Origin of the sequence: Pseudomonas sp. ACN5 (assembly GCF_002303975.1) — a bacterium.
Lineage (GTDB): Bacteria > Pseudomonadota > Gammaproteobacteria > Pseudomonadales > Pseudomonadaceae > Aquipseudomonas > Aquipseudomonas laurylsulfatiphila.
In genome coordinates this window covers 225,580-315,230 of sequence record NZ_MRCP01000008.1, presented here as the reverse complement: position 1 = coordinate 315,230, position 89,651 = coordinate 225,580, and the positions used below count along the sequence as shown (strand labels likewise).

The window sequence follows — 89,651 nt, the reverse complement described above, 5'->3', positions numbered from 1 at the left end:
GACCATAGAGCATTGGAACCACCTGATCCCATCCCGAACTCAGCAGTGAAACGATGCATCGCCGATGGTAGTGTGGGGTTTCCCCATGTGAGAGTAGGTCATCGTCAAGATTAAATTCCGAAACCCCTATCTGCGTATGCAGGTAGGGGTTTTGTTTTTGCGCCTCCATACACCTCAAACGCTGTTCCCTGTAGGAGCGAGCCTGCTCCGGGCGGCGTTCCGACGAAGAACTTCAGCGCACCGCGTTACCCCAGGCAACCCGCGTCATCGTTGACGACCTTCGCGAGCGAGCTCGCTCCTACAAATGCTAAAGTCGTCCCTCGAATTTGTGTTTTCCAAGGAAGCCTTATGCCGGACGCCACGTCCCTCAGTGCTGGTTTTATGGTGGTTCACGGTAATCGCCTCGACGAGTTGCGCAGCCTGGTGGTCAGCTGGATGCGGCGCTACCCGCTGGCTCCCCTGGAGAATGAAATCGCGCTGGTGCAAAGCAACGGCATTGCCCAATGGCTGAAGCTGGCACTGGCAGAAGATGCCGAAGAAGACGACATGGGTGGCTGCGGAATCGCCGCCGCTATCGACGTGCAGTTGCCCGGCAGTTTCATGTGGCAGCTCTATCGCATGGTCCTTGGGCGCGATGAAATTCCGGCCAAGTCCCTGCTCGATAAAGCTCCGCTGACCTGGCGATTGATGCGCCTGCTGCCGCAGTTGATCAACCAGCCACACTTCGAGCCGCTGCAGCGCTTCCTGACCCATGACACCGATCTGCGCAAACGCTATCAATTGGCTGAGCGTCTGGCGGACCTGTTCGACCAGTACCAGGTCTATCGGGCTGACTGGCTTGAAGACTGGGCAGAAGGTCGACATCAGACAAGAAGCGCCAGGGGCGAGGCCAAAGCCCTGACGCCGGCCAATTGCTGGCAGGCAGAGTTATGGCGTGCACTCTTGCTGGATGTCGGAGAGCAAGGCATGGCGCAAAGCCGTGCCGGGGTCCATCAGCGATTCGTCGAGCGCATCAACAACCTCGAAAAAGCTCCCCAGGGATTGCCCTCGCGAGTGATCGTTTTCGGGATTTCTTCGCTGCCTGCCCAAGCCCTGGAAGCACTGGCGGGGCTGGCACGATTCAGTCAGGTCCTGCTGTGCGTACACAACCCGTGTCGTCACCATTGGGCGGACATCGTCGCCGATAAAGACCTGTTGCGCCATCAATACAAGCGTCAGGCCCGCAAGAGCGGCATGCCGGTAGTGATCGATCCGCAAACCCTGCACCAGCATGCTCACCCGCTGCTGGCTGCCTGGGGTAAACAGGGGCGGGACTATATCAACCTGCTCGACAGTTACGACGATCCCAACAGCTATCGCTCCGCATTTCGTGACGGGCGCATCGACCTGTTCAGTGACGGTCAGCCGCTGAATGTGCTCAACCAGTTGCAGGATGACATCCTCGAGTTGCGTCCCCTCAACGAGACTCGGGAGCGCTGGCCGGCCATCGATCTGCAGACGGACGAATCGATCCGTTTTCACATTGCCCACAGCGCCCAGCGAGAAGTCGAGATTCTCCACGATCAACTGCTCGCGCGCTTCAGTGCCGATCCGGCATTGCGCCCCCGGGACATCATCGTGATGGTCCCGGACATCGACAGCTACGCCCCGCATATTCGTGCCGTGTTTGGCCAACTCGACCGTCAGGACCCGCGCTTCATTCCGTTTACGCTGGCTGACCAGGGCCAGCGTGGTCGCGATCCACTGCTGATTGCGGTCGAGCACCTGCTCAAGCTGCCTGACAGCCGATTCCCCGTCAGTGAGATTCTCGACCTGCTGGACGTCCCGGCACTGCGCGCCCGCTTTGGTGTCGAGGAGCGTGACCTGCCGACCCTGCACCGCTGGATCGAAGGTGCCGGCATTCGCTGGGGCATGAATGCCGAGCAACGTGCCGGACTCGGCCTGCCCAATGAACTGGAGCAAAACAGCTGGCGTTTCGGCTTGCGACGGATGTTGCTCGGTTATGCCGTTGGCAGCGCCGATGCCTATGAGGGTATCGAGCCCTACGACGAGATCGGTGGTCTGGACGCTGCGCTCATTGGTCCGCTGGTTGCGCTGCTTGACGCGCTGGAAGTGGCGCACCACGAACTCTCTCAGCCGGCACCGCCGCGCCAATGGGGTTTGCGCTTGCAGGCGTTGGTGCAGTTGTTCTTCCTCGCCAGCAACGAACACGATGACTACATGCTGGCCCAGCTAGAAGAGCTGCGCGAGACCTGGCTCGAGACCTGCGAATCCGTCGGCTTGCAGGACGAATTGCCGCTGACGGTCGTTCGTGAAGCCTGGCTTGCAGGCCTGGACCAGGGCCGTTTGTCCCAACGCTTTCTGGCCGGTGCGGTGAACTTCTGCACCTTGATGCCCATGCGCGCTATCCCGTTCAAGCTGGTCTGCCTGCTGGGCATGAATGACGGCGATTATCCGCGCGCGCAACCGCCGCTGGATTTCGATCTGATGGGCAGTGATTACCGGCCAGGCGATCGCTCCCGACGCGAAGATGACCGTTACCTGCTACTGGAAGCCTTGCTGTCGGCACGGGATCAGCTCTACATCAGTTGGGTGGGCCGCAGCATCCGCGACAACAGTGAGAGACCGGCGTCAGTATTGATCGGCCAGTTGCGTGACCACTTGGCCAGCGGTTGGCGAATGGCACAAAGTGGCGAGGATCTGCTTGAAGCCATGACCCGGGAACACCCGTTGCAACCTTTCAGCGCACGCTACTTTCACGAAGGAGATGAGTCGTTCAGCTACGCCACGGAATGGCAGGTCCTTCATCAAGCGACAGAGCAACAGGCGAGTGCCGAAGTGCTCGAGCCTCACGTTCAGGACGAACCCCTCAGCCTCGGTCAACTGCAGGACTTCCTGCGCAATCCGGTACGGCACTTTTTCAGCCAGCGACTGAAAGTCTTCTTCGAGGCGGCTGAAGTGCCGTTGGCCGATGAAGAGCCTTTTGTCCTGGATGCACTGCAGCGTTACAGCCTCAGCGATCGTTTGCTCGAAGCGGCGCTGGCAGATCCGGGAAATACCGGACAAGCACTGGAGGATCAGGCCAAACGCCTGCAAAACAGCGGGCTGCTGCCCATGGCCGGTTTCGGTGAGTGCCTGCAACGTGAATTGATCGAACCATTGCCCGACTTGCTGCAACGCCACCAACAGCTCCTGGCTTTGTGGCCGACACCGCTCAGCAGTGCGTTGCCTGTCAATCTTGAACTGCAAGGCCTGCACATCGAGGGCTGGCTCAGCGGTCTGCATCAACGCGCTGATGGCGGTTTGCTGTCTGTCACGACGATCCCCAACAGTATCGGCTCGATCAAATCGCGCAAATGGCATCGACTCACGCGCCCGTGGCTCACGCATCTGGTGGCCTGTGCCAGTGGCATGGCGTTGACCACTGCGCTGGTGGCCAGCGACGACAGCCTGTTGCTCGCACCGATGGACGAGTCCACGGCACGGAAAATTCTCGGTGACCTGTTGATTGCCTGGCAGTCGGGCATGCGCCAGCCTCTGCCGATCGCGGTCAAGACCGCCTTCGCGTGGCTGGGGCAAACCGCCCCGGACAAAGCCACGGCCGCTGCGCGCAAGGCCTATGAAGGCGACGGGCTGACGACGGACGGAGAGCGGCGCGAAAGTCTGGCACTTGCACGCCAATTCGCCGATTACGATGCCCTGACCGCCGATGAAACCTTCCCCGACTGGTGTGATGCGCTCTATCGCCCGCTGCTTGAAGCACCCTGGCGTTCACTGTCCAGCGAGGAGTCGCGTTGATGAGTACAAAGACACCGCTGGCCCTGGCTTTCCCGCTGCGTGGCAGTCAACTGATCGAAGCCAGCGCCGGGACCGGCAAGACCTTCACCATTTCCGCGTTGTACCTGCGCCTGGTACTTGGCAATGGTGGAGAGCACAGTGGCTTCGGACGTGAGCTCTTGCCGCCGCAAATCCTCGTCGTGACCTTTACCGACGCCGCCACTAAAGAGTTGCGCGAACGCATTCGCACGCGACTCGCCGAGGCCGCACGCTTTTTCCGCGATGAAACGCCTGCCCCCGACAGCCTGATTGCCGAGCTGCGTGATCAGTACTTGCCCGAGCAATGGCCCGGGTGCGCAAACCGCCTGGATATCGCCGCCCAATGGATGGACGAGGCAGCAGTGTCGACTATCCACAGTTGGTGCCAGCGCATGTTGCGCGAGCACGCCTTCGACAGCGGCAGCCTGTTTACCCAGACCCTGGAAACCGACCACAGCGATTTGCTGGGGGAGGTCCTGCGCGATTACTGGCGGCTGTTCTGCTACCCGATGCAAGGTGATGCGCTGAATTGGGTGCGCAGCAATTGGGGCGGTCCGGCGGCGCTGCTGCCGCGGATTCGTGCGCTGTTTGCCAGTGAGCGCGATACGCTTCAAGGCAAAGAGCCCGCCGAGATAATTTCGCAATGCTTGCAAGAGCGACGGGCTGCCCTGATCGAGCTCAAGAAGCCATGGCCGCAGTGGGCGGGCGAGTTACTTGCGATCTGTCACCAGGGTGTTGCCAGCAAGGCTGTCGACGGTCGCAAGATGCAGGCGCGCTATTTCGAGCCCTGGTTCGAAAAAATCAAAGCCTGGGCCGAAGACGAATCTCTCGAGCAACTGGATATCGGCACCGGTTTCACGCGCCTGACCCCGGATGGCATGGCCGAAGCCTGGAAGGGCGAAGCGCCTCGACATCCGGCGCTCGATGCGATGGCCGGTCTCAAGGCCTGTCTCGACGGGTTGCCAACGCCCGATGCTGCCGTGCTGCAACATGCCGCCCGCTGGGTCGGGGCACGATTCGAAGAAGAGAAACGCCGTCGTGCGGAAATGGGCTTCGATGACATGTTGCTGCGCCTTGATGCCGCCTTGCAGTCCGATGGCGGCGAGCGGCTGGCCACCCTGATACGTGAACAGTTTCCGGTCGCCCTGATCGATGAGTTCCAGGACACCGACCCGGTGCAATACCGGATCTTCGAGAGCATCTACCGCATTGAAGAGAACAGCCCCGAGTGCGGCCTGTTCCTGATTGGCGACCCGAAACAGGCGATCTACGCTTTTCGCGGGGCCGACATCCATACCTACCTGCGCGCCCGCCAGGCCACCACCGGCCGCCTGCACACCCTGGGCACCAACTTCCGCTCAAGCCATGGCATGGTCAACGCGGTGAACCATGTGTTCGAGCGTGCCGAAGCCCGGGAGTCGGGACGGGGCGCATTCCTCTTTCGGGAACCGAATGGCGCCAACCCGGTTCCGTTCATGCCGGTGGCCTCCCAGGGCCGCAAAGAAGTCCTGCATATCAATAATCAGGCAGTCGCGGCCTTGAACATCTGGCACTTGGCGGCCGAACAACCGTTGTCCGGTGCGGTGTACCGGCAACATCTGGCGGCGGCCTGCGCCAGTGAAATCACGGCATTGCTCAATGGCGGGCAGCAGGGGCAAGCGGGATTCACCCAGGACGGCAAAGCCTTCAGGGGCCTGCTGCCGGCGGACATCGCCATCCTGGTGCGCGATGGCAAGGAAGCGCAGGCGGTGCGTGGCGAATTGGCTGCACGGGGCGTGCGCAGTGTCTACCTGTCGGACAAGGACTCGGTGTTCGCCGCCCAGGAGGCGCATGACGTGCTGACCTGGCTCAAGGCCTGCGCCGAGCCGGATGTCGAGCGCCCGCTGCGGGCTGCGTTGGCCAGCATCACCTTGAACCTTTCGTTGACCGAGCTGGAGCGCTTGAATCAGGACGAATTGGCCTGGGAGTCCCGGGTCATGCAGTTCCGTGGCTATCGCGAAGTCTGGCGCAAGCAGGGTGTTTTGCCGATGCTGCGCCGTTTGCTGCACGACTTCAGCCTGCCCCAGGCGTTGATCGCCCGCAGTGACGGCGAGCGGGTCCTGACGAACCTCCTGCACCTGTCCGAACTGCTGCAACAGGCAGCCGCCGAACTCGACGGCGAACAAGCGCTGATCCGGCATCTGTCCGAGCATCTGGCGTTGTCCGGGCAGGCAGGCGAGGAGCAGATTCTGCGTCTGGAAAGTGATGAACAACTGGTCAAGGTCGTGACCATCCACAAGTCCAAAGGCCTTGAATACCCCTTGGTGTTCCTGCCGTTCATCTGTTCGGCGAAACCGGTGGATGGCAGCCGCCTGCCGTTGCACTACCACGATGAATCAGGCAATGCCCAGGTCACGTTGAAGCCGACGCCAGAATTGATTGCCCTGGCCGACGATGAGCGTCTGGCCGAGGATCTACGCTTGTTCTATGTCGCCCTGACCCGGGCGCAGCACGCCTGCTGGCTGGGGGTGGCTGACCTCAAGCGCGGCAACAACAATGGTTCGGTGCTGCATCTGTCGGCCTTGGGTTATCTGTTGGGTGGCGGTGCACCATTGGCCGACTCCCCGGCGTTGCAGCAGTGGTTGCGCGACCTGCAACAGGACTGCCCGGCGCTGGCCTATGCCCAGATGCCTGACGCGACAACAGAGCATTACCTGCCACCGCAAAACGACGCGGCGCTGCTGGCTCCGCTGATCCCGAAACGCAAGGCCAGTGAAAACTGGTGGATCGCCTCTTACAGCGCATTGCGCATTGGCGACACCCTGAGTGTCGGCACGGACGAGGCGCCCGAGAGTCCACAGGCGCAAAAACTGTTCGATGACGAACGTCTCGACCCGCAGGCTCCCAGGGAAGTGGTGGCCAGTGGCGGCGATATCCATCGCTTCCCGCGCGGGCCGAACCCCGGCACTTTCCTCCATGGTCTGCTCGAATGGGCGGGGGGCGAGGGGTTTGCCGCGGCACCCCAGGAGGTGACCGACGCGATTGCCCGTCGCTGCAATCGCCGAGGCTGGGAGGGCTGGATCACCACGCTGAGTGACTGGCTGCAGCATCTGCTCAAGTCGCCGTTGCAACTGGGTGCCGATCAGGCGCCGGTGATATTCGCGCAGTTGACGCAATACCAGGTCGAGATGGAATTCTGGTTCGCCAGCCACAAGGTCGATGTACTCAAGCTCGATGCGCTGGTGTGTCAGTACACCCATGACGGCGTGGCCCGGGTGGCCGCCGAACCGGTGCTGCTCAACGGCATGTTCAAGGGCTTCATCGACCTGACGTTCGAGCACAACGGCCGCTATTACGTTGCCGACTACAAATCCAACTGGCTTGGCGCCGATGATGCGGCCTACACCGTGCCGGCCATGGAGCAGTCGATTCTCGACAACCGCTATGACCTGCAATACGTGTTGTACCTGTTGGCCCTGCATCGCCAGCTCAAGGCGCGGCTCGCCGATTACGACTACGACCGGCATGTCGGCGGTGCGTTGTACCTGTTCCTGCGGGGTACGCGTGCGGCCAGCCAGGGGGTGTTTTTCACCCGTCCGCCAAGAGAACTGATCGAGCGCCTGGACAGGCTGTTCCAAGGCAAGCCAGAGCCCAAGGCCGAGCCCGCCTGGGAGCAGGGAGTACTGTTATGAGTCGCACCTTCACCGATTTGCTGCCGACATCGCTGGCAGCCGAAAGCCTGACCGATCTGGCGCCGCTGAGTCGTGCCGACGATTTGCTGTTGCTGCTCACGCGTTGGGTCGAACGTGGCTGGCTGCGCGCGCTGGACAAAGCCTTTGTGGCGTTTCTGCATGAGCTGGCCCCGGAGGATGATCCGTTGGTCTTGCTGGCAGCGGCGTTGACCAGCCACCAATTGGGCCACGGGCATGTCTGCCTCGACCTGTTCGAAACGCTGAAAGAACCGGACTTCGCCCTGTCATTACCACCCGAAGGTGACGTTCAAGGCGGCGCCATGCTGTTGCCGTCGCAATTGCTCGGATCGCTGGACGGTGCTCATTGGTGCAAGGTGCTGGCCGCCAGCAACCTGGTCGCCCTGGCCGCTGACAGCCGTGACAACGTGCGTGACCGACCTTTGGTGTTATCGGGCAAACGCTTGTACCTGCGCCGCTATTGGGCCTACGAGCGGCGGATCGACCTTTCGCTACGCGAGCGCCTGGCGGAGCACGAGTCCACGCCGAACGACCTGCTGCAGCGCCTCACCGGTTTGTTTGGGCCTGCCCGGCCGGGTGAAGTGATCGACTGGCAGAAGCTGGCCTGCGCCCTGGCGACCCGCAGCGCCTTCAGCATCGTGACGGGGGGGCCGGGAACCGGCAAGACCACCACCGTCGTGCGCTTGCTGGCGTTGCTCCAGGCGCCGGCGGTCGAGGCCGGCATGCCTTTGCGCATTCGCCTCGCCGCACCGACCGGCAAGGCCGCGGCGCGTCTGACAGAGTCCATCAGCCAGCAAGTCCGGACCCTGAAGGTCAGCGAAGCCATACGCGAGAAGATCCCGTCCGACGTCACCACCGTTCACCGTCTGCTGGGCAGCCGCCCCGGGACACGTCATTTCCGGCACCACGCGGGCAATCGCCTGCCGCTGGATGTGCTGGTGGTGGACGAGGCCTCGATGATCGACCTGGAAATGATGGCCAATCTGCTCGACGCTTTGCCGGCCCATGCGCGCCTCGTGCTGTTGGGGGACAAGGACCAGCTGGCTTCGGTAGAAGCCGGTGCGGTACTGGGGGATCTGTGTCGCGACGCGGAGGCTGGCTGGTACAGCCCGCAGACACGCCAGTGGCTGGAAGCCGTCAGTGGCGAAAGCCTGCAGGCCGGCGGATTGCAGGAGGATACACAGGGCGCTCATCCACTGGCCCAACAGGTGGTGATGTTGCGTCATTCCCGGCGATTCGGTGAGGGCAGTGGCATTGGTCAGCTCGCTCGTTGGGTCAACCAGCAGCAACCGGAAGAAGCCCGCAAGTTGTTGTCCGCACGAAGCCATGACGATGTGTATGGCTTGTCCCTCAAGGGCGAGCAAGACCGGACCCTGGAGCGTTTGCTGCTCGAAGGCCATGGTGAGGGTCCGCAGGGTTATCGGCATTACCTGACCTTACTGCGCAAACAGCGGCCGCCACTCGACAGCCCGCTGGACGATTCGAGCTGGACCGACTGGGCCCGGGAGGTGTTGCAAGCCTTCGACGCGTTCCAGCTGTTATGTGCCGTGCGCAAGGGGCCGTGGGGTGTGGAGGGCCTGAACCAGCGAGTGACGGAGGCGTTGCTCAGGGCACGCCTGATCGACAGCGACCAGCAGTGGTACGAAGGTCGCCCCGTGCTGATGACCCGCAACGATTACGGGCTGGGTTTGATGAACGGCGATATTGGTATCGCTCTCAAGCTCCCGGAGCAGGAGGGCCACGGAAAACAGGTTTTGCGTGTGGCGTTCCCACGCAATGACGGCCAGGGCGGCGTGCGATTTGTCCTGCCAAGCCGTCTGAATGATGTCGAAACCGTGTACGCCATGACTGTGCATAAATCCCAGGGCTCGGAGTTCGCGCACACCGCGTTGATTCTTCCTGACGCCTTGAATCCGGTCCTCACCAAGGAATTGATCTACACCGGGATTACCCGGGCCAAGGATTGGTTCACCCTGATCGAATCGCGCGCGGGCGTGTTTGAAGAGGCGGTTAAACGCCGGGTCAAGCGCTTGAGCGGGCTGATGCTGGAGCTGAAGGAAGACAGCGGGCCCGCAGGCTGAAAGGTCAGTGACAGGTTGTAGGAAATTGTCTGAGGCCGCGTAGTTCGTGGCCGCACCGGGAACCGCTGGGGCGCAATCGTGGTCAGCTCCGACTAATCGGCAAACAACATCTCCCGGCTTTCCCCCATCAACAGGCCCTGATTCTGCTCGGTCACCTGGCGGATGTAATCCCACAACAGGGTGATCCGCTTGAGCTTGCGCAGGTCTTCGCGGCAGTACATCCAGAACTGTCGGGTGATGTTGATTTCCTGCGGCAACACCGGCAGCAGGCGCGGGTCTTGAGTGGCGAGGAAGCACGGCAGGATCGCCAGTGAGCGCCCTTGCTGCGCCGCCACGAACTGCGCGATCACACTGGTGCTGCGCAGGTTGGCGCTGGCGCCTGGCAGTACATTGGCCAGGTACAACAGCTCCGAGCTGAACGCCAGGTCGTCGACGTAACTGATAAACGAATGTTTCGCCAGGTCTGTCGGGCGGTGGATGGCCGGGTGGTTATCGAGATAATCCTGGGTCGCGTACAGCTGCAACCGGTAGTCGCACAGTTTGCAGCAGACGTACGGGCCATGCTCCGGACGTTCCAGGGCGATGACGATGTCGGCCTCGCGCTTGGACAGGCTGATGAAGTGCGGCAGCGGCAGGATGTCCACCGAGATCGCCGGGTAGGTGTCGACGAAGTGGCTCAACTGCGGCGTGATGAAAAAGCTGCCGAAGCCTTCGGTGCAGCCCATGCGCACATGACCGGACAGCGCCACGCCGGACCCGGAAACCTGCTCGCACGCCATGTGCAAGGTGCTTTCGATCGATTCGGCATACCCCATCAACCGCTGGCCTTCGGCAGTCAGGACAAAGCCGTTGGTCCGGGACTTCTCGAACAGCAAGGTGCCCAGCGCCGTTTCCAGCGAACTGATGCGCCGCGATACCGTGGTGTAGTCCACCGCCAGGCGCTTGGCCGCGGTGCTGGCCTTGCGGGTGCGGGCGACTTCAAGGAAAAACTTGAGGTCATCCCAGTTCAGCGAACCGAGGGAGGTGATGTTTTTTTGCATGTTGGACCGGTTTTTATGTGCGTTCTTATCAGAAGTTTGCACATCTATACTCCAAAAACAGTCCGAGAACCAATTCGCGACAAACAGCTCATCTCAGGGCGACCCTTTCGCCCGGGCTCCCAAGATAACAACAAAGATCCGGAGACTCACATGAACGCATCGCTCACGCCCAATGACACCACCGTGCAAAAGGTCAAACTGTTGATCGACGGCGAGTGGGTCGAGTCCAAGTCCACCGAATGGCACGACATCGTCAACCCGGCGACCCAGCAAGTGCTGGCCAAAGTGCCGTTTGCCACCGCCGAAGAAGTCGACGCCGCCATCAGCGCCGCTCATCGTGCTTTCCAGACCTGGAAGCTGACGCCCATCGGCGCGCGGATGCGCATCATGCTCAAGCTCCAGGCGCTGATTCGCGAGCACTCCAAGCGCATCGCCGCGGTCCTGAGCGCCGAGCAGGGCAAGACCATTGCCGACGCCGAAGGCGATATTTTCCGTGGCCTGGAAGTGGTCGAGCACGCCTGCTCCATCGGCAGCCTGCAAATGGGCGAATTCGCTGAAAACGTCGCCGGTGGCGTCGACACCTACACCCTGCGCCAGCCGATCGGCGTGTGCGCGGGCATTACCCCGTTCAACTTCCCGGCGATGATCCCGTTGTGGATGTTCCCGATGGCCATCGCCTGCGGTAACACCTTCGTGCTCAAGCCGTCTGAACAGGACCCGATGTCGACCATGCTCCTGGTGGAGCTGGCGATCGAGGCGGGTATTCCGGCCGGCGTGCTCAACGTCGTGCATGGCGGCAAGGATGTGGTGGATGGGCTCTGCACCCACAAGGACATCAAGGCGGTTTCCTTCGTCGGTTCGACCGCCGTCGGTACTCATGTCTATGACCTGGCCGGTAAACACGGCAAGCGCGTGCAATCGATGATGGGCGCCAAGAACCACGCCGTGGTGCTGCCGGACGCCAATCGCGAACAAGCGCTGAATGCGCTGGTGGGTGCCGGCTTCGGTGCTGCCGGTCAACGCTGCATGGCCACCTCGGTGGTGGTGCTGGTGGGGGCGGCCAAGCAATGGCTGCCGGACCTCAAGGCGCTGGCGCAAAAACTCAAGGTCAATGCCGGCAGCGAGCCGGGCACCGATGTCGGTCCGGTGATTTCGAAAAAGGCCAAGGCGCGGATTCTCGACCTGATCGAAAGCGGCATCAAGGAAGGCGCCAAACTTGAACTGGACGGTCGCGAGATCTCGGTTCCAGGTTACGAGAAGGGCAACTTTGTCGGCCCGACCCTGTTTTCCGGCGTGACCCCCGACATGCAGATCTACACCCAGGAAATCTTCGGCCCGGTGCTGGTGGTGCTGGAAGTCGCCACCCTCGACGAGGCCATCGCCCTGGTCAACGCCAACCCGTTCGGCAACGGCACGGGCCTGTTCACCCAGAGCGGTGCGGCGGCACGTAAATTCCAGAGCGAGATCGATGTCGGCCAGGTCGGTATCAACATCCCGATTCCGGTGCCGGTCCCGTTCTTCAGCTTCACCGGCTCGCGCGGCTCCAAGCTCGGCGACCTCGGTCCGTACGGCAAGCAAGTGGTGCAGTTCTACACTCAGACCAAGACCGTCACCAGTCGCTGGTTCGATGACAACAGCGTTAACGACGGTGTGAACACCACGATCAACCTGCGATAAGGAGCCGGACATGAAAATCGCTTTTATCGGTCTGGGTAACATGGGCGCGCCGATGGCGCGCAACCTGATCAAGGCCGGCCATGCGCTGCGCCTGGTAGACCTGAACAAGGCTGTGCTGGCGGAGCTGGAACAGCTGGGCGGCAGTATCAGTGCATCGGCCCGTGAAGCGGCGGAGGGCGCCGAACTGGTCATCACCATGCTGCCTGCCGCGGTGCATGTGCGCAGTGTGTGGCTGGGTGAAGACGGCGTGCTCGCCGGTATCGGCAAAGGCGTACCGGCCGTCGATTGCAGCACCATCGATCCGCAGACCGCACGGGACGTGGCCGCCGCCGCTGCCAAACAGGGCGTGACCATGGCCGATGCGCCGGTCTCTGGCGGTACCGGTGGTGCCGCCGCCGGGACCCTGACCTTTATGGTCGGCGCCACGCCTGAACTGTTCGCCACCCTGCAGCCGGTACTGGCGCAGATGGGCCGCAACATCGTCCATTGTGGTGAGGTCGGCACCGGGCAAATCGCTAAAATCTGCAACAACCTGCTGCTGGGGATTTCCATGGTCGGCGTCAGCGAAGCCATGGCCCTGGGTGATGCCCTGGGCATCGACACCAAGGTGCTGGCGGGCATCATCAACAGTTCCACCGGTCGTTGCTGGAGTTCGGAGATGTACAACCCGTGGCCGGGCATCGTCGAAACAGCACCGGCGTCGCGCGGCTACACCGGCGGCTTCGGGGCCGAACTGATGCTCAAGGATCTGGGGCTGGCCACTGAAGCGGCGCGTCAGGCGCACCAGCCGGTGGTGCTTGGCGCGGTGGCACAGCAGCTGTATCAGGCGATGAGTTTGCGTGGGGAAGGCGGCAACGACTTCTCGGCGATCATCAACAGCTATCGCAAACCCTTGTAGGAGCGAGCTTGCTCGCGATGGTCGTTAACGATAATGCGGGGAGGCTGACACCCCGCGTTGTTCTCGGGTTTTTCGCGAGCAAGCTCGCTCCTACAAAAATTGCATGTACCCAAAGATATTTACCGGGAGATCACGTCGGGTGATCCCCCGGTTTTTTTGTATCAGGCAAACACGAAATATTTGCGCACGGTCTCCACCACTTCCCAGGTGCCTTTCATCCCGGGCTCGATGACAAAGATGTCCCCAGCACGCAGGTGGATCGGCGCCATGCCTTCTGGGGTGATGATGCAGTAGCCTTCCTGGAAATGGCAGTACTCCCACTTCACATATTCCACGTACCACTTGCCGGGCGTGCAGATCCAGGTGCCCATGATCTTGCTGCCGTCTTCACTGGTGTAGGCGTTGAGGTTGACGGTGTGCGGGTCGCCTTCGAGCTTTTCCCATTTGCAGGCGTCGAGCACGGGCAGCGGGTGGGTGTCGCGAAGAACGGTAATCGGTGCGGTCATGATGACTCCGGGCAGTGGGCTCAAGAACTGAAGTCGCACCCTATAGCGCCTGTCCGTGTATCAGTTGTCTGTGCTCGACACTGAGCTGTCCAGAAACGCACAGCCCTCAAAGACGGGTCAACGGGCAGTCGAGCCTGGATTGTTCGAGGCTGCTTTCGAACTCGACCAATTGCGCGTGCTGTTGCGACAGCGCCGCTATCCGTTCGGCGATTTCCCGTTTTTTGCTGGCGATGACCTGATGGGCCCGTTCCCATGGCAACGGCGGACCCTGATGTCCGGCGAAGGCTGACTGCAATTCCTTGAGTCTGAAACCCAGCTGCTGCGCACATTTGATGAACATCAGCAGATCGACACTGTGCTGGTCATAGATGCGGTATTTGCCCTGACGTCGGGCGGCAGGCAGCAGGCCAATCGACTCGTAGTGACGGATGCTTTTGACAGTGGTTCCGGAACGTTGCGCGGCTTGGCCGATGTACATGGGAAGGTCCTTTTCTCCGAAGATAAAGCTCGGCGCATTATCGACCGACTCACGCGCTGGCGATAGCTTCGGCCTGGCGTAACCAGGCCGCATGCCGGTCTGCGCTGGCGCCGAGAATGGGCCCGAAGGTGAGGGTTCGGGTTGGCTTGATGCCACAGAATTCCAGTGTGGTTTTACGGACCTGATGCAAGCCGGGCATGCGGTAGATCCAGCGGTAGTACCAGGGCGGCGTGTCCATGGTCACCAGCAGGTGGGCGGTTCGGCCGCGCAGGAGTTTGTCGGGGAAGGCTTTGCCCTGGCGATACTTGAAGGCAAAACCCGGCAAGAACACCCGGTCGAAAAAGCCCTTGAGCAAGGCCGGTACGCCGCCCCACCAGATTGGATAAACCAGCGTCAGCTGTTCGGCCCACAGGATGTCGGCCTGGGCGTTACGCAAGTCGGCCTCCAGTGGCTGAACCTGCTGATAACCTTCGCGCAGCACCGGGTCAAAATCCAGGGTGCCGAGAAACAACTGACGCACCTCATGCCCGGCGCGCACGGCCGACAGTGTGTAACGCTCGGCAAGGGCGGCGCAGAAGCTGTTGCCGGATGGATGCCCGAGGATCACCAGTATTCGTTTACCCATCATCGCTGTCCTTGAAGATCAAACCTCAAGGATAAAGTCTGCCCCTCAGGGGAGAGTCAAGGCGTGCAGCAACGCCTCGGCATAACCGGGCAATGCGGCGAAGTCCCGTGCACAGAGCAGCAATTTGCGTTGGCCCCAGGGTTCCTGCAGGGCGAGGCTCTTGAAGGGCAGGCCGCCTGACCCGCGCTCGACCGCGGCCAGCGGCACAATCGCCAGGCCCGCCCCACGGGCGACCATGCGCATCACGCCATCGAAGCCATCGGCGCGGATGCGAATCTGCATGCGCAGGCCGGCGTGCAGTGCCTGTTCTTCGAGATACACCGCCAGCGCGCTGTTGGCATTCAGGCCGACGTAGTCGTGATGCAGCGTGTCGGTGAAGCTCACCGAGGTTGCCTGTGCCAGGGAGTGATCGCGGGGCATGATCAGCACCAGCGGATCATCGCGGAATGCTCGGGTCTGCAAGTCATCGGTGTCCACCGCGTCGGAAACGATGCCCAAGTCCGCCGCGCCCTGGCGCAAGGCGTGAGTGATGCGGGCGCTGGGCAGTTCCTGCAGGTCGATGTCGAGGTTGGGGTGGTTGTGCAGGAAGTCCGCGAGCAACTCCGGCAGGTACTCGGTGATCGCCGTGGTATTGCACAGCAGCCGCACCTGGCCTTTGACGCCCTTGGCGTATTCGGCCAGTTCCTGTTGCAGGCGTTCGGCCTGTTGCAGCAGAACCCGGGCGTGCCGGGCCAGAGCATCGCCGGCCGGCGTCGGGCTGACCCCGCGACGGTTGCGCTGAAGAAACTCGACGCCCAGTGATGCCTCCATGGCGCGAATTCGTGCGCTGGCCGCCGCGAGTGACAGATGACTGCGTGCGGCGCCGGCGGTGATGTTGCCGGAGTCGAGGATGTTCAGGTACAGGCGCAGGTCGGTCAGGTCGAAGTGCATTGTCATCCCCGGTTTATTTGCTGTCTGGACTGGCCCCTTCGCGAGCAAGCCCGCTCCCACAGTGGATCGCGTCACCTGTGGGAGCGGGCTTGCTCGCGAAGGGGCCAGTCGCTTCAGCGAAATTCTCAGCCTCTGTCAAAGCAAGAGGCAGCCTCAGTATATGGCAGATTTTCAATCAACGCCCGCGGGCCCACCATAGCCCCATGAACACTCTCTCGGCGTTTTACCAGAATCTCGGATTGGCCCTGTCACTGTTGGTGATCGGTACTTTTGTGCTGGCCGGCATGATCAAGGGCGTGATCGGCCTCGGCCTGCCAACGGTTGCCATGGGACTGCTGGGTCTGGCTATGGCGCCGTCGCAGGCAGCCGCGCTATTGATCATTCCGGCAACGCTCACCAACGTCTGGCAACTGGCATTCGGCGGGCATTTGTCCGTGCTGGTCAAACGACTGTGGCCGATGTTGCTGGCGATTTTCATCGGCACCGGGGCAGGCACGCTGTGGATCGGCATGAGCGGTGGCCATTGGGTGGTGCGAGGGTTGGGCGCTGCGTTGTTGCTGTATGCGCTGAGCGGATTGTGCCTGCCGGCCTTGCGTGTGGGGCGGCGCAGCGAAAACTGGCTCGGTCCACTGTGTGGCCTGCTGACCGGCGTCATCACTTCGGCCACCGGCGTGTTCGTGATTCCGGCGGTGCCCTATCTGCAAGCGCTGGGTTTGAGCCGGGACGAACTGGTGCAGGCGCTGGGCCTGTCGTTCACCGTCTCGACCCTGGCCCTGGCCGGTGGCTTGTTATGGCGCGGCGCGCTCGGTGGGGGCGAGTTGAGCGCGTCGCTGCTGGCGCTGATCCCGGCCATGCTCGGCATGTGGCTGGGACAATCGCTGCGCCAGCGGATCAGCGCCTTGTGGTTCAAGCGCGTGTTTTTCGTTGGCCTGGGGGGGCTTGGCGGCCATTTGCTGATCAGCGGCTAGCGGACGACGGGCTGATCATGTCGATGGCGCGGATGTCGAAGTCCCGTTCCAGGTATTCATCGCGCTGCTTGAGGAATTGCTTCATGTGCGGCAGGTTCGAGTGCACATCCAGATGGGCCTGGGACTGCCAGATCTCGTAGAAGATGAACAGGGTCGGGTCCTGTTTGTCGCGCAGCATGTGGTATTCGATGCAACCGGGTTCGGCGCGGCTTGCTTGCACGTAGCCGCTGAAAAACGCTTCGAAGGCGTCGGATTTTTCCGGACGGGTCTTGGCGTGCAGGATGAAGCCCTGGATTTCACTCATCTACATCTCTCCTCAGGTCAGAATGGGCGCCAGTCTAAGGCAACAATCGACTGTGGATTCGTGCTTGTGGGTCAAATGAATTTTGCCAAATCGACGCTTATTCCGCGCGAGGCCGATCGGTACTCTGCCGCTATTGAATTCCCGACCCTTTCCGAGACCTTCCATGAAAAAAGTCCTGTTGCTCAACGGCGGCAAACAATTTGCGCACTCCGACGGCCGCTACAACACCACCCTGCATGAAGCCGCGTTGAGCGTGCTGGATCGCGGTGGTGTGGATATCAAAACCACCTTCATCGACGAGGGCTACGACGTCGCCGAAGAAGTGGCCAAGTTTCTCTGGGCCGACGTGATCATTTACCAGATGCCCGGCTGGTGGATGGGCGCGCCGTGGACCGTGAAGAAGTACATTGATGAAGTCTTCACCGAAGGTCATGGCAGCCTCTATGCCAGCGACGGTCGCACCCGTTCGGACGCGTCGCAGAAGTACGGCAGCGGCGGCCTGATTCACGGCAAGCAATACATGTTGTCGCTGACCTGGAACGCGCCGCAGCAAGCCTTCGATGACCCGACCGATTTCTTCGAAGCCAAAGGTGTGGACGCGGTTTACTTCCCGTTCCACAAGGCCAACGAGTTCCTGGGCATGACCGGTTTGCCGACGTTCCTCTGTGTGGACGTGATGAAGCGCCCGAACATCGAGGGCGACGTGGCGCGTTATGAGCAGCATTTGATTGAGGTGTTTGGCCTGTCGGCGTAACTGTTTCGGGCTACTATCGATTATTTGAGTCCGGCACCGTTCCTGTGGCGAGGGGGCTTTTGTGGCGAGGGAGCTTGCTCCCGTTGGTGCGCGAAGCGGACCCAAAACCGGCGCATGTGGTTATGCAGGTACTGCGGGTTTGCCGACTTTACGACGGCTCCGCCGCCGAACGGGGGCAAGCCCCCTCGCCATAATGGTTTATATGTGCCCAGTAGAACGGCGCAGGACTATCGATAAGGGACACACGTGAAAGCCAGATCCGATGAATTGCAGATATTCGTCTGCGTGATTGAATGCGGGTCGATTTCTGCGGCGGCCGAGCAGGTCGGGCAAACGCCTTCGGCGGTCAGCCGCACGCTGTCGCGCCTGGAGGCCAAGCTCGACACCACCTTGATCAATCGCACCACGCGACGCATGGACCTGACCGAGGAGGGCAAGTATTTCTTCGAGCATGCCAAGCGCATTCTCGATCAGATGGACGAGCTCGAAGAGCGCCTGTCTTCACGCCAGCAAACACCGTCCGGGCGCCTGCGGATCAACGCGGCATCACCCTTCATGCTGCACGCCATCGTGCCCTACATCGATGAATTCCGCAGGCTTTACCCCGACATCCAGCTCGAACTCAACAGCAACGACTTGATCATCGACCTGCTGGAACAGAGCACCGACATCGCCATTCGCATTGGCACCCTGACCGACTCGACACTGCATGCCCGCTCCCTGGGTTGCAGCCCGCTGCACATCGTCGCCAGCCCGGCCTACCTGGAAAAGCACGGCACACCGCAAGCCGTGGCTGACCTGACCAACCATACGCTGCTGGGGTTCACCCAGAACGAAGGCCTCAACCAATGGCCGCTGCGTTACGTGCATGGCGATCGCTGGCCGATCCAGGCGTCGATCAGCGCCTCCAGCGGCGAGACCATCCGCCATCTGGCACTGGACGGCCAGGGCATCGCCAGCCTGTCGCACTTCATGACCATCGAGGACATTCGTGCCGGACGCTTGAAAGTGTTACTGGCCGAATTCAACAGCGGCTATCGCCAGCCGATCAATGCGGTGTACTACCGCAACTCGCAACTGGCCTTGCGGATTCAATGCTTCCTGGACTTTATCCAGGGCAAGTTGGCGGATTATGCGAGCGCGGATTTCAAAGGCTGATTCGTGATCCCTGCGCAAAATTGAATTGGGTCAGAGGGCATTTTTCAGCAGTCATCGCTCCTTGATACTCCCTGCATCACTTACCCACGCAGGGAGTTTCTCCATGAACGTATTCGTCACCGGCGCTGCCGGATTTATTGGCGGCTCCATCGCCACGGGCCTGGTCCAGGCCGGCCACGCTGTCACCGGTCTGGTGCGCAGCGCCGAACAGGCCGATGAGCTGCGTGCTTTGGGCATTTCTCCGGTGGTGGGCAGTCTGGACGACCGCGACCTGTTGACCGATCAGGCGCTTGCAGCCGATGCAGTGATCAACGCGGCCAGCAGCGATCATCGTGGCGCGGTGGAAGCCTTGCTCGATGCCTTGCGCGGCTCTGGCAAAGTGTTCCTGCACACCAGCGGTTCGAGCATTGTCGGGGATGCCTCGGGCGGTCAATCCAGTGATGTCATCTACTTCGAAGACCATTTGCCGGAACCGACTGTCGACAAGGCGGCGCGCGTGGCCATCGATCGCCTGATCCTGGCGGCGGCCATGGAGGGGGTGAACTCGGCAGTGATCTGCAACACCTTGATCTACGGCCACAGCCTGGGTGTCCATCGCGACAGCGTTCAGCTGCCACGCCTGCTCAAACAGGCGCGCAAAAGCGGTGTGGTGCGCCACGTCGGCACGGGCCGCAACATCTGGTCCAACGTGCACATCGAGGACGTGGTTGCGCTATACCTGCTGGCGCTGACTAACAATGTACCCGGCACGTTCTACTTCGTTGAAAGCGGTGAAGCGTCGTTCATCGACATGACCAAAGCGATGGCTCGGGTACTGAACCTGGGCGAGCCGCAGGACTGGCCGCTTAAGGATGCCGAAGCCGAGTGGGGCTACGAAATGGCCAACTATGGTCTGGGTTCCAACAGTCGGGTGCGCGGCAAACATGCGCGGGAACTGTTGGGGTGGGTGCCCAAGCGCACTTCGGTGGTTGAGTGGATTCGCGACGAGATGGTTTGAGTTTGCTTTAGACCGCGTCATCGTTCTTCGCGAGCAAGCCCGCTCCCACAATTGATCGCGCTCCGTCGGAAGGAGTGCGATCGAATGTGGGAGCGGGCTTGCTCGCGAAGCTTTTTCAGCAGCCCATTAACTGGTCGGGCCGTCCTCGATTCCGTAACATCCGCACACTCTTTTTCGTCTCTCCCTGTGTGCGGTCCCCCCCATGAAAGCAAAACGTCTACGCGCCGATGTCCTGGCCGGGCTTACCACCTCCTTCGCCCTGTTGCCCGAGTGCATCGCTTTCGCCCTGGTGGCCCACCTCAATCCGCTGATGGGGCTCTATGGCGCGTTCATCATCTGCACCCTGACCGCGCTCTTCGGCGGGCGACCGGGCATGGTGTCCGGCGCGGCCGGCTCGATGGCCGTGGTGATCGTCGCGCTGGTGGTGCAACACGGCGTGCAGTATTTGCTGGCCACGGTGTTGCTGGGCGGGCTGATCATGATGGCGTTCGGGCTGCTCAAGCTCGGCAAACTGGTGCGCATGGTGCCGCACCCGGTGATGCTCGGTTTCGTCAACGGCCTGGCGATCATCATTGCCCTGGCGCAACTGGAGCACTTCAAGGACGGTGAGGCCTGGCTGAGCGGCACGCCGCTGTACATGATGCTTGGCCTGGTCGCGGTGACCATGGCCGTTGTCTACGTACTGCCGCGCCTGACCCGCACCGTACCGCCGGCGCTGGTGGCGATTCTCGGCGTGGGCCTGGCGGTGTATCTGCTTGGCTTGCCAACCCGCACCCTGGGCGACATGGCGCACATTGCCGGTGGCCTGCCGACGCTGGCGCTGCCGGACATTGCGTGGAATCTGGACACCCTGCGCATCATCGCGCCCTACGCGATCCTGATGGCGCTGGTCGGGTTGCTGGAAACCCTGCTGACCCTCAACCTCACCGACGAAATCACCGAGAGCCGTGGCTACCCGGACCGCGAGTGCGTGGCGCTGGGAGCGGCGAATGTGGTGTCCGGTGCATTCGGCGGCATGGGCGGTTGCGCCATGATCGGCCAGACCGTGATCAACCTCAGTTCCGGTGGCCGCGGTCGCTTGTCCGGGGTGGTGGCCGGGGTGTCGATCCTGCTGTTCATCCTGTTTCTGTCGCCGCTGATCGAGCGTATTCCATTGGCCGCGCTGGTCGGGGTGATGTTCGTGGTGTCGCAACAGACTTTTGCCTGGGCCTCGTTGCGGGTGCTGAACAAGGTGCCGCTCAACGACGTGCTGGTGATCATCGCGGTGACAGTGATTACTGTGTTCACCGACCTGGCCACCGCGGTGCTCTGCGGCATCATCATTGCGGCGCTGAACTTTGCCTGGCAGCAGGCCCGTCAGCTGTATGCCGACAGTCATCTGGAGAACGACGGCAGCAAGCTGTATCGGGTGCATGGCACGCTGTTCTTCGCCTCGACCACACCCTTTCTCAATCAGTTCGATCCGGCCAATGACCCGGCGCAAGTGACCCTGGATTGCCAGCACCTGAGCTTTGTCGACTACTCGGCCATCGCCGCGCTGGGCACCTTGCGCGAGCGCTACGCCAAGGCTGGAAAACACTTGCGAGTGCTGCACTTGTCCGAGCGCTGCAAAAAGCTGCTCAAGCGCGCCCGGATGCAGCATGACTGAAATCAGCCATTCGATCTTTCCCACGCTGAGCGGGGAAAGATCGGTCGGTGATGATCACCTGCCGCAGGGAGACTGACATGCAGTACGACACGCTGATTCGCAACGCCCTGATCATCGACGGCCGCAACAGCCCCGGTTACCCCGCCGACGTGGCCATTCTCAACGGACGCATCAAGCGTATCGGCGACTTGCGCGATGCCCGTGCCACCGAAGAAATCGACGCACAGGGCCATGTGCTGGCGCCGGGTTTCATCGACGTGCACACCCATGACGACACCGTGGTCATTCGCCAACCGCAGATGCTGCCCAAGCTCAGCCAGGGCGTGACCACTGTGATCGTCGGCAACTGTGGGATCAGTGCTTCACCGGTGAGTTTGCGCGGTGATCCGCCGGATCCGATGAACCTGCTCGGCACGGCCGCTGCGTTCGTTTATCCGACCTTCCGCGACTATCGGGCGGCGGTCGAAGCGGCGAATACCACGCTGAACGTCGCCGCTTTGGTGGGTCATACCGCATTGCGCAGCAACCACCTCGACGATCTGTTCCGTACCGCCACAACCGAAGAAATCACCGCGATGCGCGAGCAGCTGCGCGAAAGCCTTGAGGCCGGTGCGCTGGGCCTGTCCACCGGCCTTGCCTATGCCAGTGCCTTCTGCTCATCGACCGATGAAGTGATGCAACTGACCGAAGAGTTGACCGCGTTCGGCGCGGTCTACACGACCCATTTGCGCAGTGAATTCGAACCGGTGCTGGAGGCCATGGACGAGGCGTTCCGGATCGGCCGCCATGCGCAAAGCCCGGTGATCATTTCCCACCTCAAATGTGCCGGTGCCGGTAACTGGGGGCGCAGTCCACAGTTGCTGGCGTCCCTCGAACAGGCGGCGAAGAGCCACCCGGTGGGCTGCGACTGTTATCCCTACGCCGCGAGTTCATCGACCCTGGACCTCAAGCAGGTGACCGATGCCCACCGCATCACCATCACCTGGTCGACGCCGCATCCGGAGATGGGCGGCCGCGACCTGATGGAGATCGCCGCCGAATGGAACCTGTCGTTGCTCGATGCCGCCCGCCAACTGCAGCCGGCCGGTGCGGTGTACTACGGCATGGATGAGGCGGATGTGCGCCGGATCCTCGCGCATCCGCTGTCGATGGTCGGCTCCGACGGCTTGCCGGAAGACCCGTTCCCACACCCACGCCTGTGGGGCGCATTCCCCAGGGTGCTCGGACATTTCAGCCGTGACGTAGGGCTGTTCCCGCTGCACACCGCCGTGCACAAAATGACCGGGCTGTCGGCGGCACGCTTTGGTTTGAAGGAGCGCGGTGAAATACGCGAAGGCCATTGGGCGGACCTGGTGTTGTTCGATCCGGCGACCATCCGTGATGTCGCCGATTTCAACGATCCGCAGCGGGCGGCGGTGGGCATTGAAGGGGTGTGGGTCAACGGTGTGTTGAGTTACCTCGATGGCCAGGCCAACGGACGCAGGGAAGGGCGGTTTTTGGCGCGGCAAGGGGATTTGCGTGACGGGTTTCATTGATTGAGGTGGGGCGAAAAGATCGGATGGTGGCAATGTGCAATTAAGTAATCCCGAATTGCTGACATCAAGCCCGACAACCTGATGCTGTTCAGTCATGTAGGAGCGAGCTTGCTCGCGATGGAGTCAGAAGCGCCGCGTTTAGCCAGGCAAAACGCGTTATCGTTGACGACCATCGCGAGCAAGCTCGCTCCTACAGGGAGCAATCCGATGAACTTCGGTCCCGCGTATTTTCGACGAAGCCAAGGCAGTGGATCGAGACGGATGAGCTGGGGCAGTCAGGACATGACCATCGCTGACCCGTTCGGCAATCGGTTTGTGATCACCAACGCGATCAGTCTCTGAACCTTCAACCCTTCAACCCTTCAGCCTTCGTTCGGCACCCGGTGGGTTTGGCGAAACTCGCCGGGCGGCATCCCGCGCCGGCTTTTGAACGTGCGGTGAAACGAGCGGGGTTCGGTGAAACCCAGGTACTGGGCGATGTCCTGGATCGGCAAGGTGCTGTTGAGCAGGTAATGCTCGGCCAGTTCCTGGCGCAGGTCATCGAGGATCTGCTGGTACGACGTACCGGCCTGATGCAGCTGGCGTTGCAGTGTACGCACCGACACGGCGAGATGTTCGGCCACCTGCTCCTTGCGTGGCAGGCCCTCCTTGAGCAGCTGGCGCAGGATGCTTTTGACCCGCTGTTCCAGCGACGCGTCCTCCAGTGTGGCCATCAGCCCCTGGGCATGTTCTTCCAGGGTGCGCAGCAATTGCGCATCGGCCTGACGCAAGGGCAGCTGCAAATACGGCAACGGCACAATCAGCGCCGAATAAGGCTGGTCGAACAGTACCGGGCAGTCGAAGAACTGCTCGTACTCTGCCAGCGTCGTGTCAGCCGGGCAGGCATGTTCCAGCCAGATGGCGGCCGGCGACAGTTGCGTGTCGGCGATCCAGCGCGCGTATTGCAGCCAGGAGCCGAGCACGTTTTCCACCAGGTGCCGGCGAATTCGCGGGCGTTGATGGCGGCAGGTCCAGATCAGGTGCACGTCGCCGTCCTGCACCTCGGCGCGGCTGACACCCATGTCTCCCACCAGCTTCTCGAACGGCATGATGCGGCTCATCGCATCGCCCAGTGTCGCGCAATTCATGGTGATGTAACCCAGCACGCTCCAAGAGTTGGGCAACACAAAACGCGCGGCGTTGAGACCGAACAACGGATCGCCCGAGTGCTCGCAGAAATAATCGAGCAGCCGTTCATGGGCTTCGCCGGGCAACCGCAGGCTGTTGTCGCTCAACTGCTGCGCCTGCAACCCGGCAGCCGCCAACGCCGGCTCGATGGCCATGCCCAGTTGTTCGGCATGACGCAGGTATTTGAGCAGCGGCGGAACGGAAGTGAAGCCCAGGGATTGCATGATCGTATTCCTTTGATCAAGGCCCGCGTGCGCGGATGAATGCCCTGAAAGGTAATTTGAAAGCACGACTAAAGTAAATGGCTGACGCCTGCGCGACGTTTGACTCAATTGGCTACTCGAACTGGCCCGATGCGACCGTGACACTTTTCGGCGGCTGACTAGTATGGGGGCCTGAAATATCACTGATAAGAACCGCAAAAGGACACACGCATGCGACGCTGGAACGGCTGGGGAGATGCAACCACGGTGGTCGAACTGCCGGCCCAGGGCGCGAGTTTTCTCGCCCGGCGGGTAGGTGACGGTCGAGCGCTGCCCGACGCGACGCTTGAGACGGCATTGGCCCGCGTGCCCCCGTCGCGGTTGCAGCAACACTTCCTGTACAGCGTGGATGCCCATGATCGATTGCTGCATGCTCGCGGCCAAAGCCTGCCGGACTGGCTGGCGTTGCGTGAGGGCGCGCTGGGCAATTATCCCGACGCCGTGGCCTATCCCACGAGCGCTGAACAGATTCGCCGCTTACTGCAGCTCGCCCATGAACAGGACCTGTGCCTGATTCCCTATGGCGGCGGCACTTCGGTGGCCGGTCACATCAACCCGCCGAGTTCCGCGCGGCCAGTGGTGACGGTTTCCCTGGCGCGGATGAATCGCCTGCTGGACTTCGACGAAGAGAGCCTGCTGGCCACCTTCGGCCCCGGCACCAGTGGACCGCAGGTGGAAAGTCAGTTGCGCGCCCGTGGTTACACCCTGGGGCACTTCCCGCAGTCATGGGAGTTGTCGACCCTGGGCGGTTGGGTCGCCAGCCGCTCCAGTGGCCAGCAGTCATTGCGCTATGGGCGGATCGAGCAACTGTTCGCCGGCGGAACCCTGGAAACCTTTGCCGGACCTTTGGACATTCCCTCCTTTCCGGCCTCGGCGGCCGGACCCGATCTGCGCGAAGTGGTGTTGGGTTGTGAGGGCCGCTTCGGGATCATTTCCGAGGTGAAGGTACGGGTCAGCGCACTGCCCGCCGATGAACGTTTCTACGGTGTGTTCCTGCCCGATTGGCCCAAGGCGCTGCAAGCCATCCGCCAGTTGGCCCAGGCGCGCGTGCCGCTGTCGATGCTGCGCCTGTCCAACGCGGTGGAAACCGAAACCCAGCTGGCGCTGGCCGGTCACCCGCAGCAGATCGCCTGGCTGGAAAAGTACCTGGCCTTGCGCGGTGCCGGCGAGGGCAAATGCCTGCTGACGTTCGGCGTGACCGGCAACCGTCGGCAAAATGCGCTGTCCCTGCGCCAGGCCCGGCAGCATCTCAAGGCGTTCGGCGGGGTGTTTACCGGCACCTTGCTCGGCAAGAAGTGGGTGCAGAACCGCTTCCGCTTTCCCTACCTGCGCGAGAACCTGTGGAACGCCGGTTACGTGGTCGACACCCTGGAAACGGCCACCGACTGGAGCAACGTCGATAACCTGCTCTCGCTGATCGAAAACAGCTTGCGTGACGCCTTGGCGGCGGAAGGTGAACGGGTCCACGTGTTCACCCACCTGTCCCACGTCTACGGCGAAGGGTCGAGTATCTACACCACCTATGTGTTTCGCCCGGCGGCGGATTACCCCGCCACCCTGGCGCGCTGGCAGGCACTCAAGCAGGCGGCCAGCCAGACCATCGTCGACAACCGCGGCACCATCAGTCACCAGCATGGCGTGGGCAAGGACCACGCGCCGTACCTGCTGCGCGAGAAGGGCGCGCTGGCGATGGACACCCTGCAGGCACTGAGTCGGCACTTCGATCCGGCCGGGCGACTGAACCCTGGCACGCTGTTGCAGGAGTGACGGCCATGAGCCTGGACTGGAACGCGACGTGGCGTCAGCAGGTGCTACCGACGCTGGCGGCTGAAACCTGGGACCTGATCGTCATCGGCGGCGGCATCAGCGGCGCCGGCATCCTGCGCGAAGCCGCGCGCCGAGGGTGGCGTTGCCTGCTGCTGGAGCAGCGCGATTTCGCCTGGGGCACCTCCAGCCGCTCTTCGAAAATGGTCCATGGCGGCTTGCGTTACATCGCCAAGGGCCAGTGGCGCCTGACCCGCGATTCGGTGCGTGAACGCCAGAGGCTGCTGGACGAAGCGCCGGGGCTGGTCGAGCCGATGAGCTTCATGATGCCGCATTACCGTGGCGGTTTTCCCGGACCGCGGGTGCTGGGTGGATTGCTGTCGATCTATGACGCGTTGGCCGGGCGGCGCAGCCATCACTTCCATCACGCGCAACAACTGCGTTATCTGGCGCCAGGGGTGAAGGAAGACGGCCTGCTGGGTGGCACCTGTTTTGTCGATGCGCTGACCGATGATGCCCGCCTGGTGATGCGCGTGTTGGGCGAAGCCCGGGCCGACGGCGCCGTGGTGCTCAACGGCGTGCGCGTGCAGCAATTGCTACGTGAGGAGGGGCGCGTTTGCGGGGTTCAGGTCGAAGACTGTGAGGGGGGCGGATCACTGACAGTGCGTTGTGGGGTGTTGGCCGTGGCCACCGGCGCGTGGGCCGAGCGCTTGCGCCTGCCCGATGCGCCTCGTCAGTTGCGGCCGTTGCGTGGCAGTCATCTGTTGTTGCCGGGCTGGCGCCTGCCCGTGGCGCAAGCCTTCACCTTCCTGCACGAGCGTGACCGTCGACCGGTGTTCGTTTTCCCTTGGGAGGGTGCCACGGTGGTCGGCACCACGGACCTCGATCATCGCGAGGATCTGGATCAAAGCGCGAGTATCAGCGCTGAGGAACTCGACTATCTGCTGGCGGCTTGCACTCAACAATTTCCCGGCGCTGAAGTGGTTGCAGCCGATGTGCTGTCGACCTGGTCGGGCGTGCGCCCGGTGGTGGGCAGCGTGGCGGGTGAACTCAAACCGTCGAATGAAACCCGTGAGCATGTGCTTTGGCAGGAGCCGGGTTGCGTGACCCTGGCCGGCGGCAAGCTGACCACCTTTCGCCCGCAGGCGATCGAAGTGCTCAGGGCCTGCGCGAGCATGCTCGAGCGGCCCTTCAATGATGACGCCGCACCGGTGTTCGCCGTCGTGCCGCCGCTGGCGATACCGGGGCTCAGCGCCAGCCAGTGGCGGCGCCTGGCCGGTCGGCATGGCCGTGACCTGCCGAAGCTGGCGCAACTGATCGCCCGATTGGGCCATGAAACGGTAGGCAGCACGGACACCTTGTGGGCGGAACTGGCCGTTGCCTGCGAGGCGGAAATGGTCCTGCATCTCGATGACCTGCTGTTGCGCCGCACCCGTCTGGGCTTGCTGCTACCGCGCGGCGGCGAGGATTATTTCACTGCCATTCGCCAACTCTGCCAGCCGCGACTGGGCTGGGACGATGAGCGTTGGCAGCAGGAGATACAGCGTTATCGGGCGTTGTGGCAACGCCATCACGGATTGCCGGATGCCACGCATTGATGCCCATTGAAGAGAGCTCCATGGATAACCACCCGAACAAGCGTTACCTGTTGGCCATCGACAATGGCACCCAGAGCGTGCGCGCACTGCTCTTCGACCTGCAAGGCAATCTGCTGGGCAAAGGCAAGGTCGAGTTGCAGGCCTATTACTCGGCACAACCGGGGTGGGCCGAGCAGGACCCGGAATATTACTGGGACAAGTTAGGTGAAGCCTGCCAGCAGGTGTGGCAGCAAACCGGGATCGATCGCTCGCAGATTGCCGGCGTGTCCCTGACCACCCAACGCGGTACGGTGATCAACGTCGATGCCCAGGGCAAACCTTTGCGCCCGGCCATTTTGTGGCTCGATCAGCGTCAGAGCGAAGTCGAAGGCGGTATCAAGGGACCGTGGGGCTGGTTGTTCAAATTGGTCGGCGCGCAAGCCACGGTGGACTACTTCCGCGCCCAGGCCGAGGCCAACTGGATCGCCCGTCATCAGCCTGAGGTCTGGGCGGCGACTGACAAGTTCCTGCTGCTCTCGGGGTTTCTCACCCATCGTCTTTGTGGGCGCTTTGTCGATTCCGTGGGCTGTTGCGTCGGTTACTTGCCCTTCGACTTCAAACGCCTGAAATGGGCCGTACCCACCGACTGGAAATGGCAGGCGCTGGCGGTGCGTCCCGAGCAACTGCCGAGCCTGCACAAGCCCGGTGAAACCCTGGGCTACATCAGCGCCGAGGCCAGTCGCCACACCGGCATTCCCGAGGGGCTGCCGCTGATTGCCGCGGGTGCCGACAAGGCCTGCGAAGTCGTGGGTTCCGGCGTCGTCGACGCCGGCACCGTGTGCCTGTCCTACGGCACCACGGCGACGATCACCAGCACCCGCTCGCGCTACCTGGAAATCGTCCCGTTGATTCCGCCTTACCCGTCGGCGGTGCCGGATCAATTCAACTGCGAGGTGATGATCTATCGTGGTTACTGGATGGTCAGCTGGTTCAAGAACGAGTTCGGCCTGCGGGAAATGCAGCAGGCCAAAGCCCAGGGGGTGGAGCCCGAGCAACTCTTCGATGCGCTGGTCGAGGCTGTGCCGCCGGGCTCCATGGGGTTGATGCTGCAACCCTACTGGTCGCCCGGCATCCGCGAGCCGGGTGTGGAAGCCAAGGGCGCGATGATCGGCTTCGGCGACGTGCATACCCGCGCGCACATTTACCGGGCCATCCTCGAAGGCCTGGCGTATGCCTTGCGCCAGGGCATGGAGAAGATCGAGAAACGTTCGGGGGGCTCCATCACGCGCTTGCGCGTCGCCGGTGGTGGTTCCCAGAGTGATGCCGCGATGCAACTCACGGCGAACATTTTCGGCCTGCCGGCCGAGCGTCCGCATGTCTACGAAGCGTCCGGCCTGGGCGCGGCCATTTGCTGCGCGGTGGGGCTGGGACTGCACGCGGACTTCCCCACGGCGATGGCCGCCATGACGCGGGTCGGTGCGGTCTTCCTGCCGCAACCCGAAGCGCAACAGGTCTATGAGCGACTGTACAAAGAGGTCTACCTGCGCATGTATCGACAGCTCAAGCCGTTGTACCAGAGCATCCGCAAAATCACCGGTTACCCCGCCTGAAAAAACACCGTAGATCTCCCTGTGGGAGCGGGCTTGCTCGCGAAGGCGATGTGTCAGTGACATCAATGGCGACTGACATTCCGCCTTCGCGAGCAAGCCCGCTCCCACAATGAACTGTGGTGTTTCTTCTATCTTGCATGTGGCGCTATCGGAGAACTTTTCTGGTGAGATTGGACAGTGTCAGGGGCAGGGTCGGTTGTTAGGCTCAACCCTCACTGCACATCCAATAAGAACCAGGCAATGAAGCTGACATTCCTCCTGTTGCTGCTTTGTGGAACGGCGCCGATGGCGTGGGGCTGGTCCAACCATACGGTGGGCAGCTACCTGGCGTTGCAGGACCTGCCGGCCTTGCGCGACGCACCGCAGGTCGACGTCGAGCCTTTGGAGCAGTTTCTCTGGCAACAATACGAGGCTGTGAGCGCGTTGCTCGACGAGCAGGAGCGCTTCGCCCGGGAGCACTTCGCCCAGTACCCGCCGCGCCCCGACAACCTGCGATTGCCAGCCGTGCCTGGGGACAATCTGCGCCACGACTTCCTCACCGCACTGCGCATCAATCCCGGGATTCATCTGGCGATGGTCATCCAGCCGATGCCGGGCAAGGATCAACCCGAGCGTGAGCACCTCAAGGCCGAGCAGGTCATGGTCGAGCAGACCCTCTCGCCATGGAATCGCCAGCGCTTCATCGTCGTCGCTGACCACGAACAAGTCGCACCCCTGGCCGTGTTGGCCAGCGCTGCCGATGAGCCGGACTACGGCCACGACATCAACCTGTTCAGCGACAACCCCGGCGACGTCGGCGCGCTGTACGGCTTCGGCCCGCAGCCGTTCGGTGATGCGCGGTTTCAGTACAGCTCCCAGGCGCCGTTCCACATGGGGTTCTTCCATGAGAGCCCGGTGGTGTACGCCGCTGCCGGATTTCTCCAACGCAGTTGGCCCGACTGGCGCGCCTATCAATACATGGGATTGGCGCGGCTGGCCTTTGCCACCGGCCATCCTTATTGGGGTTATCGCTTTCTCGGCTGGGGCCTGCACCACATTCAGGACCTGACCCAGCCTTATCACGCCAAGCCACTGCCCGGTGTCGACCTCGCCAGTCTGCTTCTGCTGGAAGGCAAGGCACTGGCCGGTTTCGCGGCGGACAAGCAGGCGTCCATCGAGCGCGTTGCGACCCGGCACATGGAAGTGGAGAAGTATCAGTCGAGCTGGTTGCGTCGTTTGCTGCGCACGGGCCAGCCCCATCCGATGCTCGACGCCTATGCCGATTCTGCCCAGGACGCCCGATACCCGCCGTACTCGGTGGATTACCTGCGCGAAGTGGTGAGTGCCGAGTCCGTCGACGCGTCCGCAGCGTTCGATGACGCCATCGGCCAATGGCTGGACACAGCACCGGTCACCGGCGATTTCAGCCGCGGTAATCAGCTGCAGCGCGAAGACTTCGACCATCCGGCACTTAACCGACAGCTGTTCAAACTGCTGGGACATTTCGGCGCACACAGCCGGATTTATGCCGGCGCGGGATTGGCGCCCCAAGCCTCGCCGTAACGCACACAACAACAATAAATCCAGGGAAAGAGGAACAGATCATGAGCACTCGATTTCGCCTGTCTGGCGCGGCGCTTCCCGGTGTGGGCCTGGCAGGGCTGCTGCAACTGTGCGCGGTCGACGGCGTGCAGGCCGAGGAGTTCAGCGTGCTGGACAACCAGGTCACCGGTTCATTCGACAGTACCTTGTCTTATGGCCGCTTGTGGCGGGTCCAGGGCCGGGACAAGAACAACGACGACGTCAACACCAACGACGGCAATCGCAACTTCGACACCGGGCTGGTTTCCGAGGTGTACAAGATCACCTCGGAGCTCGAGGCCAACTATCAGAACTACGGGATGTTTGTGCGCGGTACCGCGTTCTATGACACCCAACTGATGGACAAACGCAACGATTACTACGGCAACAACAACCCGTCGCAACCCAGTCAGAGTTACCCGCAGGACGACCATTTCACCAGCCAGACCCGTGATATCGCCGGTAGCCGGGCGGAGTTGCTCGACGCCTACCTCTATGGCAATTGGGACGTGGCGCAGATGCCGGTCACTGCACGTATCGGGCGCCAGGTGTTCAACTGGGGCGAGGGGATTTTCTACCGTGGCGGGATCAACACCACCAACCCGGTGGATGCGGCCAAGTACCGTCTGCCCGGGGCCGAAGTCAAGGAAGTGCTGGTCCCGGTAGAGGCACTGAGCTTCAACATCGGCCTGACCGACAGCCTGACCATGGAAAGCTTTTACCAGACCAACTGGAAGGAAACCCGCATCGACCCGGTCGGCACGTTCTACTCGCAGACGGACCTGTTCGCCGACGGCGGCAACACCGCCTACAACAACTTCAGCGGTACCGCGCTGGACACCCCGGTGCCTGGCTTCGGCAACGTGATCGATCTGTACAGCGCGCTGGGCAACAACCCGTTGCTCAACCAGGCCCTGAGCACCACCGGCCTGTATGCCAACGGGGTTACCCCGACCTTTGGCAACACCATCAAGGTGGCCACGGTCGGCAAGGATTTCAACGCGCGCAACGACGGCCAGTTCGGTTTCGCTTTTCGCTACATCGCAGAAGCGCTCAACAGCACCGAGTTCGGGTTGTACATGGTCAACTACCACGCCAAGGAGCCGACCATTTCCGCCGATCTGGGCGGGTACCAGGGCATCGACATGAATGCCCTGACCAACCTGTTGGCCGGTGTCGCCGGCAGCCAGGCGGGGCAGTTGGCCAATGGCCTGGCGACCGTGGATGTGCTGGGCAATATTCAGGCGCACCGGCGTTACGCCGAAGACATCCGCATGTATGGCTTCAGTTTCAACACCACCCTGGGCCAGGCGTCGGTGTTCGGTGAAGTGGCGTATCGGCCGAACCTGCCCATCGGGATCGCCGCTACCAACGACCTGATCGGCGACCTGGCCAACGGCGCTGCCGCAGCGGCGGGCGGGCAGACCATCAACATCGGCGGGCAGCAGGTCACGCTCGACAGCCAGATCAATAACGCCGAGCGGGTGGAGGCGTTCAACACGTCCCTGGGCACCATTTACAACTTTGGCCCCAGCCTGTCGTTCGACTCGATGTTCGGCGTATTCGAGCTGGCATCCGAGCACCTGCGCGGCAGCAGCCTGCAATACACCGCTTATGACGGCAGTAACCGTTACTACGCGGGCACCGGCAACTTTTCCTATGTGTCCGGTGGCGAGCGCGGCGACCAGGTCAACCGCAACGCCTACAGCTACACCGCGATGCTCAACGGCACCTGGAACGACGTGTATGCCGGGGTCAACGTCTCGCCCTATGTCGTCTACAAGGATGACTTCGAGGGCAACAGCTATCAGGCGGGCAACGTCATTGAGGGCCGCAAAGCCTACACCCTGGGGATCAAGGCCAACTACCAGAACAGGCTGGAGGCCGAGCTGCAATACACCGAGTTCTATGGCGGCGGGCAGGACAACGGCCTGCGTGACCGCGACAACATCGGCTTCAACCTCAAGTACTTCCTTTGATTGTTGCGCACACCCCCCTTGTGGGAGCGGGCTTGCTCGCGAATGCGGTGTATCAGGCGACACCTGTGCGGGATGTGCCGCCCTCTTCGCGAGCAAGCCCGCTCCCACATTGGATCTTTTGTGTATTTCGGAGAACGTCCATGTTTAACCTTCCACAACTGACCAAGACCACGCTGGCGCTGTTCCTGAGCCTGGCCGCCGGCAGCGCGCTGGCCGCGGTCACGCCCCAGCTGGCCGAACAACTGAAAACCACCCTGACCCCAATGGGCGCCGAGCGTGTCGGCAACGCCGCCGGGACCATTCCGGCCTGGACCGGCGGCATCACCCAGGCGCCGGCGAGCTACAAGCCAGGCCAGCATCACCTGGACCCGTATGCGGCGGACAAACCGCTGTTTACCATCACCAAGGCCAACCTTGAACAGTACAAGGCCCACCTCAGCCCGGGTCAGGTCGCCCTGTTCAACAGCTACCCCGACACCTTCCAGATGCCGGTCTATCCCTCACGCCGCTCTGGCTCGGCGCCGCAGTGGCTGTATGACAACACCTTGAAGAATGCCACTGCGACCAAGCTGCTCGATGGCGGCACCGGTTTTGCCGATGCCTATGGCGGTGTGCCGTTCCCGGTGCCCAAGGACGGGGTCGAGGTACTGTGGAACCACATCACCCGTTATCGCGGTATCTATGTGGTCCGTCGCGCCTCCGAAGCGCCGGTGCAACGCAACGGCAGCTTCGCGCTTGTGACCTCGCAGCAGGAGGGACTCTTCAACTATTACCGCCCGGGTGGGCAATTCGTCGACCTGAAAAACATCCTGTTCTACTACCTGGCGTTCGTGAAGAGCCCGGCCCGCCTGGCGGGTGGTGCGGCCCTGGTTCACGAGACCCTGGACCAGCTCAAGGACCCGCGTCAGGCCTGGGTCTACGATGCGGGCCAGCGCCGTGTGCGCCGGGCGCCGAACCTCGCCTATGACACCCCGATCGCCTCATCCGACGGCCTGCGCACGGCGGACGATACCGACCTGTTCAACGGCTCGCCGGACCGCTACGACTGGAAGCTCAAGGGCAAGCAAGAGGTCTACATTCCCTACAACAACTACAAAGTCGGCAGCCCCGAGGTGAAGTACGCGCAGTTGCTCACGCCGGGCCACCTCAACCCGCAATACACCCGTTATGAGCTGCACCGGGTCTGGGTGGTCGAAGGCACGCTCAAGCCGGGCGCGCGGCATATCTATTCCAAGCGCGTGCTGTTTCTGGACGAGGACAGTTGGGGGGCCGCATTGGTGGATCAGTATGACGGGCGAGGGGAGTTGTGGCGGGTGTCGATGGCCTACCTGAAAAACTTCTACGACCTGCCCACCACCTGGAGCGCGCTGGACGTGTTCCATGACCTGCAGGCGCGTCGTTACTACGTGCAGAACCTGGATAACGAAGAGCAGGGCACCGTGGACTTCGCCCAACCGGTGCCGGAAGACGCGTACTTCATGCCGTCGGCGTTGCGCCAGCGTGGGACGCGGTGAGCCGCGTAGCACACACTTTCAGATACGGTCTGTGAGATAGCCATCGCGGGCAAGCCACGCTCCCACAGGGTTTTGAGTCGTTCACAGATTCTGTGTTCGACTCTTTACCTGTGGGAGCGGGCTTGCCCGCGAATGGGTCTTCCAATCACCGCAGGTATACGGTCAAACGCGGAAGTGGCTCACCATCTGCTGCAATTGACCACCCAACCGCGCCAGTTCAACGCTGGATTTGGCCGTCTCATCGCTCGCCGCAGCCGTCTGCTCCGACACATCGCGCACGTTGATGATGCTGCGGCTGATCTCCTCGGCCACGGCGCTTTGCTGTTCGGCCGCCGCGGCGATCTGCTGGTTCATCGACTGGATGTTGGACACCGTGCGGGTGATGCTCTCCAGTGACTCGCCGGCCTTGCGGGTCAGGGCCACGCTGCTGTCGGTGAGGACGCGGCTGTTGTTCATCACGGCAGACACTTGTTGTGTGCCGTTCTGCAGGCCGGCCACCAGACCTTCGATTTCCTCGGTGGATTTCTGCGTGCGCTGGGCCAGGCCGCGGACCTCGTCGGCCACCACGGCGAAACCACGACCGGCTTCACCGGCGCGGGCTGCTTCGATGGCGGCGTTGAGCGCCAGCAGGTTGGTCTGTTCGGCCACGGCCTTGATCACGTCCATGACGCTGCCGATCTTGTCGCTTTCCTGTTGCAGCACGCTCATGGCCTCGGTGGAACGTACCACTTCGCTGGCCAGACGCTCGATCTGGGCGATGGCTTCGTTGACCACCTTGTCGCCTTCACGAGCTTCGCCGTCCGCCGCCGCAGCGGCTTGCGAAGCTTCTTCGGCGTTGCGCGCGACTTCCTGCACGGTGGCGGTCATCTCGTGCATGGCGGTCGCGACCTGATCGGTCTCGACTTTCTGGCTGTTGACCCCGGCACTGGTCTGTTCGGTCACGGCCGAGAGCTCTTCGGCGGCGCTGGCGATTTGGGTCACGCCGTCGCGGATGCCGCTGATCAAGTCGCGCAAGGTCACGCCCATGCGCGCGATGCCTTGCTGCAACACGCCGAGTTCGTCACGACGGGTGACCAGCACGTTCTGGGACAGGTCACCGCTGGCGATGCGGTCGACCACCGCCAGGGTTTCGCGCAATGGACGGGTGATCTGGCGCGTGATGACCACGGCAGCAATGATGCCCACCAACAATGCCAGCAGCGTGCTGATCAGTTGCAGCGTGCGCGCCCGGGCGCTTTCGGCGTCACGGCGGTCGAGCTGGATCTGATACAGCTGATCGCTCTGGGACACGATGGCGGCGCCCTGGTCGGTCATTTCCTTGCGCGCCTGCACCGCGTCATTGCTGGCGGCCTTGTAGGCCTGCAAGGCACTGCGATAGTTGCCCAGCGCGGTTTCCAGCTGACGCAGGGCGTCTTGCTGGGTGTCGGCGAAATGCGCGTTCAGCGGTTTCAGGCTGGCGATGGCGGCGTCCAGCTGGCCGACCGCTTTTTGCTCGGTTTCGGTATTGGTGGTGGCGGTGTAACCACGTACTTCGTAACGCGCCAGCAGGAACGCTTCCTTGGCCGATGTAATGGCCTGGAACTGTTCGAAGCGCTGGTCGCTCAGGGGCATTTGCTGCACGCGGGTGTTGATCTCATTGATCAGCTTTTGGGCGGTTTCGGCGTTGGCGCTCATGGCGTCGCGGGCGCTGTTGCCGGCGCGATAAGCGTTGCGCATTTTGCCCAGGGACGTCCTGTAGGCGTCGATCACGGTGCCCTGCTCCCGGAGCAGCTTGAGGTTCTCCGGGCTCTTGAACTTCGCCAGCAGGGCCTGTTGCTGGGCCGAGAAGGCGTCGAGGGTGGTCTGCACGCCCTGCGCGGCGGTTTCGTCGCCGTTGGTCAGCATGTATTGCAGGCGAACCACACGCAGCTTGGTCAGGCCGGCGTTGAGCTGGGTGATGTCGCTCATCCAGTTGCTGCGGTCGATCAACCCGCCCAGGCTGCTCCAGCCGGTCAGGGCGAGGACGCAGGTCAGTGCCAGCACGAGACCAAATCCAAGGCCCAGTTTCAGGTTCACGCTGATGTTGCCGAACCAGCTATTCATCAAATTCCTCCAGGAACGTAGTGCTTCTTTTTCGTCGGTTGGCTGGAAGATTGTTTTTTTTGGGGGCCGCCAAGCTGTGTAAGCAGGATGTATCGGCAGCAATGGCGGGAGCTGAAAGGATTTTTCCAAACGGATTCTGTAACAAGATCTTTACAGCGCTTTTAAGCTTTTTTTCACACGGGTTTCACCCGCCGCCGACGCACGCATCTTTAACCTCCGGGGATCTAATGAGGTGGTGCGTGCCGGCGAGGCGGCTTGATGTGGAATTAAGACTGAGTCTTTTCGGGGTAAAACGCTCGATAGATCTGAAGCGCTTCGCCCGTTATCGCAACGCTGCGGTGGTGTTGGCCTCGGCGCTGCTGGTGATCCCGTTGACGGTGTTTTTACTGCGACCGGCCACCGTTCCGGACCTGGCGCATGGCAATGTGCGCGGTGCACAGGCGTTGATGAAGGGGTGGGCCAAGGGCGATCTGATCGTGCTGGTGCGCCACGTCGAACGCTGCGATCACTCTTCGGCTGCCTGCCTGATCGGCAACGATGGCATTACCGAGCGTTCGCGCAGTGTTGCCACAAAAGTCGGGGCGCATTTCCGCAACCTGGGCCTGGACAAGACCGATATCTACCACAGCCCGATCCTGCGTACGGCGCAGACCGCCGGCTTCATGTTCAACAAGGCTGGCACGGGCGAAGACTGGTTGATCAGTTGCAAGGGCACCATGCTGCGCGACGCGTTGGCGCACAAGGTGGCCGGGCGTAACCTGATTCTGGTGACCCACAGCGAATGCATGGCGCAACTGGAAAAAGACCTCGATTTGACCACGTCGACCCTGGGTTACGGAGCGTCTCTGTTTATCTCCGCCGAAACGCCGAACAGTCCGCGCATGCTTGGTTTTATCGAAGCATCGGATTGGCCCACGGTGACACCTCGTTGAACCTCCCTTTGAATCAGGATTGAGCATGCAGACTGCCTCCCGCTACCGCTTTTATTGGGTGAACTTTGGTATTCCGCTGGCCTGCGCAGCCGTGGTGTTCCTGATGTTCGACATGACCCGCATCGACATCGCCTTCAACAACTATTTTTTTGACCCGGTGACGCAGACGTACCCGCTGGACCAGGTCCACCTGTTCGAAAAAATCACCCACAAATGGGCGCGGATCATCCCGAACTGGACCGGCGAAATTGCGATTATCGGCGCCTTGCTGTCGTTTCTCTGGCCGCGCCTGAAGGCTGAAAAACACTCGAAAATCATCGCCTTCCTGGAAAAAATCAAAGTCGCACCGGTGCTGCGCTTTGCCACCCGGCACCGTCGCGATTTTCTCTACGTGGTGTTCGCGTTTTCCATCAGCACCGGGCTCATTCACTACCTCAAGGGCCACACCAGCGTGTATTGCCCGATCGAGACGACACTGTACGGCGGCAAAATGCAGCACGTTGAGTGGTATGAAAATTTCGACCTGCTGAAAGTTGCCGGTGACGGCCGCTGCTGGCCGGGCGGACATGCCTCGGGCGGTTTCACCATGCTGGCGTTGTACTTCGTGGCTCGCCGTTATCGCTGGCGCTATGCCAAGGCGATCATGTACGGCTCGCTGACCCTCGGTTTCATCTACGGCACAACGCGGGTGCTGCAAGGCTGGCACTACATGTCCCACACCTTCTGGGCCGGGATCTTCGTGTGGCTGGCGTGTTTGCTGACGGCGCTGGCATTTTACGGGCGAGCGCGGCTGGAACTACCGGTGCTCTGCGAAGCGAATTCGCAGGCAAAAAAAAGCCCGCGGGAGGGCGGGCAAACCGTAGTTTCTTGAATGAGCGAGTGAAATGTACAGGCTGGCGCGAGAGGGTGGGGTGAAGAAAAATTCATCTCGAACAAAGCCCCGCACCAGAGCCTGCGACACCGCTACAGCAAATGATCGGCGGCAAAGTCGGCTTCCGACCGCGCACGTAAACGGCCCTTGCGGCAGGCTTGCTGGAATCGCTCGAAATCGCGTTCGTTCTGCTCGGTATAGCCCTGGGCGTATTTGTAAAGCGCATCGGCCAATGCCTCGCTCTTGCCGATGTAGCCGCTGATCACCGCCGCGTGCCCGGAAGACTTGGCATGGGCGCGAGCCAGGGCTCGGCCGCAAAGCCGGCCATAGGCCGCGAAGGCATCGCCATCGAAAGTATCGAGTTCGGCGGAGATTTTCATATCGCGCAATTGCCGCGATAGAAGGTGAACGGCGACACCAGCATGCGCCCGTAACGCAGCTCCACCAGCGATTTGACGCGCCCCTCACTCGACGCCTTGATCAGCGGTATCGGGTCGCGATCGACATTGCCCAAGGCTGCTTGCGAACTGCGCGAGCACTTCTTGCGTGCATCCTTGCCTTGCTTAAAACGGTCGGTGAGGGTGGTCATGGGGCCTATTCGACGGGTGATGTAGGGCGTTTGCGAATGGAGTGTAGAAGGGCTTTGCGGGTTCGTGTTTGCCCGGCGACTGACCTGTCTGGCATCGGCATGTATCGATCCATCTCAAGCCTCTGCTTCGTCGAGTGGCGCGATGTTGTCCAGCGCCCGGTTCACCAGCAATTGCGCCAGCACGGCCAACTGCTGGATCGCCAGGGCGATGTTGCGACGCGAACTCTCAAGCTCGCAGGCAAGGTCGGTGCTCATGACGTTGAGCGAGGCGAGGGTTTCGCTGGCGTGGGTGAGCAGGGACGGTGTGTCTATGTCGGGGCGGATCGTGAAGACGTGGCTGACGGGGTCTTGGTGATTGGGGTTGCGCAGGCGGGCGCTGATGGCGGGTTCGGTGGTGTTGGAGAGGTTGGATAAGTCGGGTGTTTCGGTTGTTGTATCAGGTGAAGAGTCTTGCAGGGTGGGGCTGTGTCTTTTCATGATGGAGATCCTGGTTTGTTTATAGGAGCTGCCCCGTTTTTCAGCCTGTCAAAGCCGGTCGCTGATGTGCAGCGACCCAAGAAGGCTATCGTCGAGAAGCTGCGTTCGCCAGTTCATGAAAGGCGATGCGTTTTGCGGGAAATGTCCTAGGACGCGGTGAAGTCACAGGTCGCTCGATTTCACCGTGTGCTTGAAATGATGCTCCCAAAGCCTCACCCCCAGCCCTCCCGTCCGGTCCAGCGACGACCCCACCGTCAAATCCGTAATCAAGGTCGGCTGCAACCCCGCATCAAACAGTGCAAACCCCGCCGCCAGGCAGCAGGTTTCGGTCTGCAGGCCGCACACCAGCACGCGCTCGACGTTCAGGCTTTTCAGGTAGTCGATGGTTTGCGGCGTGGGCGCATAGCCGTGCTTGATGAAAATGCGGTCGGCGGGAATCAGGCTGTCATCGTCCGGCGCGGGGTGCCAGCCGAGCTGTTTTTCGAAGGGGGTTATGGACTCGTCGTGACGCTCGACCGTGGCGACACTGGGCAGGGTGCCGATGAGTGCCTGGATACCTTCGACCAGCCACTGTGGTGGGGCGAAGCTGGGTTGTACGTCGATGATCAGGAGGGCTTGGCGCATGGGCTTCTCCGGGAGAGAGGGTGGTGACGCGAGGACCTGCGGTTGGAAAACATCCGGGCGGTTTCGCTGGCCTCTTCGCGGGCAAGCCCGCTCCCGCAAGGGGCGGTATGAATGATCAACCCCCAGATGCAACAAAGCCCGCACTGGGCGGGCCTTGTCAGCTTTGATTGGTGGAGCCGGGGGGATTTGAACCCCCGTCCGCCAGTACTCCGCTGTCGGTACTACATGCGTAGCCGTGTCTATTAAGTTAACCCTCAGCGACCCGACGGGCAGGGTGCTTTGGGCGAGTTGTGTAAGTTTTAGCCGCTTCGTCCACAACGTACTGCACGGCGATTCTGTTCTATATGACAATCACTTTGGGTTTACAGACATCCCCTGGTGATTGCTGGACCCGAAGGTACCAGAAGCTCAGGGCTAAGGCTGCTTACGCAGCGAGAGCGAATTCCTGGCCGTATTTATCGTCATTGGCAACTATAAGTAGTTGCAACAGTGGATTTACGAGTTCTGTTACCAACTCGGCATGCACCTAAAGTTTCGCAACCGGCGTCGAATCCTAAACGGCCCCGAGCCTGGTGCTCTGTGAATCAAGTGAGCAACAAGCCTGTACAGTGTACGTCAACGCGACTCAGAAGGCCAACCCGAAGGTAGACCACTACACATTATGGGGTGGGTTCGTTGCGCTGTTTGTCAGTGAGTGCCAATGCCTGGGTGGCTTCGGTGACGCATTTTGTGTCGTCTCCGGAGGCTTGGGAGGCTTCGGCGCTGGACATCAGTCTTTTGATCTCCATGGCGGTGTTTCCGGAGGTCGCTGGCAGCGCATTCACTTTGCCTTTGAGCTCTTGCAGCTTGCTCGTGCAAAGGTTGTTGTCCGCCGCCAATGCAGGAGAGGCCAGCATTGCAGCGGAAATGAACAGACCAGCGAGTGTGGTGCGCTTCATGGGTATCACCTTGAACGGATAGGGCCTACCTCAAAGACTACGATTCAACACAAGAATTCGGTTTTTTCAGACAACGTGTCGGGCTTTTCCTGCGATGCGGGCGGTTACACATTCCCGGACCCCGAATGCAACAAAACCCGCCGTCGGCGGGTTTTGGTTTGCTTCGTATCGGATTACTTCCCGCCTTTTTTCGCGTCGGTGACGGCCTTGATGATGTCGTTGGTCTCGGCGACGCAATCATCAATGCCTGCCTTGGTGCCTTTTGCATGGTCAGCTTTGGCCTGCTTGACGGAGTTTTCTACCTGCTCAGTCATTTCCGGAGGAATCTGTGCCTTGGCGTTTTCGATGGTTTTCAGGTTGACAGCGCAAAGGTCTTCTTCTGCAGCAAACGAAGTGGAAGCCATCATGGAAGCAGTAATAAACAAACCTAACAGCACAGAACGATTCATGTGTATCTCCTTGAGCTGAAGGGCCAGGCATTGCTGGCCATCAAATCGGGCTACCGAGTGTTGGGAGAGTCCCGCATTTACGGGACTTGATCAGTGGACTGCGGCGGCACCTCAGGGTTCTGTTTTTTACTGTGGAGCTATCGATTCCGGCAAGTAGGTACATCTTTGCACCTTCCTTGGGTCCTGCTATCAGGGCACCCTAGCCTGGGTAACGCGGTCCACCAGATAGACTAGACCGTGGTAATCAATGCCGCCATGTTGCGTCAGCCCGATCTCACAAGTGCGACTGGTGGAAATCCCCTCGCTGCACTGCTGTACCGCGTCCTTGAGTGTGCGCAGCGAATGGGCATTCAATTGCGGCGTGGTGAAGCCCTTGTCGCCGGCGAAGCCGCAGCAGTGAATGCCTTCGGGAATGACCACGTTTTTGCTGCATTTGCGCGCCAGATCGATCAACGCCTGACTTTCGCCAAGGTGCTGAGTGCTGCAGGTGACGTGCACCGCAATCGGCGCTTCCTGTGGTGTGAAGTCGAGGCGATCCACCAAGTGCGTGCGGATGAAACGCACCGGGTCGTAGAGGTCCAGTCGAACATCGCCAAGGTCTTGAGTGAGCCGTAACGTACAGGGGCTGGTGTCGCAATAAATCGGGTCGAGCCCGCCGCGACTGGCGTGCAGCAAGGCGCCGATCAGCTCCTGGCGTTTGTGTTCGGCTTGTTCGGCGTAGCCTTTGGAGGCGAATGGCTGGCCGCAACAGAGGTTGTCCAGATTGTCCGGGAAGACCACCTGGTAACCGGCCTTTTCCAGCAGTCCGCGGGTTTTGTCGTACAACGACACCTGCTCTTTATCCCCCGCTGCTGGCCCCATGACCCGCGACACACACGCTGCCAGGTACACCACCCGCGGGCGTTCGTCCGACACGGCGGGACTGAAGCGGATGGCTTTTTCCGGCTGCGGCATGGCGTTGGTCCATTGCGGGACCTGACCTTTGGACAGCTTCGTCAGCGTCGCCGAGAGTTTTGCCAGGCGTGGCGCGCCCAACAACATCCGTGCGCCATTGGCGACGTGCAGGGTGAACCGCGCCCCTTGCAGCGCCGTGGCGAAATTTCCTTCAAGCCAGTTGGCGGTTTTCTTATGGGTTGCCGTGCGGCTACGGAGTTTTTTCACCAGCTCGCCGGTGTTGATGCCGACCGGGCAACGTTGCGCGCACAGGCCGGTGGCGGCGCAGGTATCGATGCCCTGGTATTCGTAAGCGGCTTCGAGTTCGGTGGTATCGATGCCGGCGCGTTTTCGCGCCTGAATGTCGCGCCAGATCACGATGCGTTGGCGTGGGCTCAGCGTCAGGCCCTTCGACGGGCAGACCGGTTCGCAGAAGCCGCACTCGATGCACTTGTCCACTATCTCGTCGGCGGCCGGCAAGGGCTTGAGGTGCTTGAGGTGGATCTGCGGATCTTCGCTGAGCACCACGTCCGGGTTGAGAATGCCGTTGGGGTCGAGCAGACGCTTGAGTTGCCACATCAGCTGGTAGGCATCGCTGCCCCATTCCAGCTCGACGAATGGCGCCATGTTGCGCCCGGTGCCATGTTCGGCTTTCAGCGAACCGCCGAACTCCACTGCCACCAATTGCGCCACGTCATCCATGAACGCCTGATAGCGTGCGACTTCTTGCGCGTTGTTGAAGCCTTGGGTGAAGACGAAGTGCAGATTGCCTTCCAGGGCGTGTCCGAAAAGGATCGCTTCATCGTAATGATGTTTGTCGAACAGTTCGATCAGGCGATTGACGCCGATGGCCAGTTGTTCGACCGGGAAGGTGACGTCTTCGATGATCACCGTGGTGCCGGTCTTGCGCACCGCACCGACGGCGGGGAAGGTGTCTTTGCGGATGGCCCAGAGACGGGCGTTTTCCTGTGGGTCCTCCGTAAAGTCGACCTGCTTTTCCACCGGGAACGCCTGTAGCGACGCCATGATCTGTGCCAGTTGTTCGTGCAGCAGGGCGGACGACGCTGCGCGGGATTCGATCAGCAAGGCGCAGGCATTGTTCGACAGATGCTGTACGAAAGACGGCATGCCGGGTTTGTCCTGCACTGAGCGCAAACTGCGCCGGTCCAGCAGTTCCACGGCCGACACCGGTTGGCTTTTCAGTACGGTGACCGCGTTGCAGCAGGTCTCTACATCCGGGAAGACAATCAGGGCCGAGGCCTTGTTCGGGTGGTCGATCACCGTGTCGTAGGTCACCGCACTGATGAACCCGAGCGTGCCCTCGGAGCCCACCAGCAGGTGGCTCAAGATATCCACAGGCTCGTCGAAATCCACCAGGGCATTGAGCGACAGGCCGGTGGTATTTTTCAGACGGTATTTATGGCGGATTCTCGCAGCCAGATCAGCATTCGCGCGGGTCTCGCGACCCAGCGTCGCCAGGCGCTCCAGCAGCGCGGCATGGCTTTGGCGAAACGCCGCGACGCTGGCGGCATCTTCAGTGTCGAGACGATTGCCGTCGGCCAGCACCAGACGAATGCCGGCCAGGGTGTGGTAGGTGTTTTGCGCCGTGCCGCAGCACATGCCGCTGGCGTTGTTGGCGACGATGCCGCCGATCTTGCAAGCGTTGATCGAGGCCGGGTCCGGGCCGATCTTGCGTCCGAACGGCGCCAGCCAAGCGTTGGCCTGGGCGCCGATCACACCCGGTTGCAGGCGGATTTGCGTGCCCTGGTCGCGGATCTCGCGTGCGTTCCAGTTGTCTCCCAGCACGATCAGCACCGAGTCGCTGATCGCCTGACCGGACAAACTGGTACCGGCGGCGCGGAAGGTCACCGGCACCTGATCGCGTTGCGCCAGTTGCAGCAGCGCCACCACTTCGTCTTCGGACTCGACGCGGATAACCAGTTGCGGAATCAATCGATAGAAACTGGCATCGGTGCCGAAGGCCAGGGTCGACAGCGGGTCGTCGAACCGTCGCTCTTGAGGAATCAGTTGCTGTGCATCTCGCAGGAAAGCGGCCGGTAGACTCATTGGTCCTCCAGGATCAGCACCACCAGGTCTTTCGGGCCGTGGGCGCCGTACGCCAGCACTTGCTCGATGTCGGCGGTCTTCGACGGGCCAGACACCAGCAGTGCGTTGGTCGGCATGCCCTGGGCCCATTCGAACTCCTGCTGCACCTGATAGAAGTTGTCGCGGATTTCACTGGCCTTGAGCAGGGCGAAATGCACCGGTGGCGCCAGGCTCATCAAGCGCGGTTCTTCCCGGGTCGGCCAGAGAATCAGGCTGCCGGTTGCCGCGATGGCACCGAGGGTGGTGGTCAGGCTCGCCGGGGTGTCGTTGAACAACTCGGCTTTCCATTCTTCAACCGGGCGGTCGTAGGCTTTTAGCATCGGCAGATCGGGATTATTCGCCCAGTGCTGCGTGATGCGTTGACCGTGGGGCGTTGTCGGTGCGATCAGCAGGCTTGGCAACTGGCGGTCCCGCAGCAATTGCGCCAACAGCACCGGCCATTGTTCACCGGACGTCAGGTGGATTTCCGTGTGCACCGCTTCCATCAGTTTGCGTAGCTGTGGAATGCGTTGCTCAGGCGGGTAGGTGTAAGGCTGGGTCACCAGATCGACATCAAAGTTGTCGGCCACCGGCGTGGTGCCTGTCAGACTTTTACGTAGTTTGGCGAGGATATTTTGCTTGGCGCTCATCAGCTGTCTCCCTGTTTGGCCAAGTGCTCGCGGGCCATGTCATGCAGTGAGCGGGCGGCGGGTTTCGGTGCGCTGTGGTTTTGCGTCCACGGGCCGACATTGCTCGGCGTGAGGGCGCGCAAACGGGTGGCGAAGAAGCCGAACAGGCGATACAGCGTCGGCGAACTGTTGAGCTTCGCCCAGGCGTTCCAGAGGAACCGCTCCTTGCGCGAATACTTGCTGCCCTGGCCACGCATCACTTGATGGGGGCTGTCCGGGGCCTTGACGTTTTCTTCGCGCAGGCGTCGCAGCAACGCCGGGATCGGGATTTTTACCGGGCAGACTTCACCGCAGGCACCGCACAGCGAAGAAGCGCTCGGGTGATCCGGGACTTTCGCCAGGCCGACCATGTGCGGGGTGACGATTTTTCCGATAGGACCGGGGTAAACCTCGCCATAGGCATGGCCGCCGATTCGGGTATAGACCGGGCAATGATTCATACAGGCGCCGCAGCGGATGCAGTTCAGGGTCTGGCGCAATTCGCTGTCGGCAAAGGCCTGGCTGCGACCATTGTCGAGCAGTACCAGGTGCACTTCCTGCGGGCCGTCGAGTTCATGTGCCTTGCGCGGGCCGGAGATCATGTTGACGTAGGTCGTGATCGGGATGCCCAGGGCCGAGCGGGTCAGTAGCGACAACAGCGGCACCACATCGCGCAGGTTTTCCACGACTTTTTCGATACCGGTGACGGCGATGTGCACGGGCGGTACGGTGGTGGTCATGCGCCCGTTGCCTTCGTTTTCCACCAGCAGCAGGGTGCCGGTTTCGGCTACGGCGAAGTTGACACCGGAGACGCCGATGTCCGCTTCGAAGAATTTCTGCCGCAAGACCTTGCGACCGATCTGAATGAGTTGGTCAACGTCCTTGGTGTATTCCACCCCAAGTTTGTCGTGGAACAAGGACGCGACCTGACCGGCATTCTTGTGGATTGCCGGCATGATTATGTGTGAAGGCTTCTCGTGGTCGAGCTGGACGATGTACTCGCCCATGTCCGATTCCAGGCATTCAATGCCCCGGTCAGCCAGAAAATGGTTCATCTCCATTTCTTCGCTGACCATCGATTTGCCCTTGATCACTTGCCGCCCCTCGTGAGCGCGGATGATCGAGAGGACGATGCCATTGGCCTCGTCCACCGTTTCCGCCCAGTGCACTGTCACACCGTTGCGGGTCAGGTTCTGTTCCAGTTGCTCGAGCAGGTCGGGCAACTTCGAGAGCGCGCGGGCACGGATTGCATTGCCCAATGCGCGCAAGTGTTCTCTTTCATGGGCATCGCTGAACGCCGCTGCCCGTTTGGTCATCAGTGAATCCATCGCCTTGCGAAAGTTGCCTCGCAATTGCGCGTCACCCAGCGCGTTGTGGGCGCGGGTGCGGAAATCTTCTTCTACGGCAACCGTAGGAATAATCGTGGAGGTGCTCATCGGGCACCTCCGGTACGCTGCCAGAGGAAGCTGGCCAGATGCTGACCGCGCAACGCTTCCTGCTGTTTTTCCAATGAGCCGTTGATGTTCATCAAACAGCCGCAATCGGCACTCAATACCTTGTGCGCGCCGGACTCCTTCAACGCCCGGGTCTTGTCAGCCACCATCGCGCCGGAAATGTCTGGCATACGGACGCTGAATGTTCCGCCAAAGCCACAGCACTCACTTTCGTGATCGTGATTGACCCGCTCCACATTGCTCAACTGCGACAATAACTCGCGGCCGTGCAGGTGGGTGTTCATTTCGCGGCGTGCCGAACACGAAGTGTGCAGCGCCACTTTCACCGGCTCGCCGCTGTCCTTGAGCTGCACCTTGCAGACGAACAGCAGGAACTCGGCCAGCTCAAAGGTTCTGGCAGCCAGCGCCTGAACCTGTTTCAACGTGTGCGGCTCGTCCTTGAACAAGTCGGCATAGTGTTCGCGCAACATCCCGGCACAAGAGCCTGACGGCACCACCACCGGATAATCCCCGGCAAACAGCGCCAGTTGCGAGCGCGCCACGGTCCGTGCCTGTTCGGTGTAACCCGAGGTGTAGGCCGGTTGTCCGCAGCAGCTTTGCCCTTGCGGGTACTCGACACGAATGCCTTCGCGTTCCAGCAGGTGGATCGCATCCATCCCGGCTTCGGGGTAGAACAAATCGACCACGCAGGTCCCGAACAGGTAGACCCGTGACGGTTTCTCGCTGGGGTATTGCCGAGGCTCGGGCAGTGGCGGGGCGACACGGGTCGCATTCGGCACAGCGTTGTAAAAAAGCTCGCTCATCAGGCGTGTCTCCGGGTGGTCCCGGTTATTCGTCTGTTGAGGCCGCTGAATATAGAGCCGGAAGCTTTCAGCAGCCTTACAGACCGGGGTGTGAATTGCGGACGCCGGGGGCGTGGCCCGGCGTCGGTTTTTGCCGTTTTGCTTGTAGTCCTTAGTGCACCAGCATGCCGGTGAACCAGTAGGCCTGAGCCAGGGTGATCAAGCCGACAATCGTTGCAAAGAATAGGCTGTGCTTGAGGGTAAAGCGGAACAGATCCGATTCCTTGCCCACCAGGCCGGTCGCGGCGCAGGCCACGGCGATCGATTGTGGCGAGATCATCTTGCCGGTCACGCCGCCGCTGGTGTTCGCCGCCACCAGCAAGGTGTCGTTGACACCGATCTGGTGCGCGGTGGTTGCTTGCAGCGAACTGAACAGAGCGTTGGACGAAGTATCGGAACCGGTGAGGAACACGCCCAGCCAACCGAGGAACGGCGAGAAGAACGGGAAGGCTGCACCGGTGCCTGCCAACACCAAGGCCATGGTCGAGGACATGCCCGAGTAGTTGGTGACGAAGGCGAACGCCAGCACCATGCCGATGGACAGGATCGGCCAGCGCAGCTCGTAGAAGGTCTCTTTTAAAGTGGTAAGACCAATTTTGACGTTGATCTTCAGCACCAGCATCGAGATCAGCGCCGAGAAGAAAATCGCTGTGCCGGTGGCGGAAATCGGGTCCAGTTTGAACACTGCCGGAAGGGCGGTTGGCGCGGCCACGATCGGCGCGACCTTGATCACCATCTGATCCAGGTGCGGAATGGCGAAGTTGAACACGAAGCTGTACATCGAACCGCCGGCGGCGAACATCGCCTTGAACGGCTTCAGGGTCCAGAGGGTGACCAGTACGGTCAGGATCAGGAATGGCGACCAGGCCTTGAAGATTTCCCCAAGGCTGTAAGGCGAAGCCACGGTTGTACGCTTCTGACCGAAACCACCGACGCTGGCGCTCACCACGGAGGCCGACACAGCGCCGACGATGTGCTGGCCGGCGGCGCGTTTTGGTTGCCAGACTTTCAGGAACAGGGTCAGGGAAATCAGGCTGGCCAGGGCCGAGGTGATGTCCGGCAGTTCCGGGCCGATGAAGTTCGAGGTGAAGTACTGGGTCACGGCAAAGCTCAAACCGGCCACCAGCGCTGCTGGCCAGGTTTCCCGCACGCCGCGCAGGCCGTCCATCATGAACACCAGCCAGAACGGTACGAACAGCGACAGCAGTGGCAGTTGGCGGCCGGTCATGGCGCCGATCTTGAAGGCGTCGATACCGGTCACTTGCCCGGCCACGATGATCGGAATGCCGAGGGCGCCGAAGGCCACCGGCGCGGTGTTGGCGATCAGGCACAAGCCAGCGGCGTACAACGGGTTGAAGCCCAGCCCTACAAGGAGTGCGGCGGTAATCGCCACCGGCGCGCCGAAACCGGCGGCACCTTCCAGGAATGCACCGAAGCAGAAGCCGATCAGCAGCACCTGCAAGCGCTGGTCATCGGTGATCGACAGGACCGAACTGCGGATGACTTCAAACTGACCGCTCTTGACCGTCAGTTTGTAGAGGAATACCGCTGCCACGATGATCCAGGCAATCGGCCACAGGCCATAAGCGAAGCCATACCCGGCGGCGGCGAGCGCCATATCGACCGGCATCTGGAAAGCGAAGATCGCCACCAGGATCGACAACGCCAGGGTGATGCTGCCGGCCACGTGCCCTTTGAGGCGGAACACGGCCAGGGCCAGGAAGAAAAACACGATGGGGATGACGGCGGCGAGTGCGGACAGGCCGAGGCTGCCGAGCGGGGTATAGAGCTGTTGCCAGGTTTGCATATGGGGTGGCCCCTAATTGTTGTTGGTCAGGCACTGATCAGCGTTCTTGGATAATTGGTAAGACCAATTTACAATCGCTGTTGGCTAGGGTAAAAGCCTTGTAGGCGGTGTGTCAATTTGCCGCCCTAAAACTTTTGTCGAATGCAAAGTGCGCAGGTCGTCCGTCTGGTATGACCAAATGCGTTGTGGCAGGTGCTGGCGCGGCGCCGATAGGCCAGAATAGAGCCCCGGCGAGTCGTCGGATCGTGGAGAAATCGAGTTATGGGGTTTGATCAGATTCGTCAGCGCCGTTTGTCTGACGATATTGTCGAGCAGCTTGAGGGCATGATCCTCGAGGGCACGCTGAAGGCCGGAGAGCGCTTGCCGGCCGAGCGCGCGTTGGCCGAACAATTTGGCGTGTCCCGCCCTTCGTTGCGTGAGGCCATTCAGAAGCTGACCGCCAAGGGGCTGCTGGTCAGTCGCCAGGGCGGCGGCAACTATGTGGTGGAATCACTGGGTACCACCTTCAGTGATCCCTTGTTGCATCTGCTGGAAAGCAATCCCGAGGCGCAGCGCGACCTGCTCGAGTTTCGCCATACGCTGGAGGCGTCCTGCGCCTACTACGCTGCGTTGCGCGCCACTGATGTGGATCGCGAGCGGCTGACCGCGGCATTCAATGCGTTGCAGGACTGTTATTCGCGTCACGAAGAGGTGAGTCGTGCCGAAGAGGGGGCCGCGGACGCAAGTTTTCACCTGGCGATCGCCGAGGCCAGCCACAACGCCGTGCTGCTGCATACCATTCGCGGGCTGTTCGACTTGCTCAAGCGCAACGTAGTGACCAACATCGGTGGCATGTACAAGCAGCGCACTGAAACCCGCGACATGCTGATCACGCAGCATCGGGAGTTGTACCAGGCGATTATCGAAGGGCGGGCGGAGCAGGCGCGGGAGGTTTCCAGTCGGCACATTCTGTATGTGCAGGAGGTGCTGGAAGAAGTGCGTCAGGAAGTGCAGCGCGTGGCCCGGGCGGAGCGGCGCAAGGGGATGTAGTCAGTCGGATTTGTATGGCTTGTGGGATTGCTTTCGCGAGCAAGCCCGCTCCCACCGGTACACCGAAACCCTGTGGGAGCGGGCTTGCCCGCGAAGGGGACCTCAAGGCGAAAGAATTACTCTTCCTTGCCCTTGTTGCGCACCGCACGCTGCAACTCGCGACCAGCATCGCGTTCGCGCTCGGTATCACGCTTGTCGTATTCCTTCTTGCCCTTGCCCAGGGCGATCTCGCACTTGACCATGTGCTTGCTCCAGTACCAGGACAGGCACACGCAGGCATAACCCTTTTGCTGCACGGCAGCGGCCAGCTTGTCCAGCTCGCGCCGGTTGAGCAGCAGCTTGCGGGTGCGCACCGGGTCAGCGATGACGTGGGTGCTGGCGGTCGTCAGGGGCGTAATGTGGCTGCCGAGCAGCCAGGCTTCGCCATCCTTGAGCAGGACATAACTGTCAACCAGTTGCAGCTTGCTTGCCCGCAGACTTTTTACTTCCCAGCCGGCCAGGACCAGACCGGCCTCGAACTTGTGCTCGATGAAGTAATCGTGTCGCGCCTTTTTATTTTGCGCGATGGTCCCTGTTGGGTGTTTCTTCTGTTTAGCCATAGGGGCGGCATTATAGGGAGTTACAACAGAGTCGGCTACGGGGTTGCTACGTGCTTGAGCAGGTTGATTGAATCCCGGACAATGCGGCCTCTTTTTTGAACGCTTGGGCGTGATAACGATGTCGACAGACAAGGTTTCTGTCCACGGCAGTTGGGCTAGCCGCTGGGTCTTCATACTCGCCGCGACCGGTTCGGCCGTGGGGCTGGGTAGTATCTGGAAATTCCCGTACATGGTCGGCGTCTATGGCGGCGGTGCCTTCGTGCTGATGTTCCTGGCCTGCATCGCGCTGATTGGCGTGCCGGTCATGCTGGCCGAAACGCTGATCGGCCGGCGTGCACGGCAGAGCCCGGCCAATGCCTTGAAGACGCTGGCGGTCGAGGCGGGGCACTCGGGCAAATGGTCCTGGGGCGCATTTGCCGGAATGATCACGGCGTTGCTGATCCTGTCGTTCTACAGCGTGGTGGGCGGCTGGTCGCTGGATTACATCATCGACATGGGGCGTGGCGACTTTCAGGGTGTGACCGCGGATCAGGTGGGGGCTTACTTCGGCAATGTCATTGCCGATCCCTGGCGCCTGACACTTTGGCACACGATTTTCATGCTGCTGTCAGCGGTGGTAATCGCAAAGGGTGTGGTCGCCGGGCTTGAACGCAGTTTGCGCATCATGATGCCGTTGTTGTTCGTAATGATCCTGGTGCTGCTGGGCTACAGCATGACCACCGGTCATTTCATGGAGGGCGTGCACTTCATGTTCGACTTCCACCCGGAAAAGGTTATGGATGGCTTGTTGCCCGCGATGGGGCATGCGTTCTTTTCCCTGAGCGTGGGCGTCGGTTCGATCATGATCTATGGCGCCTACATGCCGAAGAGCTCGTCGATATCGGGGACTGTCGTTGGGGTGGCGCTACTCGATACCTTCGTTTCCCTGGTGGCTGGCCTGGCATTGTTTCCGATTGTTTTCGCGGCGGGCCTGAACCCGAGCGAAGGGCCGGGGCTGATGTTCGTCAGCCTGCCGTTTGCCTTCGGCAACGTGGCGTTCGGGCAATTGATGGGGGTGGTGTTCTTCGTGCTGGTGGCGGTCGCTGCCTGGAGTTCGGCGATTTCCCTGCTTGAACCGATGGTGGCCTACCTGGTGGAACGCACTAAAGTGAGTCGTGCCTGGGTCACCTTCTGGCTGGCTTTCAGCTGCTGGTTCGTCGGCCTGGGTACGGTGTTTTCCTTCAATATCTGGAAGGAGGCCAAGTTCTTCGTGAACGAAGGCGGGGTGTTCCACCTCTACCAATGGGGAGCAACCGGTGGTCTCGACTTCTTTGGCGTGATCGATTTCTTCACTTCGCGACTCATGCTACCGCTTGGCGGTTTGTGTTTCGTGGTGTTTGCGGGCTGGATCATGGGGCGTGAAGCGGTGCGCGACGAGTTGTCGATCCGCAACCCTGCGCTGTTTGGTCTGTCCTTGTTCTTGATGCGCTATGTGGCGCCCATCGGCATCCTTGTAGTGTTTGCCGCCCAGCTGTGGAAGTGACGCTGACATGACGACACACATTTCGCGTTCGGCCTTGCTGCCGTACCCGGCACAAGCGCTGTATGACCTGGTCAACGACGTGGCGCGCTACCCGGAGTTTCTGCCGTGGTGCTCGTCGGCCGAAGTCCTGGAGAGCTCACCCGAACATATGCGGGCGAGCGTTGGGGTGGCCAAGGGCGGCCTCAGCCAGCATTTCGTCACACGCAACACCCTGGTTCCTGGGCAGTCGATCGAAATGAACCTCGAAGAGGGCCCGTTCACCCAATTGCATGGCATCTGGGTATTCAAGGCGCTGACCGACAAAGCCTGCAAGATCAGTCTCGATTTGTCGTTCGATTACGCCGGGCCGCTGGTTCGTGCCACCTTGGGGCCGCTGTTCAACCAGGCCGCCAACACACTGGTGGATGCGTTCTGCCAGCGTGCCAAGCAGATACATGGTTGAGGTCATGATTGAAATCGAGGTGGTCTACGCGGCGGTAGGCCGTCAGGTGCTGCTGACAGTGGTCGTGCCTGCCGGAACGTCCGTGCGTGCGGCCTTGCTCAGGTCGGCCGTGGACAAAGAGTTTCCGGAGCTGGATCTGGCCCATTGCCCTGTGGGGATCTTCGGCAAGGTGGTGGCTGACCCGGAGAGTCGGCCAGTCCAGGCCGGGGATCGTATCGAGATTTACCGACCACTGTTGGCCGATCCGAAAGAGGTGCGTCGTCTGCGCGCTGCAAAAGCTGCTGAAGCCAAAGCCAGGAATCAGTGAGTGGCTTGAACTTCAGGCAATAAAAAGCCCGGGCATGCCGGGCTTTTTATTGCGTCGCAAATTATTGCGGCGAGGTGTCCAGTGGTTGCGGCGTCGGGACCGGCACGGTTTCTACGCCGTCGACGTCCTTCTGGATCTGGTCCAGTAGCGAACCTGGCTTGACCGGTTTTTCCGGTTTTGGTTTCTCGACGTTTTCTGCCGGGGCAGCCACTGTCGTGCCGCTGTCCTTGCCGAGAATGGCTTCGTCACGGCTCACGCCTGGCATGAAATCACCAGAGAGGCTGACAAGCTGATCATTTGGGTTGAAGATAACGCTGATGCGTTCCTGTTGGCGTTCACCGCCACCCGGTTGCAGGCTGTACAGATAATCCCAGCGATCGGCATGGAACGTGTCAGTCAGCAGAGGGTTGCCCATGATAAACCGTACTTGCTTGCGGGTCATTCCCGGGCGTAACTGGTCTATCATGTCCTGCGTGACGACATTGCCCTGCTGGATGTCGATTTTGTAAACCCCGGGGAATGAACAACCGGCGAGTGCGAGCAGTCCCACAAAGGTGAAACTGGTTAGCAAGAGCTTGGTGTTTTGCATCGGTGGGCGACTTCCACTATCTTGGCTGGGACAACGTAAACGCCGATCATACCCGCATTAAGAGAAGCTGCGAAGCAGCATCGCGAGAAAGCTGACCATGGTTGAAAATAGCGAACTACGCAAAGCCGGCCTCAAAGTGACCCTGCCACGGGTCAAAATTCTGCAAATGCTCGACTCCGCCGAGCAACGCCACATGAGTGCCGAGGATGTCTACAAGGCCCTTATGGAGGCTGGTGAGGACGTCGGTCTGGCCACGGTTTACCGTGTTCTGACCCAGTTCGAGGCAGCTGGCCTTGTGGTGCGGCACAACTTCGACGGAGGCCACGCGGTCTTCGAGCTGGACGACGGAAAGCATCACGACCATATGGTCAACGTCGAAACCAGCGAAGTGATCGAATTCTTCGACGAAGAAATCGAGCGGCTGCAGAAAGCAATCGTCGACAAGTATGGCTTCGAGATGGTTGATCACAATCTGGTGCTGTACGTACGCAAGAAAAAGTAAGCATGTCGCGCGAACATCCGTTCGCGAAACGAGCGAAGGCGACCCCAGGGTCGCCTTCGTGCTTTCTGCGGCATGTGCGGGTTTGCACATGGTTCCTACAGGGTTCGCTTTAGATTTTTGCAGTGACGACCATTTTCTTGGCGTGAGCCAGGGATTCCTTGGTGAGATCAATGCCGCCCAGCATCCGTGCGACTTCTTCGACGCGCTCGTTTTTGCTCAGTTTGGAAACCGCTGTGCGGGTGGCATCTTCGCCGCGTACTTTATGCACAAATAGATGCTGATGACCTTGTGCTGCCACTTGCGGCAAGTGGGTCACAGTCAGCACCTGCCCACGCTCGCCGAGCCTGCGCAGCAACTGGCCGACGATTTCTGCGGTCGGGCCGCCAATGCCGACGTCGACTTCGTCGAACACCAGGGTCGGTACACGGGAGGTCTGTGCGGTGATCACCTGAATCGCCAGGCTGATCCGCGACAGTTCGCCGCCGGATGCCACTTTCGCCAGGGCCTTCAGCGGCTGGCCGGGGTTGGCGCTGACCAGCAGTTCTACCTGTTCGAGCCCGTTTGGCAGCAGTTCGTTGCCGCTGTTCGGGCGCAGTTCAATGGTGAAACGGCCGCCGGGCATGCCCAGTCGCTGGATTTCCTGCTCCACGGCGCTGGCCAGGCTGTTCGAGGCTTGATGCCTTAGATCGCTCAGTTCCCGGGCCTTTTCCTGGTAGTGCCGGGCATAGGACGACAGCTCATCGCTCAGGCGCTCGATGGATTCGTCGTTGGCGTTCAGGGTCTCGATTTCATCCAGCAGTTTCTGCTGCATCTCGGCCACTTCAGTCGGCTGGATGCGGTGTTTGCGTGCCAGGGTGTAGATCGCATCGAGGCGTTCTTCCAGGTATTGAAGGCGCGACGGATCGGCATCGAAATTGTCGAGGAAGCGGTTCAGTTCGCCCACGGCCTCTTCAACCTGGATCTGTGCGCTGGTCAGCAAACTGCTGGCTTCGCCCAGGGCGTCGATCGAGCTGTTCACGCTCGACAGGCGGTTGAGGCTGGCGGTGAGGGCGTTGAGGACATTCCCGGAATCACTTTCGCTGCATTGTTCGACGACTTGCCGGCAAATCCCCAGCAGGGTTTCGGCGTTGGTCAGGTTCTTGTGTTCCTGTTCCAGCTGCTCCAGCTCATTGTCACCGAGGCCAAGGTTTTCCAGTTCTTCGAGTTGATAGCTGAGCAATTGATGACGTGCACGTTGCTCGTCGCCGGAGTTGGAGAGCCGCTCCAGTTCCTGGCGGGTCTGGCGCCAGCGTTGGGCGGCGAGTTGAACCTGGCGGGCCAGATCCGTCGCGCCGGCATATTCATCGAGCAGGCGACGGTGGGTGTCGGTCTTGAGCAGAGATTGGTGTTCGTGCTGGCTGTGAATGTCGATCAGCAGTTCGCCCAGCGCCTTGAGATCGCCAAGCGGGCAGGGCGTGCCGTTGATGTAGCCACGCGAGCGACCTTCGGATGTGATCACCCGGCGCAGGATGCACGGGCCGTCGTTTTCGAGGTCGCGTTCGGTCAGCCAGGCGCTGGCTTCCGGAATGTCGGCCAGATCGAAGGTGGCCAGGATATCGGCCTTGTCGGCGCCCGGGCGGACCACGCCGCTGTCGGCACGATCGCCCAGGGTCAGGCCCAGCGCGTCGAGCATGATCGACTTGCCCGCGCCGGTTTCCCCGGTGATCACGCTCATCCCGCGATCGAGTTCGAGATCGAGATGTTCAACGATGGCGTAGTTGTGTACGGACAGGTGCACCAGCATATGGGCCGCTCCCAGGTGTTAGGTCTGGTTATTTATACAGTGTTTTGTTTCTGGCTGACAATGCCCCTCGTTAGCTCGATTCGATCGGTCCGACCAATCCCTTATCGCGAGCTGGCATGACAATGCGATTGTTTTTTGTAGGGTTAATCATCGGCGCCCCTTGAAGCCGGATTTTGCGGCCCCATATAGCTGGGCAGAAGCGCGAGTTGAGCTCGCGGACGATATTGAAAGGAGAAATCTATGGCTGACGAACAGACAGTGGATACGCAAAACCCAGACGCCAACCAGGCGCCCGAGGCTTCGGGTGAAGACCTGGCGGCTCGTGTACAAGTGCTCGAAGAGCAACTGGCAGGCGCTCAGGATCAGGCTTTGCGTGTAGCCGCCGATCTGCAGAACGTCCGCCGTCGCGCCGAGCAGGATGTGGAGAAGGCTCACAAGTTCGCGCTGGAAAAATTCGCCGGCGACCTGCTGCCGATCGTCGACAGCCTGGAGCGTGGCCTGGAGCTGTCCAGCCCGGACGACGAAAGCATCCGTCCGATGCGCGAAGGCATCGAGCTGACCCTGAAAATGTTCCACGACACTCTCAAGCGTTATCAGCTTGAAGCGATCGACCCGCATGGCGAACCGTTCAACGCCGTTCACCATCAGGCGATGGCCATGCAGGAAAGCGCCGATGTCGAGCCGAACAGCGTTCTGAAGGTGTTCCAGAAGGGCTATCAGCTCAATGGACGCCTGCTGCGCCCGGCGATGGTCGTGGTCAGCAAGGCGCCTGCGCCGGTTTCGCCTTCGATTGACGAACAGGCTTGAAATCCGCCGCAAGGCCCCCATTTATAAGTCAAGCGTTTAAGTGCTACCGCAGTTAGCCACCACTGCTGCGGCAACCAAATCCAAAGTTTCGGGAGAGTGAACATGGGCAAAATTATCGGTATCGACCTGGGGACTACCAACTCCTGCGTCTCCGTGCTGGAAAACGGCAAGGCAAAAGTTATTGAAAACGCTGAAGGCGCGCGTACCACGCCGTCGATCATCGCTTACGCCAACGATGGCGAAATCCTGGTTGGCCAGTCGGCCAAGCGTCAGGCAGTGACCAATCCGCATAACACCCTGTATGCGGTGAAGCGTCTGATCGGTCGTCGTTTCGACGAAGAAGTCGTGCAGAAAGACATCCAGATGGTCCCTTACAAGATCGTCAAGGCTGAGAACAGTGACGCCTGGGTTGAGGTGAACGGCCAGAAAATGGCACCGCCACAAATCTCGGCTGAAATCCTGAAGAAAATGAAGAAGACCGCCGAAGACTACCTCGGCGAGACCGTGACTGAGGCGGTGATCACCGTTCCGGCCTACTTCAACGACAGCCAGCGTCAGGCGACCAAAGACGCCGGCCGCATCGCCGGTCTGGACGTGAAACGTATCATCAACGAACCAACCGCTGCTGCTCTGGCTTACGGTATGGACAAGGCCAAGGGCGATCACACCGTGATCGTTTACGACTTGGGCGGCGGTACTTTCGACGTTTCCGTGATCGAGATCGCTGAAGTCGATGGCGAGCACCAGTTCGAAGTACTGGCCACCAACGGTGACACGTTCCTGGGCGGTGAAGACTTTGACATTCGTCTGATCGACTACCTCGTCGACGAATTCAAGAAAGAAAGCGGCATGAACCTCAAGGGTGACCCGCTGGCCATGCAGCGCCTGAAAGAAGCCGCTGAAAAAGCCAAGATCGAACTGTCCTCGAGCCAGTCGACCGACGTGAACCTGCCGTACATCACTGCAGACGCCACCGGTCCTAAGCACCTGAACGTGAAGATCTCCCGCGCCAAGCTGGAAGCATTGGTGGAAGACCTGGTTCAGCGCACCATCGAACCTTGCCGCATCGCAATGAAAGATGCCGGTATCGACGTTGGCGCGATCAACGACGTGATCCTGGTGGGCGGTCAGACCCGTATGCCACTGGTTCAGAAGCTGGTCACCGAGTTCTTCGGCAAAGAAGCGCGTAAAGACGTCAACCCGGACGAAGCAGTTGCCATGGGTGCTGCCATCCAGGGCGCGGTACTGGCCGGTGACGTGAAGGACGTTCTGCTGCTCGACGTCAGCCCGCTGACCCTGGGTATCGAAACCATGGGTGGCGTGATGACCGCGCTGATCGAGAAAAACACCACGATTCCTACCAAGAAATCGCAAGTGTTCTCGACTGCCGACGACAACCAGGGCGCCGTGACCATTCACGTGCTGCAGGGCGAGCGTAAGCAAGCCGCACAGAACAAGTCCCTGGGCAAGTTCGACCTGGCCGACATTCCACCAGCTCCACGTGGCGTGCCGCAGATCGAAGTGACCTTCGACATCGACGCCAACGGCATCCTGCACGTAGGTGCGAAGGACAAGGCCACCGGCAAGACTCAGTCGATCGTGATCAAGGCCAACTCCGGTCTGTCCGACGAGGAAATCGAACGCATGGTGCGTGATGCCGAGGCTAACGCCGAGGAAGACCGCAAGTTCGAAGAACTGGCCGCTGCCCGTAACCAGGGTGATGCACTGGTTCACTCGACGCGCAAAATGGTGACCGATGCCGGCGATAAAGTGACTGCCGAAGAGAAGACTGCAATCGAAGCTGCCGTAGTTGCCCTGGAAGCCGCCGTCAAAGGCGACGACAAGGCCGCTATCGACGCCAAGGTTGAAGAGCTGTCGAAAGTCTCCGCTCCAGTGGCGCAGAAGATGTACGCCGAACAGGCTCAGCCTGCTGAAGGCACTGCACCGCAGGGCGAATCGGCTGAGAAGGCTGACGACGTTGTCGATGCCGAGTTCGAAGAAGTCAAAGACCACAAGTAAGTTGTTGGTCGGCCGGTTGACTGCCTTTAGGCGGTGACTGGTAGGATGTCGCCGCGCGGGAGCTTGCTCCCGCGTTGGCGTATCTGGAATACGCGAATTTTTACAGCATGCGACGAAGTTCGGATGCTGCTGGCATGGCCGGGAATGCTCCTGCTTTCCGAGCCGAAAGTGCCACTTTGAAACAAAGACCAGGATCGTTGAATTGACGTGAGTTGGGTCCGGGCCTGTATTGGGGCTCAACGAGTTCGGCAGACTCAGGAGGGTTTTGCCGGACGTCCTCAAGAGTGCAAAGACTTATGGCAAAGCGTGACTATTACGAAGTGTTGGGTGTTGAGCGTGGCTCAAGCGAAGCGGACCTGAAAAAGGCTTACCGTCGCCTGGCGATGAAGCACCACCCGGACCGTAATCCCGATGACAAGGCGTCGGAAGAGATGTTCAAGGAGGCCAACGAGGCCTACGAAGTGCTGTCGGATTCCAGCAAGCGCGCGGCGTACGACCAGTACGGCCATGCCGGTGTCGATCCGAGCATGGGCGGCGGCGGTGCCGGTTTCGGTGGCCAGAACTTCTCCGACATCTTTGGCGATGTCTTCAGTGACTTCTTCGGTGGCGGTCGCGGCGGTTCCCGTGGCGGCGCTCAGCGCGGCAGTGACTTGCGCTACACCCTGGAGCTGGACCTGGAAGAAGCGGTACGCGGCACGACCGTGAATATCCGCGTTCCGACGCTGGTCAATTGCAAGCCGTGCGATGGCTCCGGTGCGAAGAAGGGTTCTTCGCCGGTGACCTGTCCGACGTGCGGCGGTATCGGCCAGGTGCGCATGCAGCAAGGCTTCTTCTCGGTGCAGCAGACCTGCCCGCGCTGCCATGGCCAGGGCAAGATCATTTCCGATCCGTGCGATTCCTGCCACGGCGAAGGTCGTGTCGAAGAGTACAAGACCCTGTCGGTGAAAGTGCCGGCCGGCGTCGATACCGGTGACCGCATTCGTCTGTCCGGCGAAGGCGAGGCGGGTGCCCAGGGTGGCCCGACTGGCGATCTGTACGTGGTGATCAACGTGCGCGAGCACTCGATCTTCCAGCGTGATGGCAAGCACCTTTTCTGCGAAGTGCCGATCAGCTTCGTCGATGCGGCGCTGGGTGGCGAGCTGGAGATTCCGACCCTTGATGGCCGGGTCAAGTTGAAGATCCCTGAAGGGACCCAGACCGGCAAGCAGTTCCGTGTGCGTGGCAAGGGTGTCGCCCCTGTGCGTGGCGGTGGTGCGGGCGACTTGATGTGCCGTGTGGCGGTCGAGACGCCGGTCAACCTGAGCCGTCGCCAGCGTGAAATGCTCGAGGAATTCCGCAGTTCGCTGGCGGACGACAACAGCCATTCGCCGAAAACCACAGGCTGGTTCGAAGGCGTGAAACGCTTCTTCGGCGATTTGTAAGGAGACAGGCATGCGACGTATAGCAGTGATGGGCGCCGCCGGGCGCATGGGCAAGACCCTGATTGAAGCGGTGCAGCAGGCGCCGGGCGCCGGGTTGACGGCGGCAGTGGATCGTCCTGACAGCACGCTGGTCGGTGCGGATGCTGGTGAGCTGGCGGCTATCGGTCGCATCGGCGTGCCGCTGTCCGGCGATCTGGATCGGGTGGTCGACGAGTTCGACGTGCTGATCGACTTCACGCACCCGACGGTGACCCTGAAGAACCTGGCTTTCTGCCGTAAACACGGCAAGGCGATGATCATCGGGACCACGGGCTTCAGTGTTGAAGAAAAGCAGTTGCTGGCGGATGCGGGCAAGGACATTCCGATTGTCTTCGCGGCCAACTTCAGTGTCGGGGTCAACCTGTGCCTGAAGTTGCTCGACACGGCTGCTCGCGTATTGGGTGACGACGTCGATATCGAAATCACCGAAGCTCACCATCGGCATAAAGTCGACGCGCCGTCCGGCACTGCCGTGCGCATGGGCGAGGTAATTGCCGATGCGCTGGGTCGTGACCTGAAGAAAGTGGCGGTGTATGGCCGTGAAGGCCAGACGGGTGCGCGTGATCGTGAAACCATCGGCTTCGCCACTGTGCGTGCCGGCGACATCGTCGGTGATCACACCGTGCTGTTCGCCGCCGACGGCGAGCGTGTCGAGATCACCCACAAGGCGTCCAGTCGCATGACCTTCGCCAAGGGTGCGGTACGTGCTGCATTGTGGCTGGACGGGCGCGAACCTGGCCTTTACGACATGCAAGACGTGCTCGATCTGCGTTAAGATGCACCCGAAATCGGGCTCGCGCACAGCGTTTGAGCCCGGTTTTGTTCCGCCAAGCGACGTCCTGTCGCATTCTCCAGCCTTTAAGGCTCATTGGCGGTAGACCGAAAAGGCCTTTTTCTGTAAGCTACAGCTTTAGTGTGTCCACTAAAAGCGCGCAGAATAATTCAGTGAAGAAGCGGGGTGACGTGTCCATACGTCACTCCGCTTTTTTACAACCTGCGATCGCCCTTTCAGGCTTTATTTACGGGAGGTCTTCTTGACTAAGCCAGCCATACTCGCCCTTGCTGATGGCAGCATTTTTCGCGGCGAAGCCATTGGAGCCGACGGTCAGACCGTTGGTGAGGTGGTGTTCAACACCGCAATGACCGGCTATCAGGAAATCCTTACCGATCCTTCCTACGCCCAACAGATCGTTACCCTGACTTATCCGCACATCGGCAACACCGGCACCACGCCGGAAGACGCCGAGTCCAACCGCGTCTGGTCCGCTGGCCTGGTCATCCGTGACCTGCCTCTGGTGGCGAGCAACTGGCGTAACACGATGTCCCTGTCCGATTACCTGAAGGCCAACAACGTTGTGGCCATCGCCGGTATCGACACCCGCCGCCTGACGCGCATCCTGCGTGAAAAAGGCGCGCAGAACGGCTGCATCATGGCCGGTGACAACATTTCCGAAGAAGCCGCCATCGCCGCCGCCCAGGGTTTTCCTGGTCTGAAAGGCATGGATCTGGCGAAGGTTGTCAGCACCAAGGACAGCTACGAATGGCGCTCGACTGTCTGGGATCTGAAAACCGACAGCCACGCGACCATCGAGGCTTCCGAGCTGCCGTACCACGTGGTTGCCTACGACTACGGCGTCAAGGTGAACATCCTGCGCATGCTGGTCGAGCGCGGTTGCCGCGTGACCGTGGTGCCGGCGCAAACCCCTGCTGCCGATGTGCTGGCGCTGAAGCCGGACGGCGTGTTCCTGTCCAACGGCCCTGGTGATCCGGAGCCATGCGACTACGCGATCCAGGCGATCAAGGACGTGCTGGAAACCGAGATCCCGGTCTTCGGTATCTGCCTCGGTCACCAACTGCTGGCCCTGGCCTCCGGTGCCAAGACCCTGAAAATGGGTCACGGTCACCACGGCGCCAACCACCCGGTCCAGGACCTGGACACCGGTGTGGTGATGATCACCAGCCAGAACCACGGTTTTGCCGTGGACGAAGCCACCCTGCCGGCCAACGTTCGCGCGATCCACAAATCGCTGTTCGACGGCACCCTGCAAGGGATCGAGCGTACCGACAAGAGCGCCTTCAGCTTCCAGGGTCACCCGGAAGCCAGCCCTGGCCCGAACGACGTGGCGCCATTGTTCGATCGCTTCATCAACGAGATGGCCAAGCGACGCTGATCGCTCGCCTTGATGTAGCAAAGCTTGAGGGTGGCCGCACACTGGCGGCCCCCTCAAGTCTTCAGAGATTGAACAAGACGGCTTGCCGACTGACCTGCGGATTTGAGTGACAAACCCATGCCAAAACGTACAGACATTAAAAGCATCCTGATTCTCGGCGCTGGCCCGATCGTGATCGGCCAGGCCTGCGAATTCGACTACTCCGGCGCCCAGGCCTGTAAAGCCCTGCGCGAGGAGGGTTACCGCGTCATCCTGGTGAACTCCAACCCGGCCACCATCATGACCGACCCGGCCATGGCCGACGCCACCTACATCGAGCCGATCAAGTGGCAGACCGTTGCCAAGATCATCGAGAAAGAACGTCCGGACGCGCTGCTGCCGACCATGGGTGGCCAGACCGCCCTGAACTGCGCCCTGGACCTGGAGCGCGAAGGCGTTCTGGAGAAGTTCGGCGTAGAGATGATCGGTGCCAACGCCGATACCATCGACAAGGCTGAAGACCGTTCGCGTTTCGACAAGGCGATGAAGTCCATCGGCCTGGCGTGCCCGCGTTCCGGTATCGCTCACAGCATGGAAGAGGCCAACGCGGTCCTCGAGAAGCTCGGCTTCCCGTGCATCATCCGTCCGTCCTTCACCATGGGCGGCACCGGTGGCGGTATCGCTTACAACCGTGAAGAGTTCGAAGAAATCTGCGCCCGTGGTCTGGACCTGTCGCCAACCAAAGAGCTGCTGATCGACGAATCGCTGATCGGCTGGAAAGAATACGAGATGGAGGTTGTCCGCGATAAGAAGGACAACTGCATCATTGTCTGCTCCATCGAAAACTTCGACCCGATGGGCGTGCACACCGGTGACTCGATCACCGTGGCTCCGGCACAGACCCTGACCGACAAGGAATACCAGATCCTGCGTAACGCCTCCCTGGCGGTGCTGCGCGAGATCGGCGTGGAAACCGGTGGTTCCAACGTTCAGTTCGGTATCTGCCCGAACACCGGCCGCATGGTCGTGATCGAAATGAACCCGCGCGTATCCCGTTCCTCGGCGCTGGCTTCGAAAGCCACTGGCTTCCCGATCGCCAAGGTCGCGGCCAAGCTGGCTGTGGGCTACACCCTCGACGAGCTGTCGAACGACATCACCGGCGGCAAGACCCCGGCGTCTTTCGAACCGTCCATCGACTACGTCGTGACCAAGCTGCCACGTTTTGCCTTCGAGAAGTTCTCCAAGGCTGATGCACGCCTGACCACTCAAATGAAGTCGGTCGGTGAAGTCATGGCCATCGGCCGTACCTTCCAGGAATCCTTGCAGAAAGCCCTGCGCGGCCTGGAAGTCGGTGTTTGCGGCCTGGACGAGAAGGTTGATCTGAGCAACCCGGAAAGCATGAGCGTGCTCAAGCGCGAGCTGACCGTGCCGGGCGCCGAGCGTATCTGGTATGTGGCGGACGCCATGCGCGCCGGCATGAGTGTTGAAGACATCTTCGGCATGACCATGATCGATCCTTGGTTCCTGGTGCAGATGGAAGACCTGATCAAGGACGAAGAGAAGGTCAAGACCCTGGGTCTGACCAGCATCGACCGTGACCTGATGTTCCGCCTCAAGCGCAAAGGCTTCTCCGACATGCGCCTGGCCAAGCTGCTGGGTGTGACCGAGAAGGCCTTGCGTGCCCATCGTCACAAGCTGGAAATCTTCCCGGTCTACAAGCGCGTCGACACCTGCGCTGCCGAGTTCGCCACCGACACCGCTTACCTGTACTCGACGTACGAAGAAGAGTGCGAAGCGGCGCCATCGGGTCGCGACAAGATCATGATCCTGGGCGGCGGTCCGAACCGTATCGGCCAGGGCATCGAGTTCGACTACTGCTGCGTACACGCGGCACTGGCCCTGCGCGATGACGGTTACGAAACCATCATGGTCAACTGCAACCCGGAAACCGTTTCCACCGACTACGACACCTCCGATCGCCTGTACTTCGAGCCGGTGACCCTGGAAGACGTGCTGGAAATCGTTCGCGTCGAGAAGCCGAAAGGCGTGATCGTCCAGTACGGCGGCCAGACCCCGCTGAAACTGGCTCGCGCGCTGGAAGCCGCTGGCGTGCCGATCATCGGTACCAGCCCTGACGCCATCGACCGTGCCGAAGACCGTGAGCGCTTCCAGCAAATGGTTCAGCGTCTGAACCTGCGTCAGCCGCCAAACGCCACCGTGCGCAGCGAAGACGAAGCCATTCGTGCCGCGGCCAAGATCGGTTACCCGTTGGTGGTGCGCCCGTCCTACGTACTGGGCGGTCGTGCGATGGAAATCGTCTACGAAGAAGAAGAACTCAAGCGCTACCTGCGTGAAGCGGTTCAAGTGTCCAACGACAGCCCGGTGCTGCTGGACCACTTCCTCAACTGCGCCATCGAGATGGACGTGGATGCGGTCTGCGACGGTAAAGATGTGGTAATCGGCGCGATCATGCAGCACATCGAGCAGGCCGGTGTTCACTCCGGTGACTCCGCGTGCTCGCTGCCGCCGTACTCGCTGCCGGCGCACATCCAGGACGAGATGCGCGAACAGGTCAAGAAAATGGCCCTGGAACTGGGCGTGGTCGGCCTGATGAACGTGCAGTTGGCGCTGCAAGGCGAAGACATTTACGTCATCGAAGTCAACCCGCGCGCTTCCCGTACCGTACCGTTCGTGTCCAAGTGCATCGGTGTTTCCCTGGCGATGATCGCAGCACGCGTGATGGCCGGTAAAACCCTGAAAGAGCTGGGTTTCACCAAGGAAATCATCCCGAACTTCTACAGCGTGAAAGAGGCGGTGTTCCCGTTCGCCAAATTCCCTGGCGTTGACCCGATCCTCGGCCCAGAGATGAAGTCGACCGGTGAGGTGATGGGCGTGGGCGACACCTTCGGTGAAGCGTTCGCCAAGGCCCAGATGGGTGCCAGCGAAGTGTTGCCGACCGGCGGTACTGCGTTCATCAGCGTACGTGACGACGACAAGCCACTGGTTGCGGGCGTGGCTCGTGATCTGATCAACTTGGGCTTCGAAGTGGTTGCCACTGCCGGGACTGCCAAGCTGATCGAGGCTGCAGGTCTGAAGGTGCGCCGTGTGAACAAGGTGACCGAGGGTCGTCCGCACGTGGTCGACATGATCAAGAATGACGAAGTCACGCTGATCATCAACACCACCGAAGGTCGACAGTCGATCGCTGATTCGTACTCCATTCGTCGTAATGCCCTGCAGCACAAGATTTACTGCACCACCACCATTGCTGCTGGCGAAGCCATCTGCGAAGCGCTGAAATTCGGTCCCGAGAAGACCGTGCGCCGCTTGCAGGATCTACACGCAGGATTGAAGGCATGAGCATAACGAAGTACCCAATGACCGTTCAGGGCGCTCGCGCCCTGGAAGAAGAGCACACTCACCTGACCAAGGTCGTTCGTCCGAAGCTCAGCCAGGACATCGGTACGGCCCGCGAGTTGGGTGACTTGAAGGAAAACGCCGAATACCACGCTGCCCGCGAGCAGCAGGGTATGGTCGAGGCGCGGATCCGTGACATCGAAGGCCGCATGCAGAACGCGGTGATCATCGATGTGACGACCATTCCTCACACCGGCAAGGTGATTTTCGGCACCACCGTCGAAATCGCCAACGTCGAAACCGATGAAAGCGTGACTTACCAGATCGTTGGTGAGGACGAGGCTGACATCAAGCTGGGCAAGATTTCCGTCGGTTCGCCGATCGCTCGCGCCTTGATTGCCAAGGAAGAGGGTGATGTGGTCGCCGTGAAAACGCCTGGCGGTGTTATCGAGTACGAGATTGTCGAAGTTCGCCACGTCTGAAGGCCGGCGCCCGTTTCGTGCGGGCGCCATGCTTTGGCAGCTGACCCAGATGTTGTGGGTCGGTGGCTTGTGGCTGTTGCAAGTGGGTCTGTTGCCGGTGCTAGGCCGAATTGGCCTGGCGCCGCTGCTGATCGACGAAATTGCAGGCACGTTCAATGCGTTGGTAGTGGGATTCGCTACGGCGTGTTTGATTTTTCAGGCTTTGGTGCTGATGAGGGCCGAGGGCCTTGTCAGTCTATGGCGGGATATACGCGGGCAACTGCTGTTGATGGCACTGTATGCGTGCGCGATGTACTTCGTGGTGCGCTTCGGTTGGCCGGATGCGCTGCGTTGGCAGGCGTTCAGCTATCTTGTTCTGGGCTTTTCCGGGCTGGTGCTGGTGTTGCAGCCGGTGCCGGGGTGGAGTGGCAGGGTGCGCCAGGCACACCCTTGACCCTTGCCATCACTTGAAGCGATGGACGTTCGACAGCTGCTTGTTGACGCTGAAGTTCTTGCGGTAGATCAGCGCCATCTTGCCGATGACCTGGACCAGATCCGCTTTGCCGACCTTGCAGAGCTCTGCAATGGACGCCAGGCGCGATTCGCGATCGAGGATGTTGAGCTTGATCTTGATCAGCTCGTGATCCGCCAAAGCGCGTTCGAGTTCGGCTAACACACCTTCAGTCAAACCATTGTCTGCCACAATCAAAACCGGTTTCAGATGGTGGCCAATGGATTTGTACTGTTTCTTCTGCTCTTGAGTGAGCGGCATAATCTGACCCCTGCGTCTGATCTTGTAAAAAGCGGCGGCCAGTTTACCCGAGCGAGTCCGGGACCGCCCAGTTAATCACGACCCGTTTTAATTCCGAGGTATCCCGTGGCCCGTTCCAAGACAAGCCTTAAGTGGCTGCAAGAACATTTCAACGACCCATTCGTCAAAATGGCACAGAAAGACGGGTACCGTTCCCGCGCCAGCTACAAACTGCTGGAAATCCAGGAAAAGGACCGTTTGATCCGCCCGGGCATGAGCGTAATCGACCTGGGTGCGGCTCCGGGTGGCTGGTCGCAGGTGACCAGTCGTCTGATTGGCGGGCAGGGCACACTGATCGCTTCTGACATTCTTGAAATGGACAGCATCCCCGACGTCACCTTTATTCAGGGCGACTTTACCGAGGATGCCGTGCTGGCCCAGATCCTCGACGCGGTCGGAAATAAAGAAGTAGACCTTGTGATTTCCGACATGGCCCCCAATATGAGTGGATTGCCGGCCGTTGATATGCCGCGCGCGATGTTCCTGTGCGAATTGGCACTGGATCTGTCGACGCGGGTGCTCAAGCCCGGTGGTGATTTTTTGATCAAGATCTTCCAGGGCGAAGGTTTCGACGAATTCCACAAGAGCGTTCGCCAGCAGTTCGAGAAGGTGCAGATGCGCAAGCCGACCTCGTCGCGCGACCGTTCTCGCGAGCAGTACCTGCTGGGTCGCGGTTTCCGCGGTCGCAGTGAGGAATGAGTGAATTTTCGATCGGGGTGATAGGATTTTTGTATTACGCCTTGTCAGAATTAGCGAATATTGTGTAGGAAGTGTTTCACAAAGGGTTACAGACGGCGCCTGCCAAGTCGTAGGTAATGTAGTAAGTTAGGCCGGTGAATATCATGCGAAGCGCGCGCCAGTAGCGGAGCTTGCTTCAGAGGGTAGTTAATTGAACGATATGGCAAAGAATCTGATCCTGTGGTTGATCATCGCGGCTGTCCTGGTGACGGTGATGAACAACTTCTCCAGCCCTAACGAGCCGCAGACCCTCAACTATTCCGACTTCATCCAGCAGGTCAAGGATGGCAAGGTCGAGCGCGTGGCGGTTGATGGCTACGTGATTACCGGCAAACGCAACGATGGCGACAGCTTCAAGACCATTCGCCCGGCGATCCAGGACAACGGCCTGATCGGCGATCTGGTGGACAACCACGTCGTGGTCGAAGGCAAGCAGCCTGAGCAGCAAAGCATCTGGACCCAACTCCTGGTCGCCAGCTTCCCGATCCTGGTGATCATCGCCGTGTTCATGTTCTTCATGCGGCAGATGCAGGGCGGTGCGGGTGGCAAGGGCGGGCCGATGAGCTTTGGCAAGAGCAAGGCGCGCCTGCTCTCCGAGGATCAGGTGAAAACTACCCTGGCTGACGTTGCCGGTTGCGACGAAGCCAAGGAAGAAGTCGGTGAGCTGGTCGAGTTCCTGCGCGATCCGGGTAAGTTCCAGCGCCTGGGTGGCCGCATTCCTCGCGGTGTGCTGATGGTCGGTCCTCCGGGTACCGGTAAAACCCTGCTGGCCAAGGCGATCGCTGGCGAAGCCAAAGTACCTTTCTTCACCATTTCCGGCTCCGACTTCGTCGAGATGTTCGTCGGTGTGGGTGCCAGCCGTGTTCGCGACATGTTCGAACAGGCCAAGAAACATGCTCCATGCATCATCTTCATCGACGAAATCGATGCGGTCGGTCGCCATCGTGGCGCAGGCATGGGTGGTGGTCACGACGAACGCGAGCAGACACTCAACCAGTTGCTGGTCGAGATGGACGGCTTCGAAATGAATGACGGCATCATCGTGATTGCCGCGACCAACCGTCCTGACGTGCTGGACCCTGCGTTGCTGCGTCCAGGCCGTTTCGACCGTCAGGTTGTGGTCGGTCTGCCGGACATTCGTGGCCGCGAACAGATTCTCAAGGTTCACATGCGTAAAGTGCCAATGGGTGATGACGTTGCTCCGGCCGTGATCGCTCGTGGTACCCCGGGCTTCTCCGGTGCCGACCTGGCCAACCTGGTGAACGAGGCATCGCTGTTCGCTGCCCGTGCTGGCAAGCGCATCGTCGAAATGAAAGAGTTCGAACTGGCGAAAGACAAGATCATGATGGGCGCCGAGCGCAAGTCCATGGTCATGTCCGAGAAAGAAAAGCAGAACACGGCTTATCACGAAGCGGGCCACGCCATTGTGGGGCGCGTCGTGCCTGAGCATGATCCGGTGTACAAGGTGTCGATCATCCCGCGCGGTCGTGCGTTGGGTGTGACCATGTTCCTGCCGGAAGAGGATCGTTACAGCCTGTCCAAGCGTGCATTGATCAGCCAGATCTGCTCGTTGTATGGCGGTCGTATCGCAGAAGAAATGACCCTGGGCTTCGATGGCGTGACCACTGGTGCTTCCAACGACATCATGCGTGCCAGCCAGATTGCGCGGAACATGGTGACCAAGTGGGGGCTTTCGGAAAAACTCGGCCCGTTGATGTATGCCGAAGAAGAGGGTGAAGTGTTCCTCGGTCGCGGCGGTGGCGGTCAAAGTGCAAGCTTCTCCGGTGAGACGGCCAAGCTGATCGACTCCGAAGTGCGCAGCATCATCGATCAGTGCTACGGCACGGCGAAGCAGATCCTCACCGACAACCGTGACAAGCTCGATGCCATGGCTGATGCCTTGATGAAGTACGAAACCATCGATGCCGAGCAGATCGACGACATCATGGCGGGTCGTACGCCTCGCGAGCCGCGCGACTGGTCGGGTGGCACGGGTACTTCCGGCACCCCGCCGGTGGTACAGGATGAGCGTCCGGAAACACCGATCGGCGGTCCTGCTGCTGACGTATAAGGTTTGAAATGACTTCTGTTCAGTCCTCGACCCGGTTGCCTTGCGGCAACCGGGTTCTTGATTTGGCCCAGACGCATGTCATGGGTATCCTCAATGTCACTCCAGATTCGTTCTCCGATGGTGGTCAATACAGCCAGCTCGACGCGGCCTTGCGCCACGCCGAAGCCATGGTGGCGGCCGGCGCGACGCTGATCGATGTCGGTGGCGAATCCACCCGTCCTGGTGCCAGGGCGGTTTCGCCGCTGGAGGAGCTGGAGCGCGTAGCGCCGATTGTCGAGCGCATTGCTCGCGAGCTGGACGTCATCATCTCGGTCGATACCTCAACGCCAGCCGTCATGCGTGAAACTGCGCGTCTGGGTGCCGGGTTGATCAATGACGTACGTTCGTTGCGTCGCGATGGTGCGCTGGATGCTGCGGCGGCCACCGGTCTGCCGGTTTGCCTGATGCATATGCTGGGCGAGCCAGGCGATATGCAGGACAATCCGCAGTATCAGAACGTTACAAGGGAAGTCGGTGAGTTTCTCGCCGAGCGCATGGTTCAGTGTTCATTGGCGGGTATTCCAGCGGAGCGGATCATTCTTGATCCCGGCTTTGGTTTCGCCAAGACCTTGCAGCACAATCTGAGCTTGTTCAAACATATGGAAGCCCTGCATGCCCTGGGGCGGCCCCTGTTGGTCGGGGTTTCGCGAAAGAGCATGATTGGTCAGGCATTGAATCGTCCGGTGGGAGACCGGCTGTATGGCGGTTTGGCGCTCGCGGCGCTGGCTTCGGCGAAAGGTGCGCGTATATTGCGCGTCCATGATGTAGCCGAAACAGTGGATGTGGTGCGGATGATCGCCGCAGTGGAATCAGCCGAATAAGAATGATGGAGCACTTATGAGCAAAAAATATTTTGGCACCGATGGTATTCGTGGGCGTGTCGGTGAATACCCGATTACTCCTGATTTCATGCTCAAGCTCGGCTGGGCTGCCGGCATGGCGTTCCGCAAGATGGGCGCCTGCAAGGTATTGGTAGGCAAGGACACCCGGATCTCCGGCTACATGTTCGAGTCCGCACTTGAGGCGGGGCTTACCTCCGCAGGTGCCGATGTGATGCTCCTGGGACCAATGCCGACCCCGGCGATCGCCTACCTGACGCGCACCTTTCATGCCGAGGCCGGCATCGTGATCAGTGCGTCGCACAATCCGCATGATGACAACGGCATCAAGTTCTTCTCCGGCAAAGGCACCAAGCTTCCGGATGAGGTTGAGCTGATGATCGAAGAGTTGCTCGATACGCCAATGACCGTGGTGGAGTCGAGCAAGATCGGCAAGGTGTCGCGAATCAACGATGCGTCGGGGCGCTATATCGAATTCTGCAAGAGCAGCGTGCCCACCGGCACCAGCTTCACTGGCCTGAAGATCGTGATCGACTGCGCTCACGGTGCGACTTATAAAGTGGCGCCGAGTGTGTTCCGTGAGCTGGGCGCAGAAGTCGTCGTGCTATCGGCGCAGCCGAACGGGTTGAACATCAACGACAATTGCGGTTCGACCCACATGGGGCCGCTGCAGGCTGCCGTCGTGGCTGAGCATGCTGATCTGGGTATCGCCTTCGATGGTGATGGCGATCGCGTTCAGATGGTCGACCACACGGGTGCGGTGGTCGATGGCGACGAGTTGCTGTTCATCATTGCCCGTGATCTGCATGAGCGCGACAAGCTGCAGGGCGGCGTGGTCGGAACCCTGATGAGTAACCTGGGGCTGGAATTGGCCTTGGCTGACCTCGGTGTTCCCTTCGTGCGTGCCAATGTCGGTGACCGCTATGTGATTGCCGAATTGCTGGAGCGCAACTGGATCGTGGGTGGTGAAAACTCCGGACACATCGTGTGCTTCAGTCACACCACCACGGGTGATGCAATCATTGCTGCGCTGCAGGTGCTGATCGCGCTGAGCACGCGGGATGAAAGTCTGGCGCAGGCTCGTCAGGCGCTGCGCAAGTGCCCTCAGGTACTGATCAATGTGCGCTTCGGCGGTGGTGCAAACCCCCTTGAGCATCCATCGGTCAAGGAGGCCAGCGAGCGTGTAACCCAGGCGATGGCAGGGCGTGGGCGTGTGTTGTTGCGCAAGTCCGGAACCGAACCGCTGGTGCGTGTGATGGTCGAAGGCGAAGACGAAACCCTGGTTCGCGGCTATGCCGAAGAGCTGGCAAAACTGGTTACTGAAGTTTCTGCCTGAATTCGGCTTGCCAGCCTTGATTGTGTTGGGTAACATCTGCGCCCACTTTGACCGACGAGGTACAGCATGCGTCGCCCTATGGTAGCTGGTAACTGGAAGATGCACGGTACCCGCGCCAGCGTCGCTGAGCTGATCAACGGCCTTCGTGACTTGGCCTTGCCGAGCGGTGTTGATGTCGCGGTATTCCCGCCTTTTCTGCATATCAATCAAGTGATTGATGGCCTGAAAGGAAAGTCGATTTCGGTCGGCGCGCAGAATTCTGCGGTGGAGTCCGGGCAAGGTGCGTTGACTGGTGAAGTTGCACCGAGTCAGTTGGTGGATGCAGGTTGTTCCCTGGTGCTTGTCGGGCACTCCGAGCGCCGCCAGATCATGGGCGAGCAGGACGGAATGCTGATCCGCAAGTTCGCAGCGGCGCAGGCATGTGGCTTGATTCCGGTGTTGTGCATAGGGGAAACCCTTGAGCAGCGTGAAGCCGGAAAGACTCTTGAGGTTGTCTCGCGTCAGCTGGGCAGTATCATTGAGGAGCTGGGTGTCGGTGCCTTTGCCAAGGCAGTGATCGCTTACGAGCCGGTCTGGGCCATTGGTACCGGGCTGACTGCAACGCCGCAACAGGCGCAGGATGTGCACGCAGCCATTCGCGCCCAGTTGGCGGCAGAGAATTCTGAAGTCGCACAAGGTGTGCGGCTTCTATACGGCGGCAGCGTGAAGGCGGCCAATGCGGTCGAACTGTTCGGCATGCCGGATATCGATGGGGGTCTCATTGGTGGGGCTTCCCTGAATGCAGATGAGTTCGGTGCGATTTGTCGCGCCGCGGGAAACTGAAAAAATGCTGGAAACAGTCGTAGTCGTTTTTCATCTGCTGGGTGCATTGGGCGTAGTAGCTCTGGTTTTGCTGCAGCAGGGTAAAGGTGCGGACGCTGGTGCGTCTTTCGGAGCAGGTGCTTCAAATACTGTGTTCGGAAGCCAAGGTTCCTCTACCTTTCTTAGTAAGTTTACTGCTATACTTGCCGCAGGTTTTTTCATAACCAGCTTAGGGTTAGGTTACTTTGCTAAAGAGAAGGCTCAACAGCTGACTCAAGTAGGTCTCCCAAATCCAGCGGTACTGGAAGTTCCAAAGCAACAACCGGCTTCTGATGATGTCCCGGTGCTTCAAGAGCAAAAGTCGGCTACTCCAGCGACTGACGTGCCTCCAGCTCAAGAGCAGAAGTAAGAAGGGTTTCAAACGTAGTATTGCCGAGGTGGTGGAATTGGTAGACACGCAACCTTGAGGTGGTTGTGCCCATAGGGTGTAGGGGTTCGAGTCCCCTTCTCGGTACCAATTAGTCAGGAGAGCCCGCTGTTGCGGGCTTTCTTGCAGGTGGAAGGTTACATTGACCCTGTAGGGGATCGGTCGTATACTTCCGCCCCAGCTTTGTCGCGGGGTGGAGCAGTCTGGTAGCTCGTCGGGCTCATAACCCGAAGGTCGTCGGTTCAAATCCGGCCCCCGCAACCAGTTTAAGGAGCCCCTTTTAAGGGGCTTTTTGTTAGCTGGACACTTTCTACGCCGCTGTTCGACGGCGTTTCAAGGATGGGCGTTTCGCCCATTTTTTTATTTTGCATAGCATGCACATACATGCACTAGGGGGTTCAGGTGTCGAGCAAGCTAGAAGAGTTGCAGGCCTTGCTGGCCCCGGTGGTCGTGGCCCTAGGCTATGAATGCTGGGGTATCGAGTTTTCGGCTCAGGGTCGTCACTCGATGTTGCGCGTTTATATCGATAAAGAAGGCGGCGTGCTGGTGGACGATTGTGCCATCGTCAGCCGTCAGATCAGCGGTGTGCTGGATGTTGAAGATCCGATCTCCGTTGAATACACCCTTGAAGTTTCCTCGCCTGGCATGGAACGCCCTCTGTTCACTCTTGAGCAGTTTGCAAAATTTGCCGGTGAACAAGTGAAGATCAAGCTGCGCTCGCCTTTTGAAGGACGACGCAACTTTCAGGGCCTTCTGCGCGGCGTAGAAGAGCAGGATGTCGTGGTGCAGGTAGAAGACCATGAGTTCCTGTTGCCGATCGATATGATCGACAAGGCCAACATTATTCCCAGTTTTGACTGAGGCGTGCCAGATACTGCGGATCCCGCGGATCCAATGGCTTGCGAAAGGCGAGGCGTACGATGAGCAAAGAAGTACTGCTGGTTGTTGAGTCGGTATCCAACGAAAAGGGTGTACCGGCAAACGTGATTTTTGAAGCGCTGGAGCTGGCCCTGGCCACTGCGACCAAAAAGCGTTTCGAAGACGAAGTTGATCTGCGTGTGGAAATCAATCGCCACACGGGTGCCTACGAGACTTTCCGTCGCTGGACGGTCGTCGAAGAGGCAGACCTGGACGATCCGGCCATCGAAACCTGGCCGAGCAAGGTTGCCGAAACGCACCCTGGCGCCAAGGTCGGTGACGTTGTCGAAGAGAAAATCGAGTCCATCGAATTCGGCCGCATTGCTGCACAGACTGCCAAGCAAGTCATCGTGCAGAAAGTTCGCGAAGCCGAGCGCGCTCAGGTTGTTGACGCTTATCGCGAGCGCCTGGGTGAAATCATCTCCGGCACCGTGAAAAAAGTCACCCGCGACAACGTGATCGTTGATCTGGGCAACAACGCCGAAGCGTTGCTGGCCCGTGAAGACATCATTTCTCGCGAAACTTTCCGGGTTGGCGTGCGTCTGCGTGCGCTGCTCAAGGAAATCCGCACCGAGAACCGCGGCCCGCAGCTGATCCTGTCGCGTACCGCGCCGGAAATGCTGATCGAGTTGTTCCGCATCGAAGTGCCGGAAATTGCCGAAGGCCTGATCGAAGTGATGGCTGCGTCCCGTGATCCGGGATCCCGCGCCAAGATCGCCGTCCGCTCCAAGGACAAACGCATCGACCCGCAAGGCGCTTGCATCGGTATGCGCGGTTCGCGCGTCCAGGCAGTGTCGGGTGAGTTGGGCGGTGAGCGTGTTGACATCGTTCTGTGGGACGACAACCCGGCTCAGTTCGTGATCAACGCCATGTCCCCGGCCGAGGTTGCGGCAATTATCGTTGACGAAGATGCCCATGCAATGGACATCGCCGTTGGCGCAGACAATCTGGCTCAGGCCATTGGTCGCGGTGGTCAGAACGTGCGTCTGGCCAGCCAGTTGACTGGCTGGACCCTGAACGTGATGACCGAATCGGACATCCAGGCTAAGCAGCAAGCAGAAACCGGCGACATCCTGCGCAACTTCATCGACGAGCTGGAAGTCGACGAAGAACTGGCTCAGGTGCTGGTAGATGAAGGCTTCACCAGCCTGGAAGAGATTGCCTACGTACCGCTGGAAGAAATGCTCAACATCGACGGCTTTGACGAGGAAATCGTCAACGAGCTTCGCGCTCGTGCCAAGGATCGCTTGTTGACCAAAGCCATCGCTACTGAGGAAAAGCTGGCAGACGCCCATCCGGCCGAAGACCTGCTCTCGCTTGAGGGTATGGACAAGGATTTGGCGATGGAACTGGCGGTGCGCGGCGTAGTTACCCGCGAAGACCTGGCCGAGCAGTCTATTGACGACCTGCTCGACATCGACGGCATTGACGATGATCGTGCCGGCAAGTTGATCATGGCCGCCCGAGCCCACTGGTTCGAGTAATTAGGCGCGGCCTGAGGAGAGAAGTGCATGACGCAAGTCACGGTGAAACAACTGGCCGATGAGGTCAAAACACCGGTAGAGCGCCTGTTGCAGCAGATGCGTGAGGCAGGTCTGCCGCACACCGCCGCCGAAGAAAGTGTGACTGACAGTGAGAAGCAATCGTTGCTGACTCACTTGAAAAGCAGCCACAAGGCGAAAGTGGAAGAACCACGCAAGATTACGCTGCAGCGTAAAACCACCAGCACCCTGCGGGTTGCTGGCAGCAAAAGCATCAGCGTTGAAGTACGCAAGAAGAAAGTCTTCGTACAGCGCAGCCCGGAAGAAATCGAAGCCGAGCGCAAGCGTGAACTGGATGAACGTCGCGCAGTAGAAAATGCTGCACGTCAGAAGGCTGAAGAAGAAGCCAAGCGTCGCGCCGAAGAAGAAGCGCGTCGCCAGCCTGCTGCTGCGCCGACCGCTCCAGCTGAACCTGTTGCAGCGCCTGCTGTGGTAGCCGAGCCAGTGCGTGAAAGCGCACCGGTTGTGGCCGCTGCTCCGGCACCTGCTGCAGACACTCGCAAGCGCGACGAACAGCGTCGTCCGGACAAACCACGTGCCGACGACAACAATCGTCGCGGTGGTGGCGATGGCGAGCGCAAAAACGCTCCGCATCGTGCTTCGGTCAAGGAAAAGGCGCCAGCGCCACGCGTTGCCCCACGTACTACCGACGAAGAAAGCGATGGCTTCCGTCGTGGTGGTCGCGGTAAGGCCAAGCTGAAGAAGCGCAACGCCCACGGTTTCCAGAGCCCGACCGGCCCTGTCGTGCGCGAAGTGAAGATCGGCGAGACCATCACTGTGGGCGATCTGGCCCAGCAGATGTCGGTCAAGGCTGCTGAAATCATCAAGTTCATGTTCAAACTGGGTACTCCAGCGACCATCAACCAGGTACTGGATCAGGAAACTGCCCAACTGGTTGCCGAAGAGCTGGGCCACAAAGTGACCCTGGTCAGCGACACCGCCCTGGAAGATTCCCTGGCCGAGTCCCTGAAGTTTGAAGGCGAAGCCGTTTCCCGTGCGCCGGTCGTGACCGTAATGGGCCACGTTGACCACGGTAAGACTTCCCTGCTCGACTACATCCGTCGTGCCAAGGTTGCTGCTGGCGAAGCCGGCGGCATCACCCAGCACATCGGCGCATACCACGTTGAAACCGACCGTGGCATGGTGACGTTCCTCGACACCCCTGGTCACGCCGCGTTTACCGCGATGCGTGCCCGTGGTGCCAAGGCGACCGACATCGTGATCCTGGTGGTTGCAGCGGACGACGGCGTGATGCCGCAAACCATCGAAGCTGTTCAGCATGCTCAGGCTGCTGGCGTTCCGCTGGTTGTCGCTGTGAACAAGATCGACAAACCAGGTGCTGACCTCGATCGCATCCGTAGCGAACTGTCGGTACACGGCGTGACTTCCGAAGAGTGGGGTGGCGATACTCCATTCGTACCGGTTTCGGCGAAGATGGGTACCGGTGTAGACGAACTGCTCGAAGCCGTTCTGCTGCAAGCTGAAGTCCTGGAACTGACTGCAACCCCATCGGCTCCTGGCCGTGGTGTCGTGGTTGAATCCCGCCTGGACAAGGGCCGTGGCCCGGTGGCTACCGTGCTGGTTCAAGACGGTACCCTGCGTCAGGGCGACATGGTCCTGGTCGGTTCGAACTATGGCCGCGTTCGCGCCATGCTCGACGAGAACGGCAAGCCAATCAAGGAAGCCGGTCCGGCCATCCCTGTCGAGATTCTCGGCCTGGACGGTACCCCGGACGCTGGCGACGAGATGAGCGTGGTTGCCGACGAGAAGAAAGCCCGTGAAGTGGCTCTGTTCCGTCAAGGCAAGTTCCGCGAAGTCAAACTGGCTCGCGCTCACGCCGGCAAGCTGGAAAACATCTTCGAAAGCATGGGTCAGGAAGAGAAGAAGACGCTCAACATCGTCCTCAAATCCGACGTCCGTGGTTCGCTCGAAGCGTTGAACGGCGCCTTGAACGGCCTGGGTAACGACGAAGTGCAAGTGCGTGTGGTCGGTGGCGGCGTCGGTGGTATCACCGAATCTGATGCCAACCTGGCACTGGCCTCCAACGCTGTACTGTTCGGCTTCAACGTGCGTGCCGATGCCGGCGCGCGCAAGATCGTCGAGCAGGAAGGTCTGGATATGCGTTACTACAACGTGATCTACGACATCATCGAAGACGTCAAGAAAGCCCTGACCGGCATGCTCGGCAGCGATGTTCGCGAGAACATCCTGGGCATCGCCGAAGTGCGTGACGTGTTCCGCTCGCCGAAGTTTGGCGCGATCGCCGGTTGCATGGTTATCGAAGGTGTTGTGCACCGTAACCGTCCAATCCGTGTACTGCGTGAAGACATCGTTATCTTCGAAGGCGAGCTGGAATCCCTGCGCCGCTTCAAGGATGACGCTTCCGAAGTACGTGCCGGCATGGAATGCGGTATCGGCGTGAAGAGCTACAACGACGTCAAGGTCGGTGACAAGATCGAAGTCTTCGAGAAGGTGCAGGTTGCTCGCAGCCTCTAACTCGCGCACTTCAGGAGCCGTGACGGGGAGCCGCATGCAAATGCGCAATTCGTCACCAGGACTCTAAACGCAACGCCCGGTCTGGCTTTTGTCAGGCCGGGCGTTTGCCGCTTTCAGACCTTGCGGGTTTCACCGTGGGGCAGTTACAGGTAACAAGACATGGCAAAAGAATACAGCCGTACCCAACGTATCGGCGATCAGATGCAGCGTGAGCTGGCACAACTGATCCGTCGTGAAGTCAAAGACCCGCGCGTCGGCCTGGTCACCATTACTGCAGTGGAAGTCAGCCGTGACGTCGGTCACGCCAAGATCTTCATCACCGTGATGGGTCAGGACAGCGCCGAAGAAATCGCACAAAGCATCAAGGTGCTGAACTCCGCCGCCGGTTTCCTGCGCATGCAGCTGGCTCGCGAGATGAAGCTGCGCAGCGTTCCACAGCTGCACTTCCACTACGACGAAAGCGTCGTGCGTGGTGCGCATCTGTCGGCATTGATCGAGCGCGCAGTGGCTGAAGACAATCAGCATCCGGTTACGGCAGAAGCCGAAGACACCAAGGAGTAATCGGTGGCTCAGGTCAAACGTATCCGTCGCAACGTCAGCGGCATTATCCTTCTCGACAAGCCGCTGGGGTTCACCTCCAACGCGGCCTTGCAGAAGGTTCGCTGGTTGCTGAACGCCGAAAAGGCAGGTCATACCGGCAGTCTCGATCCCTTGGCCTCCGGCGTGTTGCCGCTGTGCTTCGGCGAGGCCACCAAGTTCTCGCAATACCTGCTCGACTCCGACAAGGGTTACGAAACCCTGGCGCAACTGGGCAAGACCACCACCACGGCGGATGCCGAAGGTGAAGTTTTGCAGGAGCGCCCGGTGACCGTTGGTCGCTCCGATATCGAGGCTGTACTGCCGAAATTTCGTGGGCAAATCAGTCAGATACCGCCGATGTACTCGGCGCTCAAGCGTGATGGCCAGCCGCTGTACAAGCTGGCTCGTGCAGGCGAAGTAGTGGAGCGCGAACCGCGTTCTGTTACTATTACGCGCTTGGAATTGCTGGCCTTCGAAGGAGATACTGCGCGGCTGGCGGTGGATTGCAGCAAAGGCACCTATATCCGTACCCTGGTGGAGGATATCGGTGAGCAACTCGGTTGTGGCGCTTACGTTGCTGAACTGCGACGTACCCAGGCCGGGCCATTCACCCTGGCGCAGACGGTTACTCTCGAAGAGCTGGAAGCTGTACATGCCGAAGGCGGCAACGAAGCGGTCGATCGCTTCCTGATGCCATCGGACAGCGGCCTGCTGGATTGGCCACTGTTGCAGTTCTCGGAAGCGAGTGCGTTCTACTGGCTCAACGGCCAGCCGGTACGTGCCCCGGATGCACCGAAGTTCGGCATGGTGCGGGTACAGGATCACAATGGTCGCTTCATCGGTATCGGTGAAGTGAGCGAAGACGGGCGCATCGCGCCGCGTCGACTGATTCGGTCAGAATGACCGAACGAGGGTGGCTGTTAACAGGCACGGTCACTACTCATTTTTAGATACAGGGATTTGTCCCTGGCCTGTTGAAACTGTTTTTCGACAAACAGTTTCCTGATAAAAGGATTGCCTCATGGCTCTCGACGTTCAAGAAAAAGCTCAAATCGTTGCTGACTACCAGCAAGCTGTTGGTGACACTGGTTCGCCAGAAGTGCAAGTTGCACTGCTGACCGCCAACATCAACAAGCTGCAAGGTCACTTCAAGGCCAACGGTAAAGACCACCACTCCCGTCGTGGTCTGATCCGCATGGTTAACCAGCGTCGTAAGCTGCTGGACTACCTGAAAGGCAAGGATCTGGGTCGCTATCAGACTCTGATCGGTCGCCTGGGTCTGCGTCGCTAATAAGCGATTGCGCTAGAGGTTGGTTGTCTGTCGTGCGCCAGCGGGTTTCCCGCCGGCGCATGGCAGGCTCCCAGCCTCAAGTTTTATCTGGATACCTGCTTTGCCTGAGTAACACCTGGACAAGCCGGTCGGGCCGATTCCCGACATTGCCCAAGAATTTCGCAAGAAACCAGTTCCCCCAAGAGCCACAAAGAAGGTAGGACACCGTGAACCCGGTAATCAAAAAATTCCAGTTCGGTCAGTCGACCGTTACCCTCGAGACTGGCCGTATCGCCCGTCAGGCCTCCGGCGCAGTATTGGTCACCGTTGACGACGACGTCAGCGTATTGGTGACCGTAGTCGGTGCCAAGCAAGCCGATCCAGGCAAGGGCTTCTTCCCTCTGTCTGTTCACTACCAGGAAAAGACTTACGCTGCCGGTAAGATCCCTGGCGGTTTCTTCAAGCGCGAAGGCCGTCCTTCCGAGAAAGAAACCCTGACTTCCCGACTGATCGACCGTCCGATCCGTCCGCTGTTCCCTGAAGGTTTCATGAACGAAGTGCAGGTTGTCTGCACCGTCGTTTCCACCAGCAAGAAGACCGATCCGGACATCGCTGCGATGATCGGTACCTCGGCTGCCCTGGCGATCTCCGGCATTCCTTTCGATGGCCCGATCGGCGCTGCCCGCGTTGCGTTCCACGAAAGCACCGGCTACCTGCTGAACCCGACTTACGAGCAGCAAGCTGCTTCGAGCCTGGACATGGTCGTTGCCGGTACTTCGGACGCCGTGCTGATGGTTGAATCGGAAGCCAAAGAGCTGACCGAAGACCAGATGCTGGGCGCGGTACTGTTTGCTCACGACGAGTTCCAGGTTGTGATCAACGCGGTCAAAGAACTGGCTGCCGAAGCTGCCAAGCCAACCTGGACCTGGGCTCCTGCACCAGAAGCCACCGAACTGCTGGGCGCTATCCGTGCCGAGTTCGGCGAAGCGATCTCCCAGGCCTACACCATCACCGTCAAGGCCGACCGTTACGCTCGCCTGGGCGAGCTGAAGGACCAGGTCGTTGCCAAGCTGTCCGGTGAAGAAGGCCAGCCTTCTTCCAGCGAAGTCAAAGCGGCTTTCGGCGAAATCGAATACCGCACCGTTCGCGAAAACATCGTAAACGGCAAGCCACGTATCGACGGTCGCGACACCAAGACCGTACGTCCGTTGAACATCGAAGTCGGTGTTCTGCCAAAAACCCACGGTTCGGCTCTGTTCACCCGTGGCGAAACCCAGGCTCTGGTCGTTGCAACGCTGGGTACTGCCCGTGATGCACAGCTGCTCGATACCCTGGAAGGCGAGAAAAAAGACCCGTTCATGCTGCACTACAACTTCCCTCCGTTCTCGGTGGGCGAGTGTGGTCGCATGGGTGGTGCTGGTCGTCGTGAAATCGGTCACGGCCGTCTGGCCCGTCGTTCGGTTTCGGCCATGCTGCCTGCCGCTGACGTGTTCCCGTACACCATCCGTGTAGTGTCGGAAATCACCGAATCCAACGGTTCGAGCTCGATGGCTTCCGTTTGCGGTGCTTCCCTGGCCCTGATGGACGCTGGCGTTCCAATGAAGGCGCCGGTTGCCGGCATCGCCATGGGCCTGGTTAAAGAAGGCGAGAAGTTCGCCGTCCTGACCGACATCCTGGGTGACGAAGACCACCTGGGCGACATGGACTTCAAGGTAGCCGGTACCGCCAAAGGCGTCACCGCGCTGCAGATGGACATCAAGATCAAGGGCATCACCGAAGAAATCATGGAGATCGCTCTGGGCCAAGCCCTGGAAGCGCGCCTGAACATCCTCGGCCAGATGAACCAGATCATCGGCCAGTCGCGTACCGAACTGTCGGCCAACGCTCCGACCATGATCGCGATGAAGATCGACACCGACAAAATCCGTGATGTCATCGGTAAAGGTGGCGCGACCATCCGTGCGATCTGCGAAGAAACCAAGGCTTCGATCGACATCGAAGACGACGGTTCGATCAAGATCTTCGGCGAAACCAAGGAAGCTGCTGAAGCTGCACGTCAGCGCGTTCTGGGTATCACCGCTGAAGCCGAGATCGGCAAGATCTACGTCGGCAAGGTTGAGCGCATCGTCGACTTCGGCGCATTCGTCAACATCCTGCCGGGCAAGGACGGTCTGGTTCACATCTCGATGCTGAGCGACGCTCGCGTAGAGAAAGTGACCGACATCCTGAAAGAAGGTCAGGAAGTGGAAGTGCTGGTACTGGACGTGGACAACCGCGGTCGTATCAAGCTGTCCATCAAAGACGTGGCAGCAGCCAAGGCTTCGGGCGTTTAATCGCGCCTTACGCCTGACCGCTTCAGCGTTGTAAAAAATGCCCCACCGTGAAAACGGCGGGGCATTTTTTTTGTCTGCGAAACATCGAGACATTGCGCGAAGTTGCCGGACCTCGATAGCAATGCTAGGTTTAGCGCACCGCCCGTGTAGCTCAGCCGGTAGAGCAGCGCACTCGTAACGCGAAGGTCGCAGGTTCGATTCCTGTCTCGGGCACCATCTCCCCCCTGGTTATTTCACCTTTCTGCTCAAGTCCTCGACGGTCCGCTTGAGGTTGTCGGGTTCGCGGTCCTGGTCGCTGACTTCCCGTTTCAGGCTGGAAATCCCGCTGCTGTCTGAACTTCTCGCCGCCATCAGCGCATCCTGTGCACAACTTTTTGTGGGGAGATGTAAAGAGACGTGCAAATCGTCCGACAAACATCCTATATTCGGAGCCTGCATGAGCTTCGCCCAGCAGTTTTCAGATGATCCCGAATGGTTCTGAAGGCCAGACAGACCGGGCTACAAGCGGTTCTTCTGCGTCAGAGAGATCCTTGATGATCCAGATCCATCTTCCATTCCCCAGATCAGCGAGAACAACATGACCGTAAAAGAATTGAGCCAAGAAGAAAGACACGAAGAAGCCCTCAAGAAGTACGTGCTGGACGCGCCCGAATTGATGGACGAGATCAAGGACTTGAGTCCGGACGATCAGAAAGACCAGATTCAATGGGCCTTCGAGGATGAAGCCGAAGCCCAGGGCTTGCAGCCGTGGGAGCTGACGCTCAAGTACACCTCGACCCCGGAGGAGTACGAGACAGAACGCCTGAAGTTGCACAAAGAAGCGGCCGAGGTGCTGGGCGTCGAGTGGGAAGAATACTGCGAGATGAACAATCTGGTAGTTTGAGAGCAACTTCAAGCTTCAAGCTTCAAGCGGCAAGCTTCAAGTCAAGGCAGATCCGCTTGAAGCTTGCAGCTTGTCGCTATTAACTGCTTCTCAAATACTCAAACGCATCGACAGATCGACCGCCTTCACATCCTTGGTCATTGCACCGATCGAAATGTAATCCACTCCGGTCCGGGCAATCGGCAGCAACGTGCTCTCGTTGATCCCGCCGCTGGCCTCCAGCTTGGCCTTGCCGGCATTCAGGCGCACGGCTTCGCGCATGTCGTCCAGGCTCAGTTCGTCGAGCATGATGATGTCGGCACCGGCCGCCAGCGCTTCTTTCAGTTCATCCAGGCTTTCCACTTCAATCTCGACCGGCTTGCCCGGGGCGATCTTGTGCGCGGCCGCGATGGCCTGCGCGATGCCGCCGCTGGCGGCGATGTGGTTTTCCTTGATCAGGAAGGCGTCATACAGGCCGATGCGGTGGTTGTGGCAACCGCCGCAGGTTACGGCGTACTTTTGCGCCAGGCGCAGCCCCGGCAGCGTTTTGCGGGTATCGAGCAGCTTGACCTGAGTCTCGGCCACGAAGTCCGCCAGGTATTGCGCGCGGGTGGCGACGCCCGAGAGCAGTTGCAGGAAGTTCAGGGCACTGCGTTCGCCGGTCAGCAGTGAGCGCGCCGGGCCTTCGAGGTGGAACAGCACCTGATTGGGCGTCACCCGTTCACCGTCGGCAACCTGCCAGTGCACCGCCACCCGTGGGTCCAGTTGCCGAAACACGGTATCCACCCAGGCGGTGCCGCTGATGACGGCCGCATCGCGGGTGATGATGGTGGCTGTGGCCAGGCGTTCGGCCGGGATCAACTGCGCGGTGATGTCGCCGCTGCCGATGTCTTCAAGCAACGCACGGCGCACGTTGGCTTCGATTTCGGCGGTCAGATCGGCGAGACGTAGATTCGGCATAACGGACTCCACAAACAAAGTGGCTCGATTATAGGGCCATGGCATGGACCAACCCAAGGCATCAGAGCATTACGTTGGCGAAGGCGCCTGCATTTGGTCGAATCCCTGAGGGTGTCGGTGTGGGCCATCGATACCGAGCAAACGCCTGTTTGAGATGAGGTGCAGAGTCTTCTGGCGCAAGGTGGAGCTTTTACAAGATAATTCGCCTTGTATTTGACGTCATCGATTTGACGATTCGAAGCATTACCGTTCCAGGGAGGCCGAATGCACAACGACGGGAATGTAGTGCCTTTGCACAAGGCAACTACCGACCAGGTGGCTCACTCGCCACTCGCCCGACTGCCGGCGATTCTTCTCCAGGTCCGCGACAAGGCCGCACAACAGCTGCGACACGGATTGCAGGCGTTGTTCGATAACGCCGACGACACCCTCTTCGAAATGGCCGACCGAGCTCGCTGTGACGTTGAGCAGAACATCTTCTTTCAAACAATGCGCGATTTGCGTCTCAAGCACAAAAGCATCGAGCGGGTGTTTCTCGAGCAGTTCTTCGGTGCGTTCATCCGGCTTGCCCAATACGACCCTGCCATTGCCGCCATGCCCCAGGCCTTGGCGGCCAATGCATCCTTGGCGCAAACCGATGACGAGCGGGAGCGTTCAGTCGCGGTGGATGCGATGGTCAGCCGGGTGCTGGACCGCGACGGGTTGGCCCTGGATCAACTGACGGCCCGACTCTGCGCCTTGTCAGGCAAGGCGCTGGGCGATCTGCACAACCCCATGAGCCCGGCGATGCTCTGCGAATACTTCTTGCAGGCTGCACGCCAGCTGGGGCTGGAGATCAAGGTCAAGCTGATCATCCTCGGGTTGTTCGAGCGTTATGTCCTGAGCGACACCGATCGGCTTTACGCTGAAGCCAATCAACTGCTGCTCGCAACCGGTGTGTTGCCTGACCTTAAACCGGCCCCGATGCGTAGTGCCACGGGCCGACCCGACAGCGCCTTCGTCGAATCGACCGATGGGGCCGTCACCGCGGCCTGCTTGCCCATCGATGACAATGTCCAGGAGGTTTTCGCCGCGTTGCAGGCCCTGCTGTTCAACGTTCGCGGCAGCCTGTCGCCAACGCTGGAAGTCAGTGCCACTGCGCTGCCGATATCCACGCGCGATCTGTTGCGCCTGCTGTCGCATTTGCAGCAATACGTGCCGGCTCCGGAAGTCGTGGACGATTTTGACCTGCGCAACCAGCTCGAACAGTTACTCACCCGGGTCAGCGTCAAAAGTGGCAGGTCGCGGGTTCTCGGGGAGGCCGATGAAGATGTGATCAACCTGGTCGCCATGCTGTTCGAATGCATGCTCGATGATCGCAATCTGCCGGATCCGCTCAAGGCGCTGATCGGCCGACTGCAGATTCCACTGGTCAAGGTGGCGGTGCTCGACAAGAGTTTCTTCAGTCGCAGCAGTCATCCGGCACGACGCCTGCTCAACGAAATCGCCAGCGCGGCAATGGGTTGGGACGCCTGTGACGATCATCAGCGTGACAGCCTGTACGTGCGCATCGATCAGGTCGTACAGCGTTTGTTGAATGACTTTGTCGATGACCCCGCGATATTTTCCGAACTGCTGGCCGACTTTCTCGCGTTTACCCAGGACGAGCGCCGTCGCAGCGAGCTGCTCGAGCAGCGCATTCGTGATGCCGAGGAAGGACGGGCCAAGACCGGGCTGGCCCGCCAGCGTGTCGAGCAGGTGCTGAATCAGGCGTTGTTTGGCAAGTTCCTGCCGCAAGGCGTGCTGGGGTTTGTCCAGGAGGCCTGGAGCAAAGTACTGCTGCTGACGTACCTCAAGCATGGCGATCAGTCGGCAGAGTGGCATGCCGATGTGCGTACCCTGGAGCAATTGGTCTGGAGCGTTCAGCGTCACCACGAGTCCGATGCGGCCAGGATGTTGGCCGCCCTGGTACCGGATTTGCTCAAGTCGTTGCGCGACGGGCTGAACTCATCGGCGTTCGATCCGTTTGCCGCCAGCGAATTTTTCAGCGAGCTGGAAAGCTTGCACGTTCAGGCAGCGGGTGGCTCATCCGCCAGTGCGTCGCTGATGATCGAGGTGCTGACGCCTGTCGTCCTGCACATGGCTGACGAAAGTCAGGTGCACAGTGAGCCGATACGTTTGCTGGCGGACGATGCGGGGTTGCGTCAGGTCGATAAAATGCTTCCGGGCTGTTGGGTCGAGTTTCAGGAAGACCCGGAAAACAGCCTTCGCTGGAAACTGGTGGCTATCATTGCAACCACCGGCCAATACATCTTCGTCAACCGCACCGGCATGAAAGTGCTCGAGCGCAGTCGCCCTGACCTGGCCCTGGAGCTGCGCAATGGCGTGGCGCGAGTGCTTGACGACACCTTGCTGTTCGAGCGAGCTCTCGAGCGGGTGATCGGCAACCTAAAGCGCCTCAAGCGCGGCAAGTGATCGCGCCTTGAGGGAATATCGCGGCATACTGTGCCAACACAGTCGACGTTGAAGGAATCGGTATGCAGTTGGACCCCGCGAGCGGTTGGATTCAGGGTGTGCATGTCTGCCCCTCACCCAACTTCAATGCGCGCCCCACAGACGAGATTTCCCTGCTGGTGATCCACAACATCAGCCTGCCACCGGCGCAGTTCGCCACGGGCAAGGTGCAGGAGTTTTTCCAGAATCGCCTGGATGTCACCGAACATCCCTATTTTGAAGGGATTGCGGATTTGCGGGTGTCCGCGCACTTTCTGATCGAGCGTGACGGAACGGTCACCCAGTTTGTTTCATGCCTTGAGCGTGCGTGGCATGCAGGGGTCTCGAGCTTCGAGGGGCGGGAAACCTGTAACGATTTTTCCGTGGGCATCGAGCTCGAAGGCACGGATGATCTGCCGTTCACCGACGCGCAATACGGCGCGTTGACGGCCCTGACCCGTCAGTTGCAACGGACGTTCACGGCGATCACTACAGAGCGCATCTGCGGGCACAGCGACATTGCACCCGGGCGCAAAACCGATCCGGGGCCGGCGTTCGATTGGGCACGTTATCGCGCCGCTCTGGCACAAGAGGATGGGCAATGAGTTTTCTGGTGTTGCTATTGGCGGTGTGGATCGAAAAGTTCTCGGCCCTGCGCCATCAGGTTCAGCGTGACAGTGGCTGGACGCGCGAGCTGAACAAGCTTGAGACCAGCCCGCGGCTTTCGGGCCGGCCATGGCTGGTGTTGTCGGTGGTGGTCTTGTTGCCGGTGGCGTTGCTGGGATTGCTGCTGGTCGTCATCGAGCCGGTGGCCTACGGGTTGCTCGCGTTGCCGATCCATTTGCTGGTCGTGATCTACAGCCTGGGGCGCGGTGATCTGCTGGGCGATCTCGGGCCGTTCCGCGATGCCTGGCGTCGGGAGGATCTGCAAGCAGCGGCCCTTGTCGCCAAGCGCGATCTGGATATCTGTGCAGACAGTGGCGAGCAGTTGCTGGAGCAGGTCGAAGGGCATTTGCTGTGGGAGGCCTACCAGAGCTTTTTCGCGGTGATTTTCTGGTACTTCCTGTTGGGGCCGGTCGCGGCGCTGAGTTATCGGCTGCTGGCGCTGGCCGAAGAACACGGGAAAAACCCGGCGCTGGTCGAGCGCGCCGGGCAACTGCGTCACGCCTTCGACTGGTTGCCGGTGCGTCTGCTGGCGGCGAGCCTGGCGTTGGTCGGCAATTTTGTCGCGGTCAGTCGGGTGATGCTGCATGAACTGCTGAACTGGAACATCAGCGCCGCGCAATTGATCGTGAACGTCGGGCTGGTGGCCGGTGAAATTCCGGCACCGGTGGCCGGCGTGGAAGGTATCAACAACCTGGACCGCATCTGGGCGCTGCTGCTGCGTGCGGCGGTGCTCTGGTATGCCGGGTTTGCGTTGTGGACGGTCTTGCATTAGTCCTGCACTGAGCCATTGTGGCGAGGGGGCTTGCCCCCTCGCCACAGGGTGATCACTTGCCTGAAGTGCTTCGCCCTGTCGTTAACCTTAAGTTACAAAACTTCCTGCCGATTTAAGTTATACAGAGATAGCGCCGCATAGTGGCTATCTGCTGTCTGTCTGCGCCTGCCAATAAAAAAAATAAGAAATTGAAGGGAGACATCCAGTGAAGAGCTTGCTCTATCCCGCTGTCGCACTGATGAATCGCCTGAGCTTCGGCATGAAGTTCAGCCTGATCAGCGTACTGTTCCTGGTGCCGATGCTGGTGACCAACTTCTATCTGGTGCGTGACTCCTACCGCGAATTCCAGGGCACGCGCATCGAACTGCAAAGTCTCGACCTGTTGGGCAGCAGCCTGGCGTTACGGCGCGATCTGGAAACCCTGAACAACCTGGTGCAGATCAATGTCAGCCTCGGCCAATCCGGGAAGGCCGGCAATGTCGAATCGAAAATCAGCACCCTCGAACAGAATATTCTGACTCGCCTGCAAGGGCTGACGGCGATGACCAGCGACCCGGAGCAGGTCGCGGTGTTTGATGGCAAGCGCGATGAGATGATCGCCGGGTTCAAGGCCCAGCAAATGGAAAACTCCCTGCAGAGCAAAAGCGCCCTGATCGGCAAGCTTGTGGGCAGCGCGCAGATTTTCAGCCAGCTCATCACCAGCCAGTCCGGCCTCAGCCGCGACAACCAGAGCGACATGCGCCAGTTGAGCGAACTCGTCACCCTCGTCACACCACGTGTCACCCAGATTCTGGGCGAAGGTCGGGCAATGGGGTCTTACTCGTTGGGGCAGGGTTTCATCAACTCGGCGTCGAGTACCCGTTTCGATGAATTGCTGGCGCAGATTGAAAAGCTCCAGGCCGAATATGGCCTGAAGTTGCAGGACGCCTTGGGGGCCAGCAACGCCGCCCGCGATACCCTGGCCGCTCAGGCCGATAGCAGCCGGGCATCCTTGAAGAAGGCCAGCGAGCTGTTCGAAGAGCAAGTGGTCATGGCCGATACCCTCGATGCGCCGTGGCAGGGCTTTTACGATCAGGTCAGCGCCCTGATGGATCAGACTTACCAACTCAACGAAGCAACCCTCAAGTATCTGGGCCCGCAGTTGCAGCAACGCCTGGACCAGAATCGCACGCACATGGTCTTGCAGGCCGTGGCGTTATCAGTCGTATTCGTGTTGATCTTTTATCTCTACGGCGCTTTCTATGTCTCGACCCGCACCACGCTCAAGCGCCTTGGAGGGGTGATGGACAAGGTGGCGGCCGGCGACATGACTGTGACCTTCAGCGCCCATAGCCGTGACGAACTGGGCGAGTTGGGTGAGGTGTTCAACGGCACCGTGAAGAAAATCCATGACCTGATCGAACG

The 89,651-nt window shown here is 60.3% G+C and carries 73 protein-coding genes, 3 tRNA genes, 1 rRNA gene, 1 other RNA gene and 4 pseudogenes (1 of these 82 running past the window's edge); 56 read left to right on the top strand and 26 right to left on the bottom strand.

Features of this window, described 5'->3' with window-relative positions; translation table 11 throughout:
- The 4 genes from rrf to recD all read left to right on the top strand — a co-directional run.
- Positions 1-110: ribosomal RNA gene (gene rrf, locus BSF40_RS17410) — 5S ribosomal RNA — on the top strand; the annotation flags it as partial.
- Between the two features lie 238 nt (positions 111-348).
- The gene (gene recC / locus BSF40_RS17405) at positions 349-3,798 is read left to right on the top strand and encodes an exodeoxyribonuclease V subunit gamma (protein WP_095965988.1); all 3,450 of its coding nucleotides are present in this window, start codon (positions 349-351) and stop codon (positions 3,796-3,798) included.
- Positions 3,798-7,487, top strand: coding sequence for an exodeoxyribonuclease V subunit beta (gene recB, locus BSF40_RS17400; RefSeq protein ID WP_095965987.1), 3,690 nt, complete (start codon positions 3,798-3,800; stop codon positions 7,485-7,487). Before recC ends, recB begins: the two co-directional genes overlap by 1 nt.
- A complete protein-coding gene (recD, locus tag BSF40_RS17395) occupies positions 7,484-9,586 on the top strand; it encodes an exodeoxyribonuclease V subunit alpha (protein WP_095965986.1) in 2,103 nt (700 codons plus the stop codon). The genes recB and recD overlap by 4 nt, the downstream gene beginning before the upstream one ends.
- Positions 9,587-9,678: 92 nt before the next feature.
- Here recD and BSF40_RS17390 read toward each other — a convergent pair whose 3' ends face one another.
- On the bottom strand, positions 9,679-10,626 hold the full coding sequence (locus tag BSF40_RS17390; protein ID WP_095965985.1) for a LysR family transcriptional regulator: 948 nt from the start codon (positions 10,624-10,626) through the stop codon (positions 9,679-9,681).
- Positions 10,627-10,776: 150 nt separating this feature from the next.
- On the opposite strand from BSF40_RS17390, the gene BSF40_RS17385 reads away from it, so the two are divergent.
- Complete coding sequence (locus BSF40_RS17385; protein WP_007973225.1) at positions 10,777-12,303, top strand: CoA-acylating methylmalonate-semialdehyde dehydrogenase; 1,527 nt, start codon at positions 10,777-10,779, stop codon at positions 12,301-12,303.
- A gap of 10 nt (positions 12,304-12,313) precedes the next feature.
- On the top strand, positions 12,314-13,201 hold the full coding sequence (gene mmsB / locus BSF40_RS17380) for a 3-hydroxyisobutyrate dehydrogenase (RefSeq protein ID WP_095965984.1): 888 nt from the start codon (positions 12,314-12,316) through the stop codon (positions 13,199-13,201).
- 161 nt (positions 13,202-13,362) lie between these two features.
- On the opposite strand, the gene BSF40_RS17375 is transcribed toward mmsB, so the two are convergent.
- The 4 genes from BSF40_RS17375 to BSF40_RS17360 all read right to left on the bottom strand — a co-directional run bounded on the left by BSF40_RS17375 (position 13,363) and on the right by BSF40_RS17360 (position 15,740).
- Positions 13,363-13,707, bottom strand: coding sequence for a cupin domain-containing protein (locus tag BSF40_RS17375; RefSeq protein WP_007900627.1), 345 nt, complete (start codon positions 13,705-13,707; stop codon positions 13,363-13,365).
- A gap of 106 nt (positions 13,708-13,813) precedes the next feature.
- Positions 13,814-14,185: a MerR family transcriptional regulator gene (locus BSF40_RS17370; protein WP_095965983.1), complete on the bottom strand. Its 372-nt coding sequence runs from the start codon at positions 14,183-14,185 to the stop codon at positions 13,814-13,816.
- 49 nt (positions 14,186-14,234) lie between these two features.
- Positions 14,235-14,813, bottom strand: coding sequence for an NAD(P)H-dependent oxidoreductase (locus BSF40_RS17365; protein ID WP_095965982.1), 579 nt, complete (start codon positions 14,811-14,813; stop codon positions 14,235-14,237).
- Between the two features lie 42 nt (positions 14,814-14,855).
- On the bottom strand, positions 14,856-15,740 hold the full coding sequence (locus tag BSF40_RS17360) for a LysR family transcriptional regulator (RefSeq protein ID WP_095965981.1): 885 nt from the start codon (positions 15,738-15,740) through the stop codon (positions 14,856-14,858).
- A 203-nt stretch (positions 15,741-15,943) separates the two neighbouring features.
- Between BSF40_RS17360 and BSF40_RS17355 the strand changes: the two genes are divergently transcribed.
- The gene (locus tag BSF40_RS17355) at positions 15,944-16,708 is read left to right on the top strand and encodes a sulfite exporter TauE/SafE family protein (protein WP_095965980.1); all 765 of its coding nucleotides are present in this window, start codon (positions 15,944-15,946) and stop codon (positions 16,706-16,708) included.
- On the opposite strand, the gene BSF40_RS17350 is transcribed toward BSF40_RS17355, so the two are convergent.
- The gene (locus BSF40_RS17350) at positions 16,698-17,012 is read right to left on the bottom strand and encodes a putative quinol monooxygenase (RefSeq protein WP_095965979.1); all 315 of its coding nucleotides are present in this window, start codon (positions 17,010-17,012) and stop codon (positions 16,698-16,700) included. The two genes, BSF40_RS17355 and BSF40_RS17350, sit on opposite strands and share 11 nt — an antisense overlap.
- A 163-nt stretch (positions 17,013-17,175) precedes the next feature.
- Between BSF40_RS17350 and BSF40_RS17345 the strand changes: the two genes are divergently transcribed.
- The 6 genes and pseudogenes from BSF40_RS17345 to BSF40_RS17315 all read left to right on the top strand — a co-directional run.
- Positions 17,176-17,766: an NAD(P)H-dependent oxidoreductase gene (locus BSF40_RS17345; protein ID WP_095965978.1), complete on the top strand. Its 591-nt coding sequence runs from the start codon at positions 17,176-17,178 to the stop codon at positions 17,764-17,766.
- Positions 17,767-18,012: 246 nt separating this feature from the next.
- On the top strand, positions 18,013-18,924 hold the full coding sequence (locus tag BSF40_RS17340) for a LysR family transcriptional regulator (protein ID WP_095965977.1): 912 nt from the start codon (positions 18,013-18,015) through the stop codon (positions 18,922-18,924).
- Positions 18,925-19,027: 103 nt separating this feature from the next.
- Complete coding sequence (locus tag BSF40_RS17335; protein ID WP_095965976.1) at positions 19,028-19,921, top strand: NAD-dependent epimerase/dehydratase family protein; 894 nt, start codon at positions 19,028-19,030, stop codon at positions 19,919-19,921.
- Positions 19,922-20,123: 202 nt separating this feature from the next.
- Positions 20,124-21,569 (top strand): SulP family inorganic anion transporter, encoded by a 1,446-nt coding sequence (locus BSF40_RS17330; protein WP_095965975.1) that lies wholly within the window; start codon positions 20,124-20,126, stop codon positions 21,567-21,569.
- Between the two features lie 77 nt (positions 21,570-21,646).
- A complete protein-coding gene (locus BSF40_RS17325) occupies positions 21,647-23,104 on the top strand; it encodes an amidohydrolase family protein (protein ID WP_095965974.1) in 1,458 nt (485 codons plus the stop codon).
- Between the two features lie 261 nt (positions 23,105-23,365).
- Positions 23,366-23,446, top strand: a pseudogene (locus BSF40_RS17315) (VOC family protein); the annotation flags it as partial.
- Positions 23,447-23,466: 20 nt separating this feature from the next.
- On the opposite strand, the gene BSF40_RS17310 reads toward BSF40_RS17315, so the two are convergent.
- Positions 23,467-24,495, bottom strand: a complete 1,029-nt coding sequence (locus BSF40_RS17310) for an AraC family transcriptional regulator (RefSeq protein WP_095965973.1) — start codon at positions 24,493-24,495, stop codon at positions 23,467-23,469.
- 210 nt (positions 24,496-24,705) lie between these two features.
- Between BSF40_RS17310 and BSF40_RS17305 the strand changes: the two genes are divergently transcribed.
- From BSF40_RS17305 to BSF40_RS17280, 6 genes are all read left to right on the top strand, one after another.
- Positions 24,706-26,301 (top strand): FAD-binding oxidoreductase, encoded by a 1,596-nt coding sequence (locus BSF40_RS17305; RefSeq protein WP_095965972.1) that lies wholly within the window; start codon positions 24,706-24,708, stop codon positions 26,299-26,301.
- Between the two features lie 5 nt (positions 26,302-26,306).
- Positions 26,307-27,896 (top strand): glycerol-3-phosphate dehydrogenase/oxidase, encoded by a 1,590-nt coding sequence (locus tag BSF40_RS17300; protein ID WP_095965971.1) that lies wholly within the window; start codon positions 26,307-26,309, stop codon positions 27,894-27,896.
- A 20-nt stretch (positions 27,897-27,916) separates the two neighbouring features.
- Positions 27,917-29,485 carry an FGGY-family carbohydrate kinase gene (locus tag BSF40_RS17295; RefSeq protein WP_095965970.1) on the top strand — a complete coding sequence of 523 codons (1,569 nt, stop codon included), beginning with the start codon at positions 27,917-27,919 and terminating at the stop codon, positions 29,483-29,485.
- Positions 29,486-29,725: 240 nt separating this feature from the next.
- Positions 29,726-31,027: a phospholipase gene (locus tag BSF40_RS17290; protein ID WP_095965969.1), complete on the top strand. Its 1,302-nt coding sequence runs from the start codon at positions 29,726-29,728 to the stop codon at positions 31,025-31,027.
- A gap of 41 nt (positions 31,028-31,068) precedes the next feature.
- The gene (locus BSF40_RS17285; protein ID WP_172435720.1) at positions 31,069-33,024 is read left to right on the top strand and encodes a DUF1302 domain-containing protein; all 1,956 of its coding nucleotides are present in this window, start codon (positions 31,069-31,071) and stop codon (positions 33,022-33,024) included.
- 140 nt (positions 33,025-33,164) lie between these two features.
- A complete protein-coding gene (locus BSF40_RS17280; protein WP_095965967.1) occupies positions 33,165-34,538 on the top strand; it encodes a DUF1329 domain-containing protein in 1,374 nt (457 codons plus the stop codon).
- A 162-nt stretch (positions 34,539-34,700) separates the two neighbouring features.
- Here BSF40_RS17280 and BSF40_RS33545 read toward each other — a convergent pair whose 3' ends face one another.
- Both BSF40_RS33545 and BSF40_RS33540 read right to left on the bottom strand, forming a co-directional pair.
- Entirely contained in the window at positions 34,701-35,405 is a 705-nt protein-coding gene (locus tag BSF40_RS33545) for a methyl-accepting chemotaxis protein (RefSeq protein ID WP_371319542.1), read from the bottom strand.
- A 201-nt stretch (positions 35,406-35,606) separates the two neighbouring features.
- A pseudogene (locus BSF40_RS33540) lies at positions 35,607-36,485 on the bottom strand (methyl-accepting chemotaxis protein); the annotation flags it as partial.
- A 395-nt stretch (positions 36,486-36,880) separates the two neighbouring features.
- Between BSF40_RS33540 and BSF40_RS17270 the strand changes: the two are divergent.
- Together BSF40_RS17270 and BSF40_RS17265 are read left to right on the top strand one after the other, a co-directional pair.
- Positions 36,881-37,552 carry a histidine phosphatase family protein gene (locus BSF40_RS17270; RefSeq protein ID WP_095965965.1) on the top strand — a complete coding sequence of 224 codons (672 nt, stop codon included), beginning with the start codon at positions 36,881-36,883 and terminating at the stop codon, positions 37,550-37,552.
- A 25-nt stretch (positions 37,553-37,577) separates the two neighbouring features.
- Entirely contained in the window at positions 37,578-38,423 is an 846-nt protein-coding gene (locus tag BSF40_RS17265; RefSeq protein WP_095965964.1) for a phosphatase PAP2 family protein, read from the top strand.
- Positions 38,424-38,515: 92 nt separating this feature from the next.
- On the opposite strand, the pseudogene BSF40_RS17260 reads toward BSF40_RS17265, so the two are convergent.
- The 12 genes and pseudogenes from BSF40_RS17260 to BSF40_RS17205 form a co-directional block, all read right to left on the bottom strand.
- Positions 38,516-38,830: pseudogene (locus BSF40_RS17260) on the bottom strand (DUF2252 family protein); the annotation flags it as partial.
- Positions 38,800-39,012 (bottom strand): DUF2252 family protein, encoded by a 213-nt coding sequence (locus BSF40_RS17255; RefSeq protein WP_095965963.1) that lies wholly within the window; start codon positions 39,010-39,012, stop codon positions 38,800-38,802. The pseudogene BSF40_RS17260 and the gene BSF40_RS17255, both read right to left, overlap by 31 nt.
- Before the next feature lie 114 nt (positions 39,013-39,126).
- Positions 39,127-39,489, bottom strand: coding sequence for a DUF6124 family protein (locus BSF40_RS17250; protein ID WP_095965962.1), 363 nt, complete (start codon positions 39,487-39,489; stop codon positions 39,127-39,129).
- Positions 39,490-39,651: 162 nt separating this feature from the next.
- Positions 39,652-40,113 (bottom strand): cysteine hydrolase family protein, encoded by a 462-nt coding sequence (locus BSF40_RS17245; protein WP_095965961.1) that lies wholly within the window; start codon positions 40,111-40,113, stop codon positions 39,652-39,654.
- A gap of 168 nt (positions 40,114-40,281) precedes the next feature.
- Positions 40,282-40,678: a transfer-messenger RNA gene (gene ssrA / locus BSF40_RS17240) on the bottom strand.
- A gap of 94 nt (positions 40,679-40,772) precedes the next feature.
- Positions 40,773-41,051, bottom strand: coding sequence for a hypothetical protein (locus BSF40_RS17235; RefSeq protein WP_095965960.1), 279 nt, complete (start codon positions 41,049-41,051; stop codon positions 40,773-40,775).
- A gap of 173 nt (positions 41,052-41,224) precedes the next feature.
- Positions 41,225-41,500, bottom strand: a complete 276-nt coding sequence (locus tag BSF40_RS17230; protein ID WP_095965959.1) for a hypothetical protein — start codon at positions 41,498-41,500, stop codon at positions 41,225-41,227.
- Between the two features lie 189 nt (positions 41,501-41,689).
- Complete coding sequence (locus BSF40_RS17225) at positions 41,690-44,500, bottom strand: FAD-binding and (Fe-S)-binding domain-containing protein (RefSeq protein WP_095965958.1); 2,811 nt, start codon at positions 44,498-44,500, stop codon at positions 41,690-41,692.
- Entirely contained in the window at positions 44,497-45,168 is a 672-nt protein-coding gene (locus BSF40_RS17220; RefSeq protein WP_095965957.1) for a lactate utilization protein C, read from the bottom strand. Before BSF40_RS17220 ends, BSF40_RS17225 begins: the two co-directional genes overlap by 4 nt.
- Complete coding sequence (locus BSF40_RS17215; protein ID WP_095965956.1) at positions 45,168-46,622, bottom strand: LutB/LldF family L-lactate oxidation iron-sulfur protein; 1,455 nt, start codon at positions 46,620-46,622, stop codon at positions 45,168-45,170. The genes BSF40_RS17220 and BSF40_RS17215 overlap by 1 nt, the downstream gene beginning before the upstream one ends.
- Positions 46,619-47,443, bottom strand: a complete 825-nt coding sequence (locus BSF40_RS17210; RefSeq protein WP_095965955.1) for a (Fe-S)-binding protein — start codon at positions 47,441-47,443, stop codon at positions 46,619-46,621. The genes BSF40_RS17215 and BSF40_RS17210 overlap by 4 nt, the downstream gene beginning before the upstream one ends.
- 151 nt (positions 47,444-47,594) lie before the next feature.
- Complete coding sequence (locus BSF40_RS17205; RefSeq protein WP_095965954.1) at positions 47,595-49,289, bottom strand: lactate permease LctP family transporter; 1,695 nt, start codon at positions 49,287-49,289, stop codon at positions 47,595-47,597.
- Positions 49,290-49,550: 261 nt separating this feature from the next.
- On the opposite strand from BSF40_RS17205, the gene BSF40_RS17200 reads away from it, so the two are divergent.
- Positions 49,551-50,318, top strand: coding sequence for a GntR family transcriptional regulator (locus BSF40_RS17200; RefSeq protein ID WP_095965953.1), 768 nt, complete (start codon positions 49,551-49,553; stop codon positions 50,316-50,318).
- A 116-nt stretch (positions 50,319-50,434) separates the two neighbouring features.
- Here BSF40_RS17200 and smpB read toward each other — a convergent pair whose 3' ends face one another.
- A complete protein-coding gene (smpB, locus tag BSF40_RS17195) occupies positions 50,435-50,917 on the bottom strand; it encodes an SsrA-binding protein SmpB (protein WP_095965952.1) in 483 nt (160 codons plus the stop codon).
- Positions 50,918-51,035: 118 nt separating this feature from the next.
- On the opposite strand from smpB, the gene BSF40_RS17190 reads away from it, so the two are divergent.
- From BSF40_RS17190 to BSF40_RS17180, 3 genes are read left to right on the top strand one after another with little or no spacing between them, the layout of a single operon-like run.
- Entirely contained in the window at positions 51,036-52,439 is a 1,404-nt protein-coding gene (locus BSF40_RS17190; protein ID WP_095965951.1) for a sodium-dependent transporter, read from the top strand.
- 7 nt (positions 52,440-52,446) lie between these two features.
- The gene (locus BSF40_RS17185; protein WP_046038689.1) at positions 52,447-52,881 is read left to right on the top strand and encodes a type II toxin-antitoxin system RatA family toxin; all 435 of its coding nucleotides are present in this window, start codon (positions 52,447-52,449) and stop codon (positions 52,879-52,881) included.
- Positions 52,874-53,188 (top strand): RnfH family protein, encoded by a 315-nt coding sequence (locus BSF40_RS17180; protein ID WP_095965950.1) that lies wholly within the window; start codon positions 52,874-52,876, stop codon positions 53,186-53,188. Before BSF40_RS17185 ends, BSF40_RS17180 begins: the two co-directional genes overlap by 8 nt.
- Before the next feature lie 61 nt (positions 53,189-53,249).
- On the opposite strand, the gene BSF40_RS17175 is transcribed toward BSF40_RS17180, so the two are convergent.
- Positions 53,250-53,777 carry an outer membrane protein assembly factor BamE gene (locus tag BSF40_RS17175; protein WP_007973139.1) on the bottom strand — a complete coding sequence of 176 codons (528 nt, stop codon included), beginning with the start codon at positions 53,775-53,777 and terminating at the stop codon, positions 53,250-53,252.
- Positions 53,778-53,874: 97 nt separating this feature from the next.
- Here BSF40_RS17175 and fur point away from each other — a divergent pair, with 97 nt between their 5' ends.
- The gene (gene fur / locus BSF40_RS17170; protein WP_003197684.1) at positions 53,875-54,279 is read left to right on the top strand and encodes a ferric iron uptake transcriptional regulator; all 405 of its coding nucleotides are present in this window, start codon (positions 53,875-53,877) and stop codon (positions 54,277-54,279) included.
- Positions 54,280-54,388: 109 nt separating this feature from the next.
- Here the strand turns inward: fur and recN are convergent, their stop codons facing one another.
- Entirely contained in the window at positions 54,389-56,062 is a 1,674-nt protein-coding gene (gene recN / locus BSF40_RS17165) for a DNA repair protein RecN (RefSeq protein WP_095965949.1), read from the bottom strand.
- A 240-nt stretch (positions 56,063-56,302) separates the two neighbouring features.
- On the opposite strand from recN, the gene grpE reads away from it, so the two are divergent.
- The 8 genes from grpE to BSF40_RS17125 all read left to right on the top strand — a co-directional run bounded on the left by grpE (position 56,303) and on the right by BSF40_RS17125 (position 66,770).
- Entirely contained in the window at positions 56,303-56,869 is a 567-nt protein-coding gene (grpE, locus tag BSF40_RS17160) for a nucleotide exchange factor GrpE (protein WP_007973134.1), read from the top strand.
- A gap of 102 nt (positions 56,870-56,971) precedes the next feature.
- The gene (dnaK, locus tag BSF40_RS17155) at positions 56,972-58,888 is read left to right on the top strand and encodes a molecular chaperone DnaK (protein ID WP_095965948.1); all 1,917 of its coding nucleotides are present in this window, start codon (positions 56,972-56,974) and stop codon (positions 58,886-58,888) included.
- Positions 58,889-59,184: 296 nt separating this feature from the next.
- Positions 59,185-60,309 (top strand): molecular chaperone DnaJ, encoded by a 1,125-nt coding sequence (gene dnaJ / locus BSF40_RS17150; RefSeq protein ID WP_007973132.1) that lies wholly within the window; start codon positions 59,185-59,187, stop codon positions 60,307-60,309.
- Positions 60,310-60,319: 10 nt separating this feature from the next.
- Positions 60,320-61,123 (top strand): 4-hydroxy-tetrahydrodipicolinate reductase, encoded by an 804-nt coding sequence (gene dapB, locus BSF40_RS17145; RefSeq protein ID WP_095965947.1) that lies wholly within the window; start codon positions 60,320-60,322, stop codon positions 61,121-61,123.
- A 259-nt stretch (positions 61,124-61,382) separates the two neighbouring features.
- Positions 61,383-62,519 carry a glutamine-hydrolyzing carbamoyl-phosphate synthase small subunit gene (carA, locus tag BSF40_RS17140; protein ID WP_095965946.1) on the top strand — a complete coding sequence of 379 codons (1,137 nt, stop codon included), beginning with the start codon at positions 61,383-61,385 and terminating at the stop codon, positions 62,517-62,519.
- A gap of 117 nt (positions 62,520-62,636) precedes the next feature.
- Positions 62,637-65,858, top strand: a complete 3,222-nt coding sequence (carB, locus tag BSF40_RS17135) for a carbamoyl-phosphate synthase large subunit (protein WP_015093434.1) — start codon at positions 62,637-62,639, stop codon at positions 65,856-65,858.
- Positions 65,859-65,860: 2 nt separating this feature from the next.
- Entirely contained in the window at positions 65,861-66,337 is a 477-nt protein-coding gene (greA, locus tag BSF40_RS17130; protein ID WP_032829443.1) for a transcription elongation factor GreA, read from the top strand.
- A 28-nt stretch (positions 66,338-66,365) separates the two neighbouring features.
- Positions 66,366-66,770 carry an MFS transporter gene (locus BSF40_RS17125; protein WP_095965993.1) on the top strand — a complete coding sequence of 135 codons (405 nt, stop codon included), beginning with the start codon at positions 66,366-66,368 and terminating at the stop codon, positions 66,768-66,770.
- 9 nt (positions 66,771-66,779) lie between these two features.
- On the opposite strand, the gene BSF40_RS17120 is transcribed toward BSF40_RS17125, so the two are convergent.
- Positions 66,780-67,088 carry a YhbY family RNA-binding protein gene (locus tag BSF40_RS17120; RefSeq protein ID WP_007942889.1) on the bottom strand — a complete coding sequence of 103 codons (309 nt, stop codon included), beginning with the start codon at positions 67,086-67,088 and terminating at the stop codon, positions 66,780-66,782.
- 105 nt (positions 67,089-67,193) lie between these two features.
- Between BSF40_RS17120 and rlmE the strand changes: the two genes are divergently transcribed.
- The 17 genes from rlmE (at position 67,194) to BSF40_RS17035 (ending at position 83,398) form a co-directional block, all read left to right on the top strand.
- Positions 67,194-67,826: a 23S rRNA (uridine(2552)-2'-O)-methyltransferase RlmE gene (gene rlmE / locus BSF40_RS17115; protein WP_007988685.1), complete on the top strand. Its 633-nt coding sequence runs from the start codon at positions 67,194-67,196 to the stop codon at positions 67,824-67,826.
- Positions 67,827-68,025: 199 nt separating this feature from the next.
- Positions 68,026-69,936 carry an ATP-dependent zinc metalloprotease FtsH gene (ftsH, locus tag BSF40_RS17110; protein WP_015093436.1) on the top strand — a complete coding sequence of 637 codons (1,911 nt, stop codon included), beginning with the start codon at positions 68,026-68,028 and terminating at the stop codon, positions 69,934-69,936.
- 8 nt (positions 69,937-69,944) lie between these two features.
- Complete coding sequence (gene folP / locus BSF40_RS17105; protein ID WP_095965945.1) at positions 69,945-70,796, top strand: dihydropteroate synthase; 852 nt, start codon at positions 69,945-69,947, stop codon at positions 70,794-70,796.
- Between the two features lie 16 nt (positions 70,797-70,812).
- Positions 70,813-72,150: a phosphoglucosamine mutase gene (gene glmM / locus BSF40_RS17100; protein WP_095965944.1), complete on the top strand. Its 1,338-nt coding sequence runs from the start codon at positions 70,813-70,815 to the stop codon at positions 72,148-72,150.
- A 66-nt stretch (positions 72,151-72,216) separates the two neighbouring features.
- Positions 72,217-72,972, top strand: coding sequence for a triose-phosphate isomerase (gene tpiA, locus BSF40_RS17095; protein WP_095965943.1), 756 nt, complete (start codon positions 72,217-72,219; stop codon positions 72,970-72,972).
- A 4-nt stretch (positions 72,973-72,976) separates the two neighbouring features.
- Positions 72,977-73,360 (top strand): preprotein translocase subunit SecG, encoded by a 384-nt coding sequence (gene secG, locus BSF40_RS17090; RefSeq protein WP_010463489.1) that lies wholly within the window; start codon positions 72,977-72,979, stop codon positions 73,358-73,360.
- Positions 73,361-73,382: 22 nt separating this feature from the next.
- Positions 73,383-73,468 (top strand) — tRNA-Leu (locus tag BSF40_RS17085).
- 97 nt (positions 73,469-73,565) lie between these two features.
- Positions 73,566-73,642 (top strand) — tRNA-Met (locus BSF40_RS17080).
- 138 nt (positions 73,643-73,780) lie between these two features.
- The gene (gene rimP / locus BSF40_RS17075; RefSeq protein ID WP_007973115.1) at positions 73,781-74,239 is read left to right on the top strand and encodes a ribosome maturation factor RimP; all 459 of its coding nucleotides are present in this window, start codon (positions 73,781-73,783) and stop codon (positions 74,237-74,239) included.
- Between the two features lie 59 nt (positions 74,240-74,298).
- Entirely contained in the window at positions 74,299-75,780 is a 1,482-nt protein-coding gene (gene nusA, locus BSF40_RS17070) for a transcription termination factor NusA (protein WP_007973112.1), read from the top strand.
- A 27-nt stretch (positions 75,781-75,807) separates the two neighbouring features.
- A complete protein-coding gene (gene infB, locus BSF40_RS17065) occupies positions 75,808-78,333 on the top strand; it encodes a translation initiation factor IF-2 (RefSeq protein ID WP_007973110.1) in 2,526 nt (841 codons plus the stop codon).
- A gap of 159 nt (positions 78,334-78,492) precedes the next feature.
- Complete coding sequence (gene rbfA / locus BSF40_RS17060) at positions 78,493-78,894, top strand: 30S ribosome-binding factor RbfA (protein WP_008047443.1); 402 nt, start codon at positions 78,493-78,495, stop codon at positions 78,892-78,894.
- A gap of 3 nt (positions 78,895-78,897) precedes the next feature.
- The gene (truB, locus tag BSF40_RS17055) at positions 78,898-79,815 is read left to right on the top strand and encodes a tRNA pseudouridine(55) synthase TruB (RefSeq protein WP_007973105.1); all 918 of its coding nucleotides are present in this window, start codon (positions 78,898-78,900) and stop codon (positions 79,813-79,815) included.
- A gap of 118 nt (positions 79,816-79,933) precedes the next feature.
- Entirely contained in the window at positions 79,934-80,203 is a 270-nt protein-coding gene (gene rpsO, locus BSF40_RS17050; protein WP_015093441.1) for a 30S ribosomal protein S15, read from the top strand.
- Positions 80,204-80,409: 206 nt separating this feature from the next.
- On the top strand, positions 80,410-82,515 hold the full coding sequence (pnp, locus tag BSF40_RS17045; RefSeq protein WP_007915263.1) for a polyribonucleotide nucleotidyltransferase: 2,106 nt from the start codon (positions 80,410-80,412) through the stop codon (positions 82,513-82,515).
- A gap of 140 nt (positions 82,516-82,655) precedes the next feature.
- Positions 82,656-82,731: transfer RNA gene (locus BSF40_RS17040), tRNA-Thr, on the top strand.
- Positions 82,732-83,092: 361 nt separating this feature from the next.
- Positions 83,093-83,398, top strand: coding sequence for a DUF6388 family protein (locus BSF40_RS17035; protein ID WP_015093442.1), 306 nt, complete (start codon positions 83,093-83,095; stop codon positions 83,396-83,398).
- A 90-nt stretch (positions 83,399-83,488) separates the two neighbouring features.
- Here BSF40_RS17035 and nadC read toward each other — a convergent pair whose 3' ends face one another.
- On the bottom strand, positions 83,489-84,337 hold the full coding sequence (nadC, locus tag BSF40_RS17030; RefSeq protein WP_095965942.1) for a carboxylating nicotinate-nucleotide diphosphorylase: 849 nt from the start codon (positions 84,335-84,337) through the stop codon (positions 83,489-83,491).
- Between the two features lie 264 nt (positions 84,338-84,601).
- On the opposite strand from nadC, the gene BSF40_RS17025 reads away from it, so the two are divergent.
- From BSF40_RS17025 to BSF40_RS33530, 5 genes and pseudogenes are all read left to right on the top strand, one after another.
- Positions 84,602-86,791: a DUF1631 domain-containing protein gene (locus BSF40_RS17025; RefSeq protein ID WP_095965941.1), complete on the top strand. Its 2,190-nt coding sequence runs from the start codon at positions 84,602-84,604 to the stop codon at positions 86,789-86,791.
- 62 nt (positions 86,792-86,853) lie between these two features.
- On the top strand, positions 86,854-87,414 hold the full coding sequence (gene ampD, locus BSF40_RS17020) for a 1,6-anhydro-N-acetylmuramyl-L-alanine amidase AmpD (protein ID WP_095965940.1): 561 nt from the start codon (positions 86,854-86,856) through the stop codon (positions 87,412-87,414).
- Complete coding sequence (ampE, locus tag BSF40_RS17015; RefSeq protein WP_095965939.1) at positions 87,411-88,247, top strand: regulatory signaling modulator protein AmpE; 837 nt, start codon at positions 87,411-87,413, stop codon at positions 88,245-88,247. The genes ampD and ampE overlap by 4 nt, the downstream gene beginning before the upstream one ends.
- 238 nt (positions 88,248-88,485) lie before the next feature.
- Positions 88,486-89,577, top strand: a pseudogene (locus tag BSF40_RS33535) (methyl-accepting chemotaxis protein); the annotation flags it as partial.
- Positions 89,554-89,651, top strand: the 5' portion of a protein-coding gene (locus BSF40_RS33530) for a methyl-accepting chemotaxis protein (protein ID WP_371918094.1). Its footprint extends 832 nt past the window's final position; only the first 98 of its 930 coding nucleotides appear in the window; it begins with the start codon at positions 89,554-89,556; the stop codon falls past the right edge of the window. The pseudogene BSF40_RS33535 and the gene BSF40_RS33530, both read left to right, overlap by 24 nt.

Bases quoted from the DNA above. Each gene is read 5' to 3' on its own strand.
- BSF40_RS33545 (WP_371319542.1), bottom strand. From the start codon at position 35,405: ATGACCGCCACCGTGCAGGAAGTCGCGCGCAACGCCGAAGAAGCTTCG.
- BSF40_RS17225 (WP_095965958.1), bottom strand. From the start codon at position 44,500: ATGAGTCTACCGGCCGCTTTCCTGCGAGATGCACAGCAACTGATTCCT.
- BSF40_RS17200 (WP_095965953.1), top strand. From the start codon at position 49,551: ATGGGGTTTGATCAGATTCGTCAGCGCCGTTTGTCTGACGATATTGTC.
- BSF40_RS17220 (WP_095965957.1), bottom strand. From the start codon at position 45,168: ATGAGCGCCAAGCAAAATATCCTCGCCAAACTACGTAAAAGTCTGACA.
- rbfA (WP_008047443.1), top strand. From the start codon at position 78,493: ATGGCAAAAGAATACAGCCGTACCCAACGTATCGGCGATCAGATGCAG.
- BSF40_RS17355 (WP_095965980.1), top strand. From the start codon at position 15,944: ATGAACACTCTCTCGGCGTTTTACCAGAATCTCGGATTGGCCCTGTCA.
- BSF40_RS17285 (WP_172435720.1), top strand. From the start codon at position 31,069: ATGAGCACTCGATTTCGCCTGTCTGGCGCGGCGCTTCCCGGTGTGGGC.
- dnaJ (WP_007973132.1), top strand. From the start codon at position 59,185: ATGGCAAAGCGTGACTATTACGAAGTGTTGGGTGTTGAGCGTGGCTCA.
- carB (WP_015093434.1), top strand. From the start codon at position 62,637: ATGCCAAAACGTACAGACATTAAAAGCATCCTGATTCTCGGCGCTGGC.
- BSF40_RS17345 (WP_095965978.1), top strand. From the start codon at position 17,176: ATGAAAAAAGTCCTGTTGCTCAACGGCGGCAAACAATTTGCGCACTCC.
- BSF40_RS17245 (WP_095965961.1), bottom strand. From the start codon at position 40,113: ATGCGCCAAGCCCTCCTGATCATCGACGTACAACCCAGCTTCGCCCCA.
- dnaK (WP_095965948.1), top strand. From the start codon at position 56,972: ATGGGCAAAATTATCGGTATCGACCTGGGGACTACCAACTCCTGCGTC.
- nadC (WP_095965942.1), bottom strand. From the start codon at position 84,337: ATGCCGAATCTACGTCTCGCCGATCTGACCGCCGAAATCGAAGCCAAC.
- BSF40_RS17390 (WP_095965985.1), bottom strand. From the start codon at position 10,626: ATGCAAAAAAACATCACCTCCCTCGGTTCGCTGAACTGGGATGACCTC.
- BSF40_RS17250 (WP_095965962.1), bottom strand. From the start codon at position 39,489: ATGAAAAGACACAGCCCCACCCTGCAAGACTCTTCACCTGATACAACA.
- BSF40_RS17175 (WP_007973139.1), bottom strand. From the start codon at position 53,777: ATGCAAAACACCAAGCTCTTGCTAACCAGTTTCACCTTTGTGGGACTG.
- BSF40_RS17310 (WP_095965973.1), bottom strand. From the start codon at position 24,495: ATGCAATCCCTGGGCTTCACTTCCGTTCCGCCGCTGCTCAAATACCTG.
- BSF40_RS17035 (WP_015093442.1), top strand. From the start codon at position 83,093: ATGACCGTAAAAGAATTGAGCCAAGAAGAAAGACACGAAGAAGCCCTC.
- BSF40_RS17185 (WP_046038689.1), top strand. From the start codon at position 52,447: ATGACGACACACATTTCGCGTTCGGCCTTGCTGCCGTACCCGGCACAA.
- glmM (WP_095965944.1), top strand. From the start codon at position 70,813: ATGAGCAAAAAATATTTTGGCACCGATGGTATTCGTGGGCGTGTCGGT.
- folP (WP_095965945.1), top strand. From the start codon at position 69,945: ATGACTTCTGTTCAGTCCTCGACCCGGTTGCCTTGCGGCAACCGGGTT.
- BSF40_RS17280 (WP_095965967.1), top strand. From the start codon at position 33,165: ATGTTTAACCTTCCACAACTGACCAAGACCACGCTGGCGCTGTTCCTG.
- BSF40_RS17125 (WP_095965993.1), top strand. From the start codon at position 66,366: ATGCTTTGGCAGCTGACCCAGATGTTGTGGGTCGGTGGCTTGTGGCTG.
- secG (WP_010463489.1), top strand. From the start codon at position 72,977: ATGCTGGAAACAGTCGTAGTCGTTTTTCATCTGCTGGGTGCATTGGGC.
- BSF40_RS17215 (WP_095965956.1), bottom strand. From the start codon at position 46,622: ATGAGCACCTCCACGATTATTCCTACGGTTGCCGTAGAAGAAGATTTC.
- BSF40_RS17120 (WP_007942889.1), bottom strand. From the start codon at position 67,088: ATGCCGCTCACTCAAGAGCAGAAGAAACAGTACAAATCCATTGGCCAC.
- BSF40_RS17335 (WP_095965976.1), top strand. From the start codon at position 19,028: ATGAACGTATTCGTCACCGGCGCTGCCGGATTTATTGGCGGCTCCATC.
- recD (WP_095965986.1), top strand. From the start codon at position 7,484: ATGAGTCGCACCTTCACCGATTTGCTGCCGACATCGCTGGCAGCCGAA.
- BSF40_RS17350 (WP_095965979.1), bottom strand. From the start codon at position 17,012: ATGAGTGAAATCCAGGGCTTCATCCTGCACGCCAAGACCCGTCCGGAA.
- ampE (WP_095965939.1), top strand. From the start codon at position 87,411: ATGAGTTTTCTGGTGTTGCTATTGGCGGTGTGGATCGAAAAGTTCTCG.
- ftsH (WP_015093436.1), top strand. From the start codon at position 68,026: ATGGCAAAGAATCTGATCCTGTGGTTGATCATCGCGGCTGTCCTGGTG.
- BSF40_RS17290 (WP_095965969.1), top strand. From the start codon at position 29,726: ATGAAGCTGACATTCCTCCTGTTGCTGCTTTGTGGAACGGCGCCGATG.
- BSF40_RS17370 (WP_095965983.1), bottom strand. From the start codon at position 14,185: ATGTACATCGGCCAAGCCGCGCAACGTTCCGGAACCACTGTCAAAAGC.
- BSF40_RS17365 (WP_095965982.1), bottom strand. From the start codon at position 14,813: ATGATGGGTAAACGAATACTGGTGATCCTCGGGCATCCATCCGGCAAC.
- BSF40_RS17295 (WP_095965970.1), top strand. From the start codon at position 27,917: ATGGATAACCACCCGAACAAGCGTTACCTGTTGGCCATCGACAATGGC.
- recB (WP_095965987.1), top strand. From the start codon at position 3,798: ATGAGTACAAAGACACCGCTGGCCCTGGCTTTCCCGCTGCGTGGCAGT.
- grpE (WP_007973134.1), top strand. From the start codon at position 56,303: ATGGCTGACGAACAGACAGTGGATACGCAAAACCCAGACGCCAACCAG.
- BSF40_RS17235 (WP_095965960.1), bottom strand. From the start codon at position 41,051: ATGAAGCGCACCACACTCGCTGGTCTGTTCATTTCCGCTGCAATGCTG.
- BSF40_RS17255 (WP_095965963.1), bottom strand. From the start codon at position 39,012: ATGACCACCCTCACCGACCGTTTTAAGCAAGGCAAGGATGCACGCAAG.
- BSF40_RS17205 (WP_095965954.1), bottom strand. From the start codon at position 49,289: ATGCAAACCTGGCAACAGCTCTATACCCCGCTCGGCAGCCTCGGCCTG.
- recN (WP_095965949.1), bottom strand. From the start codon at position 56,062: ATGCTGGTGCACCTGTCCGTACACAACTACGCCATCGTTGAACATCTC.
- dapB (WP_095965947.1), top strand. From the start codon at position 60,320: ATGCGACGTATAGCAGTGATGGGCGCCGCCGGGCGCATGGGCAAGACC.
- ampD (WP_095965940.1), top strand. From the start codon at position 86,854: ATGCAGTTGGACCCCGCGAGCGGTTGGATTCAGGGTGTGCATGTCTGC.
- BSF40_RS17385 (WP_007973225.1), top strand. From the start codon at position 10,777: ATGAACGCATCGCTCACGCCCAATGACACCACCGTGCAAAAGGTCAAA.
- BSF40_RS17330 (WP_095965975.1), top strand. From the start codon at position 20,124: ATGAAAGCAAAACGTCTACGCGCCGATGTCCTGGCCGGGCTTACCACC.
- smpB (WP_095965952.1), bottom strand. From the start codon at position 50,917: ATGGCTAAACAGAAGAAACACCCAACAGGGACCATCGCGCAAAATAAA.
- BSF40_RS17375 (WP_007900627.1), bottom strand. From the start codon at position 13,707: ATGACCGCACCGATTACCGTTCTTCGCGACACCCACCCGCTGCCCGTG.
- BSF40_RS17300 (WP_095965971.1), top strand. From the start codon at position 26,307: ATGAGCCTGGACTGGAACGCGACGTGGCGTCAGCAGGTGCTACCGACG.
- BSF40_RS17360 (WP_095965981.1), bottom strand. From the start codon at position 15,740: ATGCACTTCGACCTGACCGACCTGCGCCTGTACCTGAACATCCTCGAC.
- mmsB (WP_095965984.1), top strand. From the start codon at position 12,314: ATGAAAATCGCTTTTATCGGTCTGGGTAACATGGGCGCGCCGATGGCG.
- nusA (WP_007973112.1), top strand. From the start codon at position 74,299: ATGAGCAAAGAAGTACTGCTGGTTGTTGAGTCGGTATCCAACGAAAAG.
- BSF40_RS17180 (WP_095965950.1), top strand. From the start codon at position 52,874: ATGGTTGAGGTCATGATTGAAATCGAGGTGGTCTACGCGGCGGTAGGC.
- tpiA (WP_095965943.1), top strand. From the start codon at position 72,217: ATGCGTCGCCCTATGGTAGCTGGTAACTGGAAGATGCACGGTACCCGC.
- BSF40_RS17325 (WP_095965974.1), top strand. From the start codon at position 21,647: ATGCAGTACGACACGCTGATTCGCAACGCCCTGATCATCGACGGCCGC.
- BSF40_RS17305 (WP_095965972.1), top strand. From the start codon at position 24,706: ATGCGACGCTGGAACGGCTGGGGAGATGCAACCACGGTGGTCGAACTG.
- fur (WP_003197684.1), top strand. From the start codon at position 53,875: ATGGTTGAAAATAGCGAACTACGCAAAGCCGGCCTCAAAGTGACCCTG.
- BSF40_RS17230 (WP_095965959.1), bottom strand. From the start codon at position 41,500: ATGAATCGTTCTGTGCTGTTAGGTTTGTTTATTACTGCTTCCATGATG.
- BSF40_RS17025 (WP_095965941.1), top strand. From the start codon at position 84,602: ATGCACAACGACGGGAATGTAGTGCCTTTGCACAAGGCAACTACCGAC.
- recC (WP_095965988.1), top strand. From the start codon at position 349: ATGCCGGACGCCACGTCCCTCAGTGCTGGTTTTATGGTGGTTCACGGT.
- BSF40_RS17210 (WP_095965955.1), bottom strand. From the start codon at position 47,443: ATGAGCGAGCTTTTTTACAACGCTGTGCCGAATGCGACCCGTGTCGCC.
- infB (WP_007973110.1), top strand. From the start codon at position 75,808: ATGACGCAAGTCACGGTGAAACAACTGGCCGATGAGGTCAAAACACCG.
- BSF40_RS17190 (WP_095965951.1), top strand. From the start codon at position 51,036: ATGTCGACAGACAAGGTTTCTGTCCACGGCAGTTGGGCTAGCCGCTGG.
- rpsO (WP_015093441.1), top strand. From the start codon at position 79,934: ATGGCTCTCGACGTTCAAGAAAAAGCTCAAATCGTTGCTGACTACCAG.
- BSF40_RS17265 (WP_095965964.1), top strand. From the start codon at position 37,578: ATGCAGACTGCCTCCCGCTACCGCTTTTATTGGGTGAACTTTGGTATT.